79 protein-coding genes and 1 pseudogene are annotated in these 87862 nt (G+C 66.4%); 40 read left to right on the top strand and 40 right to left on the bottom strand.

The genetic code is table 11. The annotated features are described in order from the left end of the window. Together ASC83_RS20460 and ASC83_RS20455 are read right to left on the bottom strand one after the other, a co-directional pair. Positions 1 to 1268 (bottom strand): annotated as a pseudogene (locus ASC83_RS20460) (putative bifunctional diguanylate cyclase/phosphodiesterase); the annotation flags it as partial. A 1-nt stretch (position 1269) separates the two neighbouring features. Further along, a partial coding sequence (locus ASC83_RS20455; RefSeq protein ID WP_235509428.1) for a GGDEF domain-containing protein occupies positions 1270 to 2736 on the bottom strand: 1467 nt, incomplete at its 3' end. A 199-nt stretch (positions 2737 to 2935) separates the two neighbouring features. On the opposite strand from ASC83_RS20455, the gene mutS reads away from it, so the two are divergent. From mutS to ASC83_RS20410, 9 genes are all read left to right on the top strand, one after another. Beyond that, on the top strand, positions 2936 to 5554 hold the full coding sequence (mutS, locus tag ASC83_RS20450) for a DNA mismatch repair protein MutS (protein ID WP_056067066.1): 2619 nt from the start codon (positions 2936 to 2938) through the stop codon (positions 5552 to 5554). A gap of 233 nt (positions 5555 to 5787) precedes the next feature. Next, complete coding sequence (locus ASC83_RS20445; RefSeq protein WP_056067065.1) at positions 5788 to 6615, top strand: proteasome-type protease; 828 nt, start codon at positions 5788 to 5790, stop codon at positions 6613 to 6615. An 81-nt stretch (positions 6616 to 6696) separates the two neighbouring features. Beyond that, entirely contained in the window at positions 6697 to 7518 is an 822-nt protein-coding gene (locus ASC83_RS20440; protein WP_056067102.1) for an alpha/beta fold hydrolase, read from the top strand. Between the two features lie 174 nt (positions 7519 to 7692). Beyond that, positions 7693 to 8514, top strand: a complete 822-nt coding sequence (locus ASC83_RS20435) for a carotenoid biosynthesis protein (RefSeq protein WP_056067063.1) — start codon at positions 7693 to 7695, stop codon at positions 8512 to 8514. Further along, positions 8511 to 10034 (top strand): oxygenase MpaB family protein, encoded by a 1524-nt coding sequence (locus ASC83_RS20430; RefSeq protein WP_056067060.1) that lies wholly within the window; start codon positions 8511 to 8513, stop codon positions 10032 to 10034. The genes ASC83_RS20435 and ASC83_RS20430 overlap by 4 nt, the downstream gene beginning before the upstream one ends. 38 nt (positions 10035 to 10072) lie before the next feature. After that, entirely contained in the window at positions 10073 to 11833 is a 1761-nt protein-coding gene (locus tag ASC83_RS20425; RefSeq protein WP_056067057.1) for a diguanylate cyclase, read from the top strand. Positions 11834 to 11838: 5 nt separating this feature from the next. After that, positions 11839 to 13629: a diguanylate cyclase gene (locus tag ASC83_RS20420; protein WP_056067053.1), complete on the top strand. Its 1791-nt coding sequence runs from the start codon at positions 11839 to 11841 to the stop codon at positions 13627 to 13629. Further along, positions 13626 to 15422: a diguanylate cyclase gene (locus ASC83_RS20415; protein WP_056067049.1), complete on the top strand. Its 1797-nt coding sequence runs from the start codon at positions 13626 to 13628 to the stop codon at positions 15420 to 15422. Before ASC83_RS20420 ends, ASC83_RS20415 begins: the two co-directional genes overlap by 4 nt. 130 nt (positions 15423 to 15552) lie before the next feature. Continuing rightward, positions 15553 to 17040: an FAD-binding oxidoreductase gene (locus ASC83_RS20410; RefSeq protein ID WP_056067046.1), complete on the top strand. Its 1488-nt coding sequence runs from the start codon at positions 15553 to 15555 to the stop codon at positions 17038 to 17040. 44 nt (positions 17041 to 17084) lie between these two features. Here ASC83_RS20410 and ASC83_RS20405 read toward each other — a convergent pair whose 3' ends face one another. From ASC83_RS20405 to ASC83_RS20395, 3 genes are all read right to left on the bottom strand, one after another. Further along, positions 17085 to 18410, bottom strand: coding sequence for a diguanylate cyclase domain-containing protein (locus tag ASC83_RS20405; RefSeq protein WP_056067042.1), 1326 nt, complete (start codon positions 18408 to 18410; stop codon positions 17085 to 17087). Between the two features lie 169 nt (positions 18411 to 18579). Beyond that, positions 18580 to 19473, bottom strand: coding sequence for a MipA/OmpV family protein (locus ASC83_RS20400; protein WP_056067039.1), 894 nt, complete (start codon positions 19471 to 19473; stop codon positions 18580 to 18582). A gap of 10 nt (positions 19474 to 19483) precedes the next feature. After that, positions 19484 to 20308 carry an undecaprenyl-diphosphate phosphatase gene (locus tag ASC83_RS20395; RefSeq protein WP_056067100.1) on the bottom strand — a complete coding sequence of 275 codons (825 nt, stop codon included), beginning with the start codon at positions 20306 to 20308 and terminating at the stop codon, positions 19484 to 19486. A gap of 217 nt (positions 20309 to 20525) precedes the next feature. Here ASC83_RS20395 and ASC83_RS20390 point away from each other — a divergent pair, with 217 nt between their 5' ends. The 7 genes from ASC83_RS20390 to ASC83_RS20360 are packed head-to-tail and all read left to right on the top strand — an operon-like array spanning position 20526 to position 25295. Next, the gene (locus tag ASC83_RS20390; protein WP_056067036.1) at positions 20526 to 20936 is read left to right on the top strand and encodes a DUF2306 domain-containing protein; all 411 of its coding nucleotides are present in this window, start codon (positions 20526 to 20528) and stop codon (positions 20934 to 20936) included. A gap of 40 nt (positions 20937 to 20976) precedes the next feature. Further along, the gene (locus ASC83_RS20385) at positions 20977 to 21546 is read left to right on the top strand and encodes a DUF6622 family protein (RefSeq protein ID WP_056067033.1); all 570 of its coding nucleotides are present in this window, start codon (positions 20977 to 20979) and stop codon (positions 21544 to 21546) included. Between the two features lie 36 nt (positions 21547 to 21582). Beyond that, positions 21583 to 21876: a 2TM domain-containing protein gene (locus tag ASC83_RS20380; RefSeq protein WP_056067030.1), complete on the top strand. Its 294-nt coding sequence runs from the start codon at positions 21583 to 21585 to the stop codon at positions 21874 to 21876. Positions 21877 to 21913: 37 nt separating this feature from the next. After that, entirely contained in the window at positions 21914 to 22990 is a 1077-nt protein-coding gene (locus tag ASC83_RS20375; RefSeq protein ID WP_369817006.1) for an alpha/beta hydrolase family protein, read from the top strand. A gap of 57 nt (positions 22991 to 23047) precedes the next feature. Continuing rightward, complete coding sequence (locus ASC83_RS20370; protein ID WP_056067098.1) at positions 23048 to 23338, top strand: 2TM domain-containing protein; 291 nt, start codon at positions 23048 to 23050, stop codon at positions 23336 to 23338. Beyond that, entirely contained in the window at positions 23335 to 24423 is a 1089-nt protein-coding gene (locus tag ASC83_RS20365; protein WP_056067025.1) for a sensor histidine kinase, read from the top strand. The genes ASC83_RS20370 and ASC83_RS20365 overlap by 4 nt, the downstream gene beginning before the upstream one ends. After that, positions 24420 to 25295, top strand: coding sequence for a LytTR family DNA-binding domain-containing protein (locus tag ASC83_RS20360; RefSeq protein WP_056067024.1), 876 nt, complete (start codon positions 24420 to 24422; stop codon positions 25293 to 25295). Before ASC83_RS20365 ends, ASC83_RS20360 begins: the two co-directional genes overlap by 4 nt. A gap of 16 nt (positions 25296 to 25311) precedes the next feature. Here ASC83_RS20360 and ASC83_RS20355 read toward each other — a convergent pair whose 3' ends face one another. The 11 genes from ASC83_RS20355 to ASC83_RS20305 all read right to left on the bottom strand — a co-directional run bounded on the left by ASC83_RS20355 (position 25312) and on the right by ASC83_RS20305 (position 42363). Continuing rightward, positions 25312 to 26742, bottom strand: a complete 1431-nt coding sequence (locus ASC83_RS20355; protein WP_056067096.1) for an efflux transporter outer membrane subunit — start codon at positions 26740 to 26742, stop codon at positions 25312 to 25314. A 59-nt stretch (positions 26743 to 26801) separates the two neighbouring features. Next, the gene (locus ASC83_RS20350) at positions 26802 to 29975 is read right to left on the bottom strand and encodes an efflux RND transporter permease subunit (protein WP_056067020.1); all 3174 of its coding nucleotides are present in this window, start codon (positions 29973 to 29975) and stop codon (positions 26802 to 26804) included. A gap of 807 nt (positions 29976 to 30782) precedes the next feature. After that, positions 30783 to 33896: an MdtB/MuxB family multidrug efflux RND transporter permease subunit gene (locus ASC83_RS20345; RefSeq protein WP_056067016.1), complete on the bottom strand. Its 3114-nt coding sequence runs from the start codon at positions 33894 to 33896 to the stop codon at positions 30783 to 30785. Between the two features lie 54 nt (positions 33897 to 33950). Further along, the gene (locus tag ASC83_RS20340; protein WP_056067014.1) at positions 33951 to 35702 is read right to left on the bottom strand and encodes an efflux RND transporter periplasmic adaptor subunit; all 1752 of its coding nucleotides are present in this window, start codon (positions 35700 to 35702) and stop codon (positions 33951 to 33953) included. Positions 35703 to 35852: 150 nt separating this feature from the next. Continuing rightward, complete coding sequence (locus tag ASC83_RS20335; protein ID WP_056067011.1) at positions 35853 to 36494, bottom strand: LysE family translocator; 642 nt, start codon at positions 36492 to 36494, stop codon at positions 35853 to 35855. A gap of 143 nt (positions 36495 to 36637) precedes the next feature. Beyond that, positions 36638 to 37198, bottom strand: coding sequence for an ATP-binding cassette domain-containing protein (locus ASC83_RS20330; RefSeq protein ID WP_235509427.1), 561 nt, complete (start codon positions 37196 to 37198; stop codon positions 36638 to 36640). Positions 37199 to 37288: 90 nt separating this feature from the next. Further along, positions 37289 to 38206 carry an EamA family transporter gene (locus tag ASC83_RS20325; protein ID WP_056067006.1) on the bottom strand — a complete coding sequence of 306 codons (918 nt, stop codon included), beginning with the start codon at positions 38204 to 38206 and terminating at the stop codon, positions 37289 to 37291. After that, positions 38203 to 39213: an SDR family oxidoreductase gene (locus ASC83_RS20320; RefSeq protein WP_056067001.1), complete on the bottom strand. Its 1011-nt coding sequence runs from the start codon at positions 39211 to 39213 to the stop codon at positions 38203 to 38205. Before ASC83_RS20320 ends, ASC83_RS20325 begins: the two co-directional genes overlap by 4 nt. Then, the gene (locus tag ASC83_RS20315) at positions 39210 to 40145 is read right to left on the bottom strand and encodes a bile acid:sodium symporter family protein (RefSeq protein WP_082522542.1); all 936 of its coding nucleotides are present in this window, start codon (positions 40143 to 40145) and stop codon (positions 39210 to 39212) included. The genes ASC83_RS20320 and ASC83_RS20315 overlap by 4 nt, the downstream gene beginning before the upstream one ends. 4 nt (positions 40146 to 40149) lie before the next feature. Further along, positions 40150 to 41517 (bottom strand): NAD(P)/FAD-dependent oxidoreductase, encoded by a 1368-nt coding sequence (locus tag ASC83_RS20310; protein WP_235509426.1) that lies wholly within the window; start codon positions 41515 to 41517, stop codon positions 40150 to 40152. A 15-nt stretch (positions 41518 to 41532) separates the two neighbouring features. Continuing rightward, the gene (locus ASC83_RS20305) at positions 41533 to 42363 is read right to left on the bottom strand and encodes an SDR family oxidoreductase (RefSeq protein ID WP_056066996.1); all 831 of its coding nucleotides are present in this window, start codon (positions 42361 to 42363) and stop codon (positions 41533 to 41535) included. An 89-nt stretch (positions 42364 to 42452) separates the two neighbouring features. Between ASC83_RS20305 and ASC83_RS20300 the strand changes: the two genes are divergently transcribed. The 6 genes from ASC83_RS20300 to ASC83_RS24195 all read left to right on the top strand — a co-directional run bounded on the left by ASC83_RS20300 (position 42453) and on the right by ASC83_RS24195 (position 46919). Then, positions 42453 to 43205 carry an IclR family transcriptional regulator gene (locus ASC83_RS20300; protein WP_056066991.1) on the top strand — a complete coding sequence of 251 codons (753 nt, stop codon included), beginning with the start codon at positions 42453 to 42455 and terminating at the stop codon, positions 43203 to 43205. A gap of 45 nt (positions 43206 to 43250) precedes the next feature. Beyond that, complete coding sequence (locus tag ASC83_RS20295) at positions 43251 to 43619, top strand: hypothetical protein (RefSeq protein WP_056066989.1); 369 nt, start codon at positions 43251 to 43253, stop codon at positions 43617 to 43619. A gap of 176 nt (positions 43620 to 43795) precedes the next feature. Then, positions 43796 to 44764 (top strand): MBL fold metallo-hydrolase, encoded by a 969-nt coding sequence (locus ASC83_RS20290; protein WP_056066985.1) that lies wholly within the window; start codon positions 43796 to 43798, stop codon positions 44762 to 44764. After that, the gene (locus ASC83_RS20285; protein WP_056066982.1) at positions 44736 to 45410 is read left to right on the top strand and encodes a phosphohistidine phosphatase; all 675 of its coding nucleotides are present in this window, start codon (positions 44736 to 44738) and stop codon (positions 45408 to 45410) included. The genes ASC83_RS20290 and ASC83_RS20285 overlap by 29 nt, the downstream gene beginning before the upstream one ends. A 333-nt stretch (positions 45411 to 45743) precedes the next feature. Beyond that, entirely contained in the window at positions 45744 to 46631 is an 888-nt protein-coding gene (locus ASC83_RS20280) for a transglutaminase family protein (RefSeq protein ID WP_056066979.1), read from the top strand. A 117-nt stretch (positions 46632 to 46748) separates the two neighbouring features. Then, a complete protein-coding gene (locus ASC83_RS24195) occupies positions 46749 to 46919 on the top strand; it encodes a hypothetical protein (RefSeq protein ID WP_008902830.1) in 171 nt (56 codons plus the stop codon). A gap of 88 nt (positions 46920 to 47007) precedes the next feature. Here ASC83_RS24195 and ASC83_RS20275 read toward each other — a convergent pair whose 3' ends face one another. The 4 genes from ASC83_RS20275 to ASC83_RS20260 all read right to left on the bottom strand — a co-directional run bounded on the left by ASC83_RS20275 (position 47008) and on the right by ASC83_RS20260 (position 51578). After that, positions 47008 to 49545, bottom strand: coding sequence for a PAS domain S-box protein (locus ASC83_RS20275; RefSeq protein ID WP_056066977.1), 2538 nt, complete (start codon positions 49543 to 49545; stop codon positions 47008 to 47010). A gap of 1 nt (position 49546) precedes the next feature. Continuing rightward, positions 49547 to 50359, bottom strand: a complete 813-nt coding sequence (locus ASC83_RS20270) for an ABC transporter substrate-binding protein (RefSeq protein ID WP_082522540.1) — start codon at positions 50357 to 50359, stop codon at positions 49547 to 49549. Positions 50360 to 50430: 71 nt separating this feature from the next. Next, positions 50431 to 51126 (bottom strand): HD-GYP domain-containing protein, encoded by a 696-nt coding sequence (locus tag ASC83_RS20265; RefSeq protein ID WP_235509430.1) that lies wholly within the window; start codon positions 51124 to 51126, stop codon positions 50431 to 50433. A gap of 80 nt (positions 51127 to 51206) precedes the next feature. Next, a complete protein-coding gene (locus ASC83_RS20260; RefSeq protein WP_056066973.1) occupies positions 51207 to 51578 on the bottom strand; it encodes a response regulator transcription factor in 372 nt (123 codons plus the stop codon). A gap of 148 nt (positions 51579 to 51726) precedes the next feature. Between ASC83_RS20260 and ASC83_RS20255 the strand changes: the two genes are divergently transcribed. The 5 genes from ASC83_RS20255 (at position 51727) to ASC83_RS20235 (ending at position 55439) form a co-directional block, all read left to right on the top strand. After that, complete coding sequence (locus tag ASC83_RS20255; RefSeq protein WP_056066970.1) at positions 51727 to 52401, top strand: excisionase family DNA-binding protein; 675 nt, start codon at positions 51727 to 51729, stop codon at positions 52399 to 52401. After that, positions 52398 to 53132 carry a response regulator gene (locus ASC83_RS20250; protein ID WP_056066967.1) on the top strand — a complete coding sequence of 245 codons (735 nt, stop codon included), beginning with the start codon at positions 52398 to 52400 and terminating at the stop codon, positions 53130 to 53132. Before ASC83_RS20255 ends, ASC83_RS20250 begins: the two co-directional genes overlap by 4 nt. Before the next feature lie 257 nt (positions 53133 to 53389). After that, positions 53390 to 54157: an MHYT domain-containing protein gene (locus ASC83_RS20245; RefSeq protein WP_056066964.1), complete on the top strand. Its 768-nt coding sequence runs from the start codon at positions 53390 to 53392 to the stop codon at positions 54155 to 54157. 73 nt (positions 54158 to 54230) lie between these two features. Then, positions 54231 to 54920 carry a glutathione S-transferase family protein gene (locus tag ASC83_RS20240; protein ID WP_200938988.1) on the top strand — a complete coding sequence of 230 codons (690 nt, stop codon included), beginning with the start codon at positions 54231 to 54233 and terminating at the stop codon, positions 54918 to 54920. A gap of 15 nt (positions 54921 to 54935) precedes the next feature. Next, on the top strand, positions 54936 to 55439 hold the full coding sequence (locus ASC83_RS20235) for a low molecular weight protein-tyrosine-phosphatase (protein WP_056066958.1): 504 nt from the start codon (positions 54936 to 54938) through the stop codon (positions 55437 to 55439). Positions 55440 to 55457: 18 nt separating this feature from the next. Here ASC83_RS20235 and ASC83_RS20230 read toward each other — a convergent pair whose 3' ends face one another. The 7 genes from ASC83_RS20230 to ASC83_RS20200 form a co-directional block, all read right to left on the bottom strand. Further along, positions 55458 to 56531, bottom strand: a complete 1074-nt coding sequence (locus ASC83_RS20230; protein ID WP_056066955.1) for an XdhC family protein — start codon at positions 56529 to 56531, stop codon at positions 55458 to 55460. 29 nt (positions 56532 to 56560) lie between these two features. Further along, a complete protein-coding gene (locus tag ASC83_RS20225) occupies positions 56561 to 57193 on the bottom strand; it encodes a CoxG family protein (protein ID WP_056066954.1) in 633 nt (210 codons plus the stop codon). A gap of 94 nt (positions 57194 to 57287) precedes the next feature. Continuing rightward, positions 57288 to 58502 carry a VWA domain-containing protein gene (locus tag ASC83_RS20220; protein ID WP_056066951.1) on the bottom strand — a complete coding sequence of 405 codons (1215 nt, stop codon included), beginning with the start codon at positions 58500 to 58502 and terminating at the stop codon, positions 57288 to 57290. A gap of 10 nt (positions 58503 to 58512) precedes the next feature. Further along, positions 58513 to 59439 (bottom strand): MoxR family ATPase, encoded by a 927-nt coding sequence (locus tag ASC83_RS20215; protein WP_056066946.1) that lies wholly within the window; start codon positions 59437 to 59439, stop codon positions 58513 to 58515. 109 nt (positions 59440 to 59548) lie between these two features. Continuing rightward, positions 59549 to 60340, bottom strand: a complete 792-nt coding sequence (locus ASC83_RS20210) for a xanthine dehydrogenase family protein subunit M (RefSeq protein ID WP_056066943.1) — start codon at positions 60338 to 60340, stop codon at positions 59549 to 59551. Positions 60341 to 60351: 11 nt separating this feature from the next. After that, positions 60352 to 62739 (bottom strand): xanthine dehydrogenase family protein molybdopterin-binding subunit, encoded by a 2388-nt coding sequence (locus tag ASC83_RS20205; protein WP_056066937.1) that lies wholly within the window; start codon positions 62737 to 62739, stop codon positions 60352 to 60354. Positions 62740 to 62785: 46 nt separating this feature from the next. Then, positions 62786 to 63256, bottom strand: coding sequence for a (2Fe-2S)-binding protein (locus ASC83_RS20200; RefSeq protein ID WP_056066935.1), 471 nt, complete (start codon positions 63254 to 63256; stop codon positions 62786 to 62788). 490 nt (positions 63257 to 63746) lie between these two features. Here ASC83_RS20200 and ASC83_RS20195 point away from each other — a divergent pair, with 490 nt between their 5' ends. After that, positions 63747 to 64895 carry a helix-turn-helix domain-containing protein gene (locus tag ASC83_RS20195; protein ID WP_156379574.1) on the top strand — a complete coding sequence of 383 codons (1149 nt, stop codon included), beginning with the start codon at positions 63747 to 63749 and terminating at the stop codon, positions 64893 to 64895. A 149-nt stretch (positions 64896 to 65044) separates the two neighbouring features. Here the strand turns inward: ASC83_RS20195 and ASC83_RS20190 are convergent, their stop codons facing one another. Continuing rightward, positions 65045 to 65491, bottom strand: a complete 447-nt coding sequence (locus ASC83_RS20190) for a helix-turn-helix domain-containing protein (RefSeq protein WP_056066933.1) — start codon at positions 65489 to 65491, stop codon at positions 65045 to 65047. A 116-nt stretch (positions 65492 to 65607) separates the two neighbouring features. Between ASC83_RS20190 and ASC83_RS20185 the strand changes: the two genes are divergently transcribed. The 3 genes from ASC83_RS20185 to ASC83_RS20175 are packed head-to-tail and all read left to right on the top strand — an operon-like array spanning position 65608 to position 66956. Continuing rightward, positions 65608 to 66072 carry a DUF2938 domain-containing protein gene (locus ASC83_RS20185; RefSeq protein ID WP_082522545.1) on the top strand — a complete coding sequence of 155 codons (465 nt, stop codon included), beginning with the start codon at positions 65608 to 65610 and terminating at the stop codon, positions 66070 to 66072. Between the two features lie 48 nt (positions 66073 to 66120). Further along, positions 66121 to 66729, top strand: coding sequence for a flavodoxin family protein (locus ASC83_RS20180; RefSeq protein ID WP_056066926.1), 609 nt, complete (start codon positions 66121 to 66123; stop codon positions 66727 to 66729). Continuing rightward, entirely contained in the window at positions 66726 to 66956 is a 231-nt protein-coding gene (locus ASC83_RS20175) for a DUF2798 domain-containing protein (protein WP_056066924.1), read from the top strand. The genes ASC83_RS20180 and ASC83_RS20175 overlap by 4 nt, the downstream gene beginning before the upstream one ends. A 118-nt stretch (positions 66957 to 67074) precedes the next feature. Here the strand turns inward: ASC83_RS20175 and arsB are convergent, their stop codons facing one another. From arsB to ASC83_RS20155, 4 genes are read right to left on the bottom strand one after another with little or no spacing between them, the layout of a single operon-like run. Beyond that, positions 67075 to 68139, bottom strand: a complete 1065-nt coding sequence (gene arsB / locus ASC83_RS20170; protein ID WP_082522539.1) for an ACR3 family arsenite efflux transporter — start codon at positions 68137 to 68139, stop codon at positions 67075 to 67077. Beyond that, positions 68136 to 68642, bottom strand: coding sequence for an arsenate reductase ArsC (locus ASC83_RS20165; protein ID WP_056066917.1), 507 nt, complete (start codon positions 68640 to 68642; stop codon positions 68136 to 68138). The genes arsB and ASC83_RS20165 overlap by 4 nt, the downstream gene beginning before the upstream one ends. Positions 68643 to 68651: 9 nt before the next feature. Beyond that, positions 68652 to 69155, bottom strand: coding sequence for an ArsI/CadI family heavy metal resistance metalloenzyme (locus ASC83_RS20160; protein ID WP_056066914.1), 504 nt, complete (start codon positions 69153 to 69155; stop codon positions 68652 to 68654). 33 nt (positions 69156 to 69188) lie between these two features. Then, positions 69189 to 69515: a helix-turn-helix transcriptional regulator gene (locus ASC83_RS20155; RefSeq protein WP_015015249.1), complete on the bottom strand. Its 327-nt coding sequence runs from the start codon at positions 69513 to 69515 to the stop codon at positions 69189 to 69191. Positions 69516 to 69704: 189 nt separating this feature from the next. On the opposite strand from ASC83_RS20155, the gene ASC83_RS20150 reads away from it, so the two are divergent. From ASC83_RS20150 to ASC83_RS20125, 6 genes are read left to right on the top strand one after another with little or no spacing between them, the layout of a single operon-like run. Then, entirely contained in the window at positions 69705 to 71402 is a 1698-nt protein-coding gene (locus tag ASC83_RS20150; RefSeq protein ID WP_056066911.1) for an EAL domain-containing protein, read from the top strand. Positions 71403 to 71407: 5 nt separating this feature from the next. Next, positions 71408 to 72532: a saccharopine dehydrogenase NADP-binding domain-containing protein gene (locus tag ASC83_RS20145; protein WP_056066908.1), complete on the top strand. Its 1125-nt coding sequence runs from the start codon at positions 71408 to 71410 to the stop codon at positions 72530 to 72532. A 4-nt stretch (positions 72533 to 72536) separates the two neighbouring features. Then, positions 72537 to 73061, top strand: a complete 525-nt coding sequence (locus ASC83_RS20140) for an SRPBCC family protein (protein WP_056066905.1) — start codon at positions 72537 to 72539, stop codon at positions 73059 to 73061. Beyond that, on the top strand, positions 73058 to 73456 hold the full coding sequence (locus ASC83_RS20135) for a DoxX-like family protein (RefSeq protein ID WP_056066902.1): 399 nt from the start codon (positions 73058 to 73060) through the stop codon (positions 73454 to 73456). The genes ASC83_RS20140 and ASC83_RS20135 overlap by 4 nt, the downstream gene beginning before the upstream one ends. Next, entirely contained in the window at positions 73453 to 73947 is a 495-nt protein-coding gene (locus ASC83_RS20130) for a DUF2269 domain-containing protein (protein WP_056066898.1), read from the top strand. The genes ASC83_RS20135 and ASC83_RS20130 overlap by 4 nt, the downstream gene beginning before the upstream one ends. A gap of 15 nt (positions 73948 to 73962) precedes the next feature. Continuing rightward, entirely contained in the window at positions 73963 to 75660 is a 1698-nt protein-coding gene (locus ASC83_RS20125; RefSeq protein WP_056066895.1) for an AarF/ABC1/UbiB kinase family protein, read from the top strand. 100 nt (positions 75661 to 75760) lie between these two features. Here the strand turns inward: ASC83_RS20125 and ASC83_RS20120 are convergent, their stop codons facing one another. From ASC83_RS20120 to ASC83_RS20105, 4 genes are all read right to left on the bottom strand, one after another. Beyond that, entirely contained in the window at positions 75761 to 76594 is an 834-nt protein-coding gene (locus ASC83_RS20120) for a molybdate ABC transporter substrate-binding protein (RefSeq protein ID WP_056066892.1), read from the bottom strand. 9 nt (positions 76595 to 76603) lie between these two features. Beyond that, positions 76604 to 77440, bottom strand: a complete 837-nt coding sequence (locus ASC83_RS20115; protein ID WP_056066889.1) for a substrate-binding domain-containing protein — start codon at positions 77438 to 77440, stop codon at positions 76604 to 76606. An 80-nt stretch (positions 77441 to 77520) separates the two neighbouring features. Then, positions 77521 to 78249 (bottom strand): phosphate ABC transporter ATP-binding protein, encoded by a 729-nt coding sequence (locus ASC83_RS20110; protein ID WP_056066886.1) that lies wholly within the window; start codon positions 78247 to 78249, stop codon positions 77521 to 77523. Continuing rightward, positions 78246 to 78983, bottom strand: a complete 738-nt coding sequence (locus ASC83_RS20105; RefSeq protein WP_056066880.1) for an ABC transporter permease — start codon at positions 78981 to 78983, stop codon at positions 78246 to 78248. The genes ASC83_RS20110 and ASC83_RS20105 overlap by 4 nt, the downstream gene beginning before the upstream one ends. Before the next feature lie 63 nt (positions 78984 to 79046). Between ASC83_RS20105 and ASC83_RS20100 the strand changes: the two genes are divergently transcribed. The 3 genes from ASC83_RS20100 to ASC83_RS20090 all read left to right on the top strand — a co-directional run bounded on the left by ASC83_RS20100 (position 79047) and on the right by ASC83_RS20090 (position 82792). Continuing rightward, on the top strand, positions 79047 to 80174 hold the full coding sequence (locus ASC83_RS20100; protein WP_056066877.1) for a substrate-binding domain-containing protein: 1128 nt from the start codon (positions 79047 to 79049) through the stop codon (positions 80172 to 80174). Positions 80175 to 80356: 182 nt separating this feature from the next. Then, complete coding sequence (locus tag ASC83_RS20095) at positions 80357 to 80977, top strand: TRAP transporter small permease subunit (RefSeq protein WP_056066874.1); 621 nt, start codon at positions 80357 to 80359, stop codon at positions 80975 to 80977. Positions 80978 to 81004: 27 nt separating this feature from the next. Then, the gene (locus tag ASC83_RS20090; RefSeq protein WP_056066872.1) at positions 81005 to 82792 is read left to right on the top strand and encodes a TRAP transporter large permease subunit; all 1788 of its coding nucleotides are present in this window, start codon (positions 81005 to 81007) and stop codon (positions 82790 to 82792) included. 534 nt (positions 82793 to 83326) lie between these two features. Here the strand turns inward: ASC83_RS20090 and ASC83_RS20085 are convergent. From ASC83_RS20085 to xseB, 4 genes are all read right to left on the bottom strand, one after another. Next, positions 83327 to 84409 (bottom strand): TRAP transporter substrate-binding protein, encoded by a 1083-nt coding sequence (locus ASC83_RS20085; RefSeq protein ID WP_015015263.1) that lies wholly within the window; start codon positions 84407 to 84409, stop codon positions 83327 to 83329. Positions 84410 to 84654: 245 nt separating this feature from the next. Then, entirely contained in the window at positions 84655 to 86550 is a 1896-nt protein-coding gene (dxs, locus tag ASC83_RS20080; protein WP_056066870.1) for a 1-deoxy-D-xylulose-5-phosphate synthase, read from the bottom strand. A gap of 91 nt (positions 86551 to 86641) precedes the next feature. After that, positions 86642 to 87616 (bottom strand): polyprenyl synthetase family protein, encoded by a 975-nt coding sequence (locus tag ASC83_RS20075; protein WP_082522537.1) that lies wholly within the window; start codon positions 87614 to 87616, stop codon positions 86642 to 86644. After that, a complete protein-coding gene (xseB, locus tag ASC83_RS20070) occupies positions 87613 to 87855 on the bottom strand; it encodes an exodeoxyribonuclease VII small subunit (protein WP_056066864.1) in 243 nt (80 codons plus the stop codon). Before xseB ends, ASC83_RS20075 begins: the two co-directional genes overlap by 4 nt. Positions 87856 to 87862 lie beyond the last annotated feature (7 nt).

Here is an 87862-nt window from a genome sequence, read left to right as displayed (position 1 = left end):
GGCCTTCCAAACAGATACCCCTGGAACCCCTCGCACCCGTGCAGCCTCAGGAACGACAGCTGCCCCGTCGTCTCCACCCCCTCCGCCACCACCTCCAAATCCAGGCTCTTGGCCAGCGCCAGGATCGTCCGMACRATCGCCGCGTCGTTCGGGTCCGTCAGCACGTCCCGCACGAAGCTCTGGTCGATCTTCACCTGGTCCAGCGGCAGGCGCTTGAGGTAGGACAGGGACGAGTAGCCRGTGCCRAAGTCATCGAGCGCAAACCCCACGCCTTCGCTYTTGAGCTGCACCATGCGCGCGATGGTGTCTTCGATGTCKCCCAGCAGCAGGCTTTCGGTGAGTTCGAGCTTGAGTTGCCGGGGGTCTGCGTTGTGGTTCTTCAAGGTTTGCAGCACTTCGGCCACGAAGCCGGGTTGCCGGAATTGGCGGGCGCTGACGTTGACGGAGATGGACAGGTGGGCGGTGTCCGGGTGCTGGCTCCAGCGCTGCAGTTGTTCGCAGGCGGTCTGGAGCACGTATTGGCCCAGCGGGAGGATGAGGCCGGTCTGTTCTGCCAGGGGGATGAAGTCGCCGGGGCTGATCATGCCGCGCTGGGGGTGGCGCCAGCGCACGAGGGCTTCTGCGCCCAGCAGGCGGGCGTGGTGGTCCACGACGGGCTGGTAGTGCACGAGCAATTCGCCCCGGGCCAGGCCCTGGCGCAGGTCGGCTTCGAGGTTGGAGCGGGCGTTGACGGCCGCCTGCATGTCGGGGTCGAAGAAGCGCTGGGTGTTGCGTCCTGCGGCTTTGGCCTGGTACATGGCCAGGTCGGCGCGCTTGAGGAGTTCGTCCACGGTGAGGCGTTCGTCGCCAAAGAGGGTGATGCCGATGCTGGGGGTGCTGTAGTGCTGGGCGCCGTCCAGGTCAAAGGGCTGGTTCAGGCTGGCCAGGAGTTTTTCGGCGACGGTTTCTGCCTGGGTGGCGGCGTTTTGCAGGTCAGGGGCCAGGGCTTCGAGCATGACGACGAATTCGTCGCCGCCGAAGCGGGCCACGGTGTCGGCTTCGCGCACGCTGCCCACCAGGCGGGCGGCGACCTGGGCCAGGAGCTGGTCGCCCATGTCGTGGCCCAGGGTGTCGTTGAGGTCTTTGAAGTTATCGAGGTCGATGAACAGCAGGGCCCCGAGGTTCCTGGTGCGCTGGCAGGCGGCGATGGAGCGTTGCAGGCGGTCCAGCAGCAGGCGGCGGTTGGGCAGACCCGTGAGCGCGTCGTAGAACGCCAGGCGTTCGATCTCNGGCTTCGCGCACGCTGCCCACCAGGCGGGCGGCGACCTGGGCCAGGAGCTGGTCGCCCATGTCGTGGCCCAGGGTGTCGTTGAGGTCTTTGAAGTTATCCAGGTCGATGAACAGCAGGGCCCCGAGGTTCCTGGTGCGCTGGCAGGCGGCGATGGAGCGTTGCAGGCGGTCCAGCAGCAGGCGGCGGTTGGGCAGACCCGTGAGCGCGTCGTAGAACGCCAGGCGTTCGATCTCTTGTTCGGCCAGCTTGCGATCGGTGATGTCCATGGTGAAGCCATGGGACACCACCGAGCCATCGGCCTCGCGGTGTGGAATGGCGTTGGTCATGTGCCAGCGCACGCTCCCGTCATTCATCCGCACACGGTATTCGCACTGCCAGGGCACCAGCTTGCGCACCGACATCATGGCCGAGCGCTGCACCAGCGGCAGGTCTTCAGGCACCACGCGGTGCATGAGCACGCCGTGGTCGGCCGTGACCTCATGTGGCTCCACGCCCATGAATTCGCGCACGGCATCGCTGATGTACTGCACGCTGGTGCCACCATCGGTATGCAGCCGGTATTCGTAGATGAAGCCGGGGATGCGGCTGGCAATGCGCTGAATGAACAAGAGTTGTTCACGCAATTGCTCCGCAGCGCGGTGCTCGTCCGTCACATCCTGCACCACCCCCATGACGACCTGCACGCCATCGCGCGGCAGCGTGCGTTGAACCCGCGAACGCATCCAGCGCACTTCGCCATCTGGCCGGCGCCAGCGGTACTCCACATCCAGGCCAGATCCCCGTTCTCGGATCTTGTCGAACACGTGCCGGTCTTCCGGCAGGATGCCACTCACCGCGCGCTCCGGGTCCACCCATTCCTGCTGCTCAAACCCGGCGATGTTGCACAGCCCGGGCGACCAGAGCAGCACCGTTTCGCCCGGGTCTTCAATGCGCCGCCAATGGCCAGTGCGCGCCAGGCTCTCCATGGTGTTGAACACGTCGGTCTGCTCGCGCAACTCGCGCCGCACTTCTTCCAGCGCACGCTCGGATGCGGCCAGTGATACCCGCAGATTTTCGGCTTCAGAGGCATCGCGCACCGTGACAACGATGCAGTCATTGGTCACGCGGCGGGCCGACAAGTCCCAGGCCAGCAACAGCCGACCGGGCTCGCGCACCACCTGGCGGCACTCCAGCGGAGCCCCCACGCGCACCACGCCGAGCAACTGGTCCAGCAGCGGCGTGTTGGCCAGCAGGTCAAACACCTCGGACGCATCCACGCCCGGATGCCGTACCGCTCCCAACCCTGGCATGCGCCGTGCCGCCGCGTTGGCGGCCAGCAGCAGCAGGCGGCCGTCTTGCAGACGAAACTCCATGAGCGCCACCGGCACCGCGTCCACCAGCGCTTGAAGGCGCGCCTGCGCCATGGGCTCAATGAGGCCTTCCCCGGCAGGGGCGAGGAGGTCGGTCAACAGTTCGGACGAAATCACGGTCGCTCTGAAGCCTCTGAATCCTGGGGTTGAAACACCAACTCTCGACGGAGGGTGGCTCCGTTCAGGGTCAAGCTGCCAGCATACAGCCAAGAGTATGTCAAAACGTAACATCTTGGCAGAACGCAGTGGAATTGCCCAGGGGGAAACCCGATGATCGAACTGCTACAGTCCACGCCTCATTCCTGCCACCCCCTGCATGTCCGACACGCTCGAACACCACACACCCATGATGCAGCAGTACCTGGCCCTCAAGGCCGGGTACCCCGAGACGCTTCTGTTCTACCGCATGGGCGACTTCTACGAGGTCTTCTGGCAGGACGCCGAGAAGGCCGCGCGCCTGCTCGACATCACGCTCACACAGCGCGGCCAGTCGGGCGGCCAGCCGGTGGTGATGGCCGGTGTGCCCTTCCACGCTCTGGAGAACTATCTGGCGCGCCTGATCAAGATGGGCGAGTCGGTGGCGATTGCCGAGCAGGTGGGCGAAGTGGGCGCCAACAAGGGCCCGGTGGAGCGCAAGGTGGTGCGCGTGGTCACACCCGGCACGCTGACCGACACTGAACTGCTGTCCGACAAATCCGAATCGCTGCTGATGGCCGTGCACCAGGCGCCCCGCGCGCGCTGTGGTTTGGCGTGGCTGAGCGTGACGCAGGGCCGCGTGTACCTGGCCGAATGTGCGCACGACGAACTGGGCGCCTGGCTGGCCCGCGTGGCGCCCAGCGAACTGATCTACAGCGCAGGCGTGACCGAGCGCTTTGAACAACAACTGCAGGTGCTGCGCCAAGGCGGCGCCTTCACCTGCCCCATGAGTCTGCGACCCGACTGGCAGTTCGACAGTGCCCTGGGCGAGCGCAAGCTGCTCGAAAACCTGGGCGCGGCCAGCCTCCAGGCCTGGGGTGCACACGAATTGGGCGAGGCCCACGCCGCCGCTGCCGGGCTGCTGACCTACGCCGAGCACACGCAGGGCCGCACCCTCACCCACGTGCACAGCGTGCAGGTGCAGCGCAACGACGACCTCATCGACCTGCCCGCCACCACGCGCCGCAACCTGGAGCTGGTCAAGACCCTGCGTGGTGACGATGCACCCACGCTGTTCTCGCTGCTCGACACCTGCATGACCGGCATGGGCAGCCGACTGCTCAAGACCTGGCTGCTGGAGCCGCGCCGCGACCGCGCCGAGGCACGCCAGCGCCTCTCGGCCACCACGGCCTTGCGGGGCGCGGGCGGCGCAGGCGGCGGCGCGGGCCCCTGGTCCACGCTGCGCGGCGAACTCAAGGGCGTGAGTGATGTGGAACGCATCACCGCCCGCATTGCGCTGCGTCAGGTGCGCCCGCGCGAGCTGGTCGCGCTGGGCAAAACGCTACAAAAATCAGAGCTGCTTGCGCTGAACGGAAGGGCACCAGAGCCATTTTTGATGCAGATTTTCAGCCACCTGCAACCACCCGAGGGTTGCATGGCACTGCTGCAGACCGCGATTGACGAAGAGCCCGCCGCGCTGGTGCGCGACGGCGGCGTGATCGCCAACGGCTTCGACACCGAGCTGGACGAGCTGCGCGCCATCCAGACCAACTGCGACGCCTTCCTGCTGGACCTGGAAACCCGTGAGAAAGCCCGCACCGGCATCCCCAACCTGCGCGTGCAGTTCAACAAGGTGCACGGCTTCTACATCGAGGTCACAAGCAGCCATGTCGAGAAGGTGCCTGATGACTACCGCCGCCGCCAGACGCTGAAGAACGCCGAGCGCTTCATCACGCCCGAACTCAAGGCGTTTGAAGACAAGGCCCTGTCGGCCAACGAGCGCGCCCTGGCCCGCGAGAAATGGCTGTACGAGCAGATCCTGGACCAGCTGCAGCCCCACATCCCGCAGCTGACCCGCCTGGCCCAGGCCCTGGCCACGCTGGATGTGCTGTGCACGCTGGCCGAACGCTCGCTCACCCTCCACTGGTGCGCGCCGCAGTTCGTGCCCGAGCCCTGCATCGAGATCGAGGGCGGCCGCCACCCGGTGGTGGAGGCGCGACTGGCCGAGACATCGAGCGGCAGTTTCATCGCCAACCACACGCGCCTGAACGCCAACACGCGCATGCAGATCATCACCGGCCCCAACATGGGCGGTAAATCGACCTACATGCGCCAGGTCGCGCTCATCGTGCTGCTCGCCAGCATGGGCAGCCATGTGCCCGCCGCGAGCTGCCGCCTGGGGCCCATCGACGCCATCCACACCCGCATCGGCGCGGCCGACGATCTGGCCAATGCGCAGTCCACCTTCATGCTGGAGATGACCGAGGCCGCACAGATATTGCACGCCGCCACGCCCCACAGCCTGGTGCTGATGGACGAGATCGGCCGGGGCACCAGCACGTTCGACGGCCTGGCGCTAGCCAGCGGTATTGCCACCCACCTGCACGACAAGACCCGCGCCTTCACGCTGTTTGCCACGCACTATTTCGAGTTGACCGAGCTGCCAGCCAAAGCGCGCCACGCGATCAACATGCATGTGAGCGCCACCGAGTCCGGCACCGACATCGTGTTCCTGCACGAGATCCAGCCCGGCCCGGCCAGTCGCAGCTACGGGATTCAGGTGGCCAAGCTGGCGGGCATGCCATCGCCCGTGCTGCACCACGCCCGCCATGCGCTGGCAGCGCTGGAAGAGCGCGCGGGCGAGGATGAGTTGCAAGTGGACCTGTTCGCCGCGCCCGAGGTGCCCGAGAGCGCGGGCGCCAGCCCTCTCGAGGCCGCGCTTGCAGGCATCAACCCCGACACCCTGAGCCCGCGCGAAGCGCTGGATGCGCTGTACCAGCTCAAGAAGATGGCAGGCTGAAGCGACGCCTACCCCGGCTGCGCTGCAGGCTGCTGACCGGGCTCTGGGCACACCGCCAGCGCATTTTTGAGTCCCAGGGGCATCAGGCGCTAGTGCTATATGCCCTGATTGCTATCAATTTTGAATATCCGCACCCCGCAACAGCTGGGGGCCGCCTGCAGGGCACACAGGCCGCCCATGCCACAGGCGACTAAACTCGCGGGTTACCTCCAAACAACAACCCCCATTGCTCCATGACGTACTGCGTCGCCATCAAACTCAACGCCGGGCTGGTTTTCCTGTCCGATTCCCGCACCAATGCCGGCCTGGACCAGATCAGCTCATTTCGCAAGATGATGGTCTACGAGAAGGCGGGTGACCGCTTCATGGTGCTGCTGTCGGCGGGCAACCTGTCCATCTCGCAATCGGTGCGAGAGATCTTGCAGACCGAGCAGATCAAGGACGGCGAGTCGGGCGAAGCCATCACCATCTGGAATGCCAAAAGCATGTTCGACGCCGCCCGCGTGCTCGGCGCCGCCGTGCGCCACGTGCACGAGCGCGACGGCGCAGCCCTCAAGCGCTCTGGCGTGGACTTCAATGTGTCCATGGTGTTTGGCGGCCAGATCAAGGGCGAGGGCATGCGCCTGTTCCAGGTGTACTCGGCAGGCAACTTCATCGAGGCCACATCCGAAACACCGTACTTCCAGGTTGGCGAATCCAAATACGGCAAACCCGTGCTCGACCGCGTGCTCACGCCCGAGACCCCGCTGGACGAGGCTGCCAAGTGCGCGCTGGTGTCGATGGACAGCACGCTCAAGTCCAACCTGTCGGTCGGCCTGCCGCTGGACCTGGTGGTGTACGAGGTGGACCGCTTTGCCACCGACAAGGTCATCTGCATCGACGAGAACAACCCGTACTTTCGGATGCTGCACGACAGCTGGGGACAAAAGCTGCGCCAGGTGTTCGACAGCATCGAAGACCCCGCCTGGACCGGCGGCGCTACCGAGGTGCCGATCATGGTCAGCCCGGCGCGCAGCAAGCCACTCAAGAAGATCACCAACCATACCGACCGGCTGATCTGACGCCCTGCAGGCCAGCGCATCCCACGGCACCCGGCCGCGTGCGCGCCTGCAGCCCGGCCCTGCCACCCCGCCATGCCCTCCATGCTCCCCATCGTTTTCTCGCACGCCAACAGTTTTCCGGCCAGCACCTACCGCGTGCTGTTCAAGCACCTCAAGACCCGGGGTTTTGAAGTCAGCGCGGTCGAACGCTATGGCCACGACCCGCAGTACCCGGTGACCAGCAACTGGCCACACCTGGTGCAGCAGCTGGCCGACTTTGCAACGGTGCAGGTGCAGCGCCTGGGCCAGCCGGTGTTTCTGGTGGGACATTCGCTGGGCGGCTTTCTGAGCGTGATGGCCGCCGCCCGCCACCCCGAACTGGTGCGCGGCGTACTGCTGATCGACTCGCCCCTCATTGGCGGCTGGAAGGCCAACGTGGTCAGCGTGGCCAAGCGCACCCAGGTGGTGGGTTCGATATCGCCGGGCCGGGTGAGCCGCCAGCGGCGGTTCAGCTGGGCCAGCAACGAAGAGGCGCTGGAGCACTTTCGCAAGAAGAAGGCTTTTGCACGCTGGCACCCCGATGTGTTGCACGATTACATCACCCACGGCCTGCAAGACCAGGACGGCAAGCGGGTGCTGGGCTTTGACCGCGCGGTGGAAACCGCCATCTACAACACCCTGCCGCACAACCTGGGCCGCCTGCTCAGCAAGCACCCGCTGCAGTGCCCGGCCGCCTTCATCGGCGGACGCGATTCCGACGAGATGAAGCAGGTCGGCATGGCCATGACGCTGCGTGTCACCGAGGGCCGCACCATGATGCTGGACGGCAGCCACCTGTTTCCCATGGAGCAGCCCGTGGCCACTGCAGCAGCCATTGAAGCAGCGCTGCTCAACCTGGCCATGCTCACGCCCCGCCAGACTTAAGTCGTACTGGCAGATCCCCGCGCAGGGTCGCCTGCGTTCCGCCTTACCACCAAATTCGGACCGTAGGGCGCGAAAAAACGCCCCACACCGCCCCCGGATCAGGGCAAACAGGGGACACACACGCCGCGCCAATCCCCTACACTGGCGAAATTGTTACAGCGTGATACACCCGACATGTCTGCACAGCCCCCGACGGCCGGGCGCCTGCCCGCGCTCAGCTTTGCCTTGCTGGCCGCCTTTGTCATCGCAACAGCGGTGCGCACCCACAATGACACCACCATCGCCATCGTCATCGCCTCAGTGCTGATGTTTGCCTGCTGCTGGACCAGTGCAGCGCATCTGCTGGGCACCCGCGCTGCCCTGCAGTTTGTGTTGATCGCGGTCAGCCTGGGCTGGTTTGCCGAACAGATGGGCTCCAGCAGGGGCTGGTTCTTCGGGCACTACACCTACACCGATGTGCTGGGCCCTCGTCTGCTGGACGTGCCACTGGTCATTCCGATGATGTGGTTTGCACTGACGTATGCGGGCTATGTGATCAGCAACCTCATCGTCTGGCAATCGGCGGTGGACGGCGCTCCCGGCCTGGGCAACGCCGCCATGCTGTCATTTCTGGCTGCCATGATCGTGACCGCGTTCGACCTGGGCGCAGACCCCTACTTTGTTTACACCCTCAAGGCGTGGATCATGGCCAAGACCGATGGGGCCTGGTTTGGCGAAACCGTGCAGGGCTTCTTCGGCTGGGTGTTCGTGGCCTTTGTGATCATCTTCAGCTTTCGCATGTCGGCGCGCCAGCTCCCCTTGCAACCCGCCAGCCCCTTCCTGCGGCGCCACGCCATGGTGCCGCTGACCATCTACGCGGCTGGCATGGTGTTCCAGATGATTCTGGGCAGCCCGGTGGAAATCCGGACCATTGCCGCCTTTGCCATGGGGATTCCGCTGCTCTGCGCGCTGGCGGGCTTCCAACGCTGGCGCGCACCGGGTAAGGTCGCGGCATGACCAGCAAGCCCCACAACCCTCTGCTGCCAGCTGCCGATCTGGCGCCCATGCAGCACCACGCCGACCCCTTGGCCGACGCTACGATTGCCAGGATCCTTGGGCCCTGGCCCCCCGGCGACGTCGCCGCCGACGCTCCGCAATGGGCGCACATCAACACGGTGAACCTGCTGTTCAGCCAGTGGACCGACAACGCGACGCTGGCCACCTGGCAGGCAACCGAAGGCCCGGTGCAGGTGGGGGATGGTGACAAGGCCGCCAAAGGCTATGTGACCGCCGAGATGGCCAAGGCGCTCAACGACTATGTACAGGCGGCGCAGGTGCTGCCGCCCTGGGCCGATGCCCGCAAGATCGAGCGCGCCGAAAAACTCTTCATGGACCACGGTGCGCTGTCTTGCATCCTGCTGTTCTGTGCCAGCCTGCCCGAGTGTTACGTGGTCCCGGACCTGTCGAGCGTGTTGCACACGACCGGCCAGCTGGAACAGAACACCGAATACCGCATCCGTTCCACGGCGGCCATGATCTTCCCGGTGATGCTGCACGGAGGCCTCAGCCCGCGGGGTGCCGGTGTGGCACAGGTGCTCAAGGTGCGGTTGATCCACGCCACGGTGCGCAATCTCATCCTGCACGGCAGCCCCGAACATGCCATCGCGCAATGGAAGGCCGGCGGAGACGGCCTGGTCGTGCCGCGCGCAGCCCCCGCTGGTGGTGGCCGGTCCGTGATGTACCAGACCCTGTATGCACGTGGCTGGAATCTGGCCGCCAAAGGTCTGCCCTGCAACCAGGAGGAGCTGGCCTATACGCTGCTGACCTTCGGCTACGTGTTCCTGCGCAGCATGCGTCGGCTGGGTCTCGGTCTGCCGCCCGGGGACGAAGAAGCGTACCTCCACGCCTGGAACGTGGTGGGTCACGTGCTTGGCATCGACCGCTCCCTGATGGTGGAAACGATGGCGCAGGGCGATGCACTGATGGCACTGATGCAGGCCCGTGGCCGCGCAGAGCCGGTCACCCCCGACCCGCGCCCGGCCCTGGGGCAGGCCCTGATGCAGACCATGGCCAACGCGCTGCCCTGGCGCATCGTCAAGCCCTTCCCACAGCTCATGACCCGCTACCTGTGCGGGCGAGAAACCGCCGAGGACCTGGGGTTGAACCAGCCCGTGCCCTGGCTGTCGGCCCTGCTGTTCTGGTGCGTTCTGCTGCTGGCCCGCGCCATCGATGCGGTGGTGGGTTTGCTGCTGCCGCGTTTTTCGATCGTGCGCATGCTCACGCGGGCGCTTGGCTACCACTTCATGAGCCGGGTGCTGATGAGCCAGACGCGCCCGCTGCAACTGCCCACCGAACTGCTCAACCAGGTGGACACCGTGGTGCACAGCTGGAGCGACGACCCCCATGCCCCCGGCTGGCTCAACCGCATCGAGGATCGGCTGACCACCTCTGGCAGCTGGAGCCGGGGCCTGGCTGGCAAGGCAAAGCCCGCGCAGGCGGGCCAGACAGGCCAGGCACAGCAAGCCACATCGCCCTAGCCACCACGCCAATGCAACCGCTGCCGCGCAACCTTCCGATGCTGGCCCGCTTGCGGTGCATGTGTTGCGGCGTGGCAACGTGGGTGCTGTGTCTGCTGGTACTCCTGGCTGCAACCTTGCCCCGGAGCGCACAGGCGGGCGAACCCTTGGTGCTCGCACAGGACAGGCCGCAGGTGGATGCCTGGGAGGCCATCACCCTCAAGGCCGACCCCACCTACGAGCTCTCGGTACAGGACATGCTGGACCGCCTGGACGAGTTCAAGACTCCAGCACGGAGCAACAACTCGCTGGGCGTACACAAGGCTGCCATGTGGCTGCATATCCCCCTGGTTGCGCCCGAGGCGCCGCGCACCCCGTGGGTGGTCAACATTGGCTACAGCTCGCTCAGGGCCGATTTGTACCTGGCCCGGGGTGGCAAGCTGCTTCAGCAGGCCCGAGCACGCCAGTCCGACCCAGCGCAGCTGGCTGGCCGCACGCCTGCGATGGCCTTTGACCTGCAGCCGGGGCAGCGTTACGACCTGCTGATACGGGTCCAGGCCACTGGCCCGCTGATTCTGCCCATCACGGTCAGCGAAATGCCCGTTCACCTGCGCCAGGCCCTGCGCGAGCAGATGCTGCAGGGCCTGCTCAACGGGCTGGCCTTCTGCCTCTTCGCGTACAGCCTGATCCAGTGGGTCACTCAGCGTGATCGCATGTTCGGCTTTTATGCGTTGGTGGTGCTGGGCAGTGCGGGCTTTTCGCTGCAGTTCTTTGGCGTCGGCCCGCAGTATCTGTGGCCCGATAACCCGTGGATGGACCGGTATTCGGGTCCGGCAGCAGGGCTGATGGCGCTGGCGGGATCGTTTCTGTTCCTGGGCCACACGCTGGCCGGCGACACCCCTGGCAGCCGGTATGCGCGCACCATGCGGGTGGGCGCGGCCGTCACCGCAGCGGTCTGTATCGCGTTGGTGGTGGGCTGGTTGACCGTGCCCCTTGCCATTGCCTTCATGAGTCTGGCGGGGGCCCTCCCCTCGCTCATCAGCCTGCCTGCCGCCATGGCGCGAGTGCGGCACAAGGACCCCATTGGCGCCACCCTGCTGGTGGCGTGGATCGCCTTTGGCGTGGCCGCCGGAACAATGGTGTGCCTGGTGCAAGGCTGGATTCCTGCCAATTTCTGGACACTGCACTCGTTCCAGATTGGCGCCACGCTGGACATGCTGCTGTTCTTCCGCGTGATGGGCCTGCGAGCCCGCGCGGCCCAGGCCCAGGCCCAGGAGGCCATGCGCGAGCGGGATCTGATGCAGTCACTGGCCAACACCGATCCACTCACCGGCCTGAGCAACCGGCGCGGCCTGCAGCACGCATTGCACGCCGCGCTGGCCCACTGTTCACCCCAAAGGCTGGTAGCGGTCTACTTGATGGACCTGGATGGGTTCAAGCCTGTCAATGACGCGCACGGCCACGATGTGGGCGACGACCTGCTGGTGGCCGTGGGCCACCGTCTGCTGGCCAATGTGCGGCACCAGACCGACCTGGTCGCTCGGCTCGGCGGCGACGAATTCATCATCATGGCCCGCGACCTGGCCACGCCCGAGCAGGCGGAGGACCTGGGCCGCTCGCTCCTGCGGGCCTTTGAGCACCCTTTTACGCTGAGCCATCTGCGCATCCAGGTGGGCCTGACCATCGGGTACGCGCTGGCCCCCCTCGACAGTGACGACCCGCAGGGCTTGCTGCGGCATGCAGACGCCGCGATGTACGCGGGCAAACAAGGCGGCAAGCACTCGGTGCGGCGCATCCCCGGCACGGCTGCACTGGCATGACGACGATGCAACGCAACGCCCTGCTCCCCAGTCGGCCGACACCCTGGCACCCCCTGCTGTGGCTGCTGGTACTGGCACTGTGGCAGGTGCTGGCCCTGCCCACTGCGCGGGCCGCTGAACCCGGCCCGCTCGTGCTGCCAGCCGATGCCCGCCCGGTGAACGTGTGGTCGGTGGCCACGTTGCTGGCCGACCCATCTTTGCAATGGGGCGTGCAAGACGCACTGGAACGCTTGCCTGACTTTGCAGAGCCCCCCAGCCGTGGCGGCAGCCTGGGTGTGCGCAAGGAGGCCATCTGGCTGCGCGTGCCGCTGATGTCGCGCGTGGCGTCGGGCAATGAATGGATCGTGAACATCGATTTTGCGGTGCTCAACGAAGTCGACATCTACCTGACCCAGCAAGGCCGGCTGATTCAGCACGCTGCGCTGGGCAACCTGCGCCCCTATTCCGAGCGCCCGCTGCGGGGCCGTACTCCGGCGATGACGCTGGACCTGGCGGCCGACACTCCCTATGAACTGCTGATCCGGGTACAAACCTCGGGCGCGATGATCGTGCCCATCACCCTGAGCAAGGCGCCCTACCTGGTGCACCGGTCGCTGCGTGAGCAGATGTTCCAGGGCGTGCTGGCCGGGCTGGCCCTGTGCCTGGTGGTCTACAGCTTCACCCAGTGGGTCAGCCAGCGCGAAAAGCTGTTTCTCTACTACTGCATGCTGGTGGTGGGCAGCGCCGGGTTCTCGCTGCAGTTCTTCGGCGTTGGCACCCAGTTCCTCTGGAGCGACCGGCTCTGGATCGAAGTTCACGCAGCAGGGGCGGCGGGGCTGCTGGCCATTGCGGGCTCGTTCCTGTTCATGGGCCATGCGCTGATGGGCCACATGCCACACAGCCGGTTCCTGAGGGTGATGCAGGCGGGAGCAGTGCTGAGCCTGGTGCTGCTCGCGGCCTTCCTGGTCGATCTGATCAACACCCGGACCACCACCGCCATCATCAGCGTCCTGGGCCCCCTGCCCTCTCTCATCAGCCTGCCCATCGCCGTGGCACGGGCACGCCGGGGGGACTCCGTCAGCACCACGTTGCTCGCGGCCTGGGTTGCGTACTTCACGGCGGCCGTGACCATGGTGTGCCTGGTGCAAGGCCTGCTGCCAGTCAACTTCTGGACGCTGCACTCCTTCCAGCTCGGCGCTGCGGCCGACATGCTGCTGTTCCTGCGGGTGCTGGGTCAACGCTCTGCCGCCTTGCGCCACGCGGCCTCTGAAGCGCTGCGCGAGCGCGACACCATGCGCTCGCTGGCCTACACAGACTCACTGACCGGGCTGTGCAACCGCCGCGGCATGCAAATGTCACTGCAATCGGCGCTGGCTCAGGCCAGCCCCCAACGCTTGGTAGCGCTCTACCTGATGGACCTGGACGGTTTCAAACCGGTCAACGATACCTACGGCCATGATGTGGGCGACGACCTGCTGGTGGCGGTGGGCCACCGGCTGGAGGCCAATGTGCGACAGCACACCGACCTGGTGGCAAGGCTGGGCGGGGACGAATTCATTGTCATGGCGCGCGAACTGGCCACCCCCGAACAAGCCCAGGAACTGGGGCGGGCCTTGCTGCATGCATTTGAAAAGCCGTTCCGGCTGAGCCACCTCTCCATCCAGGTGGGCCTGACCATCGGCTACGCGCTGGCACCGCTGGACAGTGACGATGCACAGCACCTGGTCCGGCTCGCGGATGCAGCCATGTATACAGGCAAGGAGAGCGGCAAACACTGCATCCGCCGAAACCCGGGCGAACTGGCGCTGGCCTCATGACGTACACGCGCTTGAGTGGGTTTGTGCATCGCCCGGTTCTTGCCAACTGGTGGCGAGTGGCCTGCCTGCTGTCGGCACTGTGTCTTCTGCTGGCAGCCCTACCGACCAGTGCGCGAGCTGCTCCCCTTGAACTGCGGGATGACCTGCTTTCCATCGAGGCCTGGCCCGCCGTCACTGTGCTGCCAGACCCCTCCGGCACCCTGCTCGTGAATGATGTCCTTGCGGAGTTGTCACGCTTTCAGGCCCCACCCGGCACCAGCGGCACCCTGGGCGTTCGGGCCGATCCGGTGTGGGTACGCATCCCGGTCACCGTGCCCGTGACATCCAACGGCCTGTGGGTGCTGGACATCGACTATCCCGTGCTGCAACGCATCGAGGTGTACCTGGCTGCAGACGGCCATGTGACCCAGCAGGCCACACTGGGCAGCCTGCAGCCTTACACCCAGCGCCCGCTGCGCAGCCGCACCCATGCACTGCCCCTGGCCATGTTGCCCGGACACACCTACGACCTGCTGCTGCGCGTGGAGACCCGGGGTGCAATGGTGCTGCCCATCACACTGAACAAGCCCACCACCTGGCACAGCAAGGCTCTGAACGAGCAGATGCTGCAAGGCATTCTCACGGGGCTGGCGCTGTGCCTGCTGATCTACAGCCTGGCGCAGTGGCTCAATCTGCGCGACGTGCTGTTCATCCAGTACGCACTGCTCATTGCGGGGAGCCTGCTGTTTTCGCTGCACCTGTTCGGCCTGGGCACGCAGTACCTGTGGCGCGATATGCCATGGGTGGAGTTGCATGCAGCCAGTCTGGCTGCGCTCACGGCCACCTGTGGCTCCTTTCTCTTCATCAGCCAGGCCTTGGCGGGTGACCGACCCCGCAGCTGGCTGCTGCGCAGCATGCGTGGCGGCGCAGTGCTGTGCGTGGTGCTGGCTGCGCTGTATGCCCTCGACCTGCTCAGCACCCGCGCAGTGACAGGCATCGTCAGCATCCTGGGGCTGGTGCCAGCGCTCATGGGCATTCCGGGGGCGGTGCGCCGCGCAAGGCTGGGCGACCCGGTGGGCTCCACCCTGCTGCTCGCCTGGCTGTTGTATTTTTTGGCCACCGCCACGGTCATTGGCGTGATCCAGGGTTGGGTGCCGGTGAACTTCTGGACCTTGCACTCGTTCCAGTTTGGCGCCACGCTGGACATGCTGCTGTTCATGCGTGTGCTGGGCTTGCGCACCAAGGCGCTGCGGCTGGAGGCGCTGGACGCCAACCGCGAGCGCGACGTGATGCGCTCACTCGCCCACACCGATCCGCTCACCGGCCTGCCCAACCGGCGCGGGCTCAATATCTCGCTCGCATCGGCCCTGTCGCGCTGTAGCGCAGAAAAAATGCTGGCTGTGTACGTGATGGACCTCGACGGATTCAAGCCCGTCAACGATCAGCATGGCCACGACGTGGGCGACGAGCTGCTCGTGGCCGTGACCCGGCGCCTGCAAGGCCATGTGCGCCAAAGTGACCTGGTGGCTCGCCTGGGTGGCGACGAGTTCGTGGTGATGGCTGGACAGCTGCACAGCCTGCAGCAGGCGCAAGAGCTGGGCCACAAGCTGCTGGATGCATTCCGCTCACCGTTTTCGCTGAACAACGTACAGGTGGAGATCGGTCTGACCATTGGGTATGCCATCGCGCCGCACGACAGCACCGACGCCATTGGCCTGCTCAAGCTGGCCGATGCCGCCATGTACAGCGGCAAACAGGGCGGCAAGTTCTGCCTGCGGCGCAACACGGGCGACCTCGCGCTGTCCTCGTCCTGAGATCGTTTTCACGATCCAGAGGTAGTTGCCCAGCAGCGGGCTGAAAGACACGCCTGCCATTTCCCTCTGGTCAAAGCGCTCCTGCTCCGGTACACCCGGGGCTTCGCAACTTCCTGAAGGATCGCTCGCCATGGCCCATCGCAAAAGTTCGGCCCGCCTTGCCAAAGACGCACGCGTCGCGCACTTTTTATCTTTGGCGGCAAAACAGCCGGCGTTGAGCGCTGCGCAGGGCAGCACGCCGGTGCTCACATGGGAGGCGGTGGCCGCTCTGGAGGCGCGCATCGTAGGACGCATCGTGCTGCCCTCCAGCCCCGACTACAACGCAGCGCGGCAGGAGTCAAACCCAGCCTTCCAGTCGTATCCGGAGATCATCGTCTTTTGCGCCTGCGAAAACGATGTGCTGGAGTGCCTGGCCGTAGCCCGCACCTATGGCGTGTGGGTGGCCGTGCGTTGTGGTGGCCACAGCACCGCGGGCTACTCGGTCAACAGCGGCATGGTGGTGGACCTGAGCGACTTGCAGGGCGTGGTGCTGGACCCTGCACATGAACGCGTGCACGTGCTGCCGGGCACCGACTTCGACCACTTTAACGGCGCCATGAACCACACGGGCTGGCACGTGCCCACGGGCGCCTGTGGCAGCGTGTGCGTGGGGGGCTTTGTACAAGGTGGCGGCTACGGCTACACATCGCGCGCGTTCGGCATCCAGAGTGACCTGGTCGATTCCTTCCGTGTGGCGCTGGCCGATGGCACCATCGTCACCGCCAGCGCGCAGGAGCATTCCGACCTTTACTGGGCCCTGCGCGGCGGCACGGGCGGCAACTTTGGCGTGGTGCTGCAGGTGACCTACCGCATGCAGCGGCTGGACCAGGTCTGGGCCTGGGCCATCAGCTGGGACGCCATGCACGCGGCCCAGGTGCTCACGCTGATGCAGGCCGGCTACATGAAGACCGGTGCGCCCGACGCATTGGGCTACATGATGAACCTGGGCTTCCAGAACGGTGTGCCGGTGTACATGGTGCAGGGCATGTTCTGCGGCAGCCGCGAGGACGGGCTGGCAGCCATTGCACCGCTGATGGCCATCCCCAGCGCGCAGCTGCTGGTGGACAAGACCGGCACCTACCCCGACATGAACGTGTGGCTGGAAGACCACCCCTACACCCTGCCCGACAACCTGCCGGACGGGATCGCCGAAACCAAGGCCAGCGGATACATCAACACCCGGCTCTCGCCCGCCGACTGGCAGCGCATCATCGACTACTTCAAGACGTCGCCCAACCCCTGGTCGCTGGCCTATCTGGAGCCCTATGGCGGCGCCATCAACCGCTACCCGGTGGCCGACAGTGCCTTTGTGCATCGCAATCTAGACGCCGACCTGGTGGTGGATGTGTTCTGGCGCAACCCGGCGGAGCGCGCCCAGATGGAAGCCTGGCTCGACGGCTTCATGCAGCTCGTGCGGCCCTTCCTGAACGGCCACGTGTACCAGAACTACCCGGATGCGCGGCTGGTCGACTTTGCCTCCGCCTACTGGGGCCCGGCCTACCCGCAGCTTCAGCGGATCAAGGCGGCCTACGACCCCGACAATTTCTTCCACTTCCAGCAAAGCATCCGGCTGCCGTGATGCCGTGCCCCTGCTCTGCGGGGGCTCCGAGGGAGGAAAAGGGCTCAGGCTGTCAACGCGTAATGCAGACGGCCCTTACCCGCCCGTTTGGCAGCGTACATGGCCTGGTCGGCACGGTTCATCAGCGCGTCGATGTCTCCCTCCAGCGGAGGGTACACCGCCACACCAATGCTGGCGCCAATGCGCAGCTCGCGCCCGTCCACCGTCATGCCCTGCTGCAGGGCGTCGATGATGCGGTGGCCGATGGTGTCGGTCACTTCGCGGGTCACCTCGTGGTCCAGCATCACCAGAAACTCATCGCCGCCCAGCCGCGCCATGGTGTCGCCCGCGCGCACCGTGCTGGCGATGCGCTGGGCCACGATGCGCAGCACCTCGTCGCCCGCGCGGTGGCCTTCGGCGTCATTCACGTGCTTGAACCCGTCCAGGTCAATGAACAACAGCGCCACCGACCCCTCGGTGTGCCGCGCATGCAGCAGCGACTGCTCCAGCCGCCCCTGGAACGCGGCCCGGTTGAGCAGCCCGGTCAGTGAGTCGTGGTTGGCCAGGTAGTGCTGCTGCCGCGCGATCTGGATCTTGGCGGAAACATCCTGAACCAGCGCCATGATGGAGGTCACCTGGCCGTCTGCGTCGGTCAGGGCAGAGTTGAACCACTCGCAGTGCACCTCTGTGCCATCGCTGCGCACAAAACAGGTTTCGGCCCGGTTCTGGGACTCCTGGCCGGACTGCAGCCGCTGCAGCGCCTGCTGCAGGCTGTCGTCCATCGAGGCTGGGGCCAGCAGGTCCGTCAGCAGCCGCCCCTCCAGTCCCGCAACATGCAGCCAGCCCAGCAGCTGCACCGCGCGTTGCGAGCAATGCAGCAGCTGCAGCTGGTGGTCCATCTCCACCACGGCCAGGGGGCTGTTCTCCATGTGGGACGACAGGCGCTGGTTGGCCGCGCGCAGCGCATTCATGGTGACCTGCAGCTCGTGCACGTCCAGCGCCGTGGTGATGAAACCGTCAATCGCGCCTTGCGGGTTGTGCCAGGGCGTCAGGCAGATGGTGCGCCACTCGTCAAAGCCGTAGGGCGTGCGCAGCATGCGCTGGTACTGCACCCGCTCGCCGCTGAGCACGCGGTTCACAAACGGCATGAACCGGGCGCAGTCCTGCTCGCCATAGACCTCCACCAGTGTCTTGCCGACCAGCTCCTCCGGCACCGTGCCGAACCAGCGCGCGTATTCGTCGTTCACATAGATCATCGACAGGCTGCGGTCGATCACAGCCATGGTGGCGCCTGCGCTGCGGGTGATCACATCAAGCAGGTCCGCCTTGGACCACACCTTTTGGCGGGCGGTCTCCGGGTGCGTGGACAACTCGGGCGCTTCTGGCGTCATGCGGCAATACCCCAGTGGGGGAGAGGATCAGCGGAGGGGCAGCTTCACACACCACGACACGGTGATGGCACGGGGTGCGGCCGCCTGGGCGTAACTGTCTGTGAGCGGCAGCTTAGCACTTTCGCCAGGCACAACCGCTCCCGTTGAACCCTTGCTACAGCGGATGTGCCTAGCGGCAGCACCGGTAGGCCAGCCCCACAGAGACCGAATAGCCCACCGGCTGCACGGTCAACGGGCTGCGGCGCGCATCGCCCTGCAGCTGCGACACGCGGGCCGCGCCCAGCACCACCCAGTGCCGGTTGAGCGCCGTCATCACCTCCACCCCGGCATCTACGCTGTACAGCCCGCCGCGTGGCTCGAACGCAGGCAAGGGGCTGCTGCCACCGGCCGGCACCCCAAAATGCCCCCGCACGTAGGTGCGGTCCCCAAAACTCGCGCCCGCCCCGAAGCTGACCTTGGTCTGCTCCGTCACGGGCCAAGTGTAGCCAATGCTGGTAGACCATTGCGCGCCACCGTCGCGGCCCAGGATGTCTTGCGAAACCCCGGCCCCCACGGCCCAGCGGTCCGTGATGGCATAGCCCGCGCTGATCCGTGCCCGCAGGGTGGACCGCACTGACGGCAACCCCACCAGGATGGGTGCATCCGAGCCGTCACGGCCCTTGTCAATGCGCAAGGCTGCACTCAGGCTGAAGCGGTCGCTTTGCGCCAGTGTGGCGCTGGCGCCGGACTCGCGGGGCCCCAGGCCGTGGCCCATGAAGGCGCTGCCGCGCGAAGTGCTCAGGCGAAACCGGCCGTACTCGATGGCCCAGGCGGGCCGCAGGCTGTTCTTGCGGCCATCGCCCCCGGCGTAGTCGGGGCTGCTGCCCACGATGGCGCCGATCGCGTAGTTGAATTTGGGAGCCGCAGCCTGCTGGCTCTCTGCCTTGTCGGACACCGTGGTTTCGGTGCTGGCCGCCTCTGGCAAGCCCTGGGCGCCCACCCAGGGGCTGACCGACAAGCCGGCGAGCGCCAGCGCCCGCAAGGAAATCAAGGGAAAGGAGACCCGACCGGTAATGAAACGCATGGCCCGATTATCAGTCGGCCCACTGCACCCAGCCGGTCCACGCGGTCACCAGAACGATGACGCCGAACACGATGCGGTAGTAGGCAAACGGCACAAAACTGTGACTGCTGATGTAACGCAACAACCAGCGCACACACAGCCACGCGCTGAGGAAGGAGAACACCAGCCCCGTGGCAAACAGCGGAATGTCGGCCGCCGACAGTAGCGCGCGCTCTTTGTACAGGCTGTATACCCCGGCGCCAATCAACGTGGGGATGGCCAGGAAGAACGAAAAGTCCGTCGCCGCCTGGCGCGACAGGCCCAGCAGCATGCCTCCGATGATGGTCGCGCCGCTGCGGCTCGTGCCAGGAATCATGGCCAGGCACTGCACGAGGCCGACCTTGATGGCATCGAGCGGCGTCATTGCGTCCACGCTGTGGATGCGGGTGGCCGAGGGCGGCCGCCGCTCGGCCCACAGGATGATGAAGCCACCAATGATGAAGGTGCTGGCCACGACCACCGGTGTGAACAGGTGTGCCTTGATGGCCTTGCCAAACAGCAGCCCCAGCACCACGGCAGGCACGAAGGCGATGAACACGTTGAGCGCAAACCGCTGGGCCTGGCGCTCGGTGGGCAAGGCGACCAGCGTGGAGCGGATCTTGGCCCAGTACACCAGGATCACCGCAAAAATGGCGCCCGTCTGGATGGCAATGTCAAACACCTTGGCCTTGGCATCGTCAAACCCCAGCAGTGACCCGGCCAGGATCAGGTGCCCGGTGGAAGAGATGGGCAAAAACTCCGTCAACCCCTCGACGACCCCCATGATGGCGGCCTTGACCAGCAATACAACGTCCACGCGCACTCCTTGCAAATAGGTGCGGGATTATCCGCCGTGGGCTCCAGCCCCCCTGGCAAAACGCCCGCCGCGTTGCTTCTGGCGGCCCAATCCGCCCACCACTCACTCCGCGTGGCGGCATTTCACGCCCGGTGGGCTGCATTTCGTCGCAGGGCTGTGGCGCCCCGGGAAGGGCATCGGCACAGTTCGCTCCATCGAACCCGCTAGGAGCCCCGCCATGCAAATCACCCCCGTCATCGCCATCCATCTTGCAGCCGCGCTGGCGGCCGTTGCCATCGGCCCCATTGCCCTGTGGGCCCGCCAAGGGGCCACGCAGCGCCCCCGCCTGCACCGCGCGGCCGGCTACGCCTGGGTCACGCTGATGGTGGCCACTGCCGTGTCGGCCCTCTTCATCACCGGCGGCCCTGGCCCGCGCTGGGGCAGCTTCGGACTGATTCACCTGCTGATCCCCGTCACCCTGGGCATGTTGGCCATGGCCTTTGTGTTCCTCGCCCGCCGCAACATCGTCGGCCACCGCAAGATGATGCAACGCACCTACATCGGCGCCTGTGTGGTGGCTGGCGGCTTCACGCTGCTGCCCGACCGTTTTCTGGGCCACACGGTCTGGTCCGCACTCGGACTGATCTGACCCCACCCCTCCATTCATTGTTTACAACAGGACGACCACCATGCTGCTCAACCTCCTTGTCCAACAACCCCAGATGCTGGGTCGCATCATCGAAAACACGCCCTACTGGGTCTGGGCCCTGCTGGCCGGTCTGCTCTGGCTGGGCGGCAGCCAGCTGCTGGCCCGCAACGTGAGCCTGGTGCGGGCCATGGTCATGCCGGTGGCGATGACCGGCCTGTCGGTGTATGGCATCGCCTCGGCCTTTGGCGGCGCTGGCCAGGCCTTGCTGCCGGTGGTCGCCTGGCTGGTGGCCGCCGTGTTCATCGCCAGCGTGGCACTGTGGCTGCAACCTGCAGCGCCCCAGGGCACGCTGTACGAAAGCAAGTCACGCTGCTTCTACATTCCGGGCAGCGCCATGCCGCTGGCCTTGATCCTGGGCATCTTCCTCACCAAATACCTCGTGGGTGTGGAGCTGGCCCTGCAACCCGCCCTGGCACGCGACAGTGGCTTTGCACTGCAGATCGCTGCGCTGTATGGCGTGTTCAACGGTCTGTTTGCGGCCCGCGCGCTGCGGCTGTGGAAGCTGGTGCAACGCAGCGCCCCCTTGGCCACATCACCCGCCACCGCCTGAGCCCCCCGTAACGATCCCTCAGCACAGGAGCCCCCCATGCGCCACCACACCTTCACTACCGATTCCCTCGAACGTCTGGCACGCCGCCGTGCCGGGGCCAAAATGGGCTGGTACATCCATGCCAGCGTGTACCTGCTCGTCAATCTGCAGCTGGTCGCACTGTCGGTGGGCAGCGGGCGGCACTGGGCGGTGTTCCCGGCCCTGGGCTGGGGCATCGGCCTGGCCATCCATGGCGTGGTGGTGTTCGTTCTTGCGGGTGGCAGCGACCTGCACGAGCGCATGGTGCAGGCGGAACGCGACCGACTGGCTGCTGCGCAAAACCCCCGCTGATCGGCTGATGATGACTCCTCCCGACAAAAACACGGCCATGACAAAAACCTGGATGGCCTGGTGCCTGGCCTTGCTGGCCGCAGCCGTCATCACAGCCAGCCCCGCCCATGCAGGCGTGGGTCTCGCAGAGTTGCCCGGGCAACAGGGCGACGGCCCCGTCACGGTGTTCTATCCGGCACAGGAGGCCGACCAGCCCGTGCAGCGCGGCCCTTTTGCGCTGCAGCTGGCCTGGCAGGGCACACCCGTGGCGGGCAACGGCCGTCTGGTGGTGGTGTCGCACGGCTCGGGCGGCAGCCCCTGGGTGCACACCGACCTGGCCCGTGCGCTGGTGCAGGCCGGGTTCGTGGTGGCTCTGCCAGAGCATGCGGGCGACAACTACAAAGACCACTCCACCCCCGGCCCGGAGAGCTGGAAGCACCGCCCCGCCGAGGTCTCCCGCGCGGTGGATGCCGTCGCACAGGATGCGCGCCTGGCGCCGCTGCTGGCGCTGGACAAGGTGGGCGTGTTCGGTGGTTCGGCCGGGGGCCACACCGCCCTGGTGTTTGCCGGGGGGCAATGGTCTCCCGCCCGCTTCAAGCAGCACTGCGAGGCCCATCTGGCGGAGGATTTTTCGTCCTGCGTCGGCTTCACCACCCGCCTGCACGGCAACTGGCTGGACAGCATCAAGAAGGCCGTGGCCATCACCATCATCCGCCACCGCTTTGGCGACGAGACGCTGTACGCACACACCGACCCGCGCGTCGCGGCCACGGTGGCCGTGGTGCCGTTTGCGGCCGACTTCGACATGGACAGCCTGGCCACCCCCCGCATCGCGCTGGGGCTCATCACTGCGGGCAAGGACGTCAACCAGATTCCACGCTTTCACAGCAGCGCCGTGCTGGCCGCGTGCCAGGACCGCTGCACGCACATTGCCGACCTCCAGCACGGCAGCCACGGCATCATGCTGTCGCCCATGCCACCGCTGGACCGCATGAACGACCTGACCCGTGAGCTGCTGGGCGACCCGCCCGGTTTTGACCGCAGCGTACTGCCGCAGGTGGACGCAAGCACCGTGGCATTCTTTGCCAAGCACCTGCAGCCGCTCAAGCCGGTCTCACTCACGCCACGCCCATGACAGCACCCGTGCGGACGCGTTGCTGCGCCCATTGAGCCGCCTAGAATGCAAAGCTCCATGCCCATGACACCCGAAGACCTCGACCAACTCGCCCGCCGCCGCGCCAACGCCAAGCTGGGCTGGTACCTGCATGCGATAGCCTTCGTGCTGGTCAACGCCCTCATCTTTGCCATGTCGCGCTATGCGTTTGGCACACGCCCGTGGTCGGTGTACCCGCTGCTGGGCTGGGGGCTGGGGCTGGTGCTGCATGGGGTATCGGTGTTTCTGCTGGGCTCCGGCAGCGGCCTGCGCGAGCGCATGGTGCAGCGCGAGCGCGAGGCCCTGCAGCGCCGCCAAGACCGGCCATGAAGCTGCGCCACGAGTTCAACGGGGTCAGCAAGCTGCGGCACTACCTGCAGGTGGTGGCCTTCACACTGGTCGTGGCCACCATCCAGTGCACGTTCATGCCCGACAAGCCCTATGGGCCGCCCGTGGTGTATTCGGTGCTGATCGGCACCTTCACCTGGGCCATCATCGACCTGGGGCGGGAGTTGATACCGTCCGCCGCCGAAACGGGCTGGCCACACGGCTGGCAGGGCATTGCGCTGGTCCTGGTGGGCATCGTCGTGGGTTACCTGGCGGGCACCTTGCTGGCCGACGCGCTGTGCGTGCACTACTTTCACTTCTACCCGCCGGGGGCGTTGATCTCCGGAGCAGACCAGCGCACGTCCATCCTCATCACGGCCATTGCCGGGCTGGTGGGCACGTTCTACTTCTACGCTGTCAACAAGTCGGCCTACCTGGAGAGCAAGATGGCCGAGGCGCGCATGCACGCCAGCGAATCGCGCCTGAAGCTGCTGGAGACCCAGCTGGAACCCCACATGCTGTTCAACACCCTGGCCAACCTGCGCGTGCTCATCGGCACCGACCCGGCCCGGGCGCAGCACATGCTGGACCGCATGATTGCCTACCTGCGCGCCACGCTCAGCGCATCGCGCAGCACCCAGCACCCGCTGGCGCTGGAGTTTGAGCGCCTGCGCGACTATCTGGAGCTGATGGCCGTGCGCATGGGCCCACGCATGGCCTACACCCTGGACCTGCCCGATGCCCTGCGCGATGTGCCGGTGCCGCCCCTGCTGCTGCAGCCGCTGGTGGAGAACGCCATTCGCCACGGGCTGGAGCCCCAGGTGGAAGGCGGCCACATCACCGTGCGTGCAAGCACCCAGGCAAGCCCCCAAGGCCTGTTGCTGGTCATCGAGGTGCAAGACTCCGGGGCGGGCCTGCCCGCCACCCTGCCCGTCCCAGGCCCCGGCCAGAGCTTTGGCCTGGCCCAGGTGCGCGAGCGTCTGGCCACGCTGCACGGTGCTGCAGGCGCTCTTGAATTGATAGCAATAGAGCCAAATGGCACTAGCGCTACCGTCACGTTTCCCTTGAAATCTGCCGCCACACCATGACAGAGCGAGCCCCGCGTGCCCTGATTGCCGAAGACGAACCGCTGCTGGCCGCTGCCCTGCAGCAAGACCTGGCCCGCGCATGGCCAGAGCTGCAAGTGGTGGCCCTGGTGGGAGACGGCCGCTCGGCGGTGCGGCAGGCGCTGGACTTGCGGCCCGACGTGCTGTTCTTCGACATCCGCATGCCCGGCCAGAGCGGCATCGAGGCGGCGGCCGAACTGGCCGACGCATGGACGGATGACCTGCCCTTTCCGGCGCTGGTGTTTGCCACGGCCTACGACCAGTACGCCGTGCAGGCGTTTGAAGCGCAGGCGGTGGACTACCTGCTCAAACCCATCCAGGCCGACCGGCTGGCGCGCACCGTGGCCAAGGTGCAGGGCCTGCTGGCCCAGCGCGCCTCAGCCGTTGCAGCAACCGGTGCGCCACCCGCTGCACCTTCGACAGCGTTGTCCTCACCCGAACTCGAAGCCACCATGGCCCAGCTGCGCGCGCTGCTGGGCGCGCCCGGCGTGGGCACTGCACCCGCCGCCGCGCCCGCCACTGCCGCAACGCGGCTGAGCGTGATCCAGGCCAGCCACGGCACGCAGATCCACATGGTGCCGGTGGCGGACGTTGTGTACTTCGAGGCGGCCGACAAGTACGTGCGCGTGCTCACGGCCGAGCGTGAATACCTGATCCGCACCGCGCTCAAGGAGCTGATCGAGCAGCTCGACCCGCAGGAGTTCTGGCAGGTGCACCGCAGCACCCTGGTGCGCGCCACGGCCATTGCCACCGTCACGCGCGACGAGGCGGGCAAGCAGCACATCAGCCTGCGCGGGCGGCCCGAGCGGCTGCCGGTGAGCCGCCTCTACGCGCACCTGTTCAAGGCCATGTAGGGGCCTGACGCGGGCTTCAAGCGGGCGGCAGCGCCTCCCAGCGCCCGGCCACATTCTTCAGCAGCGCATTCACTGCCGTCAGGCGGCGGCTCTTCACGTCGATCAGGCTGCGCTGTGACGACAGCACGGTGGTCTGGGCCGCCAGCACATTCAGGTAACCCACGGTGCCCGCACGGTACTGGTTCTCCACCACGTCCAGCGCACGCTGCGCAGCGGCGGTGGCCTCGCGCTGCAGCTGCTCCTCCTGCGCCAGCGCAGCGGCGGCCGTGAGGTTGTCCTCCACCTCCTGCAGCGCGGTCAGCACCGTCTGGCGATAGGCGGCCGTGACCTGCGCGTGGTTGGCGCGGGCCGTCTCTACGGCAGCACTGCGCGCGCCGCCATCAAAAATCGACGCCGCCAGTGCAGGCCCCAGCGACCAGAACAGGTTGGGCGCGCTGAACAGGTCGGCCAGGGGCGATCCCCGGAAGCCCCCCGCTGCCGACAGCGTGAGCGTGGGAAAATACGCCGCGCGCGCCACGCCGATCTGCGCGTTGGCCGCCGCCACTCGGCGTTCTGCAGCGGCAATATCGGGGCGGCGCTGCAGCAGGTCGGACGGCAAGGCCTGGGGCACGTCGGCCGGTGCGGGCAACGTGGCCGTGGGCTCCAGCGCAAAGGCGGCAGGCGCCTGCCCCAGCAGCGCCGCCAGCGCGTGCTCCAGCTGGCTGCGCGTGGTTTGGGCCTCCAGCAGCTGCACCTGGGTGGACTTGTACTGCGCCTCGGCCTGCGCCACATCGGCGCTGGACGCCACACCGGCCGCCTGGCGGTTGCGCGTCAGCTCCCAGCTGCGGTCGTAGGCCTTGAGCGTCTCGCCCAGCAGCGCAGCCTGGGCCTCGGCCGCGCGCAGCGAAAAATATGTCTGCGCCACTGCAGCCTGCACCGACAGCCGCGCAGCGGCCAGGTCGTCGGCGCTGGCCTGGGCGCTGGCCTGCTCGGCACTCACCCCGGCGGAGACGCGCCCCCACAGGTCCAGCTCCCAGCTGGCGGTGAGGCCCAGCGAATGGCTGGTGCTGATGCGCGCGGTGCTGCTGCCATCCCCCTGATTGCTCAGCTGCGTGCCGCTGCGCGCGCGGCTGCTGCTGGCATTGGCCCCCACGGTGGGCAAGGCGGCCGCGCCACTGCTGGTCACAGCCGCCTGGGCCGCACGCAGGCGGGCAGCGCTCTGCGCCAGGGTGGGGCTGTGGGCCTCGGCCTGCTGCTGCAGGCGGTCCAGCACGGCGTCGCCGTAAACCGTCCACCAGGTCTCTGGCAAGGCGACGGAGGCCTGCGGCTGCGCGGGCTTCCAGATGCCCTGGGCCTGGGCGGCGGTCTGCTCTTTGTAAGCGGCCGGAATGTCCATGGTGGGCCGCTCGTACGGCGGCGTCTGCGCGCAGCCTGCCAGCCACAGGCCGCTGGCCAGCAACGCAGGCATGGCAGCCCGGCTGACCTGCGCCGCAGGCCAGGTGACCTGGCGTGAAAAAATGAAAGAGGTCATCCGTCGTTTCCTTGCAATAACACCGGGGCCGCAGGCGCGGCGCCCGCTGGCTTGCGGCGCCGCCCCACCGCCCGCAGCACGCGCGCACGCAGCCGGTCGAGCGCCACATACACCACCGGCGTGGTGTAGAGCGTGAGCCACTGGCTTACCAGCAGGCCGCCCACAATCGCAATGCCCAGCGGCTGGCGCAGCTCTGCACCATCGCCCCGCCCCAGGGCCAGCGGCAGGGCCCCAAAGATGGCGGCCACGGTGGTCATCAAAATGGGGCGCAACCGCAGGTTGCAGGCGCGGTAGATGGCCTGCGCGGCTGTGACGGGCGCCCGGCCCGGCTGCCCCTGCTGGCGTTGCCGCGTGAGGGCAAAGTCAATCATCATGATCGCGTTCTTCTTCACGATGCCGATCAGCAGGATCACGCCAATGAGTGCGATGAGCGAGAACTCGGTCTTGAACAGCATGAGCGCCAGCAACGCGCCCACACCCGCGGAGGGTAGTGTGGACAGGATGGTGATGGGGTGCACCAGGCTCTCGTACAACATGCCCAGCACCAGGTAGATGGTGATGATGGCTGCCAGGATCAGCAATGGCTGACCCGCCAGCGCGTCCTGGAACGCCCCTGCCGTGCCGCTGAACGAGCCACGCACCGACACCGGCACGCCCAGCTCGGCCACCGCGTTGTTCACCGCCTCGGTGGCCTGCGACAGCGACACCCCCTGCGCCAGGCTGAAGCTGATGCTGCTGGCGGGCGTGCCCCGGTCGTGGTTGACCGACAGCGGCGTATTGGTGGTGGTGATGCGCGCAAACGCTGTGAGCGGAATCTGCTGGCCCTGGCTGTTGACGAAGAAAAATCCGCGCAGCGTCTCGGGGTTCTGCAGGTAGCGCGGCGCGGCCTCCATGACCACGCGGTACTGGTTGAGCGGGTTGTAGATCACGCCCACCTGGCGCTGGCCGAAGGCGTTGTTGAGTGTGGCGTCGATCTGCGCCATGGTCAGGCCCATCCGGGTCACGGCATCGCGGTCGATGACAAGCGAGGTCTGCAGGCCAAAGTCCTGCACGTCGCTGTTCACGTCCTCCAGCTCGGGCAGCTGGCTCAGCACCTGGCGGATGCGTGGCTCCCAGGTGCGCAGGTCGCCAATGTCGTCGGCTTGCAGGGTGTAGTCGAACGAGGCACCGCTCTGCCGCCCGCCAATGCGGATGTCGCGCTGCGGCACCATGAACAGGCGCGCGCCCGGCTCGTTCTTGAGTTGCTCGCGCAGCCGCGTTATGACGGCCTCCGAACTCTCCTGCCCGGGCCCACGCTTGAGGGTCATGAACATCTGCGCCGCATTGCGCTGCCAGCCCCCCGTGAAGCCGGTCACATGCTCCACGGCCGGGTCGGCCTGCACGATGGACAGGAAACGCTGCAGCCGCTGCTCCATGGCCTGGTAGGACGTGGCCTGGTCGGCCCGGATGAAGCCCGAGATACGCCCGGTGTCCTGCTCGGGCATGAAGCCCTTGTCGATGGCGGTGTAGAGGTACACGTTGAGCCCCACCACACACACCAGCGCCAGCAGGGCCACGGGCTGGTGGCGCAGGCACCAGGCCAGACTGCGGCGGTACAGGCGCATGCCCCGCACCTGCATACGATCCACCCAGCGACCGATCCGATGGCTGAAGGCCGCAGCCCAGCCCCTGCGCCGCGCCGTTGCCGGGCTGTGGGGCTTGAGCAGCGCGGCACACATCATGGGCGTGGTGGTGAGCGACACCACCATCGACACCAGGATGGCCGAGGACATGACGATGGCGAACTCGCGGAAAAACCGCCCCACGATGCCGCCCATGAACAGGATGGGCACGAACACCGCAATCAGCGAAATGCTCATCGACACCACGGTGAAGCCGATCTCGCGCGCCCCGTCCAGCGACGCCCGCAGCGCGGTCTTGCCCCGCTCCATGTGGCGCATGATGTTCTCCAGCACCACGATGGCGTCGTCCACCACAAAGCCCGTGGCCACCGTGAGCGCCATCAGCGAGAGGTTGTCGAGCGTGTAGCCCGCCAGGTACATCACACCAAACGTGCCTGCCAGCGACACCGGCACCGCCACGCTGGGGATGAGCGTGGCACGCCCGTTGCGCAAGAACAGGAACACCACCAGCACCACCAGTGCCACGGCAATCAGCAGCGCGCGCTCCACCTCCTTGACGGAAGCCCGCAGCGTGGGTGTGCGGTCGGACACCACCTCAATGTCGATAGCCGCCGGAATGGAGGCCTGCAGCGCGGGCAGCAGCGAGCGCACGCGCTCCACGGCTTCGAGGATGTTGGCGCCGGGCTGCTTGTACACCTGCAGCAGTACCGCCGGCTTGCCATTGGCCACGCCGAAGTTGCGCACGTCCTGCACCGAGTCCACCACGTCGGCCACGTCCTGCAGGCGCACGGCCTGCCCGTTCTTCCAGCGCAGCACCAGGGGCGCGTAGTCGGCCGCCACACGGGCCTGGTCGTTGGTGGCCACCTGCCAGTAGTGGTCTTCCCGCTCCACCGCGCCCAGCGGGCGGTTGGCGTTGGTGCTGACGATGGCGCTGCGCACCTGCTCCAGCGAGATGCCATTGGACGCGAGCCGCACCGGGTCCAGCTCCACACGCACGGCAGGCAGCGCGCCGCCGCTGACCGTGGCCTGGCCCACACCTTCGACCTGCGAGAGCTTTTGCGCCAGCACGGTAGAGGCCGCGTCGTACATCTGCCCGCGTGTGAGCAGGTCCGACGTGAGCGCCAGGATCATGATGGGCGAGTCGGCCGGGTTGACCTTGCGGTAGGTCGGGTTGCTGGGCATGCCCGTGGGCAGCAGCGTGCGCGCGGCGTTGATGGCGGCCTGCACATCGCGCGCTGCGCTGTCCACGTTGCGGTCCAGGTCGAACTGCAGCGTGATGGAAGTGCTGCCCAGAATGGAGCGCGAAGTGATCTCGGTCACGCCCGCAATGGCGCCCAGCGACCGCTCCAGCGGCGTGGCGACGGTGGCGGCCATGGTGTCGGGGCTGGCCCCGGGCAGGCTGGCGCTGACCGAGATGGTGGGATAGTCCACCTGCGGCAGCGGCGCCACGGGCAGCAGGAAGAACGACACCGCACCCGCCAGGGCCAGGCCCAGGGTGAGAAGCATGGTGCCGATGGGGCGGTGGATGAAAGGGGTGGAGAGGCTCATGGGTGGGCTCTCCGGGTGGTTTTTGGATGTTTTTGGCTGGATGCGATAGTGGAATATGCGCTGGCAGCTATTGTTTTTGTAGTGTTTTCTTTTGGGCGCTGATTGGGCCGCATGCCTTTGTTGAGGGCGGAGGCCGGGAGTCGCCCGGCGTGCGAGTCCCTTTCTTTCGCGTCGCCGAAAGAAAGGAACCAAAGAAAGGGCGACCCCGCTGTCTGCGTCCCCTGCGCTTCGCTACGGGGCAACCTGCGGTGCTCGGGTTTGGCGGGGTCTCGCTCAACTCGCGCCGCTGCGCGTCGCTCAGACACACGCGAGCCCTGGTCCGCCAAACCCTGCGCTCCTCGGCGCATCCAGAGGGGCAAGGGAGCAGAACATCCACACGGGCCTTTGCTTCGCTCGGCCCCACCTCGCGGGCGCAAACGCCGCGTGCTGCGCAGCCTGGGCCGAGCAAAGCGATGGCCCGAATGGATGTCCGGCTGTTTGGATGTTCGGCTGTCCACCCCCTGCTGGCTGCGCCTGCGGCGGGGCGGTTGCGAGGTGAGCATGTGCGTCGAAGCGCCCATGCTTCGTGAACTGACTCGCCGTGGCTGTCCGAGCGGCGCGCGGCAGCGCAAAGCGAGTTCCACGGCGCACCCCGCAACCGCCCCGCCGCAGGTTTGCCCCTTCGCGACGCGAAGGGGTCGCAGACTGGGGGTCGCCTTTCTTTTGGGTACTTTTCTTTGGCGAAGCAAAGAAAAGTACCTCGCCCGCCGGGGCGACAACCCGGCTCCCGGGCTCAAACCAAGCACGCCATTCATAAACAGCAACGCTTCAGGCATTCACAACCTCGGAACGCCCACGCCACCGCTGCGCCCACCCCTCAAACGTGAGGTAAATCACCGGGGTCGTAAACAGCGTGAGCAACTGACTCAGGATCAGCCCGCCCACCATCGTCACCCCCAGCGGATGCCGCAACTCGCTGCCCACCCCCGTCCCCAACATCATCGGCAACGCCCCCAGCAAGGCCGCCAACGTCGTCATCAAGATGGGCCGGAACCGCAACAGACACGCCTGGTAGATCGCATCGCGCGCACTCAGGCCTTCGTCCCGCTGCGCCTCCAGCGCAAAGTCGATCATCATGATCGCGTTCTTCTTCACGATGCCGATCAGCAGCACGATGCCGATGATGGCGATGATGTCCAAGTCCAGCCGCGCCGCCATCAGCGCCAGCAACGCCCCTACCCCAGCGGAGGGCAGCGTGGACAAGATCGTGACCGGGTGCACCGTGCTCTCATACAGCACGCCCAGCACGATGTACATGGTGACCACCGCCGCCAGAATGAGCAGCAGCGTGTTCGACAGCGACGCCTGGAACGCCAGCGCCGCCCCCTGAAAGCTCGTCTCCACCGACAGCGGCAACTGCCCCTCGGCCTGCACGGCGGCCTTCTCGCGCTCGATGGCCGCCACTGCGTTGCCCAGCGACACCCCCGGCGCGGTGTTGAACGAAATGGTGGCGGCGGGCAACTGGCCCACGTGGTTGACCACCAGCGGCATGTTGCGCTCCTCGATGCGCGCCACCGATGACAGTGGCACCGGCGCACCAGTGCTCGACGGCACATAGATGCTCTGCAACGCCTCGGGCCCCACCTTGAACTGTGGCGCCACCTCCAGCACCACGCGGTACTGGTTGGACTGCGTGAAGATGGTCGAGATCAGCCGCTGGCCAAAGGCGTTGTACAGCGCGGCATCGATGCCCGCCACCGTCACCCCCAGGCGGCTGGCCTGGGCGCGGTCGATCTGCACATAGGCCTGGCGGCCCTGGTCCTGCAGGTCGCTGGCCACATCCGTCAGCTCGGGCAAGGCGCGCAGGCGGCGCAGCAGCTCGGTGGTGCTGGTGGTGAGCTGCTGCATGTCGGGCGATGACAGCAGCCACTGGTACTGCGTGCGCGCCACCCGGTCTTCAATGGTCAGGTCCTGCACGGGCTGGATGAACAGGCGGATGCCCGGCAGGTTCTGCACGCGCTCGGCCAGGCGCTGCTGCACCACACCGGCCTTGTCGCGCTGTGCATGCGGCTGCAGGTCGATCAGCAGGCGGCCGGTGTTGAGCGTGGTGTTGGCGCCGTCGACGCCGATGAACGACGAGACGCTGCGCACGGCGGGGTCTTGCAGCAGCCGTTCGGCCACGGCCTGCTGGCGCTCGGCCATACCGGCAAACGAGATCGACTGGTCGGCCTCGGTGGTGGCCTGCAGCGTGCCGGTGTCCTGCACCGGAAAGAAGCCCTTGGGGATGAACAGATACAGCACCACGGTGAGCGCCAGCGTGGCCGCAAACACCAGCCAAGTGGTTCCTCGGTGGTTCAGCACCCAGCCCAGCATGCGGCCATAGCCTGCGATGGTGCGATCAAAAAAATGCCCCGTGGCGCGGTAAAGACGGCCGTGACTCTCCTCGGGCGTGTGGCGCAGCAGGCGCGCACACAGCATGGGGGTGAGCGTGAGCGACACCACGGCCGAGATCAGGATGGACACGGCCAGCGTGATCGCGAACTCGTGGAACAGCCGGCCCACCACATCGCCCATGAACAGCAACGGGATCAGCACGGCGATCAGCGAGATGGTGAGCGAGATGATGGTGAAGCCGATCTGCTGCGAGCCCTTGAGCGCAGCCGCGAGGGGTGCCTCGCCCTCTTCCACATAGCGGGCAATGTTCTCGATCATCACGATGGCATCGTCCACCACAAAGCCGGTGGAGATGGTCAGCGCCATCAGCGTGAGGTTGTTGATGGAGAACCCCGCGAGGTACATCACCCCACAGGTGCCGATGAGCGACAGCGGCACGGCCACGCTCGGGATCAGCGTGGCCGAGGGGCTGCGCAGGAAGACAAAGATCACCGCCACCACCAGCAGCACGGCCAGGCCCAGCTCCACCTGCATGTCGCGCACCGAGGCGCGCACCGTCACCGTGCGGTCGGTCAGCACCTGCACATCCAGTGACGCGGGCAAGGTGCTTTGCAGCTGCGGCAGCAGGGCCTTGATGCGGTCCACCGTGTCGATCACGTTGGCGCCGGGCTGGCGGCGGATGTTGAGGATCACGCCGGGTTTGGCCCCGGTGTCTGCCGTGCCCGCCCAGGCGGCGAGGCGGGTGTTCTCGGCATCGTCCACCGTTTCGGCCACGTCCTTCAGGCGCACGGGGGCGCCATTCTTGAAGGCAATGATGAGGTCGCGGTATTCAGCCGCCGACTGCAGCTGGTCGTTGGCATCGATGGTGGAGGCACGGGCCGGGCCGTCAAAGCCGCCCTTCGCCTGCTTGACGTTGGCGGCTGCGATGGAGGTGCGCACGTCCTCCAGCGTGAGGCCCAGCTGCGCCAATGCCGTGGGGTTAGCCTGGATGCGCACAGCCGGGCGGCGACCGCCCGCAATCGCAACCAGGCCCACGCCCTGCACCTGCGAGAGCTTGGGTGCAAGGCGGTTTTCCACCAGGTCGTTTACGCGGATCACAGGCAGCGAGGGCGAGGTGATGGCCAGCGTGAGGATGGGCGCATCGGCGGGGTTGACCTTGCTGTACAGCGGCGGCATGGGCAGGTCGCTGGGCAGCAGGTTGCTGCCCGCGTTGATGGCTGCCTGCACCTGCTGCTCGGCCACGTCCAGCGCCATGTCGAGCGCAAAACGCAGCGTGATCACCGAAGCCCCGCCCGAGCTGGTGGACGACATTTGCGACAGCCCCGGCATCTGGCCGAACTGCCGCTCCAGCGGGGCCGTGACGTTGGAGGTCATCACGTCCGGGCTCGCGCCCGGGTACAGCGTGGTGACCTGGATGGTGGGGTAGTCCACCTCGGGCAGGGCCGAGGTGGGCAGCAGCCGGTAGGCCATCAGCCCCGCGATCAGGATCGCCACCATCAGCAGCGCAGTGGCGATGGGGCGCAGGATGAAAAGGCGCGACAGATTCATGGCGGCGAGTGCGCTGGCAAGACAGGCAGGGGAGAAACCGGGGTGTCGCTGCGCTCAGCGCGCCGGGCTGGCTGCGCCACCCTGGGACGGCGGCTGCTGTTGCAGCCGCTCGCGGATGTAGGCACGGCGCTCCTCCTGCGGCATTGCCGCCACGCGGGCGCGCTCGTCGGCGGGCATCTGGTCCAGCAGTGCCTTCACCTGCGGAGGGATGCCCCGTGGGGGTTCAGGGCTACGGTCTGCAGGCGCTGCGGGGGCGGCGGGCGGTGCAACTGCTCTGGGTGGTGCTTCGCTGCGCTGCTGTTGTGGCGCTGCAGAGGCCTGCGGGGCGGACGCCGGGGCAGCGGCGGGAGCACCCACACCCGACGCCGAAGAGGCTGCAGCAGACGCCGCCGACGCAGGAGCCGCTGCGCCGCTCGCGCCCATCTGCGCTCGCCGATCGCGCAAGAAGGCGCGGCGCTCTTCGGGGCTCATCTTCTGCAGCTTTTCACGCACATCGGGGGGCAGCGATGCGATAAACGCACGGCGCTGCGCGGCCTGGTCCTGGGCCGCTTGGTCGGCGCGGGTGACGGCACCGGCATCGATGACGGCGACCTTGGCGCCTTCGCGCAGGCGGTCGATGCCGTCCGTGACCACCTGCTCGCCCTCGCGCAGCTCGCCTTCGACGCTCACACGGTCGCCATCGGTCACGCCCACGCGGATGCGGCGCTGGGTCACGGTGCTGTCTTCCTGCACCAAGTAGACATAGTTGTTCTGCACGGCCGTGGCCGGTACGGTCAGCACGCCCTGGAGCAGGTTGACCTGCAGGCGCACATTGACGAACTGGTTGGGGTACAGGGCGCCGTCTTCATTCGCAAAAGCGGCCTTCACCTTGATGGTGCCGGTGGCGCTGTCGATGGCGTTGTCCAGCGCCACCACACGGCCCTTGGCCAGCTGGCGGCGGCTGTCGCGGTCCCACAGCTCCACGCTCAGCTCTTCGCCTGCGGCCATGCGGCGGCGCATCTGGGGCAGGTGCGCCTCGGGCACGGAGAACGCTGCATCGATGGGCCGCACCTGGTTGATGGTGACGATGCCATTCGCGTCGCTCGGCCCCACCACGTTGCCCCGGTCCGCCTGGCGCAAGCCCAGGCGGCCGGCAAATGGTGCGGTGACCTGGGTGTAGCTCAGTTGCAGGCGCGCGGCGTCCACCTGCGCCTGGTCCGAGGCCACGGTGCCTTCCAGCTGCCGCACCAGTGCGGCCTGGGTGTCCACCTGCTGGCTGGCGATGGAGTCGCGCGCCAGCAGGTCTTGATAACGCTTGAGGTCGAGCTGCGCATTCTTGAGCAGCGCCTGGTCACGCTGCAGCGTGCCCTGTGCCTGCGACAGCGCCGCCTGGTAGCTACGCGCATCGATCTCGGCCAGCACCTGGCCTGCACGCACCTCGTCACCCTCCTTGAAACGCACCGACGTCAGCTCGCCGCCGACCTTGGCGCGCACCACGGCGGTGGCGCGGGCGCTCATGGTGCCGATGGCGCTCACCACCACCCGCACATCGCCCCGCTGCACGGTGCCTACCGACACGGGCTGTACATTGCCGCCACCAAAGCGCCCGGGCCCACTGCCGGGCTTGCGCGCCGCGTTGGGCCCCGTGGCGGCACCGCCAGCGCTGGCCGCGGCCGCTGCATCCTGGCGCTGTTTCCACCACCAGGCACCACCTCCCACCGCAGCCAGCGCCACGGAGGCCAGTAACAACGCGGAGATCCAGCGCAGCTTGCCGGACTGCAATCTTGCGGGCCTCCGTGGACGGGTCAACGAACGGTTCAGGGGCATGGTGGGGCGCAACGAGGAATGAGCGAACGGGTATGGTAGCCAGCGCACCCCCCCGGGCTGTCGCCCGGCGGGTACCCTTTACCGGGGATTTACGCGCGCTTTGGGCGGGGTTTACCGATGTATCGGCTCAGCCCCGCCAGGTGGCAGCAATCAGCGGTTGGTGGCCAGCAGAAGGCCGCCAGCACCCATGAAGAAACCGCCGGTGGCCTTGTTCAGGCGGGCCACACCGCGCGAGGTGCGGATGAATCGGCGGATCTGGCGCCCGAAGCTGGCGTACACGGCCGTCGAGACGAATTCACTGCCCAGATAGATGGAGCCCAGCACCAGAAACTGGCGCGCTGCAGGCTGCGCGGGGTCGATGAACTGCGGAAAGATCGCCGCGAACAGGATGATCGCCTTGGGGTTGGTGATGCCCAGCAAAAACTCCTGCGCAATGAGAGCACGCAGATCGAACTGGGCCGGTTGACCCGATGCCTGGCCACTGCCAGTTGCATCCTCCAGCGCCAGGCCGCTGAACTCGCGGCTGTGCCAGGCCTTCCAGCCCAGCCAGAACAGGTAGGCAGCGCCCACCCACTTCACCGCCGTGAACGCCGCTTCGGACGCCAGCAGCATCGCCCCCAGCCCCACCGCAGACACCGTCAGAAAGATCGCGAACGCCGCTGCCCGGCCCACCGTGGCGATCATCGCGGGGCCCACGCCTGCGCGGATGCCGTTGTTGAGGCCACAGAAGTTGTTGGGCCCCGGGGTGAGCGAGATGGCGATGGCAACCGGAACAAATAGCAGCGCATCCATGGGACAGTCCTTGCAGGGTGAGGCGTGTGTGAGGGGAAACGGTCAGCACCGCAGTCTACGGCAGACCCTGCCTACACGGCCGACCCCAGGGCACATGCCCCCAATGCGCCCTCTACCACCTCACAACGCCTTTGAACAGGTTCTTACAGATCCAGCACCGGGCCCCAGGGTACATCGGGCAGGGCTTCGTAATGCGCCACCACGGTCAGGCGGTCTGGTCTGGCCGCTTGGGATGCCAGGGCCTGCGCCAGATAGCGAATGGAGGGCTTGTCCAGCCCGCCCACAGGCTCGTCGATCAAGGTCAGCGGTGCGTTCGAGGCAAAGGCCCCGGCCATGAGCACCTTGCGCTTGCTGCCGGTAGACAGGGCGTAAAAAGGCTTGTCCAGATGCTCGTGCAGGCTGAACCCGTCGATGTGCTCCGCCAGGGCTGCCGCATCCCACAGGGGGTAGCGAGCGGGCAGGCTGTCGAGCCAACCCCGGGCCGTGAGCGGGTCCCACTCGCTGGATCGAGGGTCCGCCCAGAAGATCAGTGATGCCAAGACCTTGGCGGCTTGTTTCAGTTCCACCCCCTGCAGCGTGATGCTGCCAGCCTGCGCTGTCAGCTCGCCAGCCAGCACACGCAGCAGCGTGGTTTTGCCAGTGCTTTCATCACCGCGCACCAGAGCCAGCCCCGGGGGCCATGCCAGCGACAGGTTGTCCAGCACCGCACACTCCGGGTACGCAAACCGCAACCCTTTCACCCACAAAAACGCGCTCTCAGCCACCCTGCCTCCTCGATGCGGAAAGCAAATATTCTAGGAAGCTGCCGCACGGCGGGCCCACCATAAGCCCCCCACCTGGTTCACCACCAGCCCGCAGAGCACCGCGGCCGCACCCGCCCACTGGAGGGGCGCAGGCGTTTCACCCAGAAAGGCATAGGCCGCCCACAGCCCCACCACCGGCACCAGCAGCGAAAACGGCGTAACCCGCCCCGCCGCATGGCGTTGCAGCAGCTGCGTCCACAGCGTATAGGCCAGCAGTGTGGCCAAAAAGGCCAAGTAGGCCACGGCCAAGAGCCCCGTGCCATTCAAAGACTGCAGCTGTGCCCACACGGCGGCGGGGCCATCGCTCCACAACGCCAGCGCGAAAAACGGCCCGATGGGCACCACGCTGCTCCACACGATGAACGGAAACGGCGCATACGCTCCGGCCTGCGCCGCGCGGCGCGCCACAAGGTTGGACACCGCCCACATGAACGCCGCCCCCAGGGTGAGCACAAACCCCGCCAGCGTCATCTGGCCCGGCCCCTCGCCATGCGCGAGGCCGATGGTCATCAAGCCGCCGAACGCCAGCAACAAGCCCCCCCACTGCCAGGGCTTGGCGCGCTCCCCCAGCAATGGCGCGGCCAGCAGCAAGGTGAAGAACGCCTGGGTCTGCATCACCACCGACGCCATGCCCGCCGTCATGCCCAGCTGCAGCCCCAGAAACAAAAAGCCGAACTGCCCCAGCCCCTGCGCCAGCCCATAGCCCACCACAAAGCGCCAAGGCAAAGCCGGGCGCGGCACGACGAGCAAAAAGGGCAGCGATGCCGCTGTAAAGCGCAGCGCGCCCAGCAGCATGGGGCTCAGGCCTTGCAGGCCGAGCTTCATCACCACAAAGTTCAGCCCCCAGATGACCACCACCGCCAGGGCGCGCAACAGGTCGCCACGGCTCAAGGATGCCGGCGCACTCATGCAGCCGCCACCTGTGCGCCAGCGGTCACCGGGCGGCCTTGCCGCGCCCGGGCAGCGACAAAGGCGTCGAACGCCTGGGCGCTGGTTTTGCCTGGCACATAGCCCAGCACCTCCTTGAGGGCCGTGTTCAGCAGCACCGGCCGGTAGCGCAAAAAGTCGAGCTGCTCGGGGCCGTAGCGGCTGACGCCGAGCGCGGAGCCCACGGCCAGCGCGGTGCGCAGCAGCCCAGCGGGGAGTTCCAGCACAGGCTTGCCCAGGCGCCGGGCGATCTCGCGCAAGGGCAAGGCACCATCGCCCGCCAGGTTGAAGCAGCCTGCCCGCTGCGTGCGCAGCGCATGCAGGATGGCGCCGGTCACGTCTTCGTCCCAGATGAAGACAAACGGGCTCTCGCTGCCCCGGATGGCGAGCAGGCGCGGCTTTTCAAACAAGGCGGTGATCTGGTTGTCCACCCGATCGCCCAGGATGGTGCCGATACGCAGCACTGTCTGCGCCAGCGCCGGGTGCTGCGTGCGGTATTGCGACAGCATCTCTTCCACCAGCCGCTTGTGGTGTGAATAGGCAAACACCTCGTTGCCCCGCAGCGCGTCCGTCTCGCGCAACCACGCGGGGTTGTCGGCGTGGTAGCCGTAGGCCGCACCGCTGGAGCTGACGACCAGCTGCTTCACGCCGGTGGCCACACAGGCATCCAGCACGTTCTGGCTGCCCAGCACGTCCACCGAATATTCAAACTCGCGGCTGGAGCCCTTGCCGGGCGTGACGATGGACGCCAGGTGCACCACGCTGTCGATGGCATGGTCCGCCAGCGTCTGCGCCAATGCGGGGTCGCGCACGTCCTGCACCCGGTACGACACACCGGGCAGGCGGCGCTCGGCGGGCACATCGCGCACATCGGTCGCCACAATGGTCCCGCCCCCTTCACGCGCCAGTGCAGCCACCACGCTGCGGCCCAAGAAACCGTCTGCTCCAGTGACCAGAATGCGGCGGCTTATCCACCCCATGCCGGTCATGTGCGCTGCTCCTTGCGGGCATCGGCCGCCGGTAGTTCGGCGGGCCTGCGCCCCCACCAGCCTGCCAGTGCCAGCCCCGCGATGATGTCCCAGAAGCCCCACACGCCCGCCACCACGGCCATACCGCCTAGCCCGCCAAAGAAGCTGAAGATCAGCACGAGGCCCAGGCCCGCATTGCGGATACCTACCTCGATGCTCACCGCGCGCCGGTCGTAGTCCGGCAAGCCGCTGAGCCTTGCGCAGGCGTAGCCGGTGCCGAAGGCGAGCGCATCGTGCAGTGCCACGGCCAGCAGCACCAGGCCCACGTAATCCAGAAAGTAACGCCAGTTGCCCGCCACCGCGCCCACGATGAAACCGATGAGACACAGAAAGCTGAGGATGCGCACGGGTTTGTTCACGCGCTGTGTGAAGCGCGGCAGCTTTTCTGCGCACAGGATGCCCAGCACAAAAGGCAGCCCGATGATCACCACGATGTGACCCGCCATCTCCAACGGGTCAAGCGCAATGCTGCGCAGCAGTGGCGCCGCCGTGGGGTGCATGCCGCCCCAGAACGCGAAGTTGAGCGGCATGAGCACGATGGCCAGCGCGTTGGAGATGGCCGTCATCGACACCGACAGCGCCACATTGCCTCCTGCGCGGTGCGTGAGGATGTTGCTCACATTGCCGGGCGGACAGCAGGCGACCAGGATCATGCCCAGCGCAATGCTGGGCCCGGGCTTGAGCAGCAGCGTGAGCACAAAGGTCACCGCAGGCAGCACGATGAATTGCGCGGCAATGCCCACCGCCATGGCACCGGGCATGCGCAGCACGCGCTTGAAGTCCGCCACGCGCGTATCCAGCGCAATGCCGAACATGAGAAAACCCAGCACCACATTGAGCACCACCAGCGACGTGGGGTTGAAGTTGAGGCGTATTTCGTCCACAGGCAGCATGGCGTCAGTCCTTTCTGGCGAGGGCTGCGGCGGCAGCGCGCACCGCGTTGCGGTAGGTGTCCTTGTGCACGTAATACGCCATGCGTTCGAGCTGGAGGTACTTGAAGCCACCCGACAGATCGGGCGGCGGCCCGGCCTTGGCCTGTCGTAGCGCCTCGGCGCGCGGCGATCCCTCGGCCTGCGCCTTGAAAAAGCGCGCCACCAGCTCCGCCTGCTCATAGCGGCCCTGCCAGCCGATACCACTGGCCTCGATCATGCCCATCACGGCCAGGTTGTCGAAACGGGGTGACAGGATGTTGAGGTAGAGCTGCGGCGCCATGCCCTGCCAGTTGAGCAGGCTGTGGTCGATGAAGGGGTAGTGCAGCTTGTAGCCCGTGGCACAGAGCACCAGGTCATAGTCCTGCGCGCTGCCGTCCTTGAAGTGCACCGTATGGCCTTCAAAACGCGCGATGTCGGGCTTGACGTGAATATCGCCATGTCCCAGGTGGTGCAGCACCAGCGAGTTGACCACCGGGTGTGACTCGTACATCTTGTAGTCGGGCTTGGGCAGGCCAAAGCGCGCAGGGTCGCCAGTGAACCATTGCAGCACCACGCTGTCCACCTTCTGCTTGAGCCAGGGCGGCATCTTGAACTTGCCGCCCAGCGTGTCTGCGGGCTTGCCGAACACATATTTGGGCACGAAGTAGTAGCCGCGCCGCACCGAGATGTCCACGCTGCGCGCGTAGTGCACCGCATCCACCGCAATGTCGCAGCCCGAGTTGCCCGCGCCCACCACCAGCACGCGCTTGCCTTTGAACAGCTCGGCGCTCTTGTAGGCGCTGGTGTGCAGCAGCTCCCCGTCAAAGTGCCCCTCAAAGCGCGGCATGCTGGGTTCGGCCAGCGTGCCGTTGGCAATCACCACGCCCTTGAGCTCTGCCGTTTGCGCGGGCCCACCGTGCTGCGTCCACGTCACGCGCCACAGCGGCGCAGTGCCCTCCCCCACCGGTTCGACCCGGAGCACGCGCGTGCCAAACCAGAAGTGCTGGCGCAGGCCAAAGTGCTCTGCAAAGTCGAAGAAATACTGGCGCATGTCCCGGTGGCTCGGATAGTCGGCCACTTCGGGGCGCATGGGGAACTCGGTGAACTCGGTGGTGTGCTTGCTGGAGATCAGGTGCGCCGATTCGTAGACCGTGCTGCGCGGGTTGTCGATGTTCCACAAACCACCCACATCGGTGTGTGCTTCAAAGCCCTGGAAAGGCACGCCCAGCTTCTGCAGATTGCGCGCCGCGGCCAGCCCGCTGGGGCCGGCGCCGATGAGGGCGATGTGGCCGCGCATGTCCTGTGCGAGCGGCGTCGAAGGGCTTGTCTCCGTCATCGTTGTTGTTGTCGTCATTCGCTTTTCTCTCTCTCAGGTGTCGATGTTCTTGTCTGCGCGCACTGGCAACCCCGGAATGGCGGTGGCCCCCGCCTCGCCCACGCGCGGCTTGCGCGGCTGGCCCAGCAGCAGCCGGTCGTGCAGAGCGTCAGGCAACAGGTTCAACAGGCGCGCCAGCCAACCGATGCGCGCGGGCAGCACGATGTGGGTGCGCCCCCGGGCCACAGCGGCCAGCAGGGCACGCGCGGCGTCCTCGGGCTCCATCAGGCCGGGCATGGCAAAACGGTTGCCTGCCGTGAGCGCGGTGCGCAGGTAGCCAGGGCTGACCGTGCTCACCACGATGGAATCGCCGCGCAGCTCGGCACGCAGACTCTCCAGGTAACGGATGAGCCCGCCCTTGCTGGCGCAGTACGCGCCATTGCCCGGCATGCCCCGCCAGCCCGCAATGCTGGCCACCCCCACCAGCGCGCCGCGCCGCTGCGCGCGCAGGGCCGACACAAAAGGTTGGAAGGTGGTGGCGGCGCCCAGCAGGTTGATCTCCAGCATGCGCCGCATCACGGCCAGGTCGTCGGCCTGGGCGGTGTCAAAACCCCCAGCCACCCCGGCATTGGCGATGACGAGGTCAGGCGTTCCCCGGCGGCCCATCCAGTCGGCGGCCATGGCCTGCATGGCGGTAACGTCGGCCACATCGGGCGTATAGACAGCACAGCGCTCTGGTGCCAGTGCGGCCAGGGTCTCCAGCACGGGCCGGTTCAGGCCCACCAGCGCCACGGCAGCGCCCTGGCCAATCAGCTCGCGCGCCAGCGCCTGGCCCAGCCCGCCACAGGCGCCGGTGAGCACTACGTTCTGGAAAAAGGCGGTCATGAAACTCCCGGTGAATTGGGTTTGCAGCTTAGCCACAATGCTGAATAATCCCGAAATGTTTTATGAATTCGTCTCGAATTCCGAGATTTATGACCAACACACCGCCCAGCCTGCGCTTGTTTGAACTGCTGGAAACGATGTGCGCCCAGGGCCAGCCCTTCAGCCTGGGCGATGCCATCGAGGCCACCGGCTGGCCCAAGCCCAGCGTGCACCGCATGCTGGGCCAGCTGGAGGCCGGTGGCCTGCTGGCGCGCGAGCCAGACGGGCGGCGCTACACCCCCGCACCACGTCTGCTGCGCCTGGCCGAAAGCACGCTGAGCGCGGGCACCCAGCATGGAGTGCGCCACGCTGTGCTGCGGCAACTGGTGGCGGACATTGGAGAAAGCTGCAACCTCACGGCGTTGAGCGGCGCAGAAGTGATCTACCTGGACCGGGTGGAGTCAGCCTTTCCACTGCGCATGGAGCTGCGGCCCGGCACCCGCGTGCCCATCCACTGCTCGGCCAGCGGCAAGCTGTTTCTGGCCCACCTGTCGTCCGCACGCCGGGCCGCCATCCTGGACGGCCTGCCCCTCACCCGCCACACGGCCACCACCCTGACCGACCGCGCCGCCCTGGAAGCCGAGCTGGAGCAGATCCTGCGGCAAGGCTATGCCACGGACGCCGAGGAGTTTGTGGACGGCCTCGTCTGTGTGGCCGTGCCCGTGTTGGCCGGCGGGCGGCGCCAGGTGCGCAGCGCCGTGGCACTGCAGGCACCCTCTGCCCGCATGCCGCTGGGGCGGGCGCTGCAACTGGTGCCCCGGCTGGGAGAAGCCGCGCAGGCCTTGGGCCGGACCTGGGCTTGAGCCATCGCGCAGCAACTCCCGACGCATACATAACCTGCTCTCACCATGCAACTGAACTACCTCGACTTTGACTACAGCGAAGACGCTGACGGCAACGGCACCCTGGATGCCATGGCCAGCGTCTTGCCCGCGCAACTGCCTGCTTTGCAGAACGAGATCGCTGCCGTGCTGGCCTGGGCGCATGCACACTGGCCCGGCGCCTGCGCACCGCAGGAAGACGGCGGCGCGTGGCACTATGACCTGCACGGCGTGCAAGAGGTGCAGAGCCCCTTGACCTTGTCCTTTGACGATGCGACGGGGCAACTGCACATGACCACAGGCAGTGCTGCGCCGCCGCGCACCACGCTGACCCTCACCCTCAGTGGCAGCAGCGACTTCTGTACCGCTTTGCGCGAAGCCTTCGATATGGAATGAGCCTCCTCCCCATGGCCTCCTCCCCATGGCCTCCTCCCCAGCCAATTCAAAGGGTTAACCCCAATTAGCGACCAAAAGCCCCACGTTGCAAACAGGTTAGTGCGCCAGCCCACGCTTTCCTGAGGTCCAGCGCTACAGTTGCGACTCATTAGTTCAACCCGAGACTGGAGAGTTTCATGCTGTCACGCCGTCACTTCCTGGGCGCAAGCCTGGCCACCACCGTTTACGCTGCGGGCTCGTTCGTGCCCGTGTGGGCGCAGAACGCACCCAATTTCGGCACGCCCACCTTGCCCAGCCCTGGTTTCCGTCGCATGAAGGTGGGGGACGTGGAGGTGATTGCACTGAACGATGGCATCACTCGCCGCCCTTTGGGGGAAGAGTTTGTGAAGAACGCACCGCTGGCCGAAGTGCGTGCGCTGCTCGCATCGCAAGGCCTGCCCACCGACTACATCGATGTGCCGTACACCCCCTTCCTGGTGGTGGCGGGCGCGCGCAAGATCCTGATCGATACCGGCCTGGGCGAGTTTGGTGGTGCCACCACCGGCAAGCTGCTGGAAAGTCTGCGCGCTGCTGGCATGCAGGCCTCTGACATCGATACCGTGCTCGTCAGCCATTACCACGGCGACCACATCAATGGAATCCGCAACAAGGCGGGTGAGCTGGTGTTCCCGAAGGCCAAGGTGATGGTGCCTGCAGCCGAACATGCCTTCTGGATGGACGACGCGCGCATGGCCGCCGCCCCCGCCGGCATGAAGGGTGCGTTTGACAATGTGCGTCGCACCTTTGCCACCATGCCAGCCGATACGCTGGTGCGGTTTGAAGCGGACACCGAGGTTGCACCGGGCATCCAATCGGTGGCCGCCTACGGCCATACGCCGGGCCACACGCTGTTCGAGCTGAAGTCGGCAGGCCAGAACTTCTTCTATGTGGCAGACCTGACCAACGTGCCCGCATTGTTCGCGCGCAACCCCGACTGGGCCGTGACCTTTGACATGGACGCAGAGGCTGCGCGCAAGGTCCGCCGCGAGGTGTTCCAGCGCATCACCACCAGCAGCGCCATGCTGGGCGGCTTCCACTTCCCCTTCCCTGCGTTTGGCCGCGTAGCAGCAGCGGGCAATGGCTATGCCTTCCAGCCAGCTGCCTGAGGCCGAAGCAGCCGGGGATCAGGCTGCGACGGAAGGTACGCGCGTCACACGGCGCACCTTGCTGGGCAGGGGCGCGGCAGGCGCATTAAGTAGCGGTCTGGCCCTCACAGCCCTGCAGACCTGGGCGGCCCAGGAAGCGGGTGCCGAAGTCTTGCTGCGCCAGGGCGGAGTGGTGGCGTTGTTTCGCCACGCGCTGGCCCCCGGCACCTTCGATCCCCCGGGTTTCCGCCTGGGCGACTGCGGCACCCAGCGCAACCTGAACTATGAAGGCCGGACCCAGGCCCGGCGCATTGGCGAGTGGTTCCAGGCGCGGCAACTGCGTCCGGAGAAGGTGCTGTCAAGCCCCTGGTGCCGATGCATCGACAGTGCCACCCTGGCTTTCGGTGCACCACAGGTGTGGACGGCTCTGGGTTCGCCCAGGGGCTACTCCGAGACCACGGGGGAGAGCCACCTGCGTGAACTGCGCCAGGCGCTGGCCGCAGCGTCTGCGCGCAATGGCCGGTTTGAGGTGTGGTTCAGCCACATGTTTGTGCAGTCCGATCTGGCACGCGACAGCACCAGCTCTGGCGATGCGCTGATCTTGCGAGCCTCCCGAGGTGGCGACGTGCAGGTGCTGGCGAAGCTCTCGGTCACCGGATCAACCTGACCAGCGCCTGCTGATGCTGGCGGGAGATCGCGCTCCCGCGCACCGTGGTGCACGGGCCATCGGACTACACGCTGGCGATGCCCTGGGGCGTATCCTGAAGATTCCCAGCCCTGCCAGATACCCCGGCGCGGCGCACACCCAGGAGCCGCCGATGACACCGTCCCACACACTGGGTGAACCCGCAGCCTGCAGGCCCCGTCGCTGAGAGCTGCTATGGCCTTCCTCTCCAGCGCCCCCCGCCTTACCACCGCGTCCAACGAGCCAGCGCGATGGCCCGCGAATACCGGCGCGCCCTTGGCGCAGGCAATCCCAGGCAGCCAGCTTGGTGTTCGCATGGACCTGCAGATTGACCTGCGCTATGAGATCGACGGCTACGGCGCCGATTTCGTGTTCAACATCCACGCCGCACAAACACCCCACCAGATCGTCCACAACGAGCGCCTGGTGCTCAGCCAGGACATTCCCCACCAGATCCACACAGACCCTGCGACGGGTAACCGCTATCTCCGGCTGCATGGCGAGCCTGGCATGCTGGAGCTGACCTACAGCGCTACGGTGGACATCCGCCACCACCGTGCCGACCCCACCCAACTGGCCGAGGTGCCTGTGCGGCACCTCCCGCCGCATGTGATGGGCTACATCTACCCCAGCCGATATTGCCAGTCTGACCGCCTGCTGCGGCTGGCACTGAACGAGTTCGGCGCCTTGTGGCAGGGCCACAGCCGCGTGCAGGCTATCCGTGACTGGGTGAATCGGCATGTGGCGTTCACGTCCAACACCTCCAACTCCAACACTTCGGCCGTCGACACGCTGGTGGAACAGGTCGGGGTGTGCCGGGATTTCGCCCACCTGATGATTGCACTGTGCCGCGCCGTGAACATTCCGGCCCGCTTCACCACGGGCACCGACTACGGTGCCGACCCAGCGCTGGGCCCGCCGGACTTTCATGCCTACGTGGAGGTGTATCTGGGCGACCGCTGGTATCTGTTCGACCCCTCCGGCACGGCCATCCCCATGGGGCTGCTGCGGTTTGGCACCGGCCGAGATGCCGCCGACGTGGCGTTTGCCACCATCTTTGGCGGAGTGCGGGCACAGCCCCCTACCATCCACACCCGCGCGGTGGAGGACCCTGCTCAGGGGTGGGTGCTGCCGCACCACTGCGCCGAGGCGCTGTCCACCGACCAGGGGACGTCTTACGGGGCGCGTTTCGTCGCGCAATAGGGAGTTCGACCTTCCGCCTGCCGCCTCTGGCGGGGGCGGCAGAAAGGCCTGTTGGCCACCCCTGATTGCGGCTGTGGCCTAATATGCCCCTTTTCTCCACTTTCTCAGAGACCTACCATGGGCAACAAGATCGTCACCGAAGCAGACCGCAAGCGCACCCCCCAACCCAAGCCAATGCCCGGCGTGACGCTGAACACCCCTGGCCGTGGTCAGCGTGTGAGCCTGGAGCGTGGTGTCGCCACGCGCAGCAAGAAGAACCCTGGCAAGCGCTCGCGCAAGGGCGGCTGATCAGCCCTCCGGGGGCGCTGCGGCGCCCCGCCAGCACCCACAAAAAAAGCCCTCGTCTGAGGGCTTTTTTTGCGGGCGATACAGCCGTCTATTGCAACGGGGCCGGCATGGTTTCCACGTGGCCTCTGGCGGGCAGGATGATGTGAAACGCTGCACCGCTGGCCGGAACGTTCTCGGCAAAGATCCGCCCGCCCATGGCCTCGACGATCTTGCGGCAGATGGCAAGGCCCAGGCCAGTGCCCCCAGATCCATCCTTGGTTTTGCTGGACTGCACAAAGGCCTCAAAAATGCTCTGCAGCTCTGAAGGAGGGATGCCCGGGCCCTCATCCCGTACCACCAGATGCGTCTGGCCCTGCGGGTCCGCGTAGCCCTCCAGGGTGATCGTGCTGCCAGGCGGCGAAAACTTGATGGCGTTGGCCACCACGTTGCGGATCACCTGCTGAAACCGCAACGGGTCGGCCTTCGCCACCAGCGGAAGGTCAGGCATGCGCAAATCCATCATCAGGTGGCTGCGCTCCAGCAAAGGCTCCAGCTCCCGGATCACCGGGCGCACCACGCCGCGCAAGTCGATGCGCTCCATGTGGAATGTGCCCACCGTGCTCTCCAGCTTGGAGACATCTAGCAAGTCGTTCACCAGCGTCAACATGCGCTGGCCCGCAGAATGGATGTCTTCAAACATGCCCGCCAGCTTGGGCTGCGCGCGACCACGCAGCATGCCCAGTTCGGCATAGCCCAGAATGGACTGCAGCGGCGTGCGCAGCTCGTGGCTCATGTTGGCCACAAACTCCGACTTGGTGCGGGATGCCTCCTCGGCCGCGTCACGCGCCTCCCGGGTGGCGCGCTCGGCCTCACGGAACTCGCTCACATCCATCAGGATGGTGAGCACACCGGTGACTTGGCCGTGCTCATCGGCAATGGCCGCCTTGGCCAGGCGCGTGTCGCGGCGCGATCCGTCGCCATGGCGCACCTGGGTCTCGACGAGGGCACGCCCCCCCCAGCGCAGCAGCTGCTTGTTGGCCGACTTATGTACGTTTGCCTCGTCTGGCGGCAGGCACTCGTCAAAGGCCTTGCCCAACACGGCGGTGCGAGTACGGCCTTTGTATTCCTCCCAGGCCTTGTTCACGCGCACAAAGCGGTTCTGGGCGTCAGTCACAGAGATGGGCAGCGGGTTGGTGTCCAGCAGCAGATCCTGAAACGCAATTTGGGCCTGTAGCTGTTGCTGGGCCATCCAGCGCTTGGTTTCATCCACCGCGCTGCCCGCAAAACCAATCACACGCCCGGCAGCCACCAGAGGCACCACTGCCACCTGGAACATCATCTCCTTGCCCTCGGCAGAGCGGGACACCACCTGGCATACCCGCACTCCATCCGGCGACCGGGGGTCGATGGCCCGCGCCACATCATTGCGGCTTTGTGGCTCGACCAGGTCGTGCAGACGTTTGCCAATGGCACGGTCAGGCGCCGTGCCCGTCATCACAGTCCAATGGGCATTCACATAGGTGATCACGCCCTGCGCATCGGTACGAAAAATCAGCTCTTGCACGCTGCGCATCAGCACCGACAGATCCCGCTCGTTGCGGGCAATGCGGGCCTGTGCAGCGTCAATGGCCAGCCGCGCCCGCTCACGGGTGCGCAGGCCACGCCACACGGCAAAGGTCAGGCCCAGCACCAGGGCCACCAGGGCCAGGCCAATACCGATCAGCGCGCGGGCATCCGCCAGCCAGCTCTGCACGGCTGTTCGGTACGAGGTCTCGACCACCACCACCAGCGGCATGGCGGCAGAGGCCCGAAAACTGACGACCTGCCGCTCACCCAGCACACCCACGCCCAGGTAGGTGGCGTGCTCCTGCCGGGGCAGGAACTGGCTGAAGACGGGGATGTTGTTCACCCGCGTACCTGCCAGAGCAGCTGCGGCCCCCGAAGTGGCCAACACCTGGCCGTTGTACGAGGTCACCACCGAGTCAAAAACCTCGGACTCCAGCGTCAGGTGCTGAAAGTTGGACAGCGAGTCGGGATTGACCAAAGCCACCAGCACCAGCGCCTGCCCTGCTTCGTTCTTGTAGCCGTGCATCACAGGGATAAAAGCGACACCCGCAGGAGCCGCCGCCGCTGCGCCTCCCAGCCGCACACTTTGTAGGCTGCGGCCCGGGGTGAGGCCGCCCTGAACCGTCCGCCCCACGGCCACCAGAGGGCCGAGCTTGGCCAGGTCCACAAAACTCTCGGCATCGCCGGGCTGGGTGCTGGCGACCACTCGCCCACCAGCGTCCACCACGGCCAACCCCCGAAGAAATGAAAGCGCCGCCAGCGCCTGGCCCAGGGCATCTTGCATACGCCGGGGTTCCGAGGCCACCGTCGTGAGGGCTGGCGATGTGGCCAGCGACTCCAGCGCCAGTTCGGCCGTCTGCATGGTGCGCGTAGCCTGATCCTCCAGCACCCGAGCCAGCATGGCGGCATGGTTCTGGTGGCTGGTACGCACCGTGCGAAAGTCGTTCACGGCCAACGCGCCGACGGCCACCAGTGCCGCCAATGCCGACAGCCCTCCGGTGATGAGGACCAGATGGCTGGTCTGCGACACCCACGTGCGCAGCCTGGTCCAGACCGAAGGGAGCGCCTGGAGGTCGGCCATATCAGCGCACCACGATGGCGTTCAGGCCATTTTGAGAGGCCGCGCGCTGCAGGCGGCCGTCGGCCTTGATGCGCGCCACAAAGGCATCCACCGTAGCAAGCCAGGCGGCATCGCCGCGCTTGACTGCATAGCCATAGGGCAGCACCGAAAATGGTTCGGGAGACTCGATGAGCCGGGCCCAGTCGGCGTTGTCCATCAGGCGCCGGCTGTAGGGGTAGTCGGTCATGAACACGTCAATGCGCCCGGCAGTCAGTTCGCGCTCGCGGGTGGCGGGCAGTTGGACGCGCACCAGCGTGGCCTGCTTGAGGCGCTGGGCCATGATGGGTTCCATGAATGTGCCTGCCTGCACGCCCACCAACACACCCGGCTTGTCAATGTCGGCCCACTGCTTGATGACCGTATTGGATTTGGTGGTGATGCCGTAAATGTCGCTGCGCATGTAGGGCTGGGTAAAAGCCAGCTTTTCCATCCGCTGGGGCAGCATGCCGATGGCAAACATGGCCACATCGCAACGGTCCTGGTTCAGATCGTCAATGAGGGTGGGAAAAGAAGAGTCCACATATTCGACCCTGGCCTTGAGGTCGCGCGCCAGCTCGGCAGACAGGTCGATGTCGATACCCCCGAGTTGCTGTGTACGCGGGTGCCTGTAGGTCACGCCGTAGTAGTCCGGCCAGACACACACACGCAACACCGACTGGCTCTGGACCCGCTCGGCCACAGGCCCCGCCAGCGCGCTGGTCGCACACACGGCCAGAGCCACCCGGGTGACGGTCAACGCCCACGGTTTCAGCCACTGCATCATCGTCATCATCATTGAGAATCCTTGGATCAATAACACCACCGTGCCCGCAGTGGCCTGCCGCTGAGCGGTCAGAAAAAAGGGGATCAGGGCGCGTCGATCAGTGCATCAAAAGAGGGACATTCCTGCGTGATCTTGCAACGCAGCGCATCGATGGCTTCAGCATGCGCCAAAAACGTGTCCACGATCACCGGGTCGAAAGCACGGCCGCGCTCGGCCGCCAGCATCTCCAGCGCCACCGGCACCGCAAAGGCGGGGCGGTACACCCGGTCCATGGTCAGCGCGTCAAAAAAATCCACCACGGCGGTGATACGGCCCGACAAAGGAATCGCCTCTCCCGACAGGCCCGCCGGGTAGCCTTGGCCGTCGTAGCGCTCGTGGTGCGTGAGCGCCACCTCGGCCGCCATGCGAAACACTGGAATGTGCGAACGCCCCAGGATCTCGGCACCCATCGCGGCGTGGCAGTTCATGGTCTGGCGCTCTTCTGGGGTGAGCTTGCCGGGCTTCTTGAGCACGCTGTCGGGGGTGCCGATCTTGCCGATATCGTGCATGGGCGCGGCCTTGCGCAGCATGCGTGCGTAGCCCACCGTCTGCCCCATAGCCAGGGCCAGGGCCTCGGCCAGGTAACCAATGCGCACGATGTGCACGCCGGTGTCATCGTCCTTGAGGTCGGCCGCAGCCGACAGGTGCAACAGTGCGGCGTGGTGCGCGCGGGTGACCTCGCGCAGGGCTTCATTCCGCTCTCGGTACATGCGCCCGAAGTCGCGCACAAAACTCTCCATCTGAGCTGCAGCAGCCTCATCAAAGCAACGTGCATCGATGGGCTGCGCCAGCAGTTCGTGCTCGGGTCGAGGCGCGGAGGTCACAGCGCTGCCTCCATGCGGTAGATGGTTTCCAGAACCTGCAGAGTGCTGAAGGGCTTCATCAGGTAGTCGTCGGCTCCCGCCGCGAAGCCTGCCGCCCTGTCGTCCGACTGCACCCGGGCGGTCAACATGATCACCTTCGTGTGGCGCATGTCCGGGTCGGACTTGATGCGGCGGCAAACATCCAGGCCGTTAAGGGTGCCCGGCATCATGACATCCAGCAGCACGATGTCCGGCTGCAACTCACTGGCCAGCAGCCAGCCCGCATCGCCCGTAGCAGCTTCGTGGATCTCGAAGTCATCAAACTCCAGCGTCATCTTGAGCAGTTTGCGGATATCGATGTGGTCTTCGACGATCAGGATCTTTTTCATGGCGGTAGCCTTTGTGGGGCCGGAAATCGGCTTGGAATACAAAAAAACACGTTTTAACGTGATTTCTTGCCATTGATTGAATCATATCAATCATTTTTATCAAATGCAAGTCGAGTGAAAATTAAAATTAGGAGAAAATGTGCGATCTATGCAATCTGACAATTCCCTCGCGGAGCACGCCATGGCCGACCACTACACCACGCTGGAAGTCGCCAAGATGCTGGGCATGGCCGTGCGGTCGGTCCAGCTGATGGTGGACCGCAACGAACTTGAGGCCTGGAAGACCCCTGGCGGGCACCGCCGCATCTCGCGTGCATCGGTGGAACGCTGGATGACCGCCCATGGCGCCGGTGGCGCTGCCCAGGCACCCGCCGTCGGCACTCCGGTCGCCGCCCGCCCGCCCCTGGCCGCACCGGTGGCACCTGCCAAAGGGCGTGCACCACAAATCCTGCTGATCGAGGACTCCATCCATTTCCAGAACCTCGTGGGCCTCATCGTGCAGCAGCACCTGCCAGGAGTGCAGTTGCATGTGGCGAACGATGGCATCACCGGCCTTGCGCTCTATGGGCAGATTCAGCCCGAGGTGCTGATCGTGGACATCCTGCTGCCAGGCATCGACGGCGCCACCCTGATCACCACGCTGCGCTCGCACCCTCAATTTGCGCGCAGCCACCTCATCGTGGTCACCTCGCTCGACGAGCAACAGCGCGAGCCGTATGCATTTGCCTTGCAGGGTGTGAAGGTGATCCACAAGCCCCGGCTGGTGGCCGAGTTACCCAGCGCTCTGGCCGCGTGCATTCCACAGGCCCAGGTATCCGCATGAGCGCGCCCAAGGTCCTGCTCGTGGAAGACGACAGCTCCATCGCACGCTTTGTGCAGATGGCGCTCGAGGAACTTCCCATCGAGCTGGTGACCTGCGCCAACGTGCCTGACGCCATGCAGGCGCTGCATGCGGGAGGCGTGGAACTCATCATCACGGACCTTATGCTGCCGGGCGAGTCCGGCATTGACCTGGTACAGCGGCTGCTGCAAGAGCCTGTGCACGAACGCCGAATTCCGGTGGCGGTATTCAGCGCGGGCCTGACGCCGCCAGTGCGCGAGCAACTCCAGGCCATGAAGGTGTGGCGCATGCTGTCCAAACCTGCATCGGTGGCAGAGCTGGAGGCCTGTGTAACCGATGCGCTGGCGCTGGTGGCGGATACCCCTGCCAATGCGCCAGCCACAACAGCCACGCCTGCCGATGAAGCGGCCGACGATGAGGCTAAGGCCATTGCCACCCACTTTGCGGGCGACGAGTTTCTGTTCAAGGCCTACCTCGCCAGTTGCCTGCAGCAGTTCCCTACCGACGTGCGGCAAGGTGACGCGGCCTGCGCAGCGCAAGACTGGCCGGCGCTGCGGCGCCTGGCACACAGCCTGGCCACCGTGCTGCTCACCCTGGGCCATCCGACGCAGAGCGTGCGCGCCCGCCAGCTGGAAAACGCAGCCGCCCAGTCTGCCGCAGAGGCATGCCAGGAACATTGGCGCATGCTGCGCGCTTTCCTGCTGCAACTCTGATCCCACGCCAGCAGCCCGGCTGTCCACCAACCGCCCTGGCCTTGAAGAGGCCCGATGGCGGGCGATTCACCCACCCCATCGCCGTCTCCGGAAGGCGAACGTGAAGACCCATGAGCAAGCCGGGGTGGACCCTTCTTTCTGAAACATAACCATTCAGAGCAAAAAATAACCAATTGGTCTAATATTTAAACAATTGGTTTCAATCGCCTCAGATGCGGTGTGAAGCTCTCCTCCACTCCCGTCTCAGGCAGCTCTCCATGGACCCCACCGTCGTTTCCGAATACCGCCCCCACCTTGTCGCCATCTCGTTTGCCCTGGCATTCATTGGTTCACTGATCGCGCTGATGGTCACGCGCCGCATCCGCCACAAGGACGGCTCGCTCAACCGCGCAGCCACGTTGACGGCCGGCGTGGCGCTGGGCGGCATCGGGGTGTGGTCCATGCACTTTGTGGGCATGGTGGCGCTGCGGCTGGACGTGGCCAGCAGCTACGGCATCGTTGAAAGCGCGGTGTCTCTGCTGGCGGCCGTGGCCTGCACTTCGGCTGCACTCATCGTGGTGTCCAAGGCCCCCCGGGAGCTGGCACGGATTCTGGGCGCAGGACTGCTGCTGGGCCTGGGTGTGGCGGGCATGCACTACCTGGGCATGTACGGCATGAAGATTGGCGGCTACATCCACTGGGACCTGCGCACCGTGGCGCTGTCGGTGCTGATTGCGGTGGCAGCAGGCACGGCCGCCCTGTGGCTGGCCTTCAACACCCGCCGCCTGGGCAGCCGCGTGGGGGCCGCCCTGCTGATGGCCACCGCCGTGTGCGCGATGCACTACACCGGCATGGATGCTGCCGAATTCATCTGCACCACCCCCAACCGTTTTGCCACCGTGCAGGGCGTCGGGCTGGTCAGCTCGCTGGGCCTCGGCCCCATCGTGGCCGCCTGCGCATTTGCTATGGCCGTGCTGATTTCGGTGGATCTGTATGTGCAATGGATGCAACGCTCCATCGGCCAGCAGCGCCGCCGTGCGGCCTGAGCCAGACGGCACCCGCGCAAAACAAGGGCTGCACCAGGGTGCATTCGGCCCACTCTTCAATAAGATGGCGACCATGATCACCCTGCACCACCTCGAAACCTCGCGCTCGCAACGCATTCTCTGGCTGTTGGAAGAACTGGGCGTGCCCTACGAGCTCAAGATCTACGCGCGCGACAAGGCCACCAAGCTGGCCCCGCCTGCGCTCAAGGCCATTCACCCCCTGGGCAAGTCGCCAGTCATCACCGATGGCGACGAAGTGATTGCCGAGTCGGGCGCCATCATCGAATACCTGGTGGAAACCTATGGCGAGCAGGCCCGGGGCGACCTGGCCCACCTGCAGCCAGCACCCCGCACCGCCGAACACCGCCAGTGCCGCTTCTGGATGCACTATGCCGAGGGCTCGCTGATGAACTGGCTGGTGATGAAGCTGGTGTTCAAGACCATCCCCACGCAGCCCATGCCGTTCTTCGTGAAGCCCATTGCACGCGCCCTGTGCGGGACAGTGCAGCAAAAGCTCATCGACCCCAACGTGGACACGGCGCTGGCGTTCATTGAAGAGCACCTGGGCACCCACCGCTGGTTTGCGGGGGAGCACCTGACCATGGCGGACTTTCAGATGAGCTTTGCGGTGGAGGCGCTGATGTCACGCGCCAACGACGCAACCCGCTGCCCGCACCTGCAGGCCTACATGGAACGCATGCACGCACGCCCGGCCTACCAACGGGGCATCGCCAAGGGCGGCCCTGTGGTGATCGAGGCCTGAACGCACGCCACCACCATGTCTCGCTACGCGATTCTTTTCGTGTGCATGGGCAACATCTGCCGCAGCCCCACAGCCCACGGCGTGTTCCGCCACAAGATCATCCACAGCGGCCTGGCGCACAGCGTGGTGGTGGACTCGGCCGGCACGCACAACTACCATCCCGGCGAGCCGCCCGACACCCGCACCCAGCGCCACGCGGCGCAGCGCGGTTATGACCTTTCGGACCTGCGGGCACGGCAACTCATTGATGCCGACTTTGCCCGCTACGACCTGATCCTGGCCATGGACTGGGACAACCTGGCCCTGGCGCAAGACCAATGCCCGCCCGCACACGCGCACAAGCTGCGGCGCATGACGGAGTTCTGTCTGCAATTCGACAGCCCGGTGGTGCCTGACCCGTACTACGGCGGCAGCCAGGGGTTTGAGGAGGTGCTGGACCTGGTGGAAGACGCCTGCGAAGGGCTGCTCAGGCACGTACAACGGCAGCTGCAGGCCCAGGTACCACCGGTACAGCACTGACCTCCGGGACGAACCGAGCTACCGCACTCCGCACACCAGGGCGCCGGGGTCGTTGTGCGCCTGCTCGCGGTCGTTCTTGGCCTGGGCCACTTCCATGTCGCGTGGCAAGGTCACGCCGTTCTTGACGGCCAGAATCTCGGCCATCACGCTCACCGCGATTTCGGGCGGCGTCTTGCTGCCGATGTAGATGCCGATGGGCCCACGCAGGCGTTGCAGGCTGGCTTCGGTCTGGTCAAAGTGCTCAATCATGCGGGCGCGCCGCGCATCGTTGTTGCGGCGCGAGCCGATGCCGCCCACGTAGAACGCCTCGGTGCTCAAAGCCTCCAGCAGTGCCAGGTCGTCCAGCTTGGGGTCGTGCGTGAGGGCCACCACGCAGGTGCGGCGGTCGGGCTTGAAGGCCAGCACCACATCGTCGGGCATGTCGCTCACCACGGTGGCACCCGGTACGCTCCAACTGCCCCGATACTCCTCGCGCGGGTCGCACACCGTCACGGCAAAGCCGTTGAACAAGGCCATGGTGGCCAGGTACTCGGTGAGCTGCCCCGCCCCGATCAGCAGCATGCGGTACTCGGGCCCGAAGGTGTTGGTGAGCTGCTGTGCATCCACCTTCAGATCCTCGGGTGCCTGCGCAGGCGCCAGGGTCACGGCGCCATCGGACAGGCACACGGTGCGCTGCACCAGGCGCCCAGCGGACAGCTGGGCAATCAAATCGGCCAGCAGCGCGGGATCTGGGTCGTATTCCAGCAGCAGCTCCAGCGTGCCGCCACAGGGCAGGCCAAAGCGGTGGGCCTCGTCGGCGCTGATACCGTATTTGACAAACGATGGCGGCCCGCTGGGGATGCGGTGCTCGGCACCGTCTGCCGCAGCGCCCGCCTGGGCATAGGCGCGGGTGTGGCGGTCGATCAGGTCGTCCTCAATGCATCCGCCCGACACCGACCCGACCACCGCGCCGTCTTCGCACAGCGCCATGATTGAGCCCACCGGCCGGGGCGACGAACCCCAGGTGCGCACCACCGTGGCCAGCAGCGCACGGCGCCCTGCGGCACGCCAGCCCTGCAGCGTGCGCAGCACGACGACGTCCAAGTTTTCCATGACTCACTTCCTTCCGGTACCCATAGCACTCAACCCCGATTGAACCACCAGGCCAGCAGTACGAGTGCCGCCACGCCAACACCCCACATCCACGCAGGGATACCGCCGCCCTGGGTGGCACTCCCTCCTTCCACGGCGCCTGGCTGGGTGACGGCATCGGCACTGGCTGCTGCATCTGCCGGGGGTGCTTCAGCGCGCGGAAAGCGGCGCTGCATCTCGTCGTCAAACCGCTTGAAGAAGTCCTCGGCCATGCTCTTGGCGGCGCCGTCGATGAGGCGCTGGCCCAGCTGGGCGATCTTGCCGCCCACTGAGGCATGCACGGTGTAATGCAGCTCGCAGCTGGCCTGCCCCGCCGCATCGGCAGGCAACGGCACCAACTTGACCTGGGCATTGCCGTTGCCAAAGCCCGCCACGCCGCCGGAGCCATCGAAGGCGATGTTGTAGCTCTCGGGCGGCACGATGTCGGACAGCGTGATCTTGCCGGCGAACTTGGCCGACACGGGCCCGATCTTGAGCGCCATGGCCACCGAATACTGGTTCTCGGCCGTGGGCTCGACCTTGTCGCAGCCGGGAATGCACAGCTTGAGCACCTCAGGGTCATTGAGCGCCTCCCAGGCCTGTTGCTGGCTGACGGCAAGGGTTCGGCTGGCTTGCATTTCCATGGTGGGTCCTCTCGGTCTTCAATGGGTGTGGATGTTGTGGGAATTCAATCGGTCCGCTGCATGGCTGGGCTCGATGCGGTGCGGTGCCGCGCCCTCATTGCCGCAACACGCTTGCCAGGCTGGCGGCCAGGTCCTTCAGGTGGCTCAGGTTGTGCACGGCCACCATGCCGTGGGCCTGGCGGTGCAGGGCCGACGCGCCGCGCGCCGTGGGGGCATACCCCTCGTAGCGCAGCAACGGGTTGAGCCACAGCAGGCGGCCACAGTGGCGACGCAGCCAGGCCAGCTCGCGCTCCAACACCTCGGGGGCGCCCGTGTCCAGCCCATCGCTGATCAGCAGCACCAGCGTGCGCCGCCCCACCAGGCGCCGCGCATGCTGCAGGCGCAATTGGCCCAGGCTGTCGCCCATGCGGGTGCCGCCCGCAAAGTCGGTGATGGCATGGCTGGCCGTCTCCAGCATGGCGTCGGTGTCGGCGAGGCGGAAGGCGGGCGTGAGGTCGGTCAAGCCAGTGCCAAAGGCAAACACGTCCCGGCGCACGGCAGCCCCGGTGTGGCGCGGCGCGGTGGCGGTGTGCAAGAAGGCCAGCAGTAAACGCGCGTAGCGCTCCATCGAGCCCGACACGTCCACCAGCACCAGCAGCGGCAGCGGTTGCTGGCGGCGCTGCAGCAAGGGGATGTGCAGCACCTCGCCCCCACTGCGCGCCGCATGGTGCATGGCGCCGGGCCAGTGCGGGCGGCTGCCGCGCACACCCGGCCGGGTGCGGCGGGCCGCAAAGCGCGGCAAAGGCAAAGGCACGTCGCGTGCCAGGCGCTCCACCAGGATGTATTCGCTGGCCGAGAGCTGGTTGAAGTCCGCCTGCCGCAGGCGCTGCAGGTCACTGGCCGTCATGGCGGCATCGAATTCGATCTTGTCCTCTTCGCGCGCGGGCGGTGCGTTGCGCGCGGCACGCACGGGCGCCAGTGCCTCGCTCACGCGCGGGCGGCGTTTGACGGGCTCGGCCTTGGACTCGGCGCTGGGCAGCATCTGTGCCAGCAGCTTTTGTGCGACGTTGGGGTTGCGAAAGTAGGCATCGAACAGCTCGCGGAACACCATGCGGTCTTGCTCGCGGCTGACCAGCACGGCCTCCAGCGCAGCACCGAAGTCCTCGCGCTGCAGGCCCACCAGCATCACCGCCTGCTGGGCCAGCGCCATGCGGGCCGCATCCACCCGCACGCCAGCGCGGCGCAGCGTGCGGCCAAAGCCGCTCAGGTTGTCGGCCAGCTTGCCGGTGCGGGCATCGCCGAGTTGGGAGAACATCGCGCCCTCGGCCATCGGGCGGTTCTCATGCATCGGCATCGGCGGGCTGCAGCAACTGCACCGCCATGTCGCGGGTGAGCGCCGCCACATCCTCGCGCTGCTTGAACAGGATGCCTGCGGTATCGGACACCACCTCGGGGTCCACCACGATGGTGTCGAGCGCCACCAGCGCCTTGGCCCATTCCACGCTCTCGGCAATGCCCGGCGCGCGCTGGAAGGCGTTGGCAAACGGCTGGCTGCGCAGCCGCCCCACGAACTCTGCCACCTGCACGGCCAGCGCCTCGCTGGCACCGGGCACCTGCGCGCGGACGATGGCCAGCTCGCGCTCGCGCTCGGGGTAGTCAAGCCAGTGGTACAGGCAGCGGCGCTTGACGGCGTCGTGCAGATCGCGCGTGCGGTTGCTGGTGAGCAGCGTGACCGGCGTGGCCGTGGCGCGCACCGTGCCGATCTCGGGGATGCTGACCTGGTACTCGCCCAGGTATTCGAGCAGGAAGGCCTCAAAGGGCTCGTCCGCGCGATCCACCTCATCGATCAGCAGCACGGCGCCCGGCGCTGGTGCCTGCAGCGCCTGCAGCAAGGGGCGGCGGATGAGGTAGCGGTCTTGGTAGACCTCACGCTCCACCTCCGCCATGTCGGCACTGCCCTGCCCTTCCGCTGCCCGCATGTGCAGCAGCTGGGCGGCGTAGTTCCACTCGTACAACGCCTCGCGCTGCTCCAGGCCGTCGTAGCACTGCAGGCGGATCAGGCTGCGCGACAGCACTTCCGAGAGGGCTTTGGCCAGCGCCGTCTTGCCCACGCCAGGCTCGCCCTCCAGCAACAAAGGCCGCTGCAGCCTGAGCGCCAGAAACACCGCCGTGGCCAGGCGACGGTCGGCAAAATAGCCCACGCTTTGCAGGGCCTGCACCAGGGCGTCGATGGAAGCCGGAACCGGCGCGGCGTTCAACGAGTTCATTGCTATCCAATTCATAGCTGCCAGCGCATATTCCTCTAGCGCTTGCGGCCAATTTCACTCAAAAACCCGCCACCGGGTGCCGCACCACGGTGGCGGGGTTGCCTTCACGTCATCCCAGCATCTGCTGCACAGCGCGCTGCGTTTGCACGCTGATGAGATTGGCGCGGTAGGCAGCGCTGGCGTGGATGTCGGCGTTCAGATCGCTCGCGTCGATCTTCACGCTGGCAGCCGACTGCGGGGTGAAGCTCTGGTTGAGCGCCGCCTCCAGCCCCGCATGGCGGAACACGCTGCTGGCCGCACCGGTCACGGCCACGCGCACGCCGCTGTCGGTCTGCGCCACAAACACCCCCACCAGCGAGAAGCGCGAAGCCGCCTGCTTGAACTTCATGTACGCAGCGCGTTTCGGGATCGGGAGGCGGATGGCGGTGATGATCTCGCCCTCATCCAGCGCCGTGGTGTACATGCCCACAAAGAAATCGTCGGCCTGGATCTCGCGGCGGTTGGTGATGACCGTGGCGCCCAGGCCCAGCACCGCACTGGGGTAGCAGGCGGCAGGGTCGTTGTTGGCCACCGAGCCGCCCAGCGTGCCGCGTGCACGCACCTGGCGGTCGCCAATGTGGGCGGCCAGGTCGGCCAGCGCAGGGATGGCGGATTTCACATCCGCACTGGATGCCACGTCGGCATGGCGCGTCATGGCACCGATGACCAGCGCGTTGCCCTCGCGGCGGATGCCCGCCAGTTCGGCAATGCTGTTCAGGTCCACGATCTTTTCAGGGTTGGCCAGGCGCAGCCGCATGGACGGCAGCAGGCTTTGCCCGCCCGCGAGCAGTTTGCCGCCCTGGGCGATGAGCTGCGCGGCAGCGGCGGTGGAGGAAGGCGCTTCAAACGTGAATGCGTACATGGTGGATCTCCTTATGCCTTGGCGTGTTGAATCGCTTCCCAGACGCGGTGCGGCGACGCGGGCATGTCGAAGTCCTTCACACCCAGGTGTCGCAGCGCATCCAGCACGGCGTTGATCACCGCCGGTGGCGAGCCAATGGCCCCGGCCTCGCCGCAGCCCTTGGTGCCCAGCGGGTTGTGGGTGCAGGGCGTGCACACATGGCCCAGTTTGAACTCGGGGAAGTCATCGGCACGTGGCATGGCGTAGTCCATGAAACTGCCGGTGAGCAGCTGGCCCGTTTCGCGGTCGTACACGCAGTTCTCCAGCAGCGCCTGGCCAATGCCCTGCACCAGTCCGCCATGCACCTGCCCTTCGACGATCATGGGGTTGATGATGGTGCCGAAGTCGTCCACCGCCGTGAACTTGTCCACCCGTGTGTGGCCGGTGGCGGGGTCCACCTCGACCTCGCAGATGTAAGTGCCTGCCGGGAAGGTGAAGTTGGTCGGGTCGTAGAACGCGGTTTCGTTCAGGCCCGGCTCCAGCACGTCCAGCGGGTAGTTGTGCGGCACATAGGCTGCCAGCGACACCTGGCCGAACGGGATCTTCTTGTCGGTGCCACGCACCGTGAATTCGCCATTCGCAAAGTCGATGTCGGCATCGCTCGCTTCCATCAGGTGCGCAGCAATCTTTTTGGCCTTGGCCTCGATCTTGTCCAGCGCCTTCATGATGGCCGCGCCGCCCACGCTGATGGAGCGTGAGCCATACGTGCCCATGCCGAACGGCACGCGGCCCGTATCGCCGTGCACGATGTCCACGTTCTCCACCGGGATGCCCAGGCGCGCGGCCACCACCTGCGCAAAGGTGGTCTCATGCCCCTGACCGTGGCTGTGCGAGCCGGTGAACACCGTCACGCTGCCGGTGGGGTGCACACGCACCTCGCCGCATTCGAACAGCCCTGCGCGTGCGCCCAGGGCGCCGGCGATGTTGGACGGCGCGATGCCGCAGGCCTCGATGTACGACGAATACCCAATGCCCCGCAGCAGCCCCTTGGCCGCGCTGGCGGCCTTGCGCTGCTCGAAGCCCGCCACGTCGGCCAGCTTGTTCGCCCCATCCATGCAGGCCTGGAAGTCGCCGGTGTCGTACTGCAGCGCCACCGGCGTCTGGTACGGAAAGGCCTTGATGAAGTTGCGGCGGCGGATCTCGTCCTGCGGCAGTCCCATCTCCCACGCGCAGCGGGTGACCAGGCGCTCCAGCAGGTAGGTGGCCTCAGGGCGGCCTGCGCCCCGGTAGGCGTCCACCGGTGCGGTGTTGGTGAACCACGAGTCCACCTCCACATACACCTGCGGCGTGCTGTACTGCCCCGCCAGCAGCGTGGCGTACAGGATGGTGGGCACCGCGCTGGCAAAGGTGCTGAGGTAGGCGCCCAGGTTGGCGTGGGTGTGCACACGCAGCGCCAGGAACTTGCCGTCCTTGTCCAACGCCATCTCGGCGTGGCTCACGTGGTCGCGACCGTGGGCGTCGCTCAAGAACGCCTCGCTGCGGTCGGCCACCCACTTGATGTTGCGGTTGAGCTTTTTGGACGCCCAGGTCAGGCACACGTCTTCGGCGTACAGATAGATCTTGGAGCCAAAGCCGCCACCCACATCGGGCGCAATCACGCGCACCTTGTGCTCGGGCAGGCCCATCACAAAGGCCGTCATCAGCAAGCGCTCGACGTGCGGGTTCTGGTTGCTGACGTACAGCGTGTATTCGTCGCTCGCCCGGTTGTAGCTACCGATGGCCGCACGGGGCTCCATGGCGTTGGGGATCAGGCGGTTGTTGATCAGATCGAGCTGGGTGACATGCGCTGCGTTGGCAAACGCGGCGTCCACGGCGCCCTTGTCGCCGATGGCCCACTTGAAGCAGTGGTTGTCAGGCGCGATGTCGTGCAGCGCCGCACCGGCCACGGCGCCCGATGCGGCGTCGGCCACATTCACCACGGCGGGCAGCACGTCGTAGTCCACCTCCACCAGCTCGGCCGCATCGCGTGCCTGCTGCTGGGTCAGCGCCACCACCATGGCCACGTGGTCGCCCACATAGCGCACCTTGCCCTGCGCCAGGATGGGGTGTGGCGGCTCCTTCATGGGCTGGCCGTCAGTGCTGGTGATAAGCCAGCCGCAGGGCAGGCCGTTGATGTTGTCGGCGGCCACGTCGGCACCGGTGAACACGCCCAGCACGCCGGGCGCGGCCTTGGCGGCAGTCACGTTGATGCTGTTGATCTTGGCGTGGGCGTGCGGTGAGCGCACGAACACCGCATGGCTCTGCGCGGCCAGCACCACGTCGTCGGTGTACTGGCCCGCGCCGGTCAGGAAGCGGTAGTCTTCCTTGCGCTTGAGCGATTCGCCGATGTGCGGCAGCTTGGAAAAGTCGGATGCACCCATGGTCTTGTCTCCTTGGATTGTTCTGGCGTGGGGACGGCGAGCGCGCTCAGGCGCCGGCCATGGCCTTCTGGCCGACCTGCACTGCGCGCACGATGTTCTGGTAGCCGGTGCAGCGGCAGATGTTGCCTTCGAGCAGCTCGCGGATCTCGCCTTCGCTGGCGTTCGGATGGTTCTTGCACAGGTCCACCGCACTCATCACCATGCCCGGCGTGCAGAAGCCGCACTGCAGGCCATGGCACTCCTTGAACGCAGCCTGCATGGGGTGCATGGTGCCGTCCGGGGTGGCCATGCCTTCAATGGTGGTCACCTCGGCCGCCTGGGCCTGCACCGCCAGCATCGCGCAGGATTTGACGGCCCGGCCGTTCACATGCACCGTACACGCCCCGCACTGGCTGGTGTCGCAACCCACGTGGGTGCCAGTGAGCAGCAGGTGCTCTCGCAGCGCATGGACAAGCAGGGTATTGGGGGGGACGTCAACACTGGCAGCGCGCCCGTTGACCGTGAACTGGACTTGCATCTGGCTGTCTCCTGGAGTGGTTTTGGCTGGATAGGAGCGCGCTCACGATCTCGCGGAGGGGATCAGGATCACGCTCATCGCTCGCGCATCTTCTGCCGCGCCCCACGCCCCATCCCTAGGGACAACCCTAGATTTCTGGGGCCCCTGGCTGGATATTCTCAAAATGAAACATGCTGCAATGCACACTAGTCCACTGAATCCGGGAAATCGGGGGTGCGCCAGGGCTGCGGCGGGATGCGCGGCAAGGCGCCTGGCGCAGCCAAGGCTGGCTGCCTTGGCAAGTCAGGCAACGCCGCCGGGTACCCGCCGCAGCCCTGGCCCGCAGGGTGAGGGTCTGGCAAGGCCGCACTCGTTGTTGCCGTGCTCGCCGGGTGTACAACACGGCTGCGCCCGGCGCCTAGATTGCGGCCTTGCCAGACCCTCACGCACCCCCGATTTCCCGGATTCAGTGGACTACCGCATCATGCGGACCTCCAGGAGCCTGTTCACCATGCTGATCTCCGCGCCCCACCCCGCTGCTGACCGCCACGCGCTGATTGCGCAGGCGCGCCAGAGCCTGCTGTCCGACGGTGCAGCGCCCGTGCGCGCCGAGGTGGAGCCGTGGATTGCACGGTCCTGGCAACGCTGCCTGGCGCGGGGCCTGGAGCCCACACGGCGCGTGGCGTTTGACGCCGTCAGCGCGACGGCGCTGCGCCACAGCCAGGAGCAGCACCACCACCTGCTGCGCGCGGCCCGGCCGGTGCTGGAGCAGTTGACCCGGGCCATTGCGGGCATGCGCTACTTCGCCATGCTGACCGACGCACGCGGCATCGTGGTCGATGTGCAAGGCCATTGCGACCGGAGCGACCCGCGCGCCAGCGCCATTGGCCGCGTGGGCATTGATTTATCGGAAGCAGCCGTGGGCACCACCGCCATCGGCGCCGCGCTGGAAGAGCTGCAGCCTGTGTGGCTGCACCGGGGCGAGCATTTTTTTGACGACAACGCCAGCTACAGCTGCGCCGGAGCGCCGCTGTTCGACCCCCAGGGCCGCTGCATGGGCATGCTGGACCTGACGGGTGTGGATGTGCCCGAACGGCCCGAGCTGCGCCACCTGGTGGCCCGGTCGGCCCGCGCCATGGAAGACGCACTGCTGCTGCAACTGCCCCATGCCCTGCTGCTGCGTGTGAACTGGCCAGGCTGCCCGCTGGGCGGCGAAGGCGACGGCCTGCTGACGCTGGACGCCGATGGCTGCGTGGTGGGTGCCAACAGCATGGCCCGCCAGCTGGTGCCGCAGCCCCTGCGCGCCCCCGGCCTGCCCGGTGCCCGCACCCACTGCAGCGACCTGCTGGCCATGCCCTGGACCATGCTGTTCGACGCGGCCCGCCAGCAGCGCCGGGAGCCGCTGGATTTGCCGCTGTGGTCGGGCCTGCGGCTGCACGCGCTGGCGCAGCTACCTGCGCACGCCCGCACCGTGGGCGACACCCACACGGCGGCGGTGCCAGGCATTGCGTCGGCGCCTGCCCCGCTGCGCGAGGCCGAAGTCGCGATGATCCGCCGCGCGGTGCAGGAAGCGCGCGGCAACGTGGCCGAGGCGGCGCGCGCGCTGGGCATCAGCCGCGCCACGGTGTACCGCAAGCTGGGCGCCCCCAAAGGCGGGTGACGGGCCCGCGCCGCTGCCCACACCGCCGTACAGGCGCCCGGCGACTCCATTTCAAGCCTTATCGGCCGATAGCGCTAGTGCAATATGCCTGAATAGCTATCAAATATATAGCGATCAAATCACCCACAAACCAGGGTGCGTTGGGCCGCTCAGGCACGCGGCCGGCGCAGCCCCACCACCGGCTGCGCGCTGCGCCGCTGCTGACGCTCCAGCGCTCCATCGGCGGCGGCTTTCAACAGCCGCTGGAAGGACGGGCACTGGGCATGGCTCTCGGCCGGGCAGGCGGCTGCATGCCGCAGGCCGTTGCTCATGGCCTTGAGGCGCTTGACCATGGTGTCGAGTTCGTCGGCCTTGGCTGATAGCAGCTGCCGGTCGATGTTCGGCTCGCCGCTGGGCAAGAACATCGACCGGATGTCGTCCAGCGAGAACCCGGCCGACTGCCCCAGCGCAATCAACGCCAGCTGGTCCATCACGCCGGGCGCAAACCGGCGGCGCTCGCCGGGTTGCCCCACCGACTGGATCAAGCCCTTCTCTTCGTAATACCGCAGCGTGGACGCCCGCAGCCCGGAGCGTTTGGCGACTTCGGCAATGTCCATGAAAAAACCTCTTGACCTCAAGTTGACTTGAACTTCTATATTCCGTGCAAAACCTTCTTTCGTCAACTTTCCGAGGTGTTTTGATGACTCTCTCACTGCAAGACATTCCCCTCGCCATGCTTCTGGGCATCGGCGCCACCGCCGTCATGGATGCCTGGCTGTTGCTGCTCAAAAGGCTGGGGGTGCCCACGCTCAACTTCGCTTTCCTCGGCCGCTGGGTAGGCCACCTGGTGCGCGGGCAAGTCGCCCACGCGGCCATCGCCAAGGCGGCCCCGGTCCGGGGCGAACTGGCCTGGGGCTGGCTCACGCACTACGCCGTGGGCGTGGCCTTTGCCGGGGTGCTGCTGTCCCTGCAGGGCGCTGCCTGGGTCCACAGCCCCACCCTGTGGCCCGCGCTGGCCGTGGGCATGGGCACAGTGGCGGCACCGCTGCTGGTGATGCAGCCCGCCATGGGCTCGGGCTTTGCGGCATCGCGCACACCCACGCCGCTCAAGAACTGCCTGCGCAGCTTGGCCAACCACACCGTGTTTGGCCTGGGCCTGTATCTCTCCGCGCTGGTCATCGCACTGATTTCACGCTGACCTGCCCCGCGCCTCCCCCCCCGAAATCACTCCCAAGGAACCCACACCATGCAACACATTGCCATCGTTTATCACAGCGCCCACGGCCACACCGCACACATTGCCCACCACGTGATGGACGGCGCACGCTCCGTGCCGGGCGTCCTCGCCGAACTGGTCCGGGCCGAAGACCTGGCGCAGGCGCCCGACCGCCTGCTGAGCTACGACGGTGTCATCCTGGGTTCGCCCACCTATCTGGGCGGGGTTTCCGGGCCGTTCAAGACCTTCATGGATGCCACGGGACGCCTGTGGAAGACGCAGCAGCTCAAGAATAAGCTGGCGGCGGGCTTTACCGTGTCGTCGCTGCCCGCGGGCGACAAGCAGTCCACGCTGATGTCGATGTGGGTGTTTGCCATGCAGCACGGCATGGTGTGGGTGGGCAACCCCATCCTGCCCGAGCAACACGCCGGGGTGCCGTACGACGAGGCGGCCAACCGCCTCGGCTCCTGGTCGGGCCTGATGGCGCAGGCGGGCCACGGGGCGGCCGCCGATGCCTTTGTGCCCGGCGACACCAAGACCGCCCGCATGTTCGGCCAGCACTTTGCCGAGACGCTGCAACGCTTGGGCAGTGTTGGCGGTGCAGCCGCACGCCAGCCTGGCGAAGAGGTGACGGCATGATCCCCGCCCGCTATGGCCCGGTGCTATTCAGCCTGATCTTGTCGGGCGTGATGTCGCTGCTGGTGTCGGGCATCTCTACCTTTCGCGCGCTGCAGCCGCAGCAGGACTTTGTGAGCCTCTGGGCGGGCGCATGGTTGACCGGGTGGCTGTTCGCCTTTCCGGCGGTGATGCTGGCTGCGCCACTGGCCCGCAAGGCGGTGGCGCTGCTCACCACCGCCAAGGGCTGAGCACCTGCGAGCGGCTGACGAAACTCAGCGAAGCGGCCCTGGCTAGGCGTTTCGCCGCAGGCAGTACAAGCACTACGACAAGGCGAGACAACGACGCCAGGGGAGTTTTGTCAGTCGCTCACGCCCGCTCGTACCAGCCCTTGCTGCGGTTGACGATGTGCACCACCAGCAGCATCACCGGCACCTCGATCAGCACGCCCACCACGGTGGCCAGCGCGGCGCCGGAGTGAAAGCCGAACAGGCTGATGGCGGCGGCCACCGCCAGCTCGAAAAAGTTGGAGGCGCCGATCAGTGCCGATGGGCAGGCCACGCTGTGCTTCTCCCCCACCGCGCGGTTGAGCCAGTAGGCCAGCCCCGCGTTGAAAAACACCTGGATCAGGATGGGCACGGCCAGCAGCGCAATCACCAGTGGCTGCTGCAGGATGGCCTGGCCCTGGAACGCAAACAGCAGCACCAGCGTGGCCAGCAATGCGGCGATGGACCAGGGCCCCATGCGCGCCATGACGGCATCGAACACCGCCTGCCCTTGGGCCAGCAGCGACCGGCGCAGCCACTGGGCCAGCACCACCGGGATCACGATGTAGAGCACCACCGAGGTCAGCAGGGTGTCCCATGGCACGGTGATGGCCGAGATGCCCAGCAAGAACGCCACCAGCGGCGCAAACGCGACCACCATGATGCTGTCGTTCAGCGCCACCTGCGACAGCGTGAAGAGCGGGTCGCCGCCCGTGAGGCGGCTCCACACGAACACCATGGCCGTGCAGGGGGCCGCTGCCAGCAGGATGAGGCCTGCAATGTAGCTGTCCAGCTGGTCGGCTGGCAGGTAGGGCGCGAACCAGTGGCGGATGAATAGCCAGCCCAGCAGCGCCATCGAAAACGGCTTGACCAGCCAGTTCACCACCAGCGTCACGCCGATGCCCCGGGCGTGCTTGCGCACCTCGCCCAACGCGCCAAAGTCCACCTTCACCAGCATGGGGATGACCATCACCCAGATCAGCAGGCCCACGGGCAAGTTGACCTTGGCGATCTCCATGCGCCCGACGGCCTGAAACACTGAGGGGAAGAATTGCCCGAGCGCAATGCCCACCACGATGCACAACAGCACCCACACGGTGAGGTAGCGCTCGAACACGCTCATGGGGGCCGGGACGGCGGCTCCGGCTGGGTTGCACTGCACCGTCATGGCGTGGCGGCGGCACGCGACAGCTCGCGCGCGGTGTGCTGCAGCAGGGTCTTTTCGAGCTTGTCGGCAGGCAGGTTGATGAGCAGCTCCAGCCGCTGGTGGATGGCGTGCAAGGTCTTGCGGAAAGCCTCGCGCTTTTCATCGTCCGTGCCGTCCCCTGCGGACGGGTCGGCGTAACCCCAGTGCGCAGTGGCGGGGTGGCCGGGCCAGATGGGGCAGACTTCGCCGGCCGCGTTGTCGCAGACGGTGATGATGAGGTCCATCACGGGTGCTCCCTGGGCGGCAAACTCGTCCCAGCTTTTGCTGCGCAGGCCTTCGGTCGAGATGCCCGCGGCACGCAGCACCTCCAGGCCCAGCGGGTTGGGTTGCTGGTTGTCGCGCGGGCTGCTGCCCGCCGAGTACGCGTGGAACCGGCCCGGTGCCATGTCGTTGAGCAAGGCCTCGGCTAGGATGCTGCGGGCCGAGTTGTGGGTGCAAAGAAAAAGAACGTTCAAAGCGGTCATGCGGCGCTCTCAGCAGCAGCTGGTTTTGGCGGTTGTGGCCGTGGCCGGGCCGCAGCACGCCGCCCGAGGGGCCGCAGGTGCAGGGGCTGCCACCGCCGCTGGCGCGCAGCAGGCGCCCGCTGATGAAGACGGTGTGGCTTCGTTGAAGACGGGGATGTCGCCCAGGGTGTGAAAGTGCTCCCATGCAATGCCCTGCGGGTCTGTCACCCAGTGCTTTTCGCTGCGGGCGTAGCAGCAGGTGGTGTTGCCCTCGTCGAGCAAGGCCATGTCGGCGGCCTCGGCGCGCGCCTTCAGTTCGGCCAGCTCCTGAGCGTCGTCGGTCTGCATGCCAAAGTGGTCCAGGCCTGGCTTGGCGCCGCGCGTGGAGATGGCGAAATTGACGCGCGGGTCCTCCAGCATCCACTTGGCATAGTCCACCTCTACCCGCGCGGGGGCGGCGGCAAACAGCTTGGAATAGAAGGCGATGCTCTGTGCCAGATCATCGACATGCACATGGGCGTGGAAGCGTTTCATGGGGTTCTCCTCGGGGGTAGTGGACAGAGACGGTCAACAATGGCAGGACGCGGCCGCGTCGGCAGGCGCGCAGCCCTGGCCTTCGCAGCAGTTTTCAGTGAGGTAGGCCAGCAGCGCATTCATGGTGTCGAACGCGGCGCGGTAGATCAGGTTGCGGCCCTGTCGCTCCTGGCTGATGAGCCCGGCATGCGACAGCTCCTTGAGGTGAAAGGACAGGGTGTTGGGCGCCACCTCCAGCTGGGCGGCCAGGTCGCCGGGGGTCAACCCCGCAGGGCCCGCCACCACCAGCGCACGGAAGACCCGCAGGCGGACCTCCTGGGCCAGGGCGGCGAGGGCACGGACAACATCGGTTTCTTGCATGGATCGATAATACAACGATTGTTGAATTATTGGAAATGGCATCCAAAAAATCGCTGGAAACCCACGCCGTTCCCGGATGGCAGCCAATCGCCCGGGAGCACGCACCCGCCACAGGCTGTTACGCGTTGGCCCCGCCCCACGGTCGTATGATGACCCGCATACAAAAAAGGGCGGGAGCACGTGGACGATATGGTTTCAATCTGGCATGGCGCCATGCAGGTGTTTGTGGTGGGGTTTCCGCCACTGCTGCAAAGCCTGCTGTTCTGGGTGTTTGCGGCACTCGTCGTGCACGTGTGCCAGCAGTTGGTGGAGCACACTGCGTATTCGGTGGACCCGTCCAGCCGCCGCATCAGCGCATCCCACGCATCGCTGTGCATTGGCTCCATCGTGTGGGCGCTGGATGTGGTGGGCCTGTTCCTGTACAACGAGCTTTCGCACCATGTGCTAGAGCTGGTGCCCGCGCTCAGCGGCCTGGTCATCATGGTGGTGAGTGCGCGGCTCACCATCCCCACCCTCAGCACCGGCGCCAGCAAGCGCCGCATTGCGCTGGCCAGCTTGTGGCTGGCGATGGGCACGCTGGCAGGGCACTTCACCATCACCAGCAGCCACGTGCAGAGTTTCGGGCAGATCAACCTGCCGGCCACTGTGCTGTCGCTGGGCATTGCCACCGGCATTTCGTGCTATTGCGCCATCCGCCATCGCGCTGCCAAGCTGAGCGTGCTCACCCCCCGCTATCGGGCCCAGAACTGGGCAGACAAGCTGCTGTGCGGCGGCGCGATACTGGTACTGCACTGGCTGTTGGTCAACACCTTTCCCATGCACCAGGGCAACCACGATGCGGCGTCCGATGGCGCTGCCTTGCTCGTTGTGATGCTGGTGTTTGCGATGGCGGTGGCCATGGAGCATCTGAGCAACCTGCGCTCGGACGCGGGGCGCCAGCAGCTGCTGCGGCGCGGGTTGTCGATGATGCGCACCTCGGCACTGGCCCACAACGCCCACACCGACATTCAGCAGTCGCTGATTGCCGACCACCTGGACCGTCTGCTGCATCCCGACAACCTGGCCCTGCATTTCCAGCCCATCATCCACACCCAGCGCACCGGGGTACAGCTGGAGGCGCTGCTGCGCCTGACCGACACCACCCTGGGCCGCATCAACCCCGAAACCTTCTTGCTGGTGTGCGAGCTGCAGGGCAAGACGGCGGAGGTGGACCGCATGATTGTGTGCAACGCACTCGATCATCTGTGCAACTGGCGAGCGCAGGGGATGGATGCAGTGTCGATCAGCGTCAATGTGGCACCGGTCACGCTGATGCACGAGAGCTTTGCGCCCTGGCTGGGCCTGCAGCTGGCCCAGCGCGGCCTGCCCCCGCGCATCCTGAAGCTCGAAATGACCGAGCATGCCGTGATTGCGCTGGGCCCCCAGATGGTGGCGGCCATCAGCGCGCTGAGCGCCCTGGGTGTGGCCGTTTTGATGGACGACTTTGGCGCCGGGTATTCGTCCCTGGGCATGCTGGCCGAGCTGCCGATTGCGGGCATCAAATGCGACCGCCTGTTCGTACGCCAGCTGCCACACGACCGCCGCCGCCAGAAGCTGCTTCGGCACATCAGCTCCCTGGCGCGGGACCTGGGTCTTTCAGTGGTGGTTGAAGGCGTGGAGACGCCCGAAGAGCTGCGGGCCCTCGCGGCCGCCGGGCTGCACCACATCCAGGGCTACCTGTTCAGCCGCCCCATTGCAGCGCCTGACGTGCCCAACTGGCACCGAACGCAACTGCAGTCGCAGCGTGCCGCATTGCAAGCACTGCTGCACACGCCGGGCAGTGGCCGGGACAGCGATACCTCTTTTGTGCCCACGCAGCCCAGCACGCCTTGGGCCTCGGGGGCATGACCCCCATGGCTGCACTGAAAACCCTGGTCCTGGGCGGCTACGGCAATTTTGGGGCGCGCATCTGTCGCGCCCTGGTGGGCGATGAGGCCACACGCCACCACATTGCCCTGCTGGTGGCGGGCCGGGATGCCTCGCAAGCGAAGGCCCTGGCCGCCACGCTGGGCCACGGTGCACAGGGCGTGGCGCTGGACCACCAGGCGCCGGGCCTGGCCGCCACCTTGCGCGAGTGGGGCGTGGGTCTGGTGATCCACACGGCGGGCCCTTTTCAGGCGCAAGCCTACAACGTGGCCCAGGCGGCGGCCGAGGCGGGGGCACACTACATCGACCTGGCCGACGGTCGCCGGTTTGTGTGCGACTTTCCCGCCGCCATGCACGCTGCATTCACTGCTGCCGGGCGCACAGCCGTCGCGGGTGCCAGCACGGTGCCCGCGCTGTCCTCCGCCGTCATCGACCACCTGTGCGCGGGCTGGCGGCACATCAACAGCATCGACATCTGCATTGCCCCTGCGCAACGGGCGCCCCGGGGCCAGGCCACGCTGGCAGCGGTGCTGAGCTACTGCGGCCTGCCCATTGACGTGTGGGATGGCGGCCAGTGGCAGCCGCACAGCGGCTGGGCTCGGCCCAGCCCCGTCCAGTTCCAGCGGCTGCGCCCTCGCCTCGGGGCGGTCTGCGACATCCCGGACCTGGAGATCTTTCCCGCCCATTACCAGGCCCGCGACCGTGTCACCTTTCGCGCGGCCCTGGAGGTAGGCCTGGCGCAAAGAGCCTTCGCCACCCTGGCCGCGCTGCGCCGTTGGGGCGTGCTGCCCCACCCCGAAAAGCTGGCCTGGCTGATGCACCATGCGGGCGGTGCGCTGGACTTTCTGGGCACGCCGCTGGGCGGCATGGTGGTGCGTGTGGCGGGTGCGGATGCGCAAGGCCAGCCCCGGCGCCGCGCATGGCACATTGCGGCAGACCACGACCATGGCCCAGAGATCCCCTGCATGGCCGCCATTCTGCTGGCCCGCCAGCTGGCTGTTGGTCAACCCTTGCCCGCAGGCGCACACACCAGCACCAGTCTGCTGCCCCTGGAGGCCTTTGCCCCCGAGTTTGAGAAGTGGGGCATGGTGACGGATGTGGTGGAGGAATGAGCCCATGGCCCACCGGAAATTGACCTTCCCCATGCCAGCGCGGGCCGATGTTGTGTTCGATGCCTTCCACTATCACGAGTGGCGGTGTCAGTGGGACTCGCTGGTGCGCCGCACCAGCGTGGAAAGCGGTGCGCCCTGCCCCAGTGTGGGCGCCACCACCGAGAACCTGGGCGCCGGTGCATTGCGGGCGCTGTCCATGCGCACGCAGTTCGTCAGCTATGACCGCCCTGTGGTCGCGGCTGCGGCCATGGTGGGCCGGTCGTTTCCCTTCACCCAGTGGGCCGCCTCCATGCGCCACCAAGAGCAAGGCCCCCACCAGTCCCTGCTGATCTACACCTACACCTTTCAAGTCGGCCCTGCAGCCTTGCGGACGGTGATGGAGCCTGTGGTGGACTGGGTCTTTGTCCGCAAGACGCGCCAGCGGTTCCAGCGCCTGGCGCAGTTCCTGGCGATCCGTGCTGCGGACATTGCAGACTGGCAACAGACGCAGAGCGTCGCGAAATCCGCAGCGCAGAAGGTCACCCCATGAACCGCGCGTCGGTTCAGCTGCTGCGCGCCAGCCTCGTGGTCGTCTGGTTGGCCACCGCCGTGGTCAGCGTGTGGGAGCTGCACGGCCAAAGCCGCGAGTTGCTGGCAGGGCTGCCCACAGCCTGGGCCGGGGGCCACGCCCCCTGGCTGCCCACCGCCATCATCCTGGCCGGGGCGGCTGCCGATGCGGTGCTGGGGCTGTGGCTGGCGCTCCGCCCCGGCCGCAAGGCGTATGGAGCGGCCCTGATGGTGATGCTGGCCATGACACTGCTGGCCACAGCCATACACCCTGCATGGTGGCTGCACCCCTTCGGACCTCTGACCAAAAACCTGCCGATTGCCGCCATCCTGTGGGTGCTGCTGCAAGACGAGGCCACTTCATTGCAAAAGCCATGAGCCTGTACCTCACCCTCAAATGGCTGCACATCATCTCCAGCGTGCTGCTGGTGGGCACCGGGCTGGGCTCGGCGTTCTACATGTTCTTTACCAACCGCAGCGGCAATGTGCAGGCGCAGGCGGTGGTCACGCGCCTGGTGGTGCGGGCGGACTGGTGGTTCACCACGCCCACGGTGTTCCTCCAGCCCGCCACGGGGCTCGCCATGGCTGCGATGGCAGGCCTGCCCTGGAGCACACCGTGGCTCGCGGTGTCTATGGCGCTGTACCTGGTGGCCGGTGCCTGCTGGCTGCCCGTGGTGTGGCTGCAGTTGCGCATGCGCGACATGGCGATAAAGGCGGCAGATGCGGCGCAGTCCGCACAAGGCGATGGCGTGCTGCCCCCGCTGTACTGGCGCTATGCCCGCTGGTGGGAGGCGCTGGGCTACCCGGCCTTTGTGGCCATGGCCGTGGTGTTCTACCTGATGGTGAACAAACCCGCCTTGACCTTCTGAACCTATCATCGCCCCATGCTGATCGAGACCCTGGACACCGCCCGCGACCTGGGGCGCCTGAAAGAAATCCTGGGCGTGATGGTGCGCCACGGGTTTGGCGACACCGTGCGCCGCCTGGGCCTGACCGACCGGCTGGAGCGCGCGGGCCAGGCGCTGAACTGGACCCACGCCGCCGACCTGGCCCGCGTGGAGCCCCCCGTGCAGGTGCGGCTGGCACTCGAAGAGCTGGGCCCCGCGTTCGTCAAGTTTGGTCAGATCCTTGCGGGCCGGGCTGACCTGTTTGGCCCGGAGTGGATTGCAGAATTCGAGAAGCTGCACAGCCAGGTGCCCGCCGTGCCCATCGATGCCCTGCGCCCGCAACTGCGCGAAGACCTGGGCGCCGATCCCGAAGCCGTCTTTGCCTGGTTTGACACGACACCGCTGGCCGCCGCATCGATTGCGCAAGTGCACCGCGCGCGTCTGCAGGACGGCAGCGAAGTCATCGTCAAGATCCGCCGCCCCGGCATTGCGGACACCATCCAGGCCGACCTGCGCCTGCTGCAGCGCCTGGCCACGCTGGCCGAGGCAGAGCTGCCCGCGCTCAAGCCGTACCGGCCCCAGCAACTGGTGCGCGAGTTCGCGCGCTCATTGCGCCGCGAGCTGGACCTGGCCGGCGAATGCCGCCAGGCCGAACGCATTGCCACCAACATGGCCGCACTACCCCACATCGTGATCCCGCGCGTGCACTGGGCCTACACGCGTGAGCGCATCAACGTGCAGGACTTCATCGACGGCACACCCGGCGGCGCTCTCGCGGCGCTGACGGCCGAGGCAGGCTTTGACCGCACCGTGCTGGCGCAACGCGGCGCGCAGGCGGTGCTGCAGATGATCGTCAAGGACGGCGTTTTCCACGCCGACCCGCACCCGGGCAACGTGTTCTACCTGCCGGGCAACCGCATTGCCTTCATCGACTTTGGCATGGTGGGCCGCCTGTCGCAGCGCCGGCGCGACGAGCTGCTGCAGCTGCTGCTGGGCCTGGTGGAGCACCAGCCCCAGGCCGTGGCCGATGTGCTGCTGGACTGGACGGGCGACGCGCAGGGCTTGAACCTGGGCCAGCTCGAAACCGAGATCGAGGCCTTTGTGGACCAGTACCACGGCGTGCCCCTGGCGCAGCTGAGCCTGGGACAGATGCTGGCCGACGTGACGGCCATCCTGCGTGAACACCACCTGGGTCTGCCGTCCGATCTGGCGCTGCTGATCAAGGCCTTCATCTCGCTCGAAGGCATGGGCCGCAACCTCGACCCGGACTTCCACATGGCGACCGAAGCCCTGCCGCTGCTCAAGCAGGTGGTGCGCGCACGCTACGAGCCCAAGGTGCTGGCCGGGCGGGCCTGGAGCACCTTGCGGCGCGCGCTGGCCACGGTGGAGCAGTTGCCGGACGACATCGGGCGGCTGCTGCGCAACGCGCGGCGCGGGCACCTGCAGGTGGGCATCGATCTGGCGCACCTCAAGCGTGTGGGCGACCAGATCGACCGGTCAGCCAACCGTTTGGCAATGGCGCTGGTGATTGCGGCGCTGATCATCGGCTCGTCCATCGTGATGACCGTGAAAGGCGGGCCCACGCTGTTCGGCCTGCCAGCGTTTGGCTTCCTCGGTTTCTTTGGTGCGGTGGTGTGTGGCCTGTGGCTGGTGCGGGCCATCTGGCGCAGCAGCCACCACCGCGATGATGACTGAACGCTGCATACAACTGGTTTAAAAAGCACACGCCGCGCTACCCCACCAGGCAGACAGACGCGGCGCGTGCGCACACTCGCAGCCAGACGGCCGCCCGCGTTCAGGGCAGCCCAAACCCCAACCGTTGCAATACCGCCTGAGCAGGCGGTTGGCGCAGCGCACTGGCAAATGCCTGGGCCGCAGCGGGCGCATCTGAACGCACAGTCAGGCCGTAGGCGGCGCCTACTTGCAGTGCGACTGGCAGCTGCACCACGCGCAGGCGCGGCACCTCGGCCTGGGCGGCCACTGCGTTGGTGCAGTAGGTCAAAAACACATCGGCCTGGCGCTGGTCCATCACCCAGGCATAGGTGCCCCGGCCCGCAGGCGGCTTGGGCGAATCCGCACCGCCGGTGAGCTTCAGGGCCTTGGCGTCCAGCTGGGCATACGCACCCGGCTGAACCTTGTCGGCCTGGCGGAACAGCGCCCACGCGTAGTCGCCCGACGGGTCGGCCTGGGGTGTGGAGGTGCCCATGCGCACGTCACTGCGCAGCAAGGTGGCCAGCAAGGTGTCGGGGGTGGCGCTGATCTGTTCGCTGGTCAGCGCACACAGCGCGTTGCGCGTGAACACCACGGGCGCCTGCCAGCCGCCCCGGGCCGCCAGGTGCTGCGGGTGGTCGGTGTCGGCCGAGGCAAAAACCTGTGCGGGCTCGCCCTTTTCGATACGCTCGCGCAGCAGGCCCGAGGCGCCAAAGGTCAGCGCCACCTTCTGGCCCGTGCGGGCCTCGTGGTCGCGCGCGATCTCGGTGAACGCTTCGCGCAGGCTGCCAGCGGCATACACCTGCACGGGGGCAGCGTCAGCCATGGGCGCCTGGGCGGGCGCGGCCGCACAACCGGCCAGGGCCCAGGCCAGCCCGGCGGCTGCAGCGGCCACCGCCGCGGGTGAACGGTTTGCCATGGGGAGTGCTCACTGCGCCGCGTTCGGGAAGAACAGCTGCTCGCCACCAATCTTGTAGCCCGCAATCGCCTGCTGGCCGGCGGGAGACACCACCCAGTCCACAAACTTCTGCGCGTCCTGCGACTTCACATGCGGGTGCTTGGCGGGGTTCACCACCATCACGCCGTATTGGTTGAAGAGCTTGGTGTCGCCCTCGACCAGAACGGCCAGGTCCGCGCGGTTCTTGAAGTTGAGCCAGGTGCCACGGTCGGCCAGCACATAGGCGCCGCTTGACGCCGCGATGTTGAGCGCTGGCCCCATGCCGCAGCCACATTCCTTGTAGCCGCTGCCTTTTGATGTATTTGCAGCCTCGGCACCGGCCAGCTTCCAGTAGCGCAGCTCGGCCGCGTGGGTGCCGCTCTTGTCGCCGCGCGAGATGAAGTTGCCGTGGGTGGCCGCCAACTTCTGCAGCGCCTGCACGATGTCCTTGCCTTTGGTGCCGGCCGGGTCGTTCTTGGGGCCGATGAGGATGAAGTCGTTGTACATCACGGGGTAGCGCTTCACGCCCCAGCCATCGGCCACAAACTTTTCTTCGGCCACCTGGTCGTGCACGAACAGCACGTCCGCGTCGCCCCGGCGTGCCATATCGAGCGCCTGCCCCGTGCCCAGCGCCACCACCTTGATGTCCAGGCTGCTGGCCTTCTTGAACTCGGGCAGCAGGTAGCCAAACAGGCCCGACTGCTCAGTGGAGGTAGTAGAGGCCATGGTGATGCTCTGCGCAAACGCAGAACCCGACGCTACTAAAACAATAGCTGCCAGCGCTTTGGACACTAGCGCCCCCGCGCGAAAAGGCTTGAAATTTTTCATCGCCGGGCCGCCCCAAGATGAAAAGGCCCCCTTAGGGGGCAGCGACCACACGAAGTGGGAAGCGTGGGGGTCAATTCGCGTCATACCAGCTCTCCTTTGACAAACAATCGGGCGGCCTCCGGCAGGGGGCCATTGAAAAAGTCGTGCACCGGCAAGTCCGCCACCAGACGGCCGTGCTCCATGTAGATCACGCGGCTGGCCAGGCGCTTGACCTGGCCCAGGTTGTGGCTGCTGAACACCATGGTCACGGGGTGCGCCGGGCCGGCCGCGCCGTGGCTGGCCGCAAAGTCGGCCATCAGTGCCTCCACCTCGCGCTTGGCGTGGGGGTCGAGGCTGGCGGTGGGCTCATCGAGCAGCAGCACATCGGGCCGCAGGGCCCATGCACGGGCCAGCGCCACACGCTGCTGCTGGCCGCCCGACAGGGTGCGCGCGTTCTGCGCTGCAATGCCCTGCAGGCCCACCCGCTGCAAGGCCGTCAGGGCCAGCGGGCGCGCATCGCGCCAGCGGGTGCCGCGCAGCCACAGCGCCAGGGCCACGTTGTTCTGGGCACTGGTGCGCAGCATGTGCGGGCGCTGGAACAGCATGGCCTGGCGCAGCGACGCATCGCATTGCAGGCCGCCCCCATGCGTGTCGGCCAGGCCATGCAGCACGCGCAGCAAAGTGCTCTTGCCACTGCCGTTGGCGCCCACCAGCGCCACGCGCTCACCGGGTGCGATGCGCAGGGTGACCTGGTCCAGCGCCTGCACGCGGCCGTAGCGCACGGTCACCTGCCGCAGGTCCACCCAGGGGGTTGGCAAAGGCCCGCTCATGCAGCCACTCCCACCGGCGTGCTGGAGGCCGAGCCATCCACCCGCTCGCGCCAGCGCCTCAGCAACGCGATCAGCACATTGAGCGCCAGCACCACGACCAGCAGGATCATGCCCAGCGCCAGTGCCAGCGGCAGGTCACCCTTGCTGGTCTCCAGCGCGATGGCGGTGGTCATCACGCGCGTGAAGCCGTCGATGTTGCCACCCACGATCATCACGGCGCCGACCTCGGAGATCGCGCGGCCAAACGATGCCAGCAGCACGGTGAGCAGCGCATACCGCTCGTCCCATGCCAGCAGCAGGCTGCGCAGCAGCGGGCCGGCGCCCATGGAGCGCAGCTGCTCGCCATGCGCGCGCTCGGCGTCTTCCACCGTCTGGCGCGTGAGCGCGGTGACCACCGGCAGCACCAAAATGGCCTGCGCCAGCACCATGGCCTTGAAGCTGAACAGCCAGCCCAGCGACCCCAGCGGCCCGCTGCGCGAGAGCACCAGGTACACCACCAGCCCCACCACCACCGAAGGCACGGCCAGCAAGGTGTTGAGCACCGCCAGCACGGCGCCACGGCCAGTGAAGCGGGCCACGCCCAGCCAGGCGCCCAGCACCAGGCCCACCCCGCAGGCCATCAGACAGGCGGTGGCGCTGACAGACAAGGAACGGCCCACGATGGTCCAGAGGACAGGGTCGGACGAGAGGGTGAGTTCAAGCGCTGTGCTCGCGCTTTCGGTGAGGGTGGACATGGGCCAGGGGATCGGTTTGGGCTATCGTAGGCACCCATCCAATATCCAGCGATATGAACTCCCGTGCATAGGGTCCAACTTCACTACACACTCAGCCGCGACGCGGGCACTGCGCTCATCCGCAATCCGTTGCCCGAGCTGTTGCAGGCGGTGGCCGAGCGTGGCTCCATCTCGGGCGCTGCGCGCGCGCTGGACCTGTCCTACCGCCATGTCTGGGGCGCCCTCAAACGCTGGGAAGACCAGCTGGGCGGCGAATTGATCATCTGGGGCAAGGGCCAGTCGGCGCAACTCAGCGAGTTCGGCAGCAAGCTGCTGTGGGCCGAACGCCAGGCCCAGGCCCGCCTGGCGCCCCAGATTGCCGCGCTACACGCCGACCTGGAGCGCGCGTTTGCCGTCGCCTTCGACCCCAACGCCCATGTGCTCACCCTCTACGCCAGCCATGACGATGCATTGGCGGCGCTGCGTGCACATGCCGCAACGCAAACCGATGCAGGCGCGCTGCACCTCGACATCCGGTTCACCGGCAGCGTGGACGCCATCCGTGCGCTGAACGAGGGGCGTTGCACCCTGGCGGGCTTTCACACCGTGGCTGACGCAGCCGCACAGTCGCTCACCGCGCGCACCTACCAGCCACTGCTACAGCCCGGGCTGCACAAGATCATTGGATTCGCACAGCGCACCCAAGGGCTCATCGTGGCCCCCGGCAATCCGCTGGGTCTGCGCAGCCTGGCCGATGTGGCCCGCACCGGCGCCCGCTTCATCAACCGGCCGCTGGGCTCGGGCACGCGGGTGCTGCTGGACGACCTGCTGGCCCAGGCCAGCATGGACCCAGGGAGCATCGTGGGCTACGCGCTCAACGAACCCTCCCACACCGCCATCGCCCAGGCCGTGGCTGCAGGGGCTGCCGATGTGGGCATGGGCATCGAGCTAGCGGCCCGCGCGCGCGGGCTGGACTTTGTCCCCCTGGTGCACGAGCGCTATCACCTGGCATGCCTGAAAGCCAGCCTGGACCAGCCCGCCACGCTGGCACTGCGCACCCTCTTGCAAACACCTGAATGGCTGGCACACATGACCACACTGCCGGGTTACACCGCCTGGCACTGCGGCGAGGTGCAGGCCATGAGCACGGTGTTGCCGTGGTGGCAATTTGCGCGGAAAAAGCGTGCTTCCACGCCTAGGAAGAAACCCTAATTGCTGCAGTTTTGATAGCTGAAGAATGAGCAGCTGCTGCGGGATAACACCGTCACGCTGCTGTCAGACTCCGCCTACAGTGCTCCGTAGAATCGCGCCGTCGTCAAAGTGTGCCCTGCCTCAGCGCCTACCCGCGCGGGGCCCGGGCATCTCGCACACACAGCCTTTTTATTGGAGACACCATGCAGGCTCTATTGAAGTTATCAAGAGGGATCGACTGGATTAACACCCAGGTCGGCAAGTACGTGGTCTGGCTGATCCTGGCCTCCACGGTCATCAGCGGCGTGAACGCCGTGGTGCGCAAGGCGTTCAACATCAGCTCCAACGCATTCCTGGAAGTGCAGTGGTACCTGTTTGCCGCGTCGTTCCTGCTGGCAGCTGGCTACACGCTGCTCCAGGGCGAACACGTCAAGGTGGACGTGATCTCCAGCCGCTTTTCCAAGCGCACCCAGATCTGGATCGACGTATTCGGCTACATCGTCTTCCTCACGCCCATGTGCCTGGCCGTGCTCTGGTATGGCATTCCCTTCTTCACCCGCGCCCTCGCGTCGGGCGAAATGTCGAACAACGCTGGCGGGCTGATCCGCTGGCCCGTGTACCTGATGATGCCGCTGGGTTTTGCCCTGCTGTGGCTGCAAGGCATCTCCGAACTCATCAAGCGCCTGGGTTTCCTCCAGGGCCTGATCGAAGACCCCACGGTCAAGAAGATTGAAAAAACGGCTGAAGAAGAACTGGCCGAATCCATCCGCAACCTGGCCGAAGCCGCCAAGGGCAACGGCAAGAACAAGGCCGAGGCTCACTGAGCGGCCCTACCAAGCGGAGCACACACCATGGAATTTTTGACCCATAACCTCGCCCCCATCATGTTCGCGGGGCTCATCTGCTTCTTGCTGGTGGGCTTCCCGGTCGCATTCAGTCTGGGCGCCTGTGGACTTTTCTTCGCCTTTATCGGCATTGAATTGAACGTACTTCCCGAAGCGCTGCTGCAAGCCGTGCCGCTGCGCATCTTCGGCATCATGCAGAACGACACCCTGCTGGCCATTCCGTTCTTCACGCTCATGGGGCTCATATTGGAGCGAAGCGGGATGGCGGAAGACCTGCTGGACACCATTGGCCAGCTGTTTGGCCCCATCCGGGGTGGCCTGGCACTGGCCGTGATCTTTGTGGGCGCGCTGCTGGCAGCCACCACGGGCGTGGTGGCCGCGTCGGTGATATCGATGGGCCTGATCTCGCTGCCCATCATGCTGCGCTATGGCTATGACCGCCGACTGGCTGCGGGCGTGATTGCCGCGTCCGGAACCCTGGCGCAGATCATTCCGCCGTCGCTGGTGCTGATCATCATTGCCGACCAGATGGGCCGCAGCGTGGGCGACATGTACAAGGGCGCCTTCCTGCCCGGCTTGATGCTCACCGGCTTCTATGCGCTGTACGTCATCCTGCTGGCAATCTTCAAGCCCCAATGGGTGCCTGCGATCCCGCCCGAAGCCCGTACGCTGCGCGACGACAACGGCAAGAGCGGTGTGACCTCCCTGCTGGTGCTGACCGGCATCTGCGTGGCAGCCTCGATGTATGTGGCCAAGAACATGGCCGCCCTGCACACCTGGTGGTCGGGCGAGGCGGTGGAACGCGTGGCGCTGGACGAAACCATCGTGGTGGCCATGTGCTTTGGCGTGGCCCTGGCCTTCGTGGTCGCCAGCGTCAACAAGATCACCCGCCTGGGCCTGCTGTCCAAGGCTGCGGAACGCGTGACGTTCGTGCTGATTCCCCCGCTGCTGCTGATCTTCCTGGTGCTGGGCACCATCTTCCTGGGTGTTGCAACCCCCACCGAAGGCGGCGCCATGGGCGCTTTAGGCGCAGGCATCATGGCCATCATCCGTGGTCGCCTGAGCCTTTCGCTGCTCAAGCAGGCCGTAACTACCACCACCAAGCTGTCGTGTTTTGTGGTGTTCATCCTGGTGGGCGCGACCATGTTCGGCCTGACCTTCCAGGGCGTGGACGGCCCGCTGTGGGTGGAACACCTGCTGACCGGCCTGCCCGGTGGCCAGCTGGGCTTCCTGATCGTCGTGAACATCATGGTGTTCTTCCTGGCGTTCTTCCTGGACTTCTTCGAGCTGTCCTTCATCGTGGTGCCCCTGCTGGCCCCGGTGGCCAACAAGCTGGGCATCGACCTGATCTGGTTTGGCGTGCTGCTGGCCGTGAACATGCAGACCTCGTTCATGCACCCACCGTTCGGCTTCGCGCTGTTCTACCTGCGCAGCGTGGCCCCTGCGAAGGAGTACCTCGACAAGGTCACCAAGAAGATGATTGCGCCGGTGACCACGCCGCAGATCTACTGGGGTGCCATCCCGTTCCTGGTCATTCAGCTGATGATGGTGGGCCTGATCATCGCCTTCCCAGGCATCGTCTCCAGCGGCCTGGACAAGGCCGAGGTGTATGACCTGGACAAGGTCCGTATGGAAATGGAAGCCACCATGCCTGACGCTGCCGGAGCCCCCGAGGCCACCGACCCCACGGCTGGCATGGAAGGCGCTGGAGCTGCCCCTGGCGATACTGCGGCCCCCGCTGCAGACGACCCACTCAAGGCCCTGCAGGATTCGCTGGCCAACGAGAAGAAGTGATCCGAACCGCACAGGGCTGTTGACCAGCCCCTGAAGCAACCAGAGCCCCGGCAGACGTCATCTGCCGGGGCTTTTTTCATGGGCCTATGGCGTGCAGAGCGTGCTCAAAGACAGGACCGTCAACGAACGGCTCGACGTCGCCCTCCCCAAAACCTAAGGACCTACAGCAAAACGACCGCCACGCGTTGAGACGTTGGCTTCTTCGCGCCACTTAACCCGCTGGCAAGCGTCTGCCTGTGGCGCTAAACGGACTTTGCACACCACGGGAAGCGATGGCCTCACCCCCCTGGTATCCCATCAGAAACGTTTGCGCCGAGGGATCACGCAGACCTGCCGATCACATCAACAAGGGCGACACCTTGAGCGCCAGCCGACCGAACATCGCCGGGCATCCCGGCGGCATCATCTGCCCCGCAGTACGGCGGGACCGAGCACCCCACCCCATACCATCCACCAGACGCAAAAAAACCCGCCAGGCGAACCAGGCGGGTTTTCTGATCGACATGCCCTGCGGCTTGCGCCGCAGCCGGGCAATCAGATCTTCTGTGCAGACATGAAGGTGTCGTAGCGGGCTTCTGCAAAGCGGAACCAGAGGATCTGGTCGCGCTGGAAGGCACGCATGTCGGCGTAAATCTTCTTCCACTCGGGGCTCTTGGCGTCGTTCTCGGCGAACACTTCCATCGAAGCCTTGAACGAAGCGTCCATCACAGCTTGCGAGAAAGGCAGCACCTTGGTCTTGGCTGCCACGAGCTGCTTCAGGGCCGTGGGGTTCAGCGCGTCGTACTTGGCCAGCATGTCCACGTGGGCCACGTTGGTTGCGGCTTCGATGATGGCCTTGTTCTCAGCCGACAGGCCGTCGAACGCCTTCTGGTTGACGAAGAAGTCCACTTCAGGACCGCCTTCCCACCAGCCGGGGTAGTAGTAGAACGGAGCGACCTTGTTGAAGCCCAGCTTCTGGTCGTCGTACGGACCCACCCACTCGGCGGCATCCAGCGTGCCCTTTTCGAGGGCTTGGTAAATTTCGCCGCCAGGGATGCTCTGAGGCACAGCACCCAGCTTCTGCATCACTTCACCGATCAGGCCGCCACCCAGGCGCATCTTCATGCCCTTGAAGTCGGCAGGCGACTTGATTTCCTTGCGGAACCAGCCACCCATCTGCGTGCCGGTGTTGCCACCTGCAAAGCTGATCATGTTGAAGCCGCCGTAGAACTCGTTCATGAGCTTGCGGCCGTTGCCATGCAACATCCAGGCGTTCATCTGGCGGGCATTGAAGCCGAAAGGCACTGCCGAGCCCAGCGCGAAGGCGGGGTTCTTGCCGTAGAAGTAGTAAGGCACGGTGTGTGCCATTTCCACGGTGCCTTGCTGAACGCCGTCCACCACGCCAAAGGGAGGCATCAGTTCGCCACCAGCGTGCACGGAGATTTCAAACTTGCCGCCCGACATGGCCTTGACGGCCTTGGAGAACACATCAGCGCCGCCATAAATGGTGTCCAGCGACTTGGGGAAGCTGGAGGCCAGACGCCAGCGAATGGCAGCCTGGGCGTGGACGGCGGGCGCAGCGCCTGCAGCCAGCACACCGGCAATGCCAGCATGCTTGATGATTGAACGACGATCCATGAGGTTCTCTCCGATATATTGATTGCAAAACTTGGTGCGCACGCGTTGTGCACGGCCGACCAAGGACATGTTTCAGCCGGGACCATTGTAGGAACATGCCCCCCAGGACTTTTGCGGGTTTTCCCGCGAAATTCCGGCGCCAACACACACCTTCAGGGTTCTGCAAGCATCTGCGCGACAGCGGTGCAAAGACCCTCCCAGCAACCAAAAGCCAACGCGCTGCGCTGACCGCAGCCCTCCGCCTTTTAGCCCGCGCTGCCTGGCAAAAACCGCGCTGCAATCGATGCGCGAATGCCGGCTGCATCCAGCCCCTGCAACGCCAGCAACTTGGCCGGGTCACCATGCTCAATGAAGACATCGGCCAGCCCGAGCTGCAACACGGGGCGCACAAGGCCCATGGCGTTGAGTGCCTCGGTCACTGCGCTGCCCCCCCCACCCATGATGGCGCCCTCTTCGACCGTCACGAGGGCGTCGTGCCGCTCGGCCACCTCGCGCAGCAAGGCCTCATCGATGGGCTTGGCCCAGCGCATGTTGACCACGGTGGCATCGATCGCCTCGCCCACTTCGAGCGCGGGATACAGCAAGGTGCCAAACGCCAGGATGGCAATGCGGGGCGCCTTGCCGTCCGCATCACCCTTGCGCTCGCGGCGGATCTCGCCTTTGCCGAACGGCAGCCCATCGAGCGCTGCCAGCGGCGCCACACCTGCGCCGCTACCACGGGGGTAACGCACAGCCACGGGGTGGTCCTGTTCAAACGCACTGCTGAGCAACTGGCGGCATTCGCGCTCGTCAGCGGGGCAGGCCATGCTCATGTTCGGAATGCAGCGCACGAACGGGATGTCGTAGGCGCCTGCATGAGTGGCACCGTCGGCGCCCACCAGGCCCGCACGGTCCAGTGCAAACACCACGGGCAGGTTCTGCAAGGCCACGTCGTGGATCAACTGGTCGTAGCCACGCTGCAAAAACGTGGAGTAGATGGCCACCACGGGCTTCACGCCCTCGCAGGCCATGCCCGCAGCGAACGTGACAGCGTGCTGTTCAGCAATGCCCACGTCGTAGTAGCGGTCCGGAAAGCGCTTTTCGAACTCAACCATGCCCGAGCCCTCGCGCATGGCGGGCGTGATGCCCACCAGGCGCGCGTCCTGCGCCGCCATGTCACACAGCCACTGGCCAAACACCTGGGTGAAGGTCTGCTTGGGCGGCGTGGCGGGCTTGGTCAGGCCCACGGAGGGATCGAACTTTCCGGGGCCGTGGTAGGCCACAGGGTCGGCCTCGGCCAGCTTGTAGCCCTGCCCTTTCTTGGTGACCACGTGGAGGAACTGCGGCCCCTTGAGGCTCTTGATGTTCTCCAGGGTGGGGATCAGCGAATCGAGGTCGTGCCCGTCGATGGGGCCGATGTAGTTGAAGCCGAATTTCTCGAACAGCGTGGCGGGCACCACCATGCCCTTGGCCTGTTGCTCGAAGCGCTTGGCAAATTCGAGCAGGGGCGGCACGGGGCGCAAAACGGTCTTGCCCACGTTCTTGGCGGCGGCGTAGAACTGCCCGCTCATCAGTTGCGCGAGATAGCGGTTGAGCGCGCCCACGGGCGGGCTGATGCTCATGTCGTTGTCGTTCAGCACCACCAGCAGGTTGCAGTCGGCCACACCCGCGTTGTTGAGCGCCTCGAACGCCATGCCGGCACTCATCGCGCCATCGCCGATGATGGCCACGGCATGGCGGTTGTCGCCCTTGCGCTTGGCAGCCAGCGCCATGCCCAAGGCTGCCGAGATGCTGGTGCTGGAATGCGCTGTGCCAAACGTGTCGTAGATGCTCTCCGCCCGTTGCGGAAAGCCCGAGATACCGCCCATCTGGCGCAGCGTGTGCATGCGGTCGCGGCGGCCGGTCAGGATCTTGTGCGGGTAGGTCTGGTGGCCCACATCCCACACCAGGCGGTCTTCCGGGGTGTTGAAGACATGGTGCAAAGCCACGGTCAGCTCTACCGTACCCAGGTTGGAGCTGAGGTGGCCACCGGTCTGCGACACGCTCTGCAGCACGAACTCGCGCAACTCGGTCGCCAGCACCTTGAGGTCCGCGCGCGAGAGCCGGCGCAGGTCTGCCGGGTCATTGATGGTCTGCAGCAAGGGGAAGGGTGTCGTGGACATTGACTATTCTTTTGATAGCTACGAGCGCAAGAGATTCAAGCACCAGCAGGCATTTGGACATTGAGAGAGTCGCCAGGGACCAGGGCCGGGCTCAGTGAGAGCGGCGCACGACCATGTCCGCCAGGGCTGCCAGGGCACGGGTGTCGGGCAAGCCACTGCGACCCAGGGCCGCATGGGCCTCGGCCAGCAGCTCCTGCGCGTAGGCCTGCGCACGCTCCAGACCGAGCAACGATACGTAGGTGGGTTTGTCTGCGGCCGCGTCCTTGCCCGCCGTTTTCCCCAGGGTGGCCGAGTCCGCCACCACATCCAGGATGTCGTCCACCACCTGGAACGCCAGCCCCATGGCAGCGCCATAGTCTGACAGGGCTTGGTAGGCGGTGGGCGCCGCGTGGCCGCACAGGGCCCCCATGAGCACGCTGCCCTGGAGCAAGGCGCCCGTCTTGAGGCGGTGCATCTGGCGCAGTTGTGCCTCAGTCAGCGCCACGCCCACGCTGGCCAGGTCAATCGCCTGACCGCCCGCCATGCCGGCCGAGCCTGCAGCCCGCGCGAGCAGCCGGCTCAGGGCCGCCTGCATCGCAGCGGGGATCAGGGTGTTGTCGGGGGTCAGCAGTTCAAACGCGAATGCCTGCAGTGCGTCGCCCGCCAGCAGGGCCTGGGCTTCACCAAACTGCACATGCACGGTGGGTTTGCCACGGCGCAGCACGTCGTTGTCCATGCAGGGCATGTCGTCGTGGACCAGCGAATACGCGTGGATCAGCTCCACCGCGCACGCGGCACGCAGGGCAGCTTCGTTCAGAGCTGCCTGAACCGCCGCGCCCTCGGGTGCCACGGAGTCCGAGGTGCCGCTGCGCGCCGCCTCGTAGGCAGCCAAAACCAGCAAGGGCCGCAGGCGCTTTCCGCCGTCCAGGACGGCGTAACGCATGGCGTCGCCCAGCCCTGCCGGAGCGCCGTCGCCCACCCACAAGGACAGCGCCTGCTCCACACGGGCGAGGTGATTCTGGCTCCAGAGATTCGTATCCAGGGGCGGATTCAACGTCGTCGAGGAAGTCATCGGCAATGCGCTCATTCCTGGTTCCATGGTTGCAGCTGGCCGTCGTCCAGCACCTTGATCTGGTCCTGCACGGCATCGAGCCGGTGGCGGCAAAAAGCCAGCAAGGCGGCGCCGCGCTGGTAGCCAGCCAGCATCTGGTCCAGCGGCAACTGGCCCGATTCAATGCGGGCCACGAGTTGCTCCAGCTCCTCCAGGGCCGCCTCGTAGCTGGCAGGTTCGGCGGGAGGAGCAGGGGTTGCGGGGGCCTTGGGCATGGAGGGG

This window comes from Acidovorax sp. Root402, from assembly GCF_001425125.1.
GTDB lineage: Bacteria > Pseudomonadota > Gammaproteobacteria > Burkholderiales > Burkholderiaceae_C > Acidovorax > Acidovorax delafieldii.
This window is presented reverse-complemented; position numbering and strand designations above follow the sequence as displayed.

Bases quoted from the DNA above. Each gene is read 5' to 3' on its own strand.
- mutS (WP_056067066.1), top strand. From the start codon at position 2,936: ATGTCCGACACGCTCGAACACCACACACCCATGATGCAGCAGTACCTG.
- ASC83_RS20445 (WP_056067065.1), top strand. From the start codon at position 5,788: ATGACGTACTGCGTCGCCATCAAACTCAACGCCGGGCTGGTTTTCCTG.
- ASC83_RS20440 (WP_056067102.1), top strand. From the start codon at position 6,697: ATGCTCCCCATCGTTTTCTCGCACGCCAACAGTTTTCCGGCCAGCACC.
- ASC83_RS20435 (WP_056067063.1), top strand. From the start codon at position 7,693: ATGTCTGCACAGCCCCCGACGGCCGGGCGCCTGCCCGCGCTCAGCTTT.
- ASC83_RS20430 (WP_056067060.1), top strand. From the start codon at position 8,511: ATGACCAGCAAGCCCCACAACCCTCTGCTGCCAGCTGCCGATCTGGCG.
- ASC83_RS20425 (WP_056067057.1), top strand. From the start codon at position 10,073: ATGCTGGCCCGCTTGCGGTGCATGTGTTGCGGCGTGGCAACGTGGGTG.
- ASC83_RS20420 (WP_056067053.1), top strand. From the start codon at position 11,839: ATGCAACGCAACGCCCTGCTCCCCAGTCGGCCGACACCCTGGCACCCC.
- ASC83_RS20415 (WP_056067049.1), top strand. From the start codon at position 13,626: ATGACGTACACGCGCTTGAGTGGGTTTGTGCATCGCCCGGTTCTTGCC.
- ASC83_RS20410 (WP_056067046.1), top strand. From the start codon at position 15,553: ATGGCCCATCGCAAAAGTTCGGCCCGCCTTGCCAAAGACGCACGCGTC.
- ASC83_RS20405 (WP_056067042.1), bottom strand. From the start codon at position 18,410: ATGACGCCAGAAGCGCCCGAGTTGTCCACGCACCCGGAGACCGCCCGC.
- ASC83_RS20400 (WP_056067039.1), bottom strand. From the start codon at position 19,473: ATGCGTTTCATTACCGGTCGGGTCTCCTTTCCCTTGATTTCCTTGCGG.
- ASC83_RS20390 (WP_056067036.1), top strand. From the start codon at position 20,526: ATGCAAATCACCCCCGTCATCGCCATCCATCTTGCAGCCGCGCTGGCG.
- ASC83_RS20385 (WP_056067033.1), top strand. From the start codon at position 20,977: ATGCTGCTCAACCTCCTTGTCCAACAACCCCAGATGCTGGGTCGCATC.
- ASC83_RS20380 (WP_056067030.1), top strand. From the start codon at position 21,583: ATGCGCCACCACACCTTCACTACCGATTCCCTCGAACGTCTGGCACGC.
- ASC83_RS20375 (WP_369817006.1), top strand. From the start codon at position 21,914: ATGACAAAAACCTGGATGGCCTGGTGCCTGGCCTTGCTGGCCGCAGCC.
- ASC83_RS20370 (WP_056067098.1), top strand. From the start codon at position 23,048: ATGCCCATGACACCCGAAGACCTCGACCAACTCGCCCGCCGCCGCGCC.
- ASC83_RS20365 (WP_056067025.1), top strand. From the start codon at position 23,335: ATGAAGCTGCGCCACGAGTTCAACGGGGTCAGCAAGCTGCGGCACTAC.
- ASC83_RS20360 (WP_056067024.1), top strand. From the start codon at position 24,420: ATGACAGAGCGAGCCCCGCGTGCCCTGATTGCCGAAGACGAACCGCTG.
- ASC83_RS20355 (WP_056067096.1), bottom strand. From the start codon at position 26,742: ATGCCTGCGTTGCTGGCCAGCGGCCTGTGGCTGGCAGGCTGCGCGCAG.
- ASC83_RS20350 (WP_056067020.1), bottom strand. From the start codon at position 29,975: ATGAGCCTCTCCACCCCTTTCATCCACCGCCCCATCGGCACCATGCTT.
- ASC83_RS20345 (WP_056067016.1), bottom strand. From the start codon at position 33,896: ATGAATCTGTCGCGCCTTTTCATCCTGCGCCCCATCGCCACTGCGCTG.
- ASC83_RS20340 (WP_056067014.1), bottom strand. From the start codon at position 35,702: ATGCCCCTGAACCGTTCGTTGACCCGTCCACGGAGGCCCGCAAGATTG.
- ASC83_RS20335 (WP_056067011.1), bottom strand. From the start codon at position 36,494: ATGGATGCGCTGCTATTTGTTCCGGTTGCCATCGCCATCTCGCTCACC.
- ASC83_RS20325 (WP_056067006.1), bottom strand. From the start codon at position 38,206: ATGAGTGCGCCGGCATCCTTGAGCCGTGGCGACCTGTTGCGCGCCCTG.
- ASC83_RS20320 (WP_056067001.1), bottom strand. From the start codon at position 39,213: ATGACCGGCATGGGGTGGATAAGCCGCCGCATTCTGGTCACTGGAGCA.
- ASC83_RS20315 (WP_082522542.1), bottom strand. From the start codon at position 40,145: ATGCTGCCTGTGGACGAAATACGCCTCAACTTCAACCCCACGTCGCTG.
- ASC83_RS20310 (WP_235509426.1), bottom strand. From the start codon at position 41,517: ATGACGACAACAACAACGATGACGGAGACAAGCCCTTCGACGCCGCTC.
- ASC83_RS20305 (WP_056066996.1), bottom strand. From the start codon at position 42,363: ATGACCGCCTTTTTCCAGAACGTAGTGCTCACCGGCGCCTGTGGCGGG.
- ASC83_RS20300 (WP_056066991.1), top strand. From the start codon at position 42,453: ATGACCAACACACCGCCCAGCCTGCGCTTGTTTGAACTGCTGGAAACG.
- ASC83_RS20295 (WP_056066989.1), top strand. From the start codon at position 43,251: ATGCAACTGAACTACCTCGACTTTGACTACAGCGAAGACGCTGACGGC.
- ASC83_RS20290 (WP_056066985.1), top strand. From the start codon at position 43,796: ATGCTGTCACGCCGTCACTTCCTGGGCGCAAGCCTGGCCACCACCGTT.
- ASC83_RS20285 (WP_056066982.1), top strand. From the start codon at position 44,736: ATGGCTATGCCTTCCAGCCAGCTGCCTGAGGCCGAAGCAGCCGGGGAT.
- ASC83_RS20280 (WP_056066979.1), top strand. From the start codon at position 45,744: ATGGACCTGCAGATTGACCTGCGCTATGAGATCGACGGCTACGGCGCC.
- ASC83_RS24195 (WP_008902830.1), top strand. From the start codon at position 46,749: ATGGGCAACAAGATCGTCACCGAAGCAGACCGCAAGCGCACCCCCCAA.
- ASC83_RS20275 (WP_056066977.1), bottom strand. From the start codon at position 49,545: ATGGCCGACCTCCAGGCGCTCCCTTCGGTCTGGACCAGGCTGCGCACG.
- ASC83_RS20270 (WP_082522540.1), bottom strand. From the start codon at position 50,359: ATGATGATGACGATGATGCAGTGGCTGAAACCGTGGGCGTTGACCGTC.
- ASC83_RS20265 (WP_235509430.1), bottom strand. From the start codon at position 51,126: ATGGAGAGTTTTGTGCGCGACTTCGGGCGCATGTACCGAGAGCGGAAT.
- ASC83_RS20260 (WP_056066973.1), bottom strand. From the start codon at position 51,578: ATGAAAAAGATCCTGATCGTCGAAGACCACATCGATATCCGCAAACTG.
- ASC83_RS20255 (WP_056066970.1), top strand. From the start codon at position 51,727: ATGCAATCTGACAATTCCCTCGCGGAGCACGCCATGGCCGACCACTAC.
- ASC83_RS20250 (WP_056066967.1), top strand. From the start codon at position 52,398: ATGAGCGCGCCCAAGGTCCTGCTCGTGGAAGACGACAGCTCCATCGCA.
- ASC83_RS20245 (WP_056066964.1), top strand. From the start codon at position 53,390: ATGGACCCCACCGTCGTTTCCGAATACCGCCCCCACCTTGTCGCCATC.
- ASC83_RS20240 (WP_200938988.1), top strand. From the start codon at position 54,231: ATGATCACCCTGCACCACCTCGAAACCTCGCGCTCGCAACGCATTCTC.
- ASC83_RS20235 (WP_056066958.1), top strand. From the start codon at position 54,936: ATGTCTCGCTACGCGATTCTTTTCGTGTGCATGGGCAACATCTGCCGC.
- ASC83_RS20230 (WP_056066955.1), bottom strand. From the start codon at position 56,531: ATGGAAAACTTGGACGTCGTCGTGCTGCGCACGCTGCAGGGCTGGCGT.
- ASC83_RS20225 (WP_056066954.1), bottom strand. From the start codon at position 57,193: ATGGAAATGCAAGCCAGCCGAACCCTTGCCGTCAGCCAGCAACAGGCC.
- ASC83_RS20220 (WP_056066951.1), bottom strand. From the start codon at position 58,502: ATGGCCGAGGGCGCGATGTTCTCCCAACTCGGCGATGCCCGCACCGGC.
- ASC83_RS20215 (WP_056066946.1), bottom strand. From the start codon at position 59,439: ATGAACTCGTTGAACGCCGCGCCGGTTCCGGCTTCCATCGACGCCCTG.
- ASC83_RS20210 (WP_056066943.1), bottom strand. From the start codon at position 60,340: ATGTACGCATTCACGTTTGAAGCGCCTTCCTCCACCGCCGCTGCCGCG.
- ASC83_RS20205 (WP_056066937.1), bottom strand. From the start codon at position 62,739: ATGGGTGCATCCGACTTTTCCAAGCTGCCGCACATCGGCGAATCGCTC.
- ASC83_RS20200 (WP_056066935.1), bottom strand. From the start codon at position 63,256: ATGCAAGTCCAGTTCACGGTCAACGGGCGCGCTGCCAGTGTTGACGTC.
- ASC83_RS20195 (WP_156379574.1), top strand. From the start codon at position 63,747: ATGCTGATCTCCGCGCCCCACCCCGCTGCTGACCGCCACGCGCTGATT.
- ASC83_RS20190 (WP_056066933.1), bottom strand. From the start codon at position 65,491: ATGGACATTGCCGAAGTCGCCAAACGCTCCGGGCTGCGGGCGTCCACG.
- ASC83_RS20185 (WP_082522545.1), top strand. From the start codon at position 65,608: ATGCTTCTGGGCATCGGCGCCACCGCCGTCATGGATGCCTGGCTGTTG.
- ASC83_RS20180 (WP_056066926.1), top strand. From the start codon at position 66,121: ATGCAACACATTGCCATCGTTTATCACAGCGCCCACGGCCACACCGCA.
- ASC83_RS20175 (WP_056066924.1), top strand. From the start codon at position 66,726: ATGATCCCCGCCCGCTATGGCCCGGTGCTATTCAGCCTGATCTTGTCG.
- arsB (WP_082522539.1), bottom strand. From the start codon at position 68,139: ATGACGGTGCAGTGCAACCCAGCCGGAGCCGCCGTCCCGGCCCCCATG.
- ASC83_RS20165 (WP_056066917.1), bottom strand. From the start codon at position 68,642: ATGACCGCTTTGAACGTTCTTTTTCTTTGCACCCACAACTCGGCCCGC.
- ASC83_RS20160 (WP_056066914.1), bottom strand. From the start codon at position 69,155: ATGAAACGCTTCCACGCCCATGTGCATGTCGATGATCTGGCACAGAGC.
- ASC83_RS20155 (WP_015015249.1), bottom strand. From the start codon at position 69,515: ATGCAAGAAACCGATGTTGTCCGTGCCCTCGCCGCCCTGGCCCAGGAG.
- ASC83_RS20150 (WP_056066911.1), top strand. From the start codon at position 69,705: ATGGTTTCAATCTGGCATGGCGCCATGCAGGTGTTTGTGGTGGGGTTT.
- ASC83_RS20145 (WP_056066908.1), top strand. From the start codon at position 71,408: ATGGCTGCACTGAAAACCCTGGTCCTGGGCGGCTACGGCAATTTTGGG.
- ASC83_RS20140 (WP_056066905.1), top strand. From the start codon at position 72,537: ATGGCCCACCGGAAATTGACCTTCCCCATGCCAGCGCGGGCCGATGTT.
- ASC83_RS20135 (WP_056066902.1), top strand. From the start codon at position 73,058: ATGAACCGCGCGTCGGTTCAGCTGCTGCGCGCCAGCCTCGTGGTCGTC.
- ASC83_RS20130 (WP_056066898.1), top strand. From the start codon at position 73,453: ATGAGCCTGTACCTCACCCTCAAATGGCTGCACATCATCTCCAGCGTG.
- ASC83_RS20125 (WP_056066895.1), top strand. From the start codon at position 73,963: ATGCTGATCGAGACCCTGGACACCGCCCGCGACCTGGGGCGCCTGAAA.
- ASC83_RS20120 (WP_056066892.1), bottom strand. From the start codon at position 76,594: ATGGCAAACCGTTCACCCGCGGCGGTGGCCGCTGCAGCCGCCGGGCTG.
- ASC83_RS20115 (WP_056066889.1), bottom strand. From the start codon at position 77,440: ATGAAAAATTTCAAGCCTTTTCGCGCGGGGGCGCTAGTGTCCAAAGCG.
- ASC83_RS20110 (WP_056066886.1), bottom strand. From the start codon at position 78,249: ATGAGCGGGCCTTTGCCAACCCCCTGGGTGGACCTGCGGCAGGTGACC.
- ASC83_RS20105 (WP_056066880.1), bottom strand. From the start codon at position 78,983: ATGTCCACCCTCACCGAAAGCGCGAGCACAGCGCTTGAACTCACCCTC.
- ASC83_RS20095 (WP_056066874.1), top strand. From the start codon at position 80,357: ATGCAGGCTCTATTGAAGTTATCAAGAGGGATCGACTGGATTAACACC.
- ASC83_RS20090 (WP_056066872.1), top strand. From the start codon at position 81,005: ATGGAATTTTTGACCCATAACCTCGCCCCCATCATGTTCGCGGGGCTC.
- ASC83_RS20085 (WP_015015263.1), bottom strand. From the start codon at position 84,409: ATGGATCGTCGTTCAATCATCAAGCATGCTGGCATTGCCGGTGTGCTG.
- dxs (WP_056066870.1), bottom strand. From the start codon at position 86,550: ATGTCCACGACACCCTTCCCCTTGCTGCAGACCATCAATGACCCGGCA.
- ASC83_RS20075 (WP_082522537.1), bottom strand. From the start codon at position 87,616: ATGAGCGCATTGCCGATGACTTCCTCGACGACGTTGAATCCGCCCCTG.
- xseB (WP_056066864.1), bottom strand. From the start codon at position 87,855: ATGCCCAAGGCCCCCGCAACCCCTGCTCCTCCCGCCGAACCTGCCAGC.